This window comes from Bacteroides sp. DH3716P (assembly GCF_025914115.1).
Classification (GTDB): Bacteria; Bacteroidota; Bacteroidia; order Bacteroidales; family Bacteroidaceae; genus Bacteroides; species Bacteroides ovatus.
The window spans coordinates 1815932-1931274 of sequence record NZ_CP083673.1; the positions used below are offsets into that span (position 1 = coordinate 1815932).

General features: G+C 42.1%; 102 protein-coding genes, 2 tRNA genes and 1 pseudogene. 56 read left to right on the forward strand and 49 right to left on the reverse strand.

Translation table 11 applies throughout. The features are described from left to right. Positions 1 to 391 precede the first annotated feature (391 nt). Positions 392 to 1414, reverse strand: coding sequence for a LacI family DNA-binding transcriptional regulator (locus tag KQP79_RS06315; RefSeq protein WP_004313409.1), 1023 nt, complete (start codon positions 1412 to 1414; stop codon positions 392 to 394). Between the two features lie 330 nt (positions 1415 to 1744). Here KQP79_RS06315 and KQP79_RS06320 point away from each other — a divergent pair, with 330 nt between their 5' ends. The 15 genes from KQP79_RS06320 (at position 1745) to KQP79_RS06390 (ending at position 22323) form a co-directional block, all read left to right on the forward strand. Then, positions 1745 to 3064 (forward strand): FAD-dependent oxidoreductase, encoded by a 1320-nt coding sequence (locus tag KQP79_RS06320; protein WP_009039729.1) that lies wholly within the window; start codon positions 1745 to 1747, stop codon positions 3062 to 3064. Positions 3065 to 3078: 14 nt separating this feature from the next. Next, a complete protein-coding gene (locus KQP79_RS06325) occupies positions 3079 to 4869 on the forward strand; it encodes a sodium:solute symporter family protein (RefSeq protein ID WP_004308315.1) in 1791 nt (596 codons plus the stop codon). A 31-nt stretch (positions 4870 to 4900) separates the two neighbouring features. Then, the gene (locus KQP79_RS06330) at positions 4901 to 6265 is read left to right on the forward strand and encodes a BACON domain-containing protein (protein ID WP_234120762.1); all 1365 of its coding nucleotides are present in this window, start codon (positions 4901 to 4903) and stop codon (positions 6263 to 6265) included. Positions 6266 to 6270: 5 nt separating this feature from the next. Beyond that, positions 6271 to 9357 carry a SusC/RagA family TonB-linked outer membrane protein gene (locus KQP79_RS06335; protein ID WP_138343375.1) on the forward strand — a complete coding sequence of 1029 codons (3087 nt, stop codon included), beginning with the start codon at positions 6271 to 6273 and terminating at the stop codon, positions 9355 to 9357. Between the two features lie 24 nt (positions 9358 to 9381). Continuing rightward, positions 9382 to 11121, forward strand: coding sequence for a RagB/SusD family nutrient uptake outer membrane protein (locus tag KQP79_RS06340; RefSeq protein ID WP_138343373.1), 1740 nt, complete (start codon positions 9382 to 9384; stop codon positions 11119 to 11121). A 21-nt stretch (positions 11122 to 11142) separates the two neighbouring features. Continuing rightward, on the forward strand, positions 11143 to 12096 hold the full coding sequence (locus KQP79_RS06345) for a DUF6772 family protein (protein WP_004304775.1): 954 nt from the start codon (positions 11143 to 11145) through the stop codon (positions 12094 to 12096). Between the two features lie 17 nt (positions 12097 to 12113). Beyond that, positions 12114 to 12443 carry a hypothetical protein gene (locus tag KQP79_RS06350; protein ID WP_138343371.1) on the forward strand — a complete coding sequence of 110 codons (330 nt, stop codon included), beginning with the start codon at positions 12114 to 12116 and terminating at the stop codon, positions 12441 to 12443. After that, positions 12431 to 13807, forward strand: coding sequence for a ComEC/Rec2 family competence protein (locus KQP79_RS06355; protein WP_138343369.1), 1377 nt, complete (start codon positions 12431 to 12433; stop codon positions 13805 to 13807). Before KQP79_RS06350 ends, KQP79_RS06355 begins: the two co-directional genes overlap by 13 nt. Continuing rightward, positions 13807 to 15081: an FAD-dependent oxidoreductase gene (locus tag KQP79_RS06360; RefSeq protein WP_004313401.1), complete on the forward strand. Its 1275-nt coding sequence runs from the start codon at positions 13807 to 13809 to the stop codon at positions 15079 to 15081. The genes KQP79_RS06355 and KQP79_RS06360 overlap by 1 nt, the downstream gene beginning before the upstream one ends. Positions 15082 to 15121: 40 nt before the next feature. Further along, a complete protein-coding gene (locus KQP79_RS06365) occupies positions 15122 to 17359 on the forward strand; it encodes a histidine phosphatase family protein (protein WP_138343366.1) in 2238 nt (745 codons plus the stop codon). Further along, the gene (locus KQP79_RS06370) at positions 17346 to 18668 is read left to right on the forward strand and encodes a mannitol dehydrogenase family protein (protein WP_118419013.1); all 1323 of its coding nucleotides are present in this window, start codon (positions 17346 to 17348) and stop codon (positions 18666 to 18668) included. The genes KQP79_RS06365 and KQP79_RS06370 overlap by 14 nt, the downstream gene beginning before the upstream one ends. A 21-nt stretch (positions 18669 to 18689) precedes the next feature. Continuing rightward, positions 18690 to 19775 carry an SGNH/GDSL hydrolase family protein gene (locus KQP79_RS06375; protein WP_022199508.1) on the forward strand — a complete coding sequence of 362 codons (1086 nt, stop codon included), beginning with the start codon at positions 18690 to 18692 and terminating at the stop codon, positions 19773 to 19775. Next, on the forward strand, positions 19772 to 20800 hold the full coding sequence (locus tag KQP79_RS06380; RefSeq protein WP_138343364.1) for a zinc-dependent alcohol dehydrogenase: 1029 nt from the start codon (positions 19772 to 19774) through the stop codon (positions 20798 to 20800). Before KQP79_RS06375 ends, KQP79_RS06380 begins: the two co-directional genes overlap by 4 nt. A gap of 4 nt (positions 20801 to 20804) precedes the next feature. Further along, on the forward strand, positions 20805 to 21671 hold the full coding sequence (locus KQP79_RS06385) for a carbohydrate kinase family protein (protein WP_138343362.1): 867 nt from the start codon (positions 20805 to 20807) through the stop codon (positions 21669 to 21671). An 85-nt stretch (positions 21672 to 21756) separates the two neighbouring features. Further along, entirely contained in the window at positions 21757 to 22323 is a 567-nt protein-coding gene (locus tag KQP79_RS06390; RefSeq protein WP_008775563.1) for an MTA/SAH nucleosidase, read from the forward strand. On the opposite strand, the gene KQP79_RS06395 is transcribed toward KQP79_RS06390, so the two are convergent. Further along, positions 22293 to 22652 carry a YbaN family protein gene (locus KQP79_RS06395; RefSeq protein ID WP_004304786.1) on the reverse strand — a complete coding sequence of 120 codons (360 nt, stop codon included), beginning with the start codon at positions 22650 to 22652 and terminating at the stop codon, positions 22293 to 22295. The two genes, KQP79_RS06390 and KQP79_RS06395, sit on opposite strands and share 31 nt — an antisense overlap. 129 nt (positions 22653 to 22781) lie before the next feature. Here KQP79_RS06395 and KQP79_RS06400 point away from each other — a divergent pair, with 129 nt between their 5' ends. From KQP79_RS06400 to KQP79_RS06430, 7 genes are all read left to right on the forward strand, one after another. Beyond that, positions 22782 to 23138, forward strand: a complete 357-nt coding sequence (locus KQP79_RS06400; protein ID WP_004304787.1) for a 6-pyruvoyl trahydropterin synthase family protein — start codon at positions 22782 to 22784, stop codon at positions 23136 to 23138. 21 nt (positions 23139 to 23159) lie between these two features. Then, positions 23160 to 23705 (forward strand): 7-carboxy-7-deazaguanine synthase QueE, encoded by a 546-nt coding sequence (locus tag KQP79_RS06405; RefSeq protein ID WP_004304788.1) that lies wholly within the window; start codon positions 23160 to 23162, stop codon positions 23703 to 23705. A 51-nt stretch (positions 23706 to 23756) separates the two neighbouring features. Continuing rightward, on the forward strand, positions 23757 to 24497 hold the full coding sequence (locus tag KQP79_RS06410; RefSeq protein ID WP_134993229.1) for a (Fe-S)-binding protein: 741 nt from the start codon (positions 23757 to 23759) through the stop codon (positions 24495 to 24497). After that, entirely contained in the window at positions 24494 to 25879 is a 1386-nt protein-coding gene (locus KQP79_RS06415; RefSeq protein WP_134993228.1) for a lactate utilization protein B, read from the forward strand. Before KQP79_RS06410 ends, KQP79_RS06415 begins: the two co-directional genes overlap by 4 nt. Continuing rightward, positions 25876 to 26457, forward strand: a complete 582-nt coding sequence (locus KQP79_RS06420; protein ID WP_149945402.1) for a LutC/YkgG family protein — start codon at positions 25876 to 25878, stop codon at positions 26455 to 26457. The genes KQP79_RS06415 and KQP79_RS06420 overlap by 4 nt, the downstream gene beginning before the upstream one ends. A 335-nt stretch (positions 26458 to 26792) precedes the next feature. Beyond that, the gene (locus tag KQP79_RS06425) at positions 26793 to 27665 is read left to right on the forward strand and encodes a pyridoxamine kinase (RefSeq protein ID WP_004304792.1); all 873 of its coding nucleotides are present in this window, start codon (positions 26793 to 26795) and stop codon (positions 27663 to 27665) included. A 237-nt stretch (positions 27666 to 27902) separates the two neighbouring features. Then, entirely contained in the window at positions 27903 to 29072 is a 1170-nt protein-coding gene (locus KQP79_RS06430) for a DUF418 domain-containing protein (RefSeq protein WP_138343360.1), read from the forward strand. 10 nt (positions 29073 to 29082) lie between these two features. On the opposite strand, the gene KQP79_RS06435 is transcribed toward KQP79_RS06430, so the two are convergent. The 5 genes from KQP79_RS06435 to KQP79_RS06455 are packed head-to-tail and all read right to left on the reverse strand — an operon-like array spanning position 29083 to position 33202. After that, positions 29083 to 30342, reverse strand: a complete 1260-nt coding sequence (locus KQP79_RS06435; RefSeq protein ID WP_004308291.1) for a carboxypeptidase-like regulatory domain-containing protein — start codon at positions 30340 to 30342, stop codon at positions 29083 to 29085. Beyond that, the gene (locus tag KQP79_RS06440) at positions 30339 to 30911 is read right to left on the reverse strand and encodes an RNA polymerase sigma factor (protein ID WP_004301947.1); all 573 of its coding nucleotides are present in this window, start codon (positions 30909 to 30911) and stop codon (positions 30339 to 30341) included. The genes KQP79_RS06435 and KQP79_RS06440 overlap by 4 nt, the downstream gene beginning before the upstream one ends. Continuing rightward, entirely contained in the window at positions 30912 to 31568 is a 657-nt protein-coding gene (locus tag KQP79_RS06445) for a lysophospholipid acyltransferase family protein (RefSeq protein ID WP_171036012.1), read from the reverse strand. A gap of 24 nt (positions 31569 to 31592) precedes the next feature. After that, complete coding sequence (locus KQP79_RS06450; RefSeq protein ID WP_004301949.1) at positions 31593 to 32549, reverse strand: phosphatidate cytidylyltransferase; 957 nt, start codon at positions 32547 to 32549, stop codon at positions 31593 to 31595. Next, entirely contained in the window at positions 32546 to 33202 is a 657-nt protein-coding gene (locus KQP79_RS06455; RefSeq protein ID WP_004308290.1) for a CDP-alcohol phosphatidyltransferase family protein, read from the reverse strand. The genes KQP79_RS06450 and KQP79_RS06455 overlap by 4 nt, the downstream gene beginning before the upstream one ends. 189 nt (positions 33203 to 33391) lie before the next feature. Between KQP79_RS06455 and KQP79_RS06460 the strand changes: the two genes are divergently transcribed. Then, positions 33392 to 35242 (forward strand): vWA domain-containing protein, encoded by a 1851-nt coding sequence (locus KQP79_RS06460; RefSeq protein WP_061447716.1) that lies wholly within the window; start codon positions 33392 to 33394, stop codon positions 35240 to 35242. 259 nt (positions 35243 to 35501) lie between these two features. On the opposite strand, the gene KQP79_RS06465 is transcribed toward KQP79_RS06460, so the two are convergent. From KQP79_RS06465 to KQP79_RS06475, 3 genes are all read right to left on the reverse strand, one after another. Continuing rightward, positions 35502 to 35574: transfer RNA gene (locus tag KQP79_RS06465), tRNA-Trp, on the reverse strand. A 65-nt stretch (positions 35575 to 35639) separates the two neighbouring features. Next, a complete protein-coding gene (locus KQP79_RS06470; protein WP_004308288.1) occupies positions 35640 to 35993 on the reverse strand; it encodes an arsenate reductase family protein in 354 nt (117 codons plus the stop codon). Positions 35994 to 36041: 48 nt separating this feature from the next. Further along, positions 36042 to 36620 (reverse strand): uracil-DNA glycosylase family protein, encoded by a 579-nt coding sequence (locus KQP79_RS06475; RefSeq protein ID WP_004320682.1) that lies wholly within the window; start codon positions 36618 to 36620, stop codon positions 36042 to 36044. A gap of 108 nt (positions 36621 to 36728) precedes the next feature. On the opposite strand from KQP79_RS06475, the gene KQP79_RS06480 reads away from it, so the two are divergent. The 4 genes from KQP79_RS06480 (at position 36729) to KQP79_RS06495 (ending at position 43679) form a co-directional block, all read left to right on the forward strand. Beyond that, complete coding sequence (locus KQP79_RS06480; protein ID WP_032849444.1) at positions 36729 to 39857, forward strand: SusC/RagA family TonB-linked outer membrane protein; 3129 nt, start codon at positions 36729 to 36731, stop codon at positions 39855 to 39857. 15 nt (positions 39858 to 39872) lie between these two features. Then, complete coding sequence (locus tag KQP79_RS06485; protein ID WP_004308285.1) at positions 39873 to 41468, forward strand: SusD/RagB family nutrient-binding outer membrane lipoprotein; 1596 nt, start codon at positions 39873 to 39875, stop codon at positions 41466 to 41468. A gap of 73 nt (positions 41469 to 41541) precedes the next feature. Then, the gene (locus KQP79_RS06490; protein ID WP_004308283.1) at positions 41542 to 42249 is read left to right on the forward strand and encodes a DUF5020 family protein; all 708 of its coding nucleotides are present in this window, start codon (positions 41542 to 41544) and stop codon (positions 42247 to 42249) included. A gap of 116 nt (positions 42250 to 42365) precedes the next feature. Then, complete coding sequence (locus KQP79_RS06495) at positions 42366 to 43679, forward strand: nucleobase:cation symporter-2 family protein (protein ID WP_004304803.1); 1314 nt, start codon at positions 42366 to 42368, stop codon at positions 43677 to 43679. A gap of 116 nt (positions 43680 to 43795) precedes the next feature. On the opposite strand, the gene KQP79_RS06500 is transcribed toward KQP79_RS06495, so the two are convergent. The 4 genes from KQP79_RS06500 to KQP79_RS06515 all read right to left on the reverse strand — a co-directional run bounded on the left by KQP79_RS06500 (position 43796) and on the right by KQP79_RS06515 (position 49073). Further along, complete coding sequence (locus KQP79_RS06500; protein WP_004308282.1) at positions 43796 to 45931, reverse strand: KamA family radical SAM protein; 2136 nt, start codon at positions 45929 to 45931, stop codon at positions 43796 to 43798. Positions 45932 to 46259: 328 nt separating this feature from the next. Beyond that, the gene (locus KQP79_RS06505) at positions 46260 to 46892 is read right to left on the reverse strand and encodes a hypothetical protein (RefSeq protein ID WP_004301962.1); all 633 of its coding nucleotides are present in this window, start codon (positions 46890 to 46892) and stop codon (positions 46260 to 46262) included. Positions 46893 to 47003: 111 nt separating this feature from the next. Further along, on the reverse strand, positions 47004 to 48392 hold the full coding sequence (locus KQP79_RS06510; protein ID WP_004325091.1) for an alanine/glycine:cation symporter family protein: 1389 nt from the start codon (positions 48390 to 48392) through the stop codon (positions 47004 to 47006). Positions 48393 to 48425: 33 nt separating this feature from the next. Further along, positions 48426 to 49073, reverse strand: coding sequence for a helix-turn-helix domain-containing protein (locus tag KQP79_RS06515; protein WP_004308278.1), 648 nt, complete (start codon positions 49071 to 49073; stop codon positions 48426 to 48428). Between the two features lie 147 nt (positions 49074 to 49220). Here KQP79_RS06515 and KQP79_RS06520 point away from each other — a divergent pair, with 147 nt between their 5' ends. The 3 genes from KQP79_RS06520 (at position 49221) to KQP79_RS06530 (ending at position 51885) form a co-directional block, all read left to right on the forward strand. Then, a complete protein-coding gene (locus tag KQP79_RS06520) occupies positions 49221 to 49397 on the forward strand; it encodes a histone H1 (protein ID WP_004301965.1) in 177 nt (58 codons plus the stop codon). 313 nt (positions 49398 to 49710) lie between these two features. Continuing rightward, on the forward strand, positions 49711 to 50979 hold the full coding sequence (locus KQP79_RS06525) for a putative DNA modification/repair radical SAM protein (protein WP_004304808.1): 1269 nt from the start codon (positions 49711 to 49713) through the stop codon (positions 50977 to 50979). Positions 50980 to 51108: 129 nt separating this feature from the next. After that, positions 51109 to 51885, forward strand: a complete 777-nt coding sequence (locus KQP79_RS06530; RefSeq protein ID WP_004308275.1) for a TIGR03915 family putative DNA repair protein — start codon at positions 51109 to 51111, stop codon at positions 51883 to 51885. Between the two features lie 32 nt (positions 51886 to 51917). Here the strand turns inward: KQP79_RS06530 and KQP79_RS06535 are convergent, their stop codons facing one another. Then, positions 51918 to 52586 carry an MgtC/SapB family protein gene (locus tag KQP79_RS06535; RefSeq protein ID WP_004308274.1) on the reverse strand — a complete coding sequence of 223 codons (669 nt, stop codon included), beginning with the start codon at positions 52584 to 52586 and terminating at the stop codon, positions 51918 to 51920. Positions 52587 to 52760: 174 nt separating this feature from the next. Here KQP79_RS06535 and KQP79_RS06540 point away from each other — a divergent pair, with 174 nt between their 5' ends. Then, entirely contained in the window at positions 52761 to 53129 is a 369-nt protein-coding gene (locus tag KQP79_RS06540; protein WP_004308273.1) for a DUF2809 domain-containing protein, read from the forward strand. A 5-nt stretch (positions 53130 to 53134) separates the two neighbouring features. On the opposite strand, the gene KQP79_RS06545 is transcribed toward KQP79_RS06540, so the two are convergent. Both KQP79_RS06545 and KQP79_RS06550 read right to left on the reverse strand, forming a co-directional pair. Continuing rightward, positions 53135 to 54004, reverse strand: coding sequence for an ion transporter (locus KQP79_RS06545; protein WP_004304811.1), 870 nt, complete (start codon positions 54002 to 54004; stop codon positions 53135 to 53137). A gap of 38 nt (positions 54005 to 54042) precedes the next feature. Continuing rightward, complete coding sequence (locus tag KQP79_RS06550) at positions 54043 to 55023, reverse strand: lytic transglycosylase domain-containing protein (RefSeq protein ID WP_004308272.1); 981 nt, start codon at positions 55021 to 55023, stop codon at positions 54043 to 54045. Between the two features lie 131 nt (positions 55024 to 55154). Between KQP79_RS06550 and KQP79_RS06555 the strand changes: the two genes are divergently transcribed. The 4 genes from KQP79_RS06555 to KQP79_RS06570 all read left to right on the forward strand — a co-directional run bounded on the left by KQP79_RS06555 (position 55155) and on the right by KQP79_RS06570 (position 57396). Beyond that, on the forward strand, positions 55155 to 56468 hold the full coding sequence (locus KQP79_RS06555; RefSeq protein WP_004301972.1) for a TIGR01777 family oxidoreductase: 1314 nt from the start codon (positions 55155 to 55157) through the stop codon (positions 56466 to 56468). 112 nt (positions 56469 to 56580) lie between these two features. Next, the gene (locus tag KQP79_RS06560; protein ID WP_004301973.1) at positions 56581 to 56847 is read left to right on the forward strand and encodes a GNAT family N-acetyltransferase; all 267 of its coding nucleotides are present in this window, start codon (positions 56581 to 56583) and stop codon (positions 56845 to 56847) included. A 58-nt stretch (positions 56848 to 56905) separates the two neighbouring features. Beyond that, the gene (locus tag KQP79_RS06565) at positions 56906 to 57124 is read left to right on the forward strand and encodes a hypothetical protein (RefSeq protein WP_004301974.1); all 219 of its coding nucleotides are present in this window, start codon (positions 56906 to 56908) and stop codon (positions 57122 to 57124) included. Further along, positions 57112 to 57396, forward strand: coding sequence for a virulence protein (locus KQP79_RS06570; RefSeq protein WP_004301975.1), 285 nt, complete (start codon positions 57112 to 57114; stop codon positions 57394 to 57396). Before KQP79_RS06565 ends, KQP79_RS06570 begins: the two co-directional genes overlap by 13 nt. 56 nt (positions 57397 to 57452) lie before the next feature. On the opposite strand, the gene KQP79_RS06575 is transcribed toward KQP79_RS06570, so the two are convergent. The 3 genes from KQP79_RS06575 to KQP79_RS06585 all read right to left on the reverse strand — a co-directional run bounded on the left by KQP79_RS06575 (position 57453) and on the right by KQP79_RS06585 (position 58891). Continuing rightward, positions 57453 to 57722 carry a zinc ribbon domain-containing protein gene (locus KQP79_RS06575; protein ID WP_004320675.1) on the reverse strand — a complete coding sequence of 90 codons (270 nt, stop codon included), beginning with the start codon at positions 57720 to 57722 and terminating at the stop codon, positions 57453 to 57455. A gap of 118 nt (positions 57723 to 57840) precedes the next feature. Then, positions 57841 to 58572 (reverse strand): SDR family NAD(P)-dependent oxidoreductase, encoded by a 732-nt coding sequence (locus tag KQP79_RS06580; protein ID WP_004308271.1) that lies wholly within the window; start codon positions 58570 to 58572, stop codon positions 57841 to 57843. A 19-nt stretch (positions 58573 to 58591) separates the two neighbouring features. Continuing rightward, positions 58592 to 58891, reverse strand: a complete 300-nt coding sequence (locus KQP79_RS06585) for a nitrous oxide-stimulated promoter family protein (protein WP_004304816.1) — start codon at positions 58889 to 58891, stop codon at positions 58592 to 58594. 250 nt (positions 58892 to 59141) lie between these two features. Here KQP79_RS06585 and KQP79_RS06590 point away from each other — a divergent pair, with 250 nt between their 5' ends. From KQP79_RS06590 to KQP79_RS06600, 3 genes are all read left to right on the forward strand, one after another. Beyond that, complete coding sequence (locus KQP79_RS06590; RefSeq protein WP_004301980.1) at positions 59142 to 60647, forward strand: TrkH family potassium uptake protein; 1506 nt, start codon at positions 59142 to 59144, stop codon at positions 60645 to 60647. Between the two features lie 78 nt (positions 60648 to 60725). Then, positions 60726 to 60932 carry a hypothetical protein gene (locus KQP79_RS06595; protein ID WP_007750505.1) on the forward strand — a complete coding sequence of 69 codons (207 nt, stop codon included), beginning with the start codon at positions 60726 to 60728 and terminating at the stop codon, positions 60930 to 60932. A 123-nt stretch (positions 60933 to 61055) separates the two neighbouring features. After that, on the forward strand, positions 61056 to 62429 hold the full coding sequence (locus KQP79_RS06600; RefSeq protein ID WP_138343333.1) for an MATE family efflux transporter: 1374 nt from the start codon (positions 61056 to 61058) through the stop codon (positions 62427 to 62429). A 39-nt stretch (positions 62430 to 62468) separates the two neighbouring features. Here the strand turns inward: KQP79_RS06600 and KQP79_RS06605 are convergent, their stop codons facing one another. Further along, positions 62469 to 64163: an RluA family pseudouridine synthase gene (locus KQP79_RS06605; RefSeq protein WP_138343331.1), complete on the reverse strand. Its 1695-nt coding sequence runs from the start codon at positions 64161 to 64163 to the stop codon at positions 62469 to 62471. Between the two features lie 119 nt (positions 64164 to 64282). Here KQP79_RS06605 and KQP79_RS06610 point away from each other — a divergent pair, with 119 nt between their 5' ends. Together KQP79_RS06610 and KQP79_RS06615 are read left to right on the forward strand one after the other, a co-directional pair. Then, positions 64283 to 64810 (forward strand): SGNH/GDSL hydrolase family protein, encoded by a 528-nt coding sequence (locus KQP79_RS06610; protein ID WP_008644372.1) that lies wholly within the window; start codon positions 64283 to 64285, stop codon positions 64808 to 64810. Between the two features lie 120 nt (positions 64811 to 64930). Further along, the gene (locus KQP79_RS06615) at positions 64931 to 65395 is read left to right on the forward strand and encodes a MaoC family dehydratase (RefSeq protein ID WP_004308264.1); all 465 of its coding nucleotides are present in this window, start codon (positions 64931 to 64933) and stop codon (positions 65393 to 65395) included. Positions 65396 to 65510: 115 nt separating this feature from the next. Here the strand turns inward: KQP79_RS06615 and KQP79_RS06620 are convergent, their stop codons facing one another. Then, the gene (locus KQP79_RS06620; protein ID WP_004308262.1) at positions 65511 to 66491 is read right to left on the reverse strand and encodes a linear amide C-N hydrolase; all 981 of its coding nucleotides are present in this window, start codon (positions 66489 to 66491) and stop codon (positions 65511 to 65513) included. 160 nt (positions 66492 to 66651) lie between these two features. On the opposite strand from KQP79_RS06620, the gene KQP79_RS06625 reads away from it, so the two are divergent. Further along, positions 66652 to 67326, forward strand: a complete 675-nt coding sequence (locus tag KQP79_RS06625) for a MarC family protein (RefSeq protein ID WP_004325103.1) — start codon at positions 66652 to 66654, stop codon at positions 67324 to 67326. Positions 67327 to 67354: 28 nt separating this feature from the next. On the opposite strand, the gene KQP79_RS06630 is transcribed toward KQP79_RS06625, so the two are convergent. Genes KQP79_RS06630 through bla form a run of 3 tightly spaced genes read right to left on the reverse strand, consistent with a single transcriptional unit; the run spans position 67355 to position 70237 of the window. Next, on the reverse strand, positions 67355 to 67882 hold the full coding sequence (locus KQP79_RS06630; protein WP_008644374.1) for a hypothetical protein: 528 nt from the start codon (positions 67880 to 67882) through the stop codon (positions 67355 to 67357). A 21-nt stretch (positions 67883 to 67903) separates the two neighbouring features. Further along, positions 67904 to 69316 (reverse strand): GNAT family N-acetyltransferase, encoded by a 1413-nt coding sequence (locus KQP79_RS06635; RefSeq protein WP_138343329.1) that lies wholly within the window; start codon positions 69314 to 69316, stop codon positions 67904 to 67906. 39 nt (positions 69317 to 69355) lie between these two features. After that, a complete protein-coding gene (bla, locus tag KQP79_RS06640; RefSeq protein ID WP_138343327.1) occupies positions 69356 to 70237 on the reverse strand; it encodes a class A beta-lactamase, subclass A2 in 882 nt (293 codons plus the stop codon). Between the two features lie 286 nt (positions 70238 to 70523). Between bla and KQP79_RS06645 the strand changes: the two genes are divergently transcribed. From KQP79_RS06645 to KQP79_RS06670, 6 genes are all read left to right on the forward strand, one after another. Beyond that, positions 70524 to 71720 (forward strand): hypothetical protein, encoded by a 1197-nt coding sequence (locus KQP79_RS06645; RefSeq protein WP_004320669.1) that lies wholly within the window; start codon positions 70524 to 70526, stop codon positions 71718 to 71720. A gap of 29 nt (positions 71721 to 71749) precedes the next feature. Continuing rightward, positions 71750 to 72301, forward strand: a complete 552-nt coding sequence (locus KQP79_RS06650; protein ID WP_004308256.1) for a condensin complex protein MksE — start codon at positions 71750 to 71752, stop codon at positions 72299 to 72301. Beyond that, complete coding sequence (locus tag KQP79_RS06655; RefSeq protein WP_234120760.1) at positions 72285 to 75953, forward strand: ATP-binding protein; 3669 nt, start codon at positions 72285 to 72287, stop codon at positions 75951 to 75953. Before KQP79_RS06650 ends, KQP79_RS06655 begins: the two co-directional genes overlap by 17 nt. After that, the gene (locus KQP79_RS06660) at positions 75950 to 76810 is read left to right on the forward strand and encodes a hypothetical protein (protein WP_234120758.1); all 861 of its coding nucleotides are present in this window, start codon (positions 75950 to 75952) and stop codon (positions 76808 to 76810) included. The genes KQP79_RS06655 and KQP79_RS06660 overlap by 4 nt, the downstream gene beginning before the upstream one ends. Positions 76811 to 76819: 9 nt before the next feature. Continuing rightward, the gene (locus KQP79_RS06665) at positions 76820 to 78574 is read left to right on the forward strand and encodes an SWIM zinc finger family protein (RefSeq protein WP_234120756.1); all 1755 of its coding nucleotides are present in this window, start codon (positions 76820 to 76822) and stop codon (positions 78572 to 78574) included. 86 nt (positions 78575 to 78660) lie between these two features. Beyond that, positions 78661 to 79560 (forward strand): HEPN domain-containing protein, encoded by a 900-nt coding sequence (locus KQP79_RS06670; RefSeq protein WP_234120755.1) that lies wholly within the window; start codon positions 78661 to 78663, stop codon positions 79558 to 79560. A 139-nt stretch (positions 79561 to 79699) separates the two neighbouring features. Here KQP79_RS06670 and KQP79_RS06675 read toward each other — a convergent pair whose 3' ends face one another. From KQP79_RS06675 to KQP79_RS06685, 3 genes are read right to left on the reverse strand one after another with little or no spacing between them, the layout of a single operon-like run. Then, the gene (locus tag KQP79_RS06675; RefSeq protein WP_074557909.1) at positions 79700 to 80647 is read right to left on the reverse strand and encodes a hypothetical protein; all 948 of its coding nucleotides are present in this window, start codon (positions 80645 to 80647) and stop codon (positions 79700 to 79702) included. Between the two features lie 12 nt (positions 80648 to 80659). After that, the gene (locus tag KQP79_RS06680; RefSeq protein WP_234120753.1) at positions 80660 to 83512 is read right to left on the reverse strand and encodes a TOTE conflict system archaeo-eukaryotic primase domain-containing protein; all 2853 of its coding nucleotides are present in this window, start codon (positions 83510 to 83512) and stop codon (positions 80660 to 80662) included. A gap of 37 nt (positions 83513 to 83549) precedes the next feature. Then, positions 83550 to 83738 (reverse strand): hypothetical protein, encoded by a 189-nt coding sequence (locus KQP79_RS06685; RefSeq protein WP_055236265.1) that lies wholly within the window; start codon positions 83736 to 83738, stop codon positions 83550 to 83552. A 305-nt stretch (positions 83739 to 84043) separates the two neighbouring features. Between KQP79_RS06685 and KQP79_RS06690 the strand changes: the two genes are divergently transcribed. Continuing rightward, positions 84044 to 84931 (forward strand): HEPN domain-containing protein, encoded by an 888-nt coding sequence (locus KQP79_RS06690; RefSeq protein WP_128858478.1) that lies wholly within the window; start codon positions 84044 to 84046, stop codon positions 84929 to 84931. 834 nt (positions 84932 to 85765) lie between these two features. Next, on the forward strand, positions 85766 to 87856 hold the full coding sequence (locus KQP79_RS06695) for a BT4734/BF3469 family protein (protein ID WP_234120750.1): 2091 nt from the start codon (positions 85766 to 85768) through the stop codon (positions 87854 to 87856). A 100-nt stretch (positions 87857 to 87956) separates the two neighbouring features. On the opposite strand, the gene KQP79_RS06700 is transcribed toward KQP79_RS06695, so the two are convergent. The 8 genes and pseudogenes from KQP79_RS06700 to KQP79_RS06735 form a co-directional block, all read right to left on the reverse strand. Next, positions 87957 to 88391, reverse strand: coding sequence for a DUF6078 family protein (locus KQP79_RS06700; RefSeq protein ID WP_004316548.1), 435 nt, complete (start codon positions 88389 to 88391; stop codon positions 87957 to 87959). Positions 88392 to 88717: 326 nt separating this feature from the next. Next, positions 88718 to 89116 (reverse strand): helix-turn-helix domain-containing protein, encoded by a 399-nt coding sequence (locus tag KQP79_RS06705; RefSeq protein ID WP_004301999.1) that lies wholly within the window; start codon positions 89114 to 89116, stop codon positions 88718 to 88720. A 35-nt stretch (positions 89117 to 89151) separates the two neighbouring features. Then, the gene (locus KQP79_RS06710) at positions 89152 to 89559 is read right to left on the reverse strand and encodes a helix-turn-helix domain-containing protein (RefSeq protein ID WP_004316547.1); all 408 of its coding nucleotides are present in this window, start codon (positions 89557 to 89559) and stop codon (positions 89152 to 89154) included. 263 nt (positions 89560 to 89822) lie between these two features. Next, positions 89823 to 90878: a 5-methylcytosine-specific restriction endonuclease system specificity protein McrC gene (gene mcrC / locus KQP79_RS06715; protein WP_004316546.1), complete on the reverse strand. Its 1056-nt coding sequence runs from the start codon at positions 90876 to 90878 to the stop codon at positions 89823 to 89825. Then, a complete protein-coding gene (locus tag KQP79_RS06720; protein ID WP_004316543.1) occupies positions 90878 to 92905 on the reverse strand; it encodes an AAA family ATPase in 2028 nt (675 codons plus the stop codon). Before KQP79_RS06720 ends, mcrC begins: the two co-directional genes overlap by 1 nt. After that, a pseudogene (locus KQP79_RS06725) lies at positions 92902 to 93186 on the reverse strand (type I restriction enzyme endonuclease domain-containing protein); the annotation flags it as partial. The pseudogene KQP79_RS06725 and the gene KQP79_RS06720, both read right to left, overlap by 4 nt. A gap of 32 nt (positions 93187 to 93218) precedes the next feature. Further along, on the reverse strand, positions 93219 to 94295 hold the full coding sequence (locus tag KQP79_RS06730) for a PDDEXK nuclease domain-containing protein (protein WP_138343585.1): 1077 nt from the start codon (positions 94293 to 94295) through the stop codon (positions 93219 to 93221). Between the two features lie 378 nt (positions 94296 to 94673). After that, positions 94674 to 97451: an AAA domain-containing protein gene (locus KQP79_RS06735; protein WP_138343587.1), complete on the reverse strand. Its 2778-nt coding sequence runs from the start codon at positions 97449 to 97451 to the stop codon at positions 94674 to 94676. A 249-nt stretch (positions 97452 to 97700) separates the two neighbouring features. Between KQP79_RS06735 and KQP79_RS06740 the strand changes: the two genes are divergently transcribed. Beyond that, entirely contained in the window at positions 97701 to 98741 is a 1041-nt protein-coding gene (locus KQP79_RS06740) for an alcohol dehydrogenase (RefSeq protein ID WP_155728176.1), read from the forward strand. Between the two features lie 15 nt (positions 98742 to 98756). After that, positions 98757 to 99233 carry a low molecular weight phosphatase family protein gene (locus KQP79_RS06745; RefSeq protein ID WP_061447690.1) on the forward strand — a complete coding sequence of 159 codons (477 nt, stop codon included), beginning with the start codon at positions 98757 to 98759 and terminating at the stop codon, positions 99231 to 99233. 14 nt (positions 99234 to 99247) lie between these two features. On the opposite strand, the gene KQP79_RS06750 is transcribed toward KQP79_RS06745, so the two are convergent. Both KQP79_RS06750 and mnmE read right to left on the reverse strand, forming a co-directional pair. Next, positions 99248 to 100090 (reverse strand): TrmH family RNA methyltransferase, encoded by an 843-nt coding sequence (locus tag KQP79_RS06750; RefSeq protein ID WP_061447689.1) that lies wholly within the window; start codon positions 100088 to 100090, stop codon positions 99248 to 99250. Positions 100091 to 100142: 52 nt separating this feature from the next. Next, positions 100143 to 101540, reverse strand: coding sequence for a tRNA uridine-5-carboxymethylaminomethyl(34) synthesis GTPase MnmE (gene mnmE, locus KQP79_RS06755; RefSeq protein WP_015532568.1), 1398 nt, complete (start codon positions 101538 to 101540; stop codon positions 100143 to 100145). A gap of 134 nt (positions 101541 to 101674) precedes the next feature. Here mnmE and KQP79_RS06760 point away from each other — a divergent pair, with 134 nt between their 5' ends. Both KQP79_RS06760 and KQP79_RS06765 read left to right on the forward strand, forming a co-directional pair. Continuing rightward, on the forward strand, positions 101675 to 103582 hold the full coding sequence (locus KQP79_RS06760; RefSeq protein ID WP_008644426.1) for a PAS domain-containing hybrid sensor histidine kinase/response regulator: 1908 nt from the start codon (positions 101675 to 101677) through the stop codon (positions 103580 to 103582). Positions 103583 to 103664: 82 nt separating this feature from the next. After that, positions 103665 to 104324, forward strand: a complete 660-nt coding sequence (locus KQP79_RS06765; RefSeq protein ID WP_004302018.1) for an NAD(P)-dependent oxidoreductase — start codon at positions 103665 to 103667, stop codon at positions 104322 to 104324. A 117-nt stretch (positions 104325 to 104441) separates the two neighbouring features. On the opposite strand, the gene KQP79_RS06770 is transcribed toward KQP79_RS06765, so the two are convergent. The 4 genes from KQP79_RS06770 to KQP79_RS06785 all read right to left on the reverse strand — a co-directional run bounded on the left by KQP79_RS06770 (position 104442) and on the right by KQP79_RS06785 (position 108409). Beyond that, positions 104442 to 105320, reverse strand: a complete 879-nt coding sequence (locus KQP79_RS06770) for a nucleoside phosphorylase (RefSeq protein WP_008644427.1) — start codon at positions 105318 to 105320, stop codon at positions 104442 to 104444. Positions 105321 to 105476: 156 nt separating this feature from the next. Further along, positions 105477 to 106478 carry a flotillin-like protein FloA gene (gene floA / locus KQP79_RS06775; RefSeq protein ID WP_004304885.1) on the reverse strand — a complete coding sequence of 334 codons (1002 nt, stop codon included), beginning with the start codon at positions 106476 to 106478 and terminating at the stop codon, positions 105477 to 105479. Between the two features lie 22 nt (positions 106479 to 106500). Further along, positions 106501 to 106971, reverse strand: a complete 471-nt coding sequence (locus tag KQP79_RS06780; RefSeq protein ID WP_004304887.1) for an NfeD family protein — start codon at positions 106969 to 106971, stop codon at positions 106501 to 106503. A 16-nt stretch (positions 106972 to 106987) separates the two neighbouring features. Then, on the reverse strand, positions 106988 to 108409 hold the full coding sequence (locus tag KQP79_RS06785; protein ID WP_009040379.1) for a tetratricopeptide repeat protein: 1422 nt from the start codon (positions 108407 to 108409) through the stop codon (positions 106988 to 106990). A gap of 183 nt (positions 108410 to 108592) precedes the next feature. Between KQP79_RS06785 and KQP79_RS06790 the strand changes: the two genes are divergently transcribed. Beyond that, positions 108593 to 109339, forward strand: coding sequence for an ATP-binding protein (locus KQP79_RS06790; RefSeq protein WP_004304890.1), 747 nt, complete (start codon positions 108593 to 108595; stop codon positions 109337 to 109339). A 15-nt stretch (positions 109340 to 109354) separates the two neighbouring features. Beyond that, positions 109355 to 109726, forward strand: a complete 372-nt coding sequence (locus KQP79_RS06795) for a DMT family protein (protein ID WP_004302024.1) — start codon at positions 109355 to 109357, stop codon at positions 109724 to 109726. A gap of 70 nt (positions 109727 to 109796) precedes the next feature. Here the strand turns inward: KQP79_RS06795 and KQP79_RS06800 are convergent, their stop codons facing one another. The 6 genes from KQP79_RS06800 to KQP79_RS06825 are packed head-to-tail and all read right to left on the reverse strand — an operon-like array spanning position 109797 to position 114308. Beyond that, positions 109797 to 110810 carry an FAD:protein FMN transferase gene (locus tag KQP79_RS06800; RefSeq protein ID WP_004309770.1) on the reverse strand — a complete coding sequence of 338 codons (1014 nt, stop codon included), beginning with the start codon at positions 110808 to 110810 and terminating at the stop codon, positions 109797 to 109799. Positions 110811 to 110840: 30 nt separating this feature from the next. Beyond that, entirely contained in the window at positions 110841 to 111422 is a 582-nt protein-coding gene (locus KQP79_RS06805; protein ID WP_004302038.1) for a manganese efflux pump MntP family protein, read from the reverse strand. A 6-nt stretch (positions 111423 to 111428) separates the two neighbouring features. Beyond that, the gene (locus tag KQP79_RS06810; RefSeq protein ID WP_004309771.1) at positions 111429 to 112178 is read right to left on the reverse strand and encodes a DUF6048 family protein; all 750 of its coding nucleotides are present in this window, start codon (positions 112176 to 112178) and stop codon (positions 111429 to 111431) included. After that, positions 112162 to 112746, reverse strand: a complete 585-nt coding sequence (locus tag KQP79_RS06815) for a DUF6452 family protein (RefSeq protein WP_004309772.1) — start codon at positions 112744 to 112746, stop codon at positions 112162 to 112164. Before KQP79_RS06815 ends, KQP79_RS06810 begins: the two co-directional genes overlap by 17 nt. Positions 112747 to 112767: 21 nt before the next feature. Further along, positions 112768 to 113718 carry a glycosyltransferase family 2 protein gene (locus KQP79_RS06820; protein WP_004309773.1) on the reverse strand — a complete coding sequence of 317 codons (951 nt, stop codon included), beginning with the start codon at positions 113716 to 113718 and terminating at the stop codon, positions 112768 to 112770. Positions 113719 to 113750: 32 nt separating this feature from the next. Beyond that, complete coding sequence (locus tag KQP79_RS06825) at positions 113751 to 114308, reverse strand: DUF4199 domain-containing protein (protein ID WP_015532571.1); 558 nt, start codon at positions 114306 to 114308, stop codon at positions 113751 to 113753. A gap of 308 nt (positions 114309 to 114616) precedes the next feature. On the opposite strand from KQP79_RS06825, the gene KQP79_RS06830 reads away from it, so the two are divergent. Further along, positions 114617 to 114690: transfer RNA gene (locus KQP79_RS06830), tRNA-Thr, on the forward strand. Positions 114691 to 114859: 169 nt separating this feature from the next. Here KQP79_RS06830 and KQP79_RS06835 read toward each other — a convergent pair. After that, a complete protein-coding gene (locus KQP79_RS06835; RefSeq protein ID WP_008644435.1) occupies positions 114860 to 115333 on the reverse strand; it encodes a hypothetical protein in 474 nt (157 codons plus the stop codon). Positions 115334 to 115343 lie beyond the last annotated feature (10 nt).

A 115343-nucleotide genomic window follows, 5' to 3' on the forward strand; every position in this document is an offset into this window, starting at 1 on the left:
ACATCAAAAGCAAAAGCGTAACGACCACTCTTTCAGTTGAATCGCTACGCTTTTCTCAAATTTACTTTTTAGCTATCTGTTTATTTTAGCAAACTATATAGAATCGCGGAGACGCTTACGGCTGCAATTTGATTTGATTCACGATGAAGAGCAGGTGAAGGGGCGGCTATTCACCTACAAACTGCTTGTTTATCGGCCATACAGAAGAAAAGTGAAGGAGCTGGAAGAATTGGACGTATTATAGAGAAAGAGCATTGAATGATTCAAAACTATATAAATCTGAATTCTTCTTTTTTGTTGGTATCGTAAAAGATTACTATTCAGCAAACTTTTGTAACTTCGGTATGTTTTTCAGGAAAGTATTAAGATATAATATCTGGTAGATAAGTCATTAATATACCTCCAAACGTGGCGTCGATGCACGCATTTTGATTTCCGCATCCAACACGATTGAATGATTGGGAGATGCCGGATCTTTGATTTTCTCTAAAATAAGTTCGGCAGCTTTTTTCCCCATCTGGTACAAAGGCGGTTCTACTGTAGTCAATTTGGGATAGACTATGTTGGAAAGTTCAGTTCCTGAAAAACTGGCTACGGCGATTTCTTCGGGTATTTTTTTTCCAAGTTCTCTCAATCTGTTCATGGCTCCAATAGCCAATGTTTCCGTAAAAGCGAAAATAGCATTGAAAGGAATATTTCTTTCCACTAATATATCCGCTGCTTTTTTCCCTTCCTCAAAAGTCATACCGGTTTTTATCAGCATATTATTCTTATCAAAAGGAATCCCGAATTTAGCCAAAGCGTCTTTGTATCCTCTGACACGTTCTATGGAGTTGTAAATATCGTCCGGTCCCTGTATATGAACAATCTGTTTGCGTCCGCTTCGGATCAGACTTTCTACGAGAAAGAATGACTTCATATAATCGTCCACTATTACCTGCGGAACTTCAAGTCCATAGGGAATACGATCATAGAACACCATAGGCATTCCCGCTTGCTGCAAACGAGCATATTCCTCCTTATTCCTTTTATAACTGCAAAGGCAGATGATGATGCCATCCACCATGAATCCTTCCATCAGTTGCAGGTTCTCTTTTTCTTTTTCCGGATCTCCTCCCGACTCTGCAATAATCACCTTTATATTTTTGGTGTGAAGCACTTCTTGTATTCCGTTTATTACTCGTGAAGCAAACGGCGTAACCATTTCAGGAACGATCACCCCCACGGTATTGGTATGTCCGTATTTAAGGTTGATTGCTACAGGGTTTGGTCTATATCCCAATCTTTTAGCTGCTTCTATCACCTTTTCTTTCGTTTCTTTACGGATATTCTTGTCATCCCCCAATGCACGAGATACAGTGGAGACGGATATTGATAAATGTCGAGCGATGTCTTTTATGGTTATATACTTCATGCTGAATGATTGTTTAAATCAAAGCAAAGATATTGATTTCAAACAATAAATCCTAATATTGGAGTAAAATACGAATCCCATTTGCCTTTGTGTAATGCTTTTGTAACGTTTGCAGATTTTGGGAACGTTCCCGCAATCGTTTGCAGGCAAAAGAGTTAGGAAAAAACTTTTTTTCAAGCTCTTGTTCTTTATCTTTGCTACATCAACATGATGTCGAACTAAAGAAAAAGAACTATGAAAACACACCTCTTTTCTTATAAGTGCGGTCGAAAGCACATCAAAGTTTACCATCTATTTGAATTGGTAATAATTAAAGGATAAAAAACGGTCATGGACAAGAAAGTACGAAGTATAGAAATTTCGAAACGGGTTCCAATTGTGGGCAACTATGATGTAGTTGTCTGCGGTGGCGGACCAGCTGGTTTCATTGCGGCCATTGCGGCTGCTCGCAGTGGTGCGAAAACTGCTGTTGTGGAACAATATGGTTTTTTAGGTGGAATGGCAACAATGGGGCTTGTTACTCCTTTGAGTGTTTTCACCTATAATAATGAAAAGGTGATAGGCGGTATTCCATGGGAGTTTATCGAACGGCTGGAGAAGATGGGAGGCTGTATCATTGAGAAACCTCTTGGCAATGTAGCTTTTGATCCGGAGCTTTACAAGCTTTTATGCCAGCAAATGATACTGGAAGCCGGTGTGGATATGTATATGCACTCTTACTTAAGCGGTTGTCAGGCAAAAGACGGCAAAATATCCTGTATCTTCTTTGAGAATAAGAATGGGACAGAGGCCATAAGTGCCGATATGTATATCGACTGCACTGGGGATGGTGACCTTGCCGCTATGGCGGGTGTTCCGATGCAAACTGATGAATGTAAACCGCTGCAACCTCTTTCCACCTATTTTATATTAGGAGGTGTGGATACAGATTCGCCCATGATAATTGATGCCATGCACCATAATAAACAAGGGCAGAATTGTCATTGCATTGCAGTTCGTGAGAAACTTCTAGCAATGAAAGAGAAGCTTGGCATCCCCGAGTTTGGAGGTCCTTGGTTTTGCACCACTCTTCGTCCGGGCGAAGTAACGGTTAATATGACCCGTACTGCAGGAAATGCCATCGATAATAGAAATTTTACCGCAGCGGAATGTCGCTTACGGGAAGATGTATTTAAAATAGCACGAATCTTTAAAGAGAACTTTGAAGAGTTTAAAAACAGTTATGTGACGACCGTCGCCGTACATGCCGGTATTCGTGAGACACGTCGTATCAAAGGTGTACATACCATTACAGCAGAAGAATATGTGAATGCTTATAAGTATCCTGATAGCATATCACGCGGCGCACATCCTATAGATATCCATGTCGCTGCAGGTGCGGAACAGAGCGTAACTTTCCTTAAAAAAGCGGCGTATGTACCTTATCGCGCTCTTATAGCTGAAGATTTTCCGAATCTGCTCGTAGCGGGACGCTGTATTAGTGCCGATAAGACTTCCTTTGCGTCACTTCGCGTTCAGGCAAGTTGTATGGGGGTAGGACAAGCCGCAGGAGTAGCAGCCGCACAATGTATAAAGGCAGGTGTGACCGTACAAAAGGCTGATATTCACAATCTCATAGAGGAATTGAAGAAACTTGGAGCAATTATATAAAGAAGAACCAGAATATGGAACAGTTAGATTATATTATTATTTTACTCTACTTTCTCGGACTGATTGCCGTGAGTGTTGTGATGTCCCGGAAAATCAAAAACTCCGAAGATATGTTTATTGCCGGGCGAAATTCTTCGTGGTGGCTGTCGGGAGTCTCTTCCTACATGACTATCTTCTCGGCAAGTACCTTTGTCGTTTGGGGAGGCGTTGCTTATAAATCGGGACTTGTTGCGGTAGTTGTTGCACTTTGTCTTGGCATAGCATCGTTTATTGTCGGTAAATGGATCTCGGGCAAATGGCGGGAGCTACGTATTAAATCGCCGGGAGAATTCCTTACCATCCGGTTCGGACACCGCACGGTGAGTTTTTACACAATTTCAGGAATTATAGCCCGTGCGGTGCATACGGCAGTGTCTCTGTATGCGGTAGCGGTTGTGATGTGTGCATTAATCAAAGTTGATGGTGGCAGTATTTTTGCAAGTACGGGTATGATGGGTGATTCACCGATGGGTTACCTAAGTATTTGGTGGGCGCTTCTTATCCTTGGTGCCATCGCTCTTGGATACACCATTGCCGGAGGATTTCTTGCGGTACTAATGACTGATGTAATTCAGTTCGGAGTACTTCTGGCCGTGGTTGTATTTATGATACCTCTTTCATTTAACGCGGTAGGAGGCGTAAGTGCATTTATTGATAAGGCCAGTGAGATACCGGGATTCTTCTCGGGCACATCTCCGACCTATACATGGGGGTGGCTTTTACTGTGGATATTTCTCAATGTGTCTATGATTGGCGGTGACTGGCCGTTTGTACAGCGATACATAAGCGTGCCTACTACAAGAGACGCAAAAAAGAGTACTTATTTAATCGGAATTCTTTATATCGTCACTCCTCTCATCTGGTATCTTCCTACCATGATTTATCGTGTGATGGAACCCGGACTTGCGCTTGATTTGGATGCAACCACAATGACTTTCAACGGCGAACACGCTTATGTGAATATGAGCAAACTCGTGCTCATGAAAGGAATGGTCGGCATGATGTTGGCAGCGATGCTATCGGCCACATTGAGTAATGTTTCGGGTATTTTGAATGTATATGCCAATGTATATACTTATGATATTTGGGGACACAAAGAGAAAAACCGTCAGGCAAATGAGAAAAAGCGTATCAAGGTAGGACGTCTCTTCACATTTGTCTTTGGACTTGTGATTATCGCTTTGTCAATGCTCATTCCTTTTGCCGGAGGTGCCGAAAAGGTGGTAGTAACTCTTCTTACTATGGTGATGTGTCCTTTATACATTCCGTCAATATGGGGACTGTTCTCGAAGCGGCTGACAGGCAACCAACTTATTTCTGCAATGATTCTTACCTGGCTCGTTGGTATTATGGCTCGCGTCATAATTCCCGCCTCCGTTATTAGTCCAAGCCTTATAGAGTCAGTTGCCGGTTGTGTACTTCCTGTACTTATCCTTGCAATTATGGAAGTTTGGTCGGCACGTAAAAAGTATGAAGACAATGGTTATCAAGCCATTTGTGAATATACTGATCCTGAAGCCGATCGCGAACCGACATTAAAGGAGAAGAAAGCGGTATTAATCTATTCGCATTTGGCTGTTAACTGCTTCTGTATTACCATTGGTGTCGTTGCGCTCTTACTGACAGGTCTGCTTATTGCTGGAGATCCGAAGACCCTTGCGGTCAAAGGAATTGTGATAGGAAGTATCATACTGATGATTGCCATGATACTTGCTTATGTGATATACAGAATTATATATGCAAGACGTCTGAAAATGTCTAGCTAGTCAATTATTAATAACCCTAAATACTAATCAAATGAATCTAAAGATGTTATTGTTTGCAAGTGTGTCGCTTGTGCTTTTTGCATCTTGTCATAACTCGGATGATCCGTATATGACACTCGCGACAAAGACACTTGATGTAGAAGCAGAAGGTGGACTTTTCACTGTTGACCTTTCATCTAATGTCTATTACAGAGTCAATAACGATTGCCAGACCGATGGAAGCGATAGCCATTGGGCAGTTGTTGATTCGCATGAGACACAAGGTGAGATTACTAAGTTTACAATCAAAGTCTCTGAAAATTCATCGACTAGTTCACGTGTCGGTACCATTCGTTTCATTGGCGATGATGTAACTCCTCTAAAGCTGGTTATTACCCAAAAAATGATTGTTCCGAAAGGTATCAGTCCTATCACCGAATCGATTGACGCAACTACAACAGAATCCTCATTCAAAGTCTTTGGCGATAAGGAGTGGAAGGCTGTATGTGCAGATGCGGATGTGACCGTTTCTCCTGCAAATGGGGTAGGCGAATGTGATATTAAACTTACTTTCCCGGAGAACAAGACATTTGCCAAAAGGACAATTAAAGTAACGGTAACCGTCCAGGATGATACAGACTATACCTATACTCTTGTACAAGATGTTTTCTCGGGCATTTTGGCTGATTGGGACTTGAATAGTTTAACTGCCAACACAAGTGGAACATTTGCTGATGATGAGGCACAATCGGTATTCCCGGGAACCAATGGCAAGTATCTTGCTCCGAGTGCCGGAAGTGGTAAGATTGAGTATTGGGCATGTGACCGGACAGGTTATGTAGTGCAGAATGCCGTATGTGAGCGTGCAGTGGGTGGTAATGGTGACCCGTATGTGTCAGGAGCCGTTCCCGGTGATTATTGGTATGTCTATGGGGATATGAAAGGTACGGTTATTCCTGCCGGCACAAAGATTCACTTCTATTTTGTGACCAAATTAGGAACGATGTGTTCCAACTACTGGATGATTGAGTTCAAGGATGGAGAAGAATGGAAACCGGCTCTTCCGACTTCGACTCTTCAGGAAAGTGCGACAGAGACTTTGTCGGGTGCGCCTATCAATTATTCGGCAACTATTACTTACAATTTTGCGGGAATGTTGCTCGATAACAAAAATAATGGCGCATATATCCCTGCCGAAGGAATATTTACCACGACTAAGGATATGGATGAGATTGTGTTAAGATTTGGACAGGCAGGCCGTCTATGTCTTAATGGCGCCAAATTCGCTGGAAAGTATATAGACTGTACACACGCAAGCGGCCAGACACGTTTTTCAGCGCAACATCCGAGTAACCCTGAAACAGGTGAGGCAATCAGAGAATATAACGAACATGTATTGCTTGAAATCGTAGAATAAATAGTATGAAAAAAAGTATATTAAGCCTGTTATTGGCATGTTTCCTGCAAATCAATCTGGCTTTTGCACAGAATGTAATGAAGGGTGTCGTTAGCGATGCCAATGGTCCTCTTGTCGGAGTGGTGATCCACGATAAAGACAATGCAAAAGGTACTACCTCCGATATGTCGGGAAAGTATGCGCTCAATGGCGCTGAATCAGGCCATACAATAGAATTCCGTTATCTTGGTTATGTGACCGAGACTGTGGTATGGGATGGTAAAAGTGTAGTAAATATAAAACTTAAAGAGGATGCTGTACAACTTGAAGAGACGGTTGTTATCGGCTATGGATCTGTAAAAAAGAAAGATCTTACAGGTGCGGTTGGTGTAATCAACAGTTCGCTTATCGAGAAACAGAGTACGTCTCAACTTTCACAATCTTTGCAAGGACTGATTCCGGGACTGACGGTTACCCGTTCGAGCAGTATGCCGGGAGCGAGTGCTACGGTTCAGGTGCGTGGTGTGACAACAATGTCTGATTCGAGTCCGCTTATCCTTGTCGATGGTATGATGGTCAGTAGCCTCGACAATATAGCAAGCGAAGACGTACAGCAGATTACTGTACTTAAAGATGCAGCTTCTGCATCCATCTATGGTGCCCGTGCTGCTGCCGGTGTTATCTTGATAACGACCAAGGAGGCAACCGAGGGACAGCTTTCGATCGGTTATAACGGAGAGATTTCGTTGTCTTCTCCTACCGAATTTCCGAAATTCCTGACAGACCCTTATCACTACATGACAATGTACAATGAATGGTCGTGGAACGATGCCGGTAATCCTGCGGGAGGCGAGTTTGCCAACTATTCACAGGACTACATCGACAACTATGCTACCAACAACAGATATGATCCCATTCAATATCCTATCTATGATTGGAAAGACGCTATTCTTTCGAATACCGCTATGCGCCATAAGCACAACTTGACCATGACGTATGGCAACAAGGTAATCAAGAGCCACACTTCCGCTACCTACGAAAATGCCGACGCTATCTATAAAGGTTCAAACCACGAAAGAATCTCTATCCGTTCGCGTAATAATCTGAAGATTAGTGATAAGCTCTCCGGTTCTATCGATTTCTCGGTACGTTATGCCACGAAAAATGACCCGACTTCCGGTAGTCCGATTCGTGCAGCTTATATGTATCCTTCCATTTATTTGGGACTTTATCCGGACGGCCGTGTAGGTCCTGGTAAAGACGGCAGTCTTAGCAATACGCTTGCCGCCTTATTGGAAGGCGGAGAGAAGAAGACTGTATCCAACACAATGACCGGTAAATTCTCGTTGAGCTATAAGCCCATAAAAGATTTGACCCTTACTGCCAATCTGACTCCTACCGTCGGAACTGTTTCGATCAAGGAGATGAAGAAAGCCATACCTGTTTACGATGCATACGAAACCGATGTTATGCTGGGATATGTTTCAGGATATACTTCCAATTCGTTAAGTGAAGAACGCCGTAACATCAAATCATTGGAGAAACAATTCATCGCTACATACGACAAGACCTTTAGCAAGGTACATAACTTCAATGCCATGGTCGGTTATGAAGATTATAGTTATACGTATGAAACGATGTCGGGATCGACCAACGATATATCTTTGTCTTCTTTCCCTTATCTTGATTTGGCGAACAAGAATGCTCTTGCCGTAGCCGGCAATTCTTATCAGAATGCATACCGTTCATTTTTTGGCCGTGTCATGTATAATTACGACAGCCGTTACTACCTCCAGCTCAATGCTCGTGAAGACGGATCTTCACGTTTTCACAAGGATCACCGTTGGGGATTCTTCCCGTCCGCATCGGTGGGTTGGGTCATCTCTAACGAGAAGTTCATGCAAAACATAACCCCGATAAACTATCTGAAGTTCCGTGCCTCTATCGGTACGCTCGGTAACGAGCGGATTGGAAATTATCCTTACCAGACATACATATCGTTCAATAATGCCATTATGTATGACAGTGCAGGTTCTACGCCCCAATCATCGATGTCTGCCGCTCAACAGGATTATGCGTATGAGAATATCCATTGGGAGAAAACACAGAGCTGGGATATAGGTGTGGATGCCGCTTTCTTTAACAATCGTCTTGACTTTAGCGCAGACTATTATTATAAGAAGACAACAGATATGCTCTTGTCGGTGGCAATCCCGTCGTTTACAGGTTATTCGGCACCTGACAGGAATGTAGGTAAAATGCATACCCGTGGTTGGGAAGTGAAACTCGGCTGGTCTGACCGTATCGGAGATGTAAGTTATGCGGTAAGTTTTAATATCTCTGATTACAAGTCTATAATAGATAATCTTAATGGCAAGCAGCAGTTTAACAGCGATGGTACCATTATTACTGAAGGTGCAGAATATAACTCCTGGTACGGATATAAGACTGCAGGTTTGTTCCAGACCGCAGAGGAAGTCAGTGAAAGCGCTCTGCTTTCGGCTTCTACCAAACCGGGTGATGTGAAATATGTAGATGTCAGCGGTCCGGACGGCACTCCTGACGGAATTATCAATGAGACATACGACCGTGTAGTACTTGGCAGCTCATTGCCACACTATCTATATGGAGGTTCTATTAGTTTGGGCTGGAAAGGTCTCTCTTTCTCCCTACTCTTCAATGGTGTCGGGAAACAACTTTCACGCCTCACCGAAAGTATGATTCGCCCCATGCAGGGACAATGGCTTCCGGCTCCGTCAGTCCTTCTGAACGACAATGGCAGCCGTAATTATTGGAGTGTATATAACACTGCAGAGCAGAACGCGGCAGTCAGCTATCCCCGTTTGAGCCATCAGGGCGGTGAATACAACAACTACAAAATGTCGGATTACTGGCTCAAGAGTAGTGCCTATATGCGTATAAAGAATATCAACGTTGGCTATACAGTTCCTAAAAAAATCGTCTCTAAAGTCGGAATCAAGGGACTTCGGGTGTACGTCAATATCGATGATCCATACTGCTTTGATAGTTATCTTTCGGGATGGGACCCTGAAGCAGGCGCTTCTACCTATATCACACGCACTTATACATTTGGAGTGGATATCAAATTCTAATGGAGTATGAAAAAATTACATAATATGAAAAAAATACATGTATTGATTTGCATGATAGCTCTTCTATCTGTAACTTCTTGTGTGAACCTCGATCTGAATCCTCCTTCAGCCGCATCCAGTGAAAACTGGTTCTCGTCACCGGAGGAAGTTCGAATCTCGTTGAACGATTTTTATCGCAGTACCTTCTTTGTTATAGAAGAAGGTTGGACGCTGGACCGTAATACGGATGACTGGGCGCAACGAACCAACATTTATACCATTGCGGCAGGTTCACTGAATGCGTCTTCTACAAGTAATCCTAACATCAAGACTGTTTGGAGTTACACGTATAAGAACATTAGTCGTGCCAACCGAATTTTGGAGGCACTCGACAAACTTGAAGGCAAATATTCCACCACTGAACTGAATACGCTTCGTGCCGAAGCCCGTTTTTTCAGAGCATTTGCTTATTCACGTTTGATTACTCTTTGGGGAGATGTTCCTTTCTACGTGACTTCGATTACTCCGGAGGAAGCATTTGAGATGGGGCGTACCGACAAAGCTGTCGTTCTGAAACAAATTTATGACGATTATGACTATGCCGCAGAAAATTTGCCGGTCGCAAATAATAATAGCGGCGCCACCCGTGTGGACAAAGGAACGGCTTATGCTTACAAGGCTCGTACCGCTCTCTATCAACACGACTACAGGACTGCCGCAAACGCTGCGCAAGACTGTATGGATCTGGAAGTATATGACTTGGCCCCTGATTATGGAGAACTTTTCCGCGACAAGACAAGAGGAAGCAAAGAAGTTATCTTCTCTGTTGCTCACTCAAGCGATCTTGAGTTGGATGAAAACGGTAAACCTACTACACAGGCTATCGGTTCCTTTATTGCCCGTTCGGCAGGCGGTACACATAATGCACAACCTTCGTGGGAACTTCTTGCTGTCTACGAAATGACGAATGGTAAGACGATTGATGAACCGGGCAGTGGCTTTGATCCTCACGATCCATTTGCCAACCGTGATCCCCGTTGCCTGGAAACATTTGCTGCTCCCGGCAGCCGTATCTATGGTATTGAGTGGAATCCTGCGCCGAACGCACTCGAAATAATGGACTATACGCAAAATCGTATGATTACAAATAAAGATTCCAAAGGCGGTTCAGATGCTTCCAACTGTGCTTACAATGGTTGTTGCCTGCGCAAAGGCGCGCAAGAGTCATGGCGTACTACTTTGTATAACGACAACCCCGTCATTCTCATGCGTTATGCCGATGTCTTGTTGATGTATGCCGAAGCTAAGATTGAACTGGGGGAGATTGACGCTACTGTCCTTGCTTGCATCAACGATGTCCGTGCCCGTGCTTATGGCACCACCCGTACACAAACCAACGACTATCCGTCCATCACGACAACCGATCAGACAGCATTGCGCAAAGTGCTCCGTCGTGAGCGTCGTGTGGAGTTTGCATGGGAAAATCTGCGCTATTTCGACTTGCTTCGTTGGCATCAGTTTGAGAATGCTTTCGGACACAATATGTACGGATTTACCCGTACAGCCAACAGGGCAAAGGAATACTTTGCGGCAGGCAACTGGTTTTGGCCGGAGGCTCCGACATTTGACAAAGACGGATTTCCTTCTTTTGAAGCGATGGCCGACGGAACCTATATCGTCCAGCATGGTGAACGTAAGTATGATGAGAAGATTTATTTGTGGCCATTGCCAAGTGATGATGTATTGATAATGAATGGCAAACTTGTTCAAAATCCAGGGTACTAACTTTATTAAATAAATGATATTATGAGCATTGGAGAAATTTTATTGCGCAGTCGCTATCAACCATTGAAAAGGGTGTTGAGCTATGATGTATTCAATACCGGCTTTAACGGTTGGATGACATTGATGCCTAACTTTACGGAATATCCCGATTTTGATGTTCCCAAGACATTGGTCAATAAAGACCAGTGGCCACCGGTCATGCTTAGTTCCGCTACTTTCAGGTATCCGGGCACTCACGGAGCTATGTCCGGCACTTACTCTCTTAAACTTTCGACAAGACCTGTTGCCGCTCCTTATACGGAGATTCCGGCGGAAGGTTGTCTGGGACATGCCATTAAGCGGCTTTCGTTCTCTCGTCCGGGCTGCAAATATTTGCAGATAGAATGTTGGTTTACATACACGGCGGAGCAGGATGTGGTGGATGGCGGTGACCGTCCGCAACCGGGTTTGCATGAGAGTTCCATCCGCGATTTTGGTATGGGATTCGATGTACAGGAGGGTGGAAAACGTTACCATGTAGGAATTCGCTATCTCAATGCAGTAGATGGCAAATTAATGCAGAAGTGGCAGTATGAACATTCCAATGAAGACATAACCGACCGCGATTGGGCTTATGGACTTGACGGAGACTGGTGTAAGAGGGGAGTCGATCCCTGGTGGTTCGGCCGCCGTTATCCTAATGGCGACCACGATGGGTTCAAGGATTTGAAAGATGGTCATCAGAAACTCATTTATAATGAAACCGACTGTAAACTCAATTGGCAATACATGCGTCTGAAACTTGACACAGAGCTTCGTGAATATGTAGAGTTCCAATGCCAGGACAAAATTTGGGATATGCGTGGCATTGCAGCCGATACCGTTGACGGATATGGACGCATCGACAATCTTATCAATCCTCTTTTCTGGGTGGGTACTGATACCAATCGTCGTGTATTCTTTTATATAGATTCTGTTGTTGTTTCACAAGAATAAAAGGAGGAATGTAATATATGAAAATGTTTAATGATTCCCATCTTGAGGTAAAGAAGTTCTTTAAAGGTACTTTCTTCACTCATCCTTACGAGGCTGGTTGGGCAGATGAGGCTATATTCTTTGTTATGGTTGAGAAAATAGAAGGAGATCCCGTATTCGAAGGTCGTGTACAACTATCGCAAGACGGTATACATTGGGCTGACGACGGTAGTGAACCTATAATCTTCAAAGGACTTGGCCAACATATTATAAAGGTAAATTCAAATTTTGGTAATTATATTCGTCTTGCCGTCAGCATTGAAGGCGGAGAGATGTTTTTAAATCTTCATATAGCATGCAAAGGTTAATATTTATATTTAGTCTGTTCATCCTTGCGATTGTAGGATGCAGCTCCAATGAGTCTCACTCATTTTTGATTCGCCCGGATGGAGGTGGGGAAGATGCTGCCACTGAAATAGAGGTAGGTAAAACGATTCCTGCCTGGCAGGAGGGTGTGATGGATATTCATTTCATCAATACAACTACCGGTGAAAGCATGTTTGTAATATTCCCGGATGGTACGCAAATGCTTATCGATGCCGCAAGTTCGAGTGTTACGACCAACTCTAATAGTAATACGACCAATACCGGTATCCGTAGTCGTTGGGATCCGACTCTGACTTCTACCCGTGGTTCACAGATTATAACTGATTACATTCGTAAGTGTATGGTATGGACAGGTAACAGTACGATTGATTATGCCGTACTTACCCACTTCCATAATGACCACTTCGGCGGTTATACTTCTTCCTTGCCGAAATCTTCCAACTCCGACACTTATTCGTTGATAGGTTTTGCCGAGATTTTCGACAATTTCAAGATTGGTACGCTTCTCGATCGTGGCTATCCCGATTATAACTATCCGTTCGACATGGCGACAATGGCAGACAATGCTCCAAGTTGTAATAACTATATCAATGCAGTGAAATGGCATGTCGCCAATCAAAAGTTCGATGCTGCGATATTCAAAGCAGGGGCGAATAATCAGATCGTTCAGAAGTATAATCCTGCAAAGTACCCTACTGCAAAGGTGCAAAACGTGGCAGTGAATGGAGAGATCTGGACAGGTTCGGGCACTACCACAAAGAAGACATTCCCTGAACTCTCGGAGATTACATACGAAAACAGTAAGAACATTACCTCCAGTGACAATTGTCCGCCGGAGAATATAACCAGTTGTGTGATGAAAGTTTCGTATGGCAACTTTGATTTCTTTGCCGGTGGTGACCTTCAGTATAACGGACGTTCGAGTCATGCGTGGAAAGATGCCGAACTGCCCTGTGCAAAAGCAGTAGGTCAGGTGGAACTATTGAAAGCTAACCATCACGGTGTAACCAACACCAATCAGGTGGATGCTCTGAAAGCACTCAATCCACAAACGATTGTTGTCAATTCGTGGGTAGATTGTCATCCCCGTACCGATATACTGAATTCGATGGAGACAACACTCCCTGCGTGTGACATGTTTATCACTAACTTCTGGCAAGGCGATCGCCCCAGCGGAGTAGACGACCGGGTTACGGCGGAAGAGGCTGCGAGAGTAAAGGGATATGATGGACATATTGTAGTTCGTGTGACCGACGGGGGAAACAAATATAGAGTTGTGACAATCACAGATTCTGACGGGGCAATGACTGTTAAGACTATTTCTGGTCCATATACAAGCAGATAATGAATACAAAATATTATGATGTAATAGTAGCAGGTGCAGGTCCTGCCGGGATATGTGCGGCTGTAGCCGCTGCCCGGCAAGGAGCACGTGTTGCCCTTATCGAAAGATACGGAGTCATCGGAGGTAACCTGACCGCCGGGTATGTCGGCCCTATTCTCGGTAGTGTAAGCAAGAACACGATGCGCGATGAGGTTTGTGCTATTCTTGGCGTCAAAGACAATGACTGGATTGGCGAACATGGAAATGCTCACGATTTCGAAGAGGCAAAACTTACATTGGCAGAATTTGTCGCCAGGGAAAAGAACATCGATGTCTTTTTGCAATGTTGCGTGTCGGATGTTATTCGTGACGGAAAGGTGGTAAAAGGCATTAAGTGTGCAAGTAACGAGGGGACGCTCTGTTTTGAAGCCGCGGTTACGATTGACTGTACCGGTGATGCCATAGTATCTTTTCTTGCCGGTGCAAAAATAGAAAAAGGACGTGCTGACGGACTTATGCAGCCTGTAACCCTTGAATACACCATTGACGGCGTAGATGAATCGAAAGGAATTATCTGCATTGGAGATGTAGACAATGTTCAACTGAATGGTGAGTGTTTTCTTGATTGGTGTAAAAAGAAAGCCGATGAGGGCAAACTTCCCCGGATGCTTGCTGCCGTGCGTTTGCATCCGTCGGTCAGACCGGGTTGCCGTCAGGTAAATACGACACAAGTCAATAGGGTGGATATTACTTCGGTAAGCTCTATTTTCACCGCCGATCTTGAACTTAGGCAACAGATACGCCTCCTGACCCAATTCTTGAAAGAAAATTTGCCGGGTTACGAAAACTGTAGAGTGATCGGAAGCGGTACAACAACCGGAGTGCGCGAAAGCCGCAGGGTGATGGGCGACTATGTGATTGATGCCGATGAAATGGCGGAAGGCTGCCGTTTTGCCGATGTGGTGGTACATAAAGCATTGTTCATTGTCGATATACATAATCCTGACGGAGCCGGACAGGCGGAACCGACCATCCAATATTGCAAACCATACGATTTGCCGTATCGTTGTTTTCTCCCGTTGGGCTTGGAAGGGCTTCTGGTGGCGGGACGGTGCATATCGGGTACTCACAGAGCTCACGCTTCCTATCGTGTCATGAGTATTTGTATGGCGATGGGAGAGGCAGTTGGTATTGCCGCTGCCATGAGTGCGTCGCAGCATTGTACTCCGCGGGCTCTCGATGTGGGAGAGTTGCAGAAACGGCTTGAGTCGTTAGGCGTAGAGCTGTTCGATTAACGTAGAACATAATCATACTTTAAATTTATAGAGCATACTTATGAAAAAGATCTATTTGTCTGTCGTGTGCTTACTGATCTCTATTCCCCTTATCGCCCAGTTGTATGTAGAGCCGGAGAAAGAGGTAGAGTGCTCTGTCTTCCTGGCAAAGGAAGGACGTGGGCGGGCACAGCAAGGACTTGAAATATGGGATGATTACATATTCTCGTGCGAGGATGGAGGGCACGTGAATATCTATGATTTCAAAAGTGCCGATCCGAAACCTGTGGCAGGCTTTGAGTTGGCGTCCTCCCATCCGGACAACCATGTAAATAATGTATGCTTTGGCGTCGAGACAAAACGCGGAGCATCGTTTCCTCTCTTGTATATCACAAACGGGAAGGTAGGAAGCGAGTTGGAATGGTTGTGTTTTGTGGAGAGCATCACCCGTCGTGGAAAACGTTTTAGCAGCGAAATCGCACAGACAATTGAACTCGATGGCTCGAAGTGGGCGGAGAAAGGGTATGTCCCCATCTTTGGCGCACCAAGCTGGCTGGTCGATCGGGAACGGGGATTTATATGGATATTCTCGGCGCGTAAACGTACTGTGGCGAAGGTGACAAAGCATGCATGGGAAAACCAGTATGTCGCCACCAAATTCCGTATACCGTCGTTGAGTGAGGGGGCAAAGGTGCGCCTCGACGAAAATGACATTCTCGATCAGGTGGTGTTCCCCTATGAGGTATGGTTCACACAAGCGGGCTGTATGCATGATGGTAAAATCTATTTTTGCTTCGGAGTTGGGAAACAGGATGACAGCCGTCCTTCCTGCATCCGGGTGTACGATACGGATAGGCGGACGATTACTGCCCGATACAATGTGCAGGAACAGGTTATTTACGAGCCGGAAGATATTGTGGTCAAAGACGGGGTTATGTATGTCAATACCAATACGAATGCGAAAAAGACGTCTGATCTTCCTTGCATATTCAAACTCTCTCTTCCGAAAGAAAAGCCGGTGGCCGAAAATCCTCTCGACGAGATACGCAGGGACCCGGAACGTGCGGGCGGCGTGTATTATGTGACCGATCTTTCACATCCGGTTACGCCGGCACCCAAAGGATATACGCCTTTTTATATAAACGGCTATTTCCGTCACGGAGCGCGTCAGATAGACGATGAGGTGACTTATCCTGCCATATACGGCGTATTGGAGAAAGCTCATGCCACAAACAACCTTACCGATTTTGGGAAAGCCCTGTACGAACGTCTTGAACCGTTCAAGAAGAATGTGTTTTACAAAGAAGGCGATCTGACACAAATCGGTTATCGTCAGACAAGGGAGATAGGCCGGAGGATGGTACAAAACTATCCGGAAGTATTTGAAGGCCATCCCTATTTGAAGACTAACGCAACGAATGTGCTTCGGGTGGCAGCCACCATGCAATCTGTAAATTCGGGCATTTTGTCGCTGCGTCCCGGGCTTGAATGGGCGGAGATAGACAACTCCCGTTCGTTCCTTACCACACTGAATCCCTACGGTAACGTATGTCCCGACAGGAGTCCGCTTGATAAGTATATACTCGGTAAAGAAAACAGTTGGTATAAAAAATATCGTTCATATATAGATGAAAAGTTGGATGTGGATGCTTTTTTTACAAGACTGTTTATAGACGTAACACAAGTAGAAAGTGAGTATGACAAGTACGACCTGATCCATCGTTTCTGGTTAATGGCATCACTGATGCAATGCCTCGACCGCCAAGTGCCTATATGGGATATTTTTACAGAAGAGGAAATATTGGCTTGGGGGGAAATCGAGAACTATAAGTATTTTGCGCAGAAAGGTCCTGAACCGGTATCTCACGGGCGTAGTTGGGGACTTGCATCCCGCACGTTACGCCATTTGTTAGACGAATCTGCCGAAGATCTGGTTCGCAAGCGTCATGGCATCAATCTCAACTTCGGACACGATGGCGTTCTGATGGCTATCTTGACAAATCTGCAAGCCGGAACGTGGGCGCGGGAGGCTAGTAATTCCAAAGAAGCGTTGCAGAGTTGGAAGTATTGGGATATTCCGATGGGGGCGAACCTTCAGATGATCTTTTACCAATCAGAAGACAATCCGGACGTTTTAGTTAAGTTTATGCTGAATGAAAAAGACCTCCGGTTGCCGTTGGAAGCGGTTGAAGCATCTTATTACAAATGGAATGAGGTTTATAAATTCTATATAGAACATTGCGACAAGGTGGAAAAATCACTTGCCGAAACATTGAAATTATCGTATGAAGACTTTTAATTATAATCGTGCTGAAATAAAGGCCGGAATAGTACATTTCGGCGTTGGAAACTTCCATCGTGCACATCTCGAAGCTTACACAAATCTATTACTTGAAGATCCGTCACAAAGATGCTGGGGGGTATTCGGAGCCATGATTATGCCTACGGACGGGGTATTGTTCAACGCCCTCAAGAAAGACGACGGCATATATCAGTTGACGACATGCAGCCCTTCCGGCGAACAGGATAGTATGCTGATTGGTTCGCTTGTAGAACTGGCATGGGGGGAAATAGATAGTGAGCCTATCATCGCTAAAATAGCATCGGAGGAGATAAAAATCATCTCTCTCACCATTACCGAAGGGGGATATAAGGTTGATTTTAACCAATCGCGCAGTGTGTTCTGGTATGTAGCCGAAGGACTTAAACGCCGGATGGAGAAAGATTTGCCGATTACGATTCTTTCGTGTGACAACATGCAGATGAACGGCAATGCCGCCAAATACGCGTTTATGTCATACTTCGAAGCGAAATATCCCGAGGTGGCAGCGTGGGCGAAAAAGAAAGTGACGTTCCCGAATTCGATGGTGGATCGAATCACTCCCGTAACAAAACCGGGTAAGGTTACAGATGTGTGTTGTGAAGACTTTATACAATGGGTGATTGAAGATAATTTCATTGCAGGCCGTCCTGCATGGGAGAAGGTGGGAGTTACATTCACCCATGATGTGACCCCGTATGAAATCATGAAATTAAGTCTTCTCAATGCGTCACATACTCTTCTTTCTTATCCTGCCTATATGGAAGGATTCAGGAAGGTCGATGCTGTAATGGCAGACGAGAGGTATCGTGCAATGATAAAGCTGTTTATGAACAGGGATGTTACTCCTTATGTTCCGGTTCCCGAGGGCGTTGACCTTGAAGCGTATAAAGACCAGCTTATCGAACGATTTTCAAACAAGGCGATCAGCGATCAGGTATCACGGCTTTGCGGCGATGGCATTGCTAAGTTTGCGGTTTATGTGGTACCCATACTCAAACAGATGTTGCAGGATGGGAAGGATATTTCGATAGAGGCTTTCCTGATAGCTGTTTATTGCAAATACCTGATAGGTGCGCGCACCGAGTCCGGTGAAAATATAGCTATCTCCGAACCTCACATCACCCCGGCGGACAGGAAGTTGATTTCGGGAGGATCGCCGGCCGAGTTCTTGAAGATATCACCTTTTGTGTCATTGGGACTGGACAAATACCCTGTGTTTATGGAAAAGTATGAGCAGTTTTATGCTATGCAGGTAGCAGAAGGGTTGAAGGTCTTATTACAGTAAACAACTAAAAAATCCAAGGCAATGAAGAAGTTTTTCATAACGGTTGTTCTGTCGCTTTCGTGCGTATTGTCGGTTTCGGCACAAAAACAGACGGAGGCGTCAACGCTTAACCTGATAGGTAAGCCGTTTGAATCGACTCCCAATCCGTATCATAGAGTCGATACATTGGTTTATAAAGGTTTTAACAGGACGGAGAATCGACAACTCCGTTGTTCTGCCGGTATGGCTGTGTTGTTTAAAACGAACACGCGTAATATACAGATTACGACAAAGTGGGGATATGTATATTCGAGCCATTCAACCATGCCGATCTCTTATAAAGGATATGATCTTTATATCAAAAATGCAAACGGTCAATGGCAGTATGCGGCAAGCGGTTCATTGAAAGCGTATAAGGGCGAGAAAACCGAGACATTCACGCTCATTGAGAATATGGATGGTACGATGCACGAATGTATGATGTATATGCCGATGTATTCGGAGGTCATTTCTTGTAAGATAGGGATAGATGACGATGCTGTTATCGAACCGTTGAAGTCCGATTTTCGTCACAGGATAGCGGTATATGGCTCTTCGTTTACGCAGGGAGTGAGCACGGATCGATCCGGTATGAGTTATCCCATGCAATTTATGCGTAATACAGGTCTTCAAGTCGTGTCGCTCGCAACAAGCGGACGTTGCCTGATGCAACCTTACATGCTCGACGTTCTTGCGGAAGTCAAGGCTGATGCCTTTATATTCGATACTTTTTCAAATCCTGACGCAGAACTGATAAGAGAGCGCCTGATGCCGTTTATCGATCGGCTTATAGCGGCACATCCGGCTACTCCGTTGATATTTCAGCGTACGATCTATCGTGAACGACGTTCATTTGATACAGTTCTTGATGCGAAAGAACGGGCTAAGGCGGCAACCGTAGAGGAGTTGTTTGCAAAAATCCGCACGAACCCGAAATATAAAGACGTTTATCTGATTACGCCTGATGCTTCCGATGCGCATGAGACATCGGTCGACGGAACTCATCCAAGTAGTTATGGATATGCACTTTGGGCGAAGTCGATAGAGACTCCGGTAATAGAAATTTTAAGTAAATATGGTATAAAATGAGACAAGCGGTATTAGTAGAACCAAAACATATTGAATTTCGTGAGGTTGAGGCGCCTAAGGCGTCGGACCTGAAAGAACATCAGGTACTTCTGAATATTAAGAGAATTGGTATTTGTGGAAGTGAGATACATTCTTATCACGGATGTCATCCGGCAACTTTCTATCCGGTAGTTCAGGGGCATGAATATTCGGCAGTGGTAGTCGCTACGGCGGCGGCGGTTACGATCTGCAAGGCGGGTGACGTTGTCACCGCACGTCCGCAACTCGCGTGTGGGAAGTGCAAGCCTTGTCAGCGGGGAGAGTATAATATTTGTGAAGAGCTAAGAGTGCAGGCTTTTCAGGCAAATGGAGCTGCGCAAGACTTTTTTGTGGTTGATGATGACAGGGTTGCGGTGTTGCCTGAAGGTATGTCACTTGATTATGGGGCTATGATAGAACCGGTGGCAGTAGCTGCGCATGCAACCATGCGTGGCGGGGACTTGAAAGGTAAGAATGTGGTTGTATCGGGTGCCGGAACAATCGGTAACCTCGTGGCGCAGTTCGCTAAGGCAAGAGGAGCCAAACGGGTTCTTATTACCGATGTGAGTGATTTCAGACTTGAAATCGCTCGTAAATGTGGCATAATAGATACGCTCAATGTAGCTAAGACGCCGCTCAAAGAAGGAGCGAAGAGGCTTTTCGGGGATGAAGATTTTCAAGCTGCGTTTGAGGTTGCCGGAGTTGAGTCGAGTATTCGTTCGCTTATGGAGTGTATTGAAAAAGGGAGTACCATCGTTGTAGTGGCGGTATTTGGCAAGGATCCGTCGCTTAATATGTTCTATTTGGGAGAGCACGAACTGAAGGTGAACGGAACGATGATGTATCGCCATGAAGATTATCTTACGGCTATCGATCAGGTAAGTTCGGGAGCTATCCGTCTCGAACCGCTTATTTCGAATCATTTCCCGTTCGAGCAGTATGACGAGGCATATAAATTTATAGACGAGCATAGTGCAACATCCATGAAAATAATTATTAAACTATAAAACCATGAAAATAATAGGTATAGGAGAAGTTGTTTGGGATTGCTTCCCGGAAGGTAAGAGACTTGGCGGAGCGCCTATCAATTTCTGTTTTTTTGCAAAGGAGTTGGGAGCAGAATCATATCCCGTTACGGCAATAGGTGAGGACGAACTCGGCGATGAAACGTTTACAGTGCTTAAAGAGACCGGACTTGATTTAGGATATATTTCCCGTAATATTTTGCCGACAGGTAAAGTGCTTGTGTCGTTGAATGAGGCCGGTGTACCGCAATATGACATTGTTGAGAATGTTGCTTGGGATACTATCGAGTGTAGTCCTGCGACCATGAAACTTGTCGGCGATGCAGATGCTGTTTGTTGGGGCTCTTTGGCACAGCGAAGCGAAAAGTCACGTGCTGCAATCTTGAGACTCATAGATGCCGTGCCGGATACCTCTTTGAAGGTGTTTGATATTAATATCAGGCAACATTTTTATTCGACAGACTTGATTGTGGAGTCCTTGCAAAAGGCAAATGTCCTCAAATTGAATGAAGACGAATTGCCGTTATTGATTTCTCTTCTTTCTCTTTCTACTGATTTTGTGGAAGCTATCGCAGAACTCATTGCTCGTTTTTCGCTCAAGTATGTTATATTCACACAAGGGGCAGTACGTAGTGGCATATATGATGCAAGTGGGGAAGTGTCATCCATAAACACACCTAAAGTCGAGGTGGCCGATACTGTAGGTGCAGGCGACTCGTTTACTGCTACCTTTGTTGTGAATATACTTAGAGGGGCGTCGGTCGCTGAATCACACCGCAAAGCGGTAGATGTATCGGCATATACTTGTACACAAAGGGGGGCTATTAATCCGTTGCCGGATAGTAAAAAGTAATCTCTTTTGATTGCATTTTATAGATAACTCCAGTTAAATAGTTATTTTTGCAGAAATAACTGATTTTTACGAAATAAAGGAACCCATGTTGAAAATATTAGTAACCTACGCCGTACAAGGCGAATTTGTAGAACTTAAATGGCCGGATATAGAACCTTACTACGTTCGTACAGGTATTGGTAAAGTTAAATCAGCCTTTCATTTGGCAGAGGCAATCCGCCAGGTACAACCGGACTTGGTGCTCAATATCGGAAGTGCCGGAACAGTCAATCATCAGGTAGGAGATATTTTTGTATGTCGCAAGTTCATAGACCGTGATATGCAGAAAATGAAAGAGTTCGGCTTAGAGTGTGAGATCGATTCATCAGCTTTGCTCGAAGAAAAAGGTTATTGCACGCATTGGACGGAACATGGAATCTGCAATACAGGAGATGGCTTCCTCACCGAGTTGACTCACGTTAGCGGAGATGTTGTAGATATGGAAGCATACGCACAGGCATTTGTCTGCCGTTCAAAAGAAATCCCGTTTATTTCCGTGAAGTACGTGACTGACATAATTGGCCAGAACTCCGTGAAACATTGGGAGGATAAACTTGCCGATGCACGGCAGGGACTATCACACTATTTCAATGTCTTGAAAGAAAGAATATGATAAGTGACTCCTGCGGCTATCAATCCCAGGAGAATCTTTACCCATATAAAAGGTATTAGGAAGAAAATGCAATAAAGCATCGTTCCCCACATTAATACGAGAGAAATTATTTTGGCACGGAGAGGAATCGCCTTGTTTTCGCGGAAATTGCGGATATAAGGACCGAAGTGCCGATGATTGAGCAGCCAGTTATATAATCGGGGTGACCCTTTGAAATAAAGGGCGGCGGTGAGCAATAGAAAAGGGGTAGTGGGCAGTAACGGCAGAAAGATGCCGAGAATACCGAGCGCAAGGGAAATACTACCTAAAACAATATATAGAGTTTTCATGCGGCAAAGATAGTGCAAAAAAAGGGAAAAAATAACACTCTTTGCTGGATGAAAACTCTATTTTATATTACCTTTGCCGTTGCATCGAGGTGACATTAGATGCGTGTAACTATTAAAATACATACACTCATGTTTACAGTAATCAAACGCATGGAGATCTCGGCTTCTCATAAGCTGGTACTCCCGTATCGCAGTAAATGCGCCAGTTTACACGGTCACAACTGGATTATCACCGTCTATTGCCGTTCCGCACGGCTCAACTCCGAAGGAATGGTGGTAGATTTCACCCGCATCAAAGAAGTGGTCACGGAGAAACTCGACCATCAAAATCTGAACGAAGTACTCCCATTTAATCCCACAGCGGAGAATATCGCCCGGTGGGTATGCAAACAGATTCCTCAATGCTATAAAGTAGAAGTGCAGGAATCGGAAGGAAACATTGTCATCTACGAGAAAGATCCCGTCGGCGCAGAAGGACAAGAATAGCAAACCAAACAAATTTTGATGATGAGAAAGATTAATGAAATCTTTTACAGCTTGCAGGGCGAAGGCTACCATACCGGAACTCCGGCCATCTTCGTCCGTTTTTCCGGCTGCAACCTGAAATGTGACTTTTGCGACACACAACACGAAGAAGGGAAAATGATGACCGACGATGAAATAATCGCCGAAGTGAAAAAATATCCTGCCGTCACCGTTGTCCTTACGGGCGGCGAACCTTCCTTATGGATAGACGATGAATTGATCGACCGTTTGCATCAAGCAGGCAAATATGTGACTATCGAAACCAACGGTACACGCCCCCTGCCGGCAGCTATCGACTGGGTGACCTGCTCCCCCAAACAAGGGGTGAAACTTGCCATCGACCGGATGGATGAAGTGAAAGTGGTCTATGAAGGACAAGATATAAGTATTTTTGAACTACTTCCGGCCGAACATTTTTTCCTCCAGCCTTGTTCTTGTAATAACACTGCTTCAACAGTGGACTGTGTAATGCGACATCCCAAATGGAGACTCAGCCTGCAAACACACAAATTAATCGACATCCGTTGAACAAAATAGACGGGTGATGCGGAAGAAGCTTAAATTATTACAAAATATAGTATGAAAGTAGGTTTGTTTATTCCTTGTTATATCAATGCTATTTACCCCAATGTGGGAGTGGCATCGTATAGACTATTGAAAAGTTTGGGAGTAGACATCGATTATCCGTTGGATCAGACTTGTTGCGGACAACCGATGGCAAATGCCGGTTTTGAAGATGAATCGATGAAATTGGCACTCCGTTTTGACGATCTGTTCCGTGAATACGATTACATCGTCGGTCCTTCCGCCAGTTGTGTGGCATTTGTGAAAGAGAATCATCCGGGCATCTTGGAGAAAGAAGGACATGTTTGTCAGAGTGCGGGAAAGATTTATGATATTTGTGAGTTCATTCACGATGTCTTGAAACCTTCCAAAATTCCTGCACGCTTTCCTCATAAAGTCAGTATTCACAATAGCTGTCATGGGGTTCGCGAACTGTTGATTTCTGCTCCCACCGAACTGAACATCCCTTATTACAATAAATTGCGTGACCTGCTCAATCTGGTAGAAGGTATCGAAGTATTCGAGCCCAGCCATATTGACGAGTGTTGCGGCTTTGGCGGAATGTTTGCGGTGGAAGAGCAGGCAGTCTCCGTCTGCATGGGGCGTGATAAGGTAAAAGATCATATCGCTACCGGAGCCGAGTATATTGTCGGAGCGGACAGTTCCTGCCTGATGCACATGCAAGGTGTCATCAAACGGGAGCATCTGCCTATTCAGATTATCCATATTGTAGAAATTCTAGCGTCGCAATCATGAGTACAAAACATTCAAAGGCTGCCGAAAAGTTCTTGCAGGACAGCAAGATGGCAGCATGGCATAACGAAACCCTTTGGATGGTCCGTGCCAAAAGGGACAAGATGAGCAAGGAAGTTCCCGAATGGGAAGAGTTGCGCAACAAGGCTTGCGAGTTGAAACTATACTCCAACAGCCACCTCGAAGAACTTCTGCTGGAGTTTGAGAAGAATGCTACCGCCAACGGCGCCATCGTACATTGGGCAAAAGATGCCGATGAATACTGCGCCATCGTCTACGAAATACTGAATGAGCATAACATCCACCATTTCATCAAGAGCAAATCCATGCTCGCCGAAGAGTGTGGATTGAATCCTTTCCTGATGGAGCGTGGCATCGATGTCGTAGAGTCCGATTTGGGCGAACGCATCCTGCAATTGATGCATCTCGAACCAAGCCACATCGTATTGCCCGCCATCCACATCAAACGGGAACAGGTAGGCGAACTATTCGAAAAGGAGATGGGCACGGAAAAGGGAAACTTTGATCCTACCTACCTGACTCATGCCGCACGTAAGAACCTGCGTCATCTCTTCCTCAATGCCGAAGCCGCCATGACAGGCGCCAACTTTGCCGTCGCTTCAACCGGTGACATTGTGGTCTGCACCAATGAAGGAAATGCCGATATGGGTACTTCCTACCCGAAACTGAACATTGCCGCTTTCGGTATGGAAAAGATCGTCCCGGATCTGGACGCATTGGGTGTGTTCACCCGATTACTCGCCCGTTCGGCCACCGGACAACCGGTGACAACATATACTTCTCATTACCGCCGTCCCCGCGAAGGCGGTGAATATCATATTATCATCGTAGACAACGGCCGGAGTGCCTTACTGTCCAAGCCCGACCATATCAAGACATTGAACTGTATTCGTTGCGGTGCGTGCATGAATACCTGCCCGGTGTACCGCCGGAGTGGAGGTTACTCTTATACATACTTCATCCCCGGACCTATTGGCATCAACTTGGGTATGGCCCATGCTCCGGAGAAGTATTATGATAATCTTTCAGCCTGTTCTCTGTGTATGTCCTGTTCCGATGTCTGTCCGGTGAAAGTAGATTTGGCCGAACAGATTTACAAATGGCGTCAGGATTTGGACGGACTGGGGAAAGCCAATACAGGAAAGAAGATCATGTCCGGTGGTATGAAGTTCCTGATGGAGCGTCCGGCATTGTTCAACGCAGCCTTGTGGGCAGCCCCGGTGGTAAATGGCCTGCCTCGTTTCATGAAATACAACGATCTCGACGATTGGGGAAAGGGACGTGAACTGCCGGAATTTGCCAGCGAGTCGTTCAATGAAATGTGGAAGAAAAACAAAGTACAGGGAAAGGAGGAATCCAAATGAGCAGTAGAGAAGATGTATTAGCCAGCATCCGCCAGCATACGCAGACGCGTTATGATAAACCGGATATTGCGGATATGAAACGATTGTCATATCCTGACAAGATAGAACAGTTCTGTGCAATCAGCCGTGCGGTGGGTGGTACGGCAGTTGTATTGGGCGAAGGGGAAGATGTGAATGCGGTCATACGCCGGACTTACCCGGATGCTATGCGCATTGCTTCCGTATTGCCGGATATTTCCTGTGCTACGTTCAATCCCGATAATTTGGATGATCCGAAAGAGTTGGACGGCACAGATGTTGCCGTAGTGAAAGGAGAAATCGGAGTAGCCGAAAACGGAGCCATCTGGATACCGCAGACGGTAAAATATAAAGCGATCTATTTTATCTCGGAGAAGTTGGTCATTCTGCTCGACCGGAATAAAATTGTAGATACCATGTATGACGCCTACCGCGAACTGGACGGACAGGAATATCAGTTCGGAACGTTCATCTCCGGTCCGTCAAAGACTGCTGATATTGAGCAGGCTTTAGTGATGGGAGCGCATGGGGCACGGGACGTGTTAGTGATATTAACCTAATGTTTCCGTGTTGATTATTCTAAAATAAATTTGGTTTCAAAACAATGGAGTTTTATATTTGTTAGTACAAACGAAATGGAGACTCCGTTGACGCTGTAAAAACAGAGGCTCTATTGATAAGAAATAGAGCCTTTGTTTCATATAAACAGAGCTTCCGTTTGATGTAAATAGAGGCTTTGTTTGGATAAAGTCCGGCTTCCATCGGATGTAATAGAGTCTTTTGGAGAATATAGTCGAATCTCCTTTGATGTAAATAGAATATCTGTTTCTGTTTGTCCATAGTAGATAAATGAATTTGTAGGATAAGAGTAGTAAAACGTTTAATTATAAATTATATGTATGCCAATAAAGTAAAGAAAATAGCCGCCGTCCATGATCTTTCGGGAATGGGGCGCGTATCTCTGACCGTCGTCATTCCTATTCTTTCATCCATGGGTTTTCAAGTCTGTCCGCTTCCTACGGCTGTATTATCCAATCATACGCAATATCCCGGTTTCTCCTTCCTCGACCTGACGGACGAAATGCCGAAGATTATTGCCCAATGGAAGAAACTGGAGGTAGAGTTCGACGCTATCTATACCGGATACTTGGGTTCTCCGAGACAAATTCAGATTGTTTCTGATTTTATCAGGGACTTTCGTCGACCGGACAGCCTGATCGTTGCCGATCCGGTGTTGGGAGATAACGGACGGTTGTATACCAACTTTGATGGAGAGATGATAAAAGAGATGCGCCACTTAATCACGAAAGCAGATGTGATTACCCCCAATCTGACGGAACTGTTTTATTTATTGGATAAACCCTATAAAGCAGATAACACGGATGAAGAACTGAAAGAATATCTTCGTCTTTTGTCCGATAAAGGTCCGCAAGTGGTTATCATCACCAGTGTTCCTGTACATGATGAGCCTCATAAAACATCTGTCTATGCTTATAACCGTCAGGGAAACCGCTACTGGAAAGTGACCTGCCCTTATCTGCCTGCACATTATCCCGGCACGGGCGATACTTTTACCAGTGTCATCACCGGCTCTTTGATGCAGGGAGACAGTCTGCCGATGGCGTTGGACCGTGCCACACAGTTTATCCTGCAAGGTATTCGTGCCACTTTTGGGTATGAATATGACAACCGTGAGGGTATTCTATTGGAGAAAGTGCTTCATAATTTGGATATGCCAATACAGATGGCTAGTTATGAATTAATATAAAAGATAAAGAGTTTTCACGGCTAAGAAAAAAGTCACACTGTAAAGATAAAGAATAAGGGCTGACTAAAAAGGACGGAATTGGTATAACCATCCCATCTGCGAGTGTACGTAAGTAGGGATGAAAAACAATTTCCCAGTCTTTTTAGTCAGTCCTTTTTAACGTTTACAAGCTTTTGTGTTTCAAATATTTCCATTAATTTTACCGGCATTAAAAAAAGGAATAATTATATCTAACTAATGACTCAAACACTAAAAACATCCGAACGTCTTGGAGTAGTGGATGCTCTGCGCGGATTTGCCCTTTTGGCAATTGTATTATTACATAATCTGGAGCATTATAATCTGTTCTTAGTACCGGAGAATGTGCCTGCATGGTTACAGACAATTGATAAATATGCATGGGACATCCTGTTTTTCCTGTTTGCGGGAAAGGCGTATGCTACTTTCTCTTTGTTGTTTGGTTTTAGTTTTTACATTCAGTTTCACAATGCAGAGAAACGTGGTATAGACTTCCGCGGACGATTTGCCTGGCGGATGTGTTTGCTTTTCCTGTTTGCGCAGTTACATGCCTTATTCTATAACGGGGATATTCTTTTACTCTATGCGGTAGTGGGTTTTGCGTTGATACCCGTGTGCAAGCTAAAGGACAAAACGGTCTTTTGGATTGCCCTCATTCTGCTTCTTCAGCCTTATGAGTGGGGACGTGCCATTTATGCGATGATAAATCCAGACTATGTTGTATCAATCGGTCATTTTATGCCTTATGCTATGCGTGCACAGGAGGCAACTGCCAATGGTAACTTCTTCGAAGTACTCTGTTCCAACATCTCCGACGGACAATTATACAGCAATATCTGGCAAGTGGAAAATGGTCGTTTGTTTCAGACGGCTGCCCTGTTCATGTTCGGAATGTTACTGGGGCGCCGGAAATATTTAATAAAGAGCGAAGAATCCGTACGCTTTTGGAAGAAGATGTTGAAAGGTGCCGTCCTCGCATTCATTCCTCTCTATTGCCTGAAAACTTTTGTGCCGGACTTACTCACCAATCCGTCCGTACAAATTCCTTATAAGATTGCCGTTCCGTCCTATGCCAATTTTGCGTTTATGATTATCCTGGTTTCTATCTTCACCTTGCTTTGGTTTAAGAAAGAGAAAGGATATGGCTGGCAAAGTCTGCTGATTCCTTACGGTCGTATGAGTCTGACAAATTACATTTCCCAATCTATTATGGGGGTAATCATCTATTATGGATTCGGATTAGCTATGTACAAATATGCCGGAGCAACGGCAAGTCTGCTGATTGCATTGCTCATCTTTACTGTTCAGCTGATATTCAGCCGTTGGTGGCTTGCCCGTCATAAACAGGGACCACTCGAATTCTTATGGCGTAAGGGTACTTGGATTTAGTGACTTCCCACTATTCGAATTTGACAGTTACTTCTGCAAGTTTGTTGCCGTAAATCCAGTCCGGTCCCTCCTGGATCAGGCGGATTGCTTCCTTATCAGCAGACTCGCAAAGGCTCTCTTTTACTTTGATGTAGAAGGGACGCCCTTCTTTATTAACAAGGAAAGTTAATACAACTTTTCCTTTCACTTGTGCGCACTTTTCATCCGCCGGACGAACGAGATTCTCCTTCAGGTATTTCTGATAGCTACGTTTACCGATGACAGGTTGTGGAGTGATCTCTTTCTCTGCCTGTTCCTCAACCTTCACAACACTTCCGAGGGTTGTTGACTTCTTATTTTTCTTAGCGCCATATCCCACTACCACCACTTCATTGAGTGTCTGTTTGTTTTCGTTCATGGCAATGAGCATCGTCCGGCTGGTATCTACCCGGATTTCTACCGGATCATATCCGATATATTCAGCTGTCAATCGTTTCTTATCATCCTTTTTGACTAACGAAAATTCTCCATTCATATTTGTGATGGTTCCGATATTCGTTCCTTTATATGTCACACTGGCTCCGATAAGCGGTTCTCCTTTTTCGTCGGTCACTCTCCCTTTAATCATGTTATTTTGAGGAAGGATAGTCGCTACCTTAGCCATCTTCATTTTCTTATCTGATTCAGATTCGAAAGTATCTATCGTTGCTACTACTTCTTGCAATGCAGCAGTCTCTTCCGAGACTTCTTCCATCATCGGCACAGCTGCCACAGGCGCACCTTGTGGTTGCGAAGTCGTTTGGATTTTGGCAATCATATCTTTCTTATCCGCTTGTCTCGCAGTAATTTCGGAAATAGGAGTGGAATCCGTTTTTACCTTTGTAGTAGCTAATGCGATTTCCTTTTGCGGAGTTGCGGGAACTGTTGGAGTGGCAGGAATTGCCGGAGTTGGTGGAGCTGCGGGTTCAGCCAACTTTGTGGAAACACTCTCTTCCGCAATGAACACTTCATCTGTCATGCTCTTTTTCAGGAACAGGAAATAACTGCTGATACCGAATCCGATAATCAGACACGCAGCGATGCTCCAGGTGATAGCATAAGTGTTCTTTTTCTTTGCCGAATGAGCAGAAACCTGCATCCGCAGTTTCTCGATCCGTTGTTCGTGATTTCCCTCCACCTGGTTGTATCCATCCATAGCATCGGCCAGGAAAGGGTCTTGCATCGACTCTTTTTCCAGCCGGTGTGCCTCTTTTCCTTTGCGGAGTCCTCGTATGTAGTCCAATAGTTTCATAGGGCTTGTTTCTTAATACAAATTTTTAAGTTTCGCTTTCCGTTTTGGATATAGCTTTTCACATTGTTCAGAGTAAATCCGGTCTGTTCCACAATGTCGGCATACGACATTTCCTCTAAAAAGAAACGCGTAATGCTGGTCCGTTGTTCTTCGGGCAACTTTTCGAGACAGTGATGTAATGCCTTTAGTTGTTCCTCTGAACTTTCCTCCTCACTTAATAGATGCAGAAATTCGTCGGATTCCATAACATTAACGGTATAATCTAACGTAATTTCTTTATTTTCCTTTCGTAAAAGTTGCAAGCAATGATTCTTTGCCACCCGGTAGAGCCATGGCTTGAACACTTTTATCTCATAATTTCCCAATTTAGGCAATAAATCTTCAAACAACTGCATGACCGCCTCCTGTGCCCGGTCTTCATCATGCAGATATTTTAGGCAAAGTCCGTATAGTAACGGGATATATCGGTTATATAATTCGCCGAAATATTCCGTATCACCGGACTTCGTGTAATGTATTAGTAATTCCTCGTCCGATAGTTTTGATATTTTTCTTTTGAAAAACAACATCTATTCCTCTTCTTCGTCAATAATGACTTGATATTTTTCTTTCATTGCTTCAAAATCACCTGTAATCTGGTCTAATATTTCATGCGTATCCGTACTCTTTACCAATGCGGGCATACCGTAATAGATAGATGCTTTATATGGCAACAATATCATTTTTTCTTTGGGCAGAGAACGTCCCATACCGGTCATGAATACGGGAATATATTTCACTTCGGGTCGCAGAGACAGGATGCGGGCTATGCCGGATTTAATTTTTCCCATCTGTTCCGGCTTTCCTCTGGTTCCTTCCGGAAAAAGAATCAGTGAATATCCGGCGTCGATGGCTTCAAGCATCTTACGGATCGGATCATGCTCCGAATCTTTTTCTCCTTTTCTTCTGATTAGCAGTGTGTTGATGAAAAAGTTGCTGATGGAAGCCTGAAAGCGGGTTTTCCCGAAATAATCTTCTGCTGCTACGGGTTTGACTTTCCATAAAAGTCCTCCGGGCAGGGAAGATAACAAGCTTAGGGTGTCCAGATGGCTGTTATGGTTGGCAAGGATGATGAATTGCTTTTCCTTTTTGAGGAACTGGCAATCGGTGAACTGAACTCCTACAACCAATTTCAGAAACCATTGGAATACACCTTTATATATAATCTGCATGGCAGCAGCTTGCATGAATCTTTTTTCCATTCCCTCCGTTTAATATGCAATGTAATAAACTAAATGAAAAAATACAGGAGCCGTGTAGGCCAGAGAATCTATCCGGTCGAATACTCCTCCATGACCGGGAATACTGTTCCCCATGTCCTTAATTCCTTTATCTCTCTTGATGGCGGAGATGACTACGTCTCCCGAGAATCCGGCAATCGCAACGAGAGCACTTACCAGGATAACGTTGGGAGCGGAGAGGGGAGTCAGGAAACCGAGGAAGTAACCAATGACGGTAGTACTGATTACACCGCCCAGAAATCCTTCCCACGTTTTGTTCGGACTTACTTTCGGGAGTATCTTATGTCGTCCGAGAAGTTTGCCCCAGATAAATTGCATAACATCGTTGATTTCCGTAAGGAATACAAGGAATAATAGCAGACCTCGTCCTCCTGCATTGAATCCCGGAAGTTCAGGAAGCGACAGGAGATAAGCGAGGTGGCTGATACCGAATACTGAAAGCATCAGAATCCACTGCAACAGAGCCATCGACTTGGTAATTCCGTGGGTGTCTCCCTTTAAAACAAGTCGTAAGGGCAATACGAGAAACATAACTACCGGAATGAAGATGATGAATGCTCCATACCAGGCAAGGTAAGCAAGGTAATATTGAATGGGAATGGCCAATATCCCCCAAAACAATGCTCCGCGATCTGCCTCTCTGAATCCCAACACCGAATACAGTTCTCTGAAAGCGATGAAAGAGAGAAAGGCAAGGAAGAAGTAAGAAATGTTATAGCTGATAAATACAGCGCCGATAAACATGCCCGCCATGATCCACCATGAACGCGTGCGGGCGGAGAGTTCGCTGATATTTGTTTTTGGAGAGATCTTCTTTACGAGAAAAAGAATAAGGCTTGCCGTAACAAGCAGTCCGATGATGAGCGAAATGACGATAATCAATTCATCGCTTAGCGTAGGAAATATGATATCCAGTAGTTCTTTCATTTTATTTCATTGTTTGTTGTGTGTGACATGAGGTACAGACGGTGTATCAGTGTTGCGACAAGGCCGACGTTGATTATTATCAGAGCTATGAGACATACCATCCGGTCGTATCCTGCGTGAATGGTGCAGGTGGCTACTACAAAGGCAAGCGTGAGCAATGCCATGCGGTGTTGCTTGGCCATCGGACCGTTAAAGAAATGCTGGTGCGTTTTGTAGGCTCCTATCCAGCGGAAATAAGCTGTCATAACGGCAAGAAGGGCCGCTAGCCATCCCAGTTCAATACCGAATCCACCTGCTATATATCCGATGGGAATGATGAACAAAGCATCAGCAAAGCGGTCGGGCATATCATTGTAGAGATCTCCGTTGGCACTTTTCTTCCCTCCTTCAATAGCTACCATCCCATCGAACAGGTTGCAGAGTAACCGCGACTGCATGCAAACGATGAACAGAATGTAGGCTACATACTTGTTAAAACCGGGATCAATGACTGTGCCGATCAACAGAAGGCACCCCACCATAGCGAAGAATACGCTCATCATGGAAATTTGATTGGGAGTGACACCCCAACGAGTTAGTTTGCGGGCAATAATAGTAGCCCAGGCTGTGTTTCGTGAGGCTATTTCCCGCCTTCCGTCGACTTCGTTTTTCATATTTATAATATGTTTATGATCGGCAAATATACACATCATCTTAAGAGTTGCAAAGGAATGAGTGAGAATTTTGAAATGACTCTTTTTTCTGCCGGATAAAAAAAAGTTCAGGCAATTTATGGAATCTGTGTGAAATGTGCATCTCTATAATAAAAGCGAACTAATAGTAACATTTTAAAATAAGAAGTTATGAAAACAAATCAATTCAGAGCGATGATGCTCGTACTGCTAATGGCGGTTATTTCTTTAGGTAGGATGAATGCGCAAGTTATTACTGTGTCGGGTACGGTGACGGATGCAAAGGATGGAAATCCGCTTGTAGGTTGTTCGGTACAGATCAAGGGTACTTCGAAGGGTGCAATAACGAATATGAAGGGCCAGTACACCATTCAGGCCAAGAAGGGGGAGACGTTGTTGTTCCAGTATATCGGGTATAAGCAAGAGAGAAGGGTGGTGAAATCGGCTACGCTGGATGTGAAGATGAAAGCTGATGATGTGGTATTGGAAGAATGTGTAGTGGTAGGATACGGGCATGAGCTAAAGGCTACTAAATCGGTGTCTGCTGCTTATATGGCGGTATGTCCGACACCGGGAATCATGTATGATGCTGTAAATGCGGAAGAATACGGGCAGATTCAGGAGAATGGATTTAAGAGTGTGTCGGATGCTCCGCTTTCTACTTTCTCTATTGATGTAGATGCTGCTTCTTATAGTAATATGCGTCGTTTTATCAATAAAGGTGAATTGCCTCCTGTAGATGCTATCCGTACGGAAGAATTAGTGAACTACTTTTCCTATGATTATCCGAAACCGACAGGAAGTGATCCTGTGAAAATCACGATGGAAGCCGGAGCATGTCCCTGGAATGCGGTTCACCGTCTTGTGCGTATTGGCTTGAAAGCTAGAGAAATTCCGACGGATAATTTGCCTGCATCTAACCTGGTGTTTCTGATTGACGTCTCCGGCTCTATGTGGGGAGCCAACCGGTTGGATTTGGTGAAATCATCTCTCAAATTGTTGGTAAACAACTTACGGGATAAAGATAAAGTAGCTATCGTGACTTATGCAGGCAGTGCCGGTGTGAAACTGGAGGCCACTCTGGGTAGTGACAAACAGAAGATTCGTGAAGCGATAGATGAATTGACGGCAGGTGGTTCTACGGCAGGTGGTGCGGGTATCCTGTTGGCGTATAAAATAGCCAAGAAGAATTTTATCTCTAATGGTAACAACCGTATCATACTTTGCTCCGACGGTGATTTTAATGTGGGTGTTTCTTCCGCCGAAGGATTGGAACAATTGATTGAAAAAGAACGTAAGAGTGGAGTGTTCCTTACCGTATTAGGTTATGGCATGGGTAATTATAAAGATAAGAAGATTCAGGTGTTGGCAGAAAAGGGAAACGGTAATCATGCTTATATAGATAACTTGCAGGAAGCCAATCGTGTTTTAGTAAGCGAATTCGGCGCTACATTGCATACAGTGGCGAAAGACGTCAAACTGCAAGTGGAATTTAATCCTTCCCAAGTGCAGGCGTATCGTTTGATTGGTTACGAAAGCCGTCTGTTGAAAGACGAAGACTTTAATAATGATGCTAAAGATGCCGGAGATATGGGTGCGGGACATACGGTAACTGCTTTTTACGAAGTGATTCCTACAGGTATAAAGAATGAATATGTGGGTAAAATAGACGATCTGAAATATCAGAAGAAAGAGAAAGTGACAGTGAAACCGACAGGCTCTAATGATCTCCTGACTGTGAAACTGCGTTATAAAGCTCCGGATAAAGATGTCAGCAAGAAAATGGAACTTCCTTTCGTTGATAATAAAGGTAATAATGTTTCTTCTGATTTCCGCTTTGCTTCTGCAGTGGCTATGTTCGGACAGTTGCTTCGGGACTCTGACTTCAAAGGAAATGCCAGTTACGATAAAGTGATTAATCTGGCCAAACAGGGACTGAATAATGATGATAAAGGATATAGAAGAGAATTCATCCGTTTGGTTGAGGCTGCCAAAGGATTGGAAAGAACGAATAAGAACTAGGAAATCGGGCGGGAGTCATTGTGAGTGTACGCTATATGACTATGCGTAAGATTCGCAGATATGAATGAACGTAGAATTCCAGATGGATAATCGTAGAAAATGATAGTGACGGTATATGTTCGGGATAGTGACGCTATCGCTGTTGTATACCGTCACTATCTTTGTCGGATAGCGTCACTATCATTTATTTCGTCCGAATTTCGTCCGACCTGAAACGAAAAATAGCCGTAAACTTATTGTTTACAGCTATTTAACTCTGCACGGGAGGAGAGGCTCGAACTCCCGACACCCGGTTTTGGAGACCGGTGCTCTACCAACTGAGCTACTCCCGTGTTTGCGGCTGCAAAGGTAGTAGAAACTTCTGAATCTCCAAACATTCGGGTAAATAAGTTTTGAATTATTTTAATTTTTCCCACTCATCGGGCTTAAAACCGACCAGAACGAAGCTGTCTGTCACTACCAATGGGCGTTTCACCAATTTACCGTTGGTTGCCAATAGTGCTATCTGTTCTTCCTCACTCATTGCAGGTAGCTTCTCGCTTAGTTTCAGCTCTTTATATACTAATCCGCTCGTGTTGAAGAATTTCTTCACCGGCAGACCGCTGCGCGGAATCCATGCCTTTAATTCTTCCACCGTAGGATTTTCTTCTACGATTAAGCGGTTGGTAAACTCAATGTTATTTTCTGTTAACCATTTCTTGGCTTTTTGGCATGTGCTGCATGCCGGGTACTGCAAAAATAATGTTGCCATATTCATTTATAATTTAATACTTGATATTTAATACTTAATACTTGAACTTCACTTCAATATCTGTAAATCCTGAAACATAATCCGGTAAGCGGCTGCTTTCTTGTCCAATGCTAATGGATACGCCCTTGATGATGAGGGCATCCGGTATAGTCGCAAGGCACGACCTTCGAAAACAAATTCGGAGTAATCACCTACTTTGGGTTCTTCTATGTCGAATTGCTGTCGGAGAGTGTCCGTTGCTTTTTGGCCCGTAGTGACGATTGCTTTGCATTCGGGAAGCTGCCGCAGTAATGCTGCAACATCGGTGGCTTCCACTACTTCAAGAAACTTGTCCGATGCATTATCCTGCAACCGACGAATGGATGAAGCGGTATCAAATAGGGCAATCCCCTTTTCGTTTAAAAAGTCTATGATTTGCTCGCGGCAGAACGATTTTAGTGTCGAATTCAGAAAGTGATTCTTATCATTAAAGAATAAGATTCCATATATACGCCACATGTCGTTGTTTAGGTTCGGGTAGTAAAACTCCATAGACCAACGTTTTTTCTGTGGCGGAAAACTTCCCAGCATAAGTAATTTTGATTTCGCTGGGAGAAACGGTTCTAACGGATGTATTTCGATTTCCATAATTTCTTTCATTTTAATTTCGTACAAAAATAGTGATAATGTTTATTTCCTTCAAAATCAATGAGAAAAAATGCTAGATTTAAAATAATTAGTTATTTTTGCGGCGTGATGAACAAACAATATTTTATTATATCATTGAAAAAAGAAGTTTTTGTGAGTTGCTTCTTAATAGGCCTGTTTTTTCTGGAGGGAGGAAATTGTTATGCTTCGGAGCAACAAGCGTTAAGAGGGACGATAGAAGTTCCTTCTGATCATAATACCGTGAGAGGGCGTGTAATTGATATCTATGGTGAACCACTGATCGGTGCTACAATACGCGAAAAGGGGGGAGCCAATGGTACTGTGACCGATATTGATGGAAAATTCTTTTTGTCTGTGCCGGATAGTGCTGTCTTACAAGTTTCTTTTGTGGGTTATAAGACTGTAGAAGTCAATGTGGCAGGTCGGAATGTGCTTGAAATACGTCTTCAGGAAGATGCGGTGATGCTTGAACATGTCATCGTAACGGCCTTGGGACTTGAAAAGGATGAAGCTACATTGGCCTATTCTGTGCAAAAAATCAAGGGAGAAGAACTGAACCGTGTCAAAGAAGTAAATATGATTGCTGCTCTGGCGGGAAAAGCTGCCGGTGTGCAAATCAACAAAAACTCTTCCGGTATGGGCGGTTCCGCAAAAGTCAGTCTCCGGGGAATCCGTTCGGTATCCGGTGATAATCAACCGCTTTATGTAATAGATGGAGTGCCGATGTCGAATACCTCTTCCGAACAGGCTTATTCGGCTATTGGTGGTACGGCGAATGCAGGGAATCGTGATGGAGGAGACGGAATCTCTAATCTGAATCCGGAAGATGTAGAAAGCATCAGTATTCTGAAAGGTGCTCCTGCTGCGGCTTTATATGGTAGCATGGCTGCTAACGGAGTGATTCTTATCACGACTAAAAAAGGCAACTCTGTCGGACAAAGGAATATTAATTTCTCTACAGGACTCACTTTCGAGAAAGCATTCAGTATGCCTAAAATGCAGAATCGTTATGGTGTCAGTGATGTGGTAGACAGCTGGGGAGAGAAAGAGAATCTGATGGCTTATGATAATCTGGATGATTTTTTCCGTACCGGATTGACATCGATGACTTCCGTATCTATCAGTTATGGAAATGAAAACCTGCAAACTTATTTCTCCTATGCCAATACTACCGGAAAGGGGATTATCGACAAGAATAAACTGAAAAAGCATAATATAAACTTGCGTGAGACGGCTACCATGTTCGACAAACGTCTGAAACTGGACGGTAGTGTGAATGTGATGAAACAGACCGTCGAGAATAAGCCGGTGTCGGGAGGTTTCTATATGAATCCGTTGGTAGGGCTCTATCGTTTTCCTCGTGGGGAGGATTTGTCTTATTATAAAGATCATTTTGAAACCTATGACGAAGAACGGAAACTGGGTGTGCAGAATTGGCATACGTTTACCGAAGACTTCGAACAGAATCCATACTGGATAACGAACCGCATACAAAGTAAAGAAACACGTACACGCATTATCCTTTCTCTTTCAGCAAACTTTAAGGTAAATGATTGGCTGACGATTCAAGCCCGTGGAAACATGGATTATTGGGCGGACAAGTTACGCCAGAAATTCTATGCGTCTACTGCCACCGCCCTGTGTGGAGCGAACGGACGATATATCGAGATGGATTATCAGGAAACCCAGATGTATGGTGATGTCATGGCGATGGTGAAGAAAACCTGGGGGGATTTTACACTGGATGCGGCGATTGGTGGTAGTATAAATGATAAAGTCGTTAATTCTACCCGATATGATTCGAAAAATGCATCTTTGAAGTTTGCTAATGTGTTTAATATTGCCAATATCGTCATGAACAGTTCTGCCAGTATTGACCAGCGAATAGATCAACGCCGTCAGTTGCAATCTATATTCGGTACGGCACAGATCGGTTATAAGGAAAAATTGTTTCTTGATTTGACGGCCCGTAATGACTGGGCGTCAACCTTGTCTTATACCAGCCATGAAAAATCCGGATTCGCTTATCCTTCTGTAGGGCTTTCCATGCTACTTGATAAATGGGTGAAGTTACCCGAATGGGTTTCTTTCGCAAAATTGCGTGGCGCTTATAGTAAAGTAGGGAATGATATTCCTCCATTTATCACTAATCCCTCTTCGCAGATCAATGCCGGTGGCGAGATACAGGCGAATGACGCCGCACCTTTCAAGGAAATGGAGCCGGAAATGACTCATGCCATCGAATTTGGAACTGAATGGCGATTCTTTCAACACCGTTTAGGGGTTAATCTGACTTATTATCGTACCAATACTTATAATCAATTCTTCAAACTTCCCGCACTTGCAGGTGATAAGTATGCTTACCGATATGTAAATGCCGGAAATATCCAGAATCGGGGATGGGAATTGACACTGAATGGAACTCCCGTATTAACTCCTGATTTCAACTGGAAAACTTCTGTAAACTTCTCTACCAATAAGAATAAGATAGTGAAGTTGCACGAAGATCTGAAAGAAATGATTTACGGGCCTACCAGTTTTTCTTCCAGCTATGCCATGAAACTTATTAAAGGCGGTTCTATCGGTGATATATATGGTAAGGCTTTTGTGCGTGATGATGCAGGCAATATCGTTTACGAAACAGAGGGTGATAATAAAGGACTTCCATTGGTGGAGGGCGATGGGAATACGGTGAAAGTAGGAAATGCCAACCCTGTCTTTATGATGGGATGGGATCATACATTCTCTTACAAAGGCTTCACCCTTTATTTTCTGCTTGATTGGCGCTACGGAGGTGAAGTCCTTTCGCAGACACAGGCGGAAATGGATCTTTATGGAGTATCTGAAATAACGGCCGATGCGCGTGACAGGGGATATGTAATGCTCGACGGTCAGCGTATAGACAATGTGAAAGGATTCTATAAAATAGTAGGCGGGCGTGCCGGGGTGACGGAATATTATATGTATGATGCTACGAATTTACGGTTGCGTGAAGTATCATTGAGCTATAATTTCTCCAAGAAGTGGATACAGAAAACGAAGGTACTGAAAGATGTTCAGCTTTCGTTTGTAGCTCGCAATCTATGTTTCTTGTATAAGAAAGCTCCTTTTGATCCGGATCTGGTACTTTCTACCGGAAATGATAATCAAGGAATTGAAGTGTTCGGAATGCCTACGACCCGTAGTCTGGGCTTTACTCTGAAATGTGAATTTTAAAGGCAGGAGAGAGAAATGAAGAGAAAATATGTATATCTATATTTGTTGGGGTTATTGCTGTTCTCTGTAGCTTGTACCGGTAATTTCCGTGATTACAATACCGATTTGTCCGGTATCACGGATGATGACTTGATTATTGATGACAATGGCTATGGAATCCGTTTGGGAATTATTCAGCAAGGTATTTATTTTAATTACGACTACGGAAAAGGAAAGAACTGGCCTTTCCAATTGATACAGAATCTGAACGCGGACATGTTCAGTGGGTATATGCATGACGGCAAACCTCTGAACGGGGGCTCGCATAATTCCGATTATAATATGCAGGACGGCTGGAATAGCGCCATGTGGACACACATGTATTCTTATATTTTCCCACAGATATATCAGTCGGAGAATGCTACCCGAAATACACATCCTGCTCTGTTCGGGATAACGAAAATATTAAAGGTGGAAGCGATGCATCGTGTGACGGATTATTATGGTCCTATCATTTATAAGAATTTTGCTAATGCCGAAAAACATTACCGTCCGGATAAACAAGAGGATGTCTATTATGAGTTTTTCAATGAACTCGATTCTGCTGTAGTTGCTCTCACCAACTATATAGATGAGAAACCGGAATCCAATGGATTTGCACGTTTTGATATTTTGTTGGATGGGAAATACGCTTCCTGGGTGAAGTTTGCCAATTCGTTGCGTTTGCGGTTGGCAATGCGTATTGCCTCTGTTGCTCCCGATAAGGCTTGTGCTGAAATACAGAAAATAAAAGAAAACGATTATGGCTTCTTTGAAGCGGAAACAGGCGGAGCAATCGTTTCTACCAAATCCGGATATACCAATCCATTGGGAGAACTTAACCGTGTGTGGAATGAAACTTACATGAGTGCTAACATGGAATCAATCTTGGTCGGATATGATGATCCTCGTCTTGGAGCTTATTTCGAACACTGTACGGATGAAGCTTTGAAAGGACAATATCGTGGAATTCGTCAAGGGACATGTTTTGCTCATAGTCATTATTCCGGATTGTCGAAGCTGTTTGTCCTGCAAAGCACCGATGCGCCTCTGATGACTGCTTCGGAAGTCTGGTTTCTGCGTGCCGAAGCCGCTTTGCGCGGGTGGACCGATGAAGATGAAGAAGCTTGTTACCGGAACGGCGTAACTACCTCTTTTCATCAATGGGGAATTTATGGGGTGGAGGATTACCTGAAAAGTGAGCTGACAGCTTCCGACTTTATAGACACTTATGATGAAGAAAATAATATAGAAGCGCGTTGTAAAGTCACTCCCAAATGGAATCCGCAGGATGATAAGGAGACAAAACTGGAGAAGATTATCACGCAGAAGTGGATTGCCATGTTCTCGGAAGGTTGCGAAGCTTGGGCCGAACAAAGACGAACGGGATATCCCCGTTTATTTCCCGTTCGATTCAATCATAGTAGGAGCGGATGCATCGACACGGAGATCATGGTGCGCCGTCTTAATTTCCCAGGTACATTGCAGACAGAAGACCCGGAGCAATATTCTGCTCTTGTCGAGGCTTTAGGCGGAGATGACCATGGAGGTACAAGACTCTGGTGGGATACGGGAAATAATAACCTGGAATAAAAAAAGACAGAAGTAATGTGCTTATATGTGTAGCTTTAACTATTTTTGCATCTTCATTTAAACACATTTACTTATGAAACAGATTATCTCTGCTCTTTTCCTTTGTATGTTGCTCTCTGGCGTACCGAGATTGCAGGCGCAAAACATTCAGCTACATTATGATTTCGGACGTTCTTTGTATGATAAAGATTTGCAAGGTCGCCCGCTGTTCACCTCCACTGTGGAGAAGTTTCATCCTGATACTTGGGGAAGCACTTATTTCTTTGTTGATATGGATTACACTTCCGAGGGTGTCGCTTCCGCTTATTGGGAAATAGCCCGTGAACTAAAATTCTGGAAAGGTCCTTTCTCTGCACATCTTGAATATAACGGTGGATTATCGAAAGGCATGTCTTATAAAAATGCTTATCTGGCAGGAGCTACCTACACTTTTAATAATGCTTCCTTTTCCAAAGGCTTTACGCTGACTGCTATGTATAAGTATATTCAGAAACACCAATCGCCCAACAACTTCCAGCTGACAGGTACGTGGTACGTGAATTTCTGCCGCAATCTGCTCACTTTCTCCGGCTTTGCCGACTGGTGGCGCGAAGAAACCAACTATGGAAAGACTATCTTTCTCTCCGAACCACAATTCTGGGTAAACCTAAACAAAATCAAAGGAGTAAATAAAAATTTCAATCTTAGTGTTGGCTCCGAAGTCGAATTGAGTAATAACTTCGGCGGTCGTGATGGCTTTTATGTTATCCCGACACTCGCTCTGAAATGGACGCTGAACTAAAAAACGGATTATAAGAAATAGAATTAAAAAAAGTCGGACTAAAAGAAGCCGGACTTCAGAATAATCTCTGTTTATCCCTCTGCGGAACTTAAAAAAATATATAGAAACCCTGTTAAATGAAAACTGATTTAATCTACGGCGTAGAAGACCGTCCCCCTTTTAAAGACGCCTTGTTTGCGGCTTTACAACATCTTTTGGCTATTTTCGTAGCGATCATTACACCTCCGCTTATCATCGCAAGTGCCTTGAAACTTGATGTAGAAAAGACAAGCTTTCTGGTTTCCATGTCTCTTTTTGCTTCGGGAGTATCTACCTTTATACAATGCCGCCGCTTTGGTGTGATAGGAGCAAGACTGCTCTGCATCCAGGGAACCAGTTTTTCTTTTATCGGCCCTATCATTGCCACAGGGATGGTAGGCGGATTACCGTTAATTTTCGGTTCCTGTATGGCTGCTGCGCCTATCGAAATGATTGTCAGCCGCACATTCAAATATCTGCGTAATATTATCACTCCGCTGGTTTCCGGTATTGTCGTGCTGCTTATCGGATTGAGTCTGATAAAGGTAGGTATCGTATCTTGCGGAGGCGGATATGCAGCTATGGATAATGGTACGTTTGCTACGTGGGAAAACCTGTCTATTGCAGCACTGGTACTTCTTAGCGTCTTGTTTTTCAACCGTTGCGGGAACAAATACCTGCGTATGAGTTCCATTGTACTCGGACTTTGCCTTGGCTATGGTTTGGCATTTGCTCTGGGAAAAGTGGATATGAGTGCGTTGAATGTGGAAATGCTGATGAGTTTTAATATTCCCCAGCCTTTTAAATATGGTGTTGATTTCAATGTGTCTTCTTTTATAGCCATTGGTCTGGTTTACTTGATAACTGCCATTGAAGCAACAGGTGATGTAACTGCCAACTCTATGATTTCCGGACTTCCCATTGAAGGAGATTCCTATTTGAAACGGGTTTCCGGTGGAGTAATGGCAGATGGATTCAACTCCTTTCTCGCCGGTGTATTCAACTCTTTTCCAAACTCCATCTTTGCACAAAACAACGGTATTATCCAACTGACCGGAGTAGCCAGCCGTTATGTTGGTTATTATATCGCAGCAATGCTCGTCCTTTTGGGTTTATTTCCCATCGTAGGTGCCGTATTTTCCTTAATGCCCGATCCTGTACTGGGCGGTGCAACCTTACTAATGTTCGGCACAGTAGCAGCGGCGGGAATCCGTATTGTCTCCTCACAAGAAATAGGCCGTAAAGAAACTTTGGTATTAGCAGTCAGCCTCTCCTTAGGCTTAGGGGTAGAACTAATGCCGGACGTATTACAACAAGCCCCGGAAGCAATTCGAAGTATCTTCTCTTCAGGGATTACCACCGGAGGCCTAACTGCAATTATTGCAAATATAGTAATACGGGTAAAAGAGTAGGAAACAAGTAGTAGAAACAAGTATTAAGTAATAAGTATTACCGAAGCCGCTGGTTTATACTTGATAGGCGTTGATTAATACTTGTTAGTTGATGCTTGTCGATTAATACTTAATACCTAATTCTTAATACTTAAATTACTCATTTTATCTGTTGTGCGGAAGGGGAAATCAGGATACTCGTAAAGACTGAAACGAGGTTCGGTTTCTCCTTTCGTATAATTCCAGATAGAAGCATAGTCTTCCGGATCTTCTCCCATCTTGGCTAACTGGCGCAGGTAAGCAGCTAGCGATTTATTCTCTACAATATAAATCTGCCCCATCTGATCGATAATCGGGCTATGATGACGAGTACCGTCATGTTCGAAGCGTAGAATTCGTTTTCCTTCTTCAGTTAGTCCCACCAACTGGAAAGTCATGCTTTTACCGATAGCCGGTAAATTCAATACGCTGCGATCAGTGGCAAGGAAAGGTAAATGATGCTTTCTCATGAAGCGTCTTAATTGCTTGGCAACATCCTCTTTAGGCTCCTCTTCTGTTCCTACTTTCGTCTCTAATATCTTATATAACTCCTCCGCCTGTTCCGGTGTCATACGGCCATAAATCTTTTCCTCCTGTTGCTCCTGCATTGAACGACTGTTGGGTGCAAATACTGCATAATTCTCATTGAATCCCTTTACCGAGAAAGTGTAATAACATACCACCCCCAACGAATTGAGCACCTGACGAAGCCGGGTCGTATGCCCTCTACGTGAAGCAGCCACCGTATATACCAACTGATTCGTAATAATCCATCCCGCAGAAAGAATCTTCCGGATCGCTTCTTTAGCTTCAGGAGTAACCTCCAGCGGTGTCTGGAAATGAGTCTGTATAATAAACTGTTTCACACCGATAGCCGATGCTTTCTCCTTGAATTCCCGCAGAACATCAACCAGCCCGTCGTTGATACGCATCGGCAAATAAGCCAACAGACGTGACCCCAACCGTACCCGTTGCAATTCCGCATATTTCTCTCCATCCTTGCGTTCAAGATTCGCCCTTTGTTTGCGTGCCGCCATCCGATACACCGCATCCAGAATATTCTGAAGCGTTTTATTTTGACTCATCAGCGCATCGCCTCCTGTAATAAGAATATCCCGCAATTGCGTATCCTCTTCAAAATAAGCCATTAACCGACGCAACTTACGATCCCATGATTCCTTCGGGCGTAAAGACTCAAATTCGAAATTCAACCGCTCGCTCTGAAAATCATACATACGCTGACAAGAAGCACAAAGTCCTCCGCAAGCCCGTCCCATAGTGTCAGGAATGAGAATAGCCACCTCCGGATACCGCCGATGAATGTTATGCCCGTCCGGCAAAAGCCATCCCGCAGCATTAGGCTTCCCGGCTTCTACAATATCCTCTTTCTCCCACGCGCGAATATTTCCATACGTCTCCACCAAACGTGGAGAATACAGAATATAACTCCGAATAGCCTCGTCATTATACCCATATCCCGTTACATTAAGCAACGATAAATAATAAGGAGTTGCAAAGAACGGCATACCCTTCTTCCGGGCACGATAAAGCAAATACATAGTCTCTGACGAAAGTGAATTTCCCAGGAATCGATTCAACTCGCCCGGACTTTTCACAGCCATTGCCAAATGAAAGCGGAAATCGTTCCACCACTCATTGACCAACCTGTATTTTTCTTCATAACTCATTCCCTCCTCAAAGTGAAAACGCACCGAAGGCTTCGACTTCCTGTTTTCAATCTTCTGAATCAACAAGTGCAACATCCGCTCCTTATTCTCATCCCGCACTTCACGTACCTCTTCATCCAATCCCGTTTCCCACCGGTCATTCCTACTTTTGATACGCTGTGGCGATGGTAAAGGCACAACCTCTCCCTTCAACCGTTTAAACATCTGGAAAATTTCAATAAACAAATCCGTCGGTATCTCCATATTTTCCAACGTTCCCGTCAGAAACTCATAAAGCAACCGAATCGTCTGTACTGACATATCCTGTCCAGTAGACAGTTCATGGACATTCTGTCCATCATAATCGAGTAAGAGTCGAATTTGCTCCCTCGCCTCCTCCGCAGCCTCATTTTCTATCCTGCAAATTTCCAAAAAACGCAGCATCCCAGCCTTGAACTCTTCCACAGAAGAGCTCTTATCAGCTATCTCCACCACTTCCGGAATTTCTTGATTATAGATTTGTTTCAACTGTGAAAAAGTAAGCGCAAGCATTTTCTTTTGTTTCATAAGCAATCTCTCTATTTTTTAATTATTATAATATACTACCATACCGCATGGTCCTCCTCCGGCCTCGTCTGCACGGCGTCAAGCGAAGGTTTTATTACCGGCGTTAAGAAGGGCAGACTGTTTGAGCGAAGCGAGTTTCTACCCTTTAGACGGGAATGAAACCGGAGTAGCCGGGCAGGCGCAGCCTTGATTTTTTCTTTTGGGTACTTTTTCTTTTGTATCAAGACAAAAGAAAAAAGTACATAAAGATAACAAAAAAAGCGGAGGTACAAAACCCCCGCTTTTTCTATCCTATTAATCTTTACGATTTTCTAACATTTAAAGCGACTTATTTTTTCGTTTCCGTGTCGTCGTTCTTCCGTTTCGGCTCCTTCTTGGCAAGAAGAACAATATTATACACATAATCCGTCATCCACTGTTCAGAGTATCCCAAACGCTCTTTGTACTGGCGAACAGTCGCAGCCGTTTTATGCACATCATCAGCCTTCCACACTGTCTTGGTACAAACATCGTGTACCGTTTTCTGTGTCATACCATACAAAGCCTTCTTAAAGATCGACGGCATACGAAACTTCCACTGCATCAGATTTCCCATCAACATCATCAGATCATTGGAAAATCCCTGATACATGAACAAATAAGATTGAATATCATTTTGAGTGCGGCAGTTACGTTTCACGGAAGAGTCGATTTCCTTAAAGAAGTTCTCGTTCAACCCATAATCCTGCATCAGCATTTTGCGCGCAGCAGATTTTTCGGCCAATCCCAGTTTACCGTTTTGAGTAGGAACTTTAAACAAACGTTTGAAGTTAGCTACGTCCGGCAAGAAGCGGATATTAGTGATACCGAGGTTTGTGGCGATAACTGACTGGAAATACACCCGTGTCAGTGATATGAAATCTTCTACATTGCCGACTTTCGTTTCATCGGATTTTTTCTTGAATAAACCAAATAAGCCCATTGTTATCTCTACAATTTTATTATTTACAATTTACTATTTGAGCGTGTGGAAGGTATATAACATAACTACCATCTGTCAATTTGCGTGCAAAGGTACAAAAACAGTTGGTTTTCACCAACATTCCAAGTCCTTTTCGATGTCCGGCATTGTCTCTTTCTTAAAAACAGGGCTTTGGATGCCAGCTTTCTTTTGCGCGCGGTAATCATTTAGCAGACGGATAGCATATTTTCCGAGGAAAAGGATAGCGATCAGATTACAGATAGCCATTAACGCCATCGTGACATCTGCCAGGCTCCATACCATATCCAATGTGGCAAGTGAACCGAAGAGTACCATACCACCCACCAATATCCTGTAACCATGAAGTACCCATTTCCGGTGAGTGATAAAACGGATATTAGCCTCACCATAATAATAATTCCCCAGAATACTGCTGAAAGCAAAAAAGAAAAGAGCTACGGCAACGAAGATACTGCCCGAAGAACCTATTTCGTTTGTCAACGCCTGTTGAGTCAGCTGCACTCCATTAGCCGAACCATCCAGAGGAGCCCCACTAAAGAGGATGATAAAAGCCGTACAGGTACATATCAATAATGTATCTGTAAATACCGCCAAAGTCTGTATCAACCCTTGTTTTACGGGATGGCTGACATGAGCCGTGGCAGCCGCATTCGGGGCCGAACCCATACCGGCCTCATTGCTGAAAAGTCCTCTCTTGATGCCCTGCATTAATGCCATACCAACTCCTCCTGCCAATGCCTGCTCCCAACCGAAAGCATGGCTGACAATCAGTGCGATAACACCCGGTAAATGAGTGATATTGAGTGCAACAATAACCAGTGCCAGCCCTACATATCCCAAAGCCATAACAGGCACGATAATACTGCTGACGCGGGCAATGCGTTGAATACCTCCAAAGATGATAAGCAATGTCAGCAAAGTCAGCACACCTCCCAATATAATATGATTGAACCCAAAAGCATGCTCTGCCGCAGCACAGATCGTATTACTCTGTACAGAATTGAAAGCAAACCCGAAAGTAATGCTTATTAATACGGCAAAAAGCATTCCCATCCACGGTTGTTTCAACCCTTTCTTCATATAATAAGCAGGTCCTCCGATGAACGAATCCTTTCCGCGTATTTTGTATAATTGTCCCAAAGTAGACTCTATGAAAGCACTCGAAGCCCCTAACAGTGCGATGACCCACATCCAGAAAATAGCCCCGGGACCTCCGATGGCAATGGCAGTAGCCACTCCCGCAAGATTCCCCGTACCCACACGGCTGGCGATAGAAATAGCGAATGCCTGAAAAGAAGATACATGTTTCTCTCCCTGTTTTCCTTTGCCGGCGGATTCGCTTAACAGCACGATCATTTCCCGGATCATGCGAAATTGTACAAAGCGTGTCCGTATGCTGAACCAGACAGCACATCCTAATAACATAATAATTAGAATATACGTCCAAAGTATGTCATTAATCTCGTTGATAAAAGTCATAGTTAAGTATTAAGTATAAAGCATTGTTTGTGGTTATTCGTCTTTTATTCGGAAGTAAAATTTATGATTTTCGAATACAGGTTCCACAATATCATAACGAACAAATTTGGCGAGCAGATGTTCAGCGGCACGTCGTGAAAGTCCGGTTTGTCGACAGTAACGGTTGAGTGAGAGTAAAGTTCCGTGCTCCAGTTGATCGAGCAGGAGCTGTTCACGTTCGGTGTAGCGGATGAGTTCTCCACGGGGGCTATCGCTCTGTTGCCATACACGGAGATGTATGGGAGTTGCCAGAATATTTTCGTCCTTGATGCGGAGATAGGCTAGGGGTTTTCCGGTTTCGTCCTTGGCGTAAACCGGTTTATGTGGAGTTTCTTCGATGGTTGCCACTAACACTTGCCGTCCTTCCACTATGTATGTTTGCAGAGAATATTCCACTTCCGGCACGCAATAAAGTTGTGCGGCGGCTTCAATCATATATTTTTCTTCTTCGGAGCGTACTCCTGCGATTTTACCATTGTCTTTAACGCCAATAAGTAATCGTCCTCCGTCCGTGTTGGCAAAGGCCGAAAGTGTTTTGGCTATTTTGCGTGCGTCGGAAATTTCGAATTTAAAGTCCTGTTGCTGGTGCTCTCCTTCAGCAATCAGTGCATGTATATAATCGGTATCTGTAAGCAGTTTCATGGCTACAAAGGTAGGTAAAAAAGGTAAAAAGCCCCTTTTTTAGATATTTTTCGAAGATTATTTCAAAAAAAATATTGATTTTATGCTTTTATTTCGGGAAACAGTGTATTTTTGCGGCACATTATTAACGAAAAAAATAAAAGGATTATGAAAGAATTGGTAGAAAAGGTAGCAGCTCTTTATGCTGACTTCTCAAAAGATGCTAACGCACAGATCGAAAACGGTAACAAAGCAGCAGGAACTCGCGCTCGTAAAGCTTCTTTGGAAATCGAAAAAGCAATGAAAGAATTCCGTAAAGCATCTTTGGAAGCTTCTAAAAAATAATTTAGAAGACTACTAGGATATTGAAAAAGAGGGCATATCGTGAAGCGATATGCCCTCTTTTTGTTTTAATGCGGAATGACTTTTTATTGTTTTAGTACGGATAGTGGCAATTATTTATAGCATAAAAAGCGGTTCGTTTGGGTGAATCGCTTTTTTAGAAAAGAGATGTCTCCCAAGATGTAAGTCCGGGCTTTTTATATTTTTGTGGTTCTTTTAAATGATTTATTTGCAATTTGTAGGGGGCAAACTTTTTTCTTCTATACGCATCTCAAATTAAATCGTATATTTGCGAAAAGAATCAAGATCGGGAATGATGAACGAAAACGTCTTAGCTAAACTGAAGATACTTGCAGAATCTGCCAAGTACGATGTTTCCTGTTCTTCCAGTGGTACGGTGCGTTCCAATAAGCCGGGAACGCTGGGAAACACTGTGGGAGGATGGGGGATATGCCACAGTTTTGCCGAGGACGGTCGATGTATCTCGCTATTGAAAATCATGCTTACCAATTATTGCATTTACGATTGTGCCTATTGCGTCAACCGTCGTAGCAACGATCTTCCCCGCGCTACCTTTTCCGTTTCGGAATTGGTGGAGCTGACAATGGAATTCTACCGTCGTAACTATATCGAAGGGCTGTTTCTTAGCTCCGGAGTGGTCCGTAATCCGGACTATACAATGGAGAGACTTGTGCGTGTAGCCAAAGATTTGCGGCAAGTGTACCGTTTTAACGGTTATATCCATCTCAAGAGTATTCCCGGAGCCAGTCGCGAATTAGTGAATGAAGCCGGATTGTATGCCGATCGTCTTAGCGTCAACGTCGAAATTCCCAAAGAAGAAAATTTGAAACTGCTTGCACCGGAAAAAGACCATAAAAGCGTATTTGCTCCGATGAAATACATTCAACAAGGCGTGTTGGAGAGTAAAGAAGAACGGCAGAAGTTTCGCCACGCACCGCGTTTCGCACCTGCGGGACAAAGTACCCAGGTGATTGTGGGAGCTACCTCCGAATCGGATAAAGATATTCTTTTTCTTTCGTCGGCACTTTATGGGCGCCCCACCATGAAACGTGTCTATTACTCGGGCTACGTTTCCGTGAATACGTATGATAAGCGCCTTCCGGCATTGAAACAGCCGCCTCTGGTACGTGAAAACCGGCTCTATCAGGCTGACTGGTTATTGCGTTTTTATCAATTCAAGGTAGATGAAATTGTGGATGATTCCTATCCGGATCTCGATCTCGAAATAGACCCGAAACTTTCGTGGGCTTTGCGCCATCCCGAACAGTTTCCTGTTGACATCAATAAGGCAGACTACGAAATGTTGCTCCGTGTGCCGGGAGTAGGGGTGAAGTCGGCGAAACTGATTGTTGCTTCCCGTCGTTTTTCGCGGCTGGGATTTTATGAACTGAAGAAGATAGGAGTGGTGATGAAGAAAGCGCAATATTTCATCACTTGCAAAGAACTGCCTCTTCAGATGCAGACGGTGAACGAACTTTCTCCGCAACGAGTGCGCAGCTTATTGTTGCCGAAACCAAAAAAGAAAGTGGATGAACGCCAGTTGTTGCTTGATTTTGGCGAATAAGAATAATTTACGATTAGACAATTTACTATTCAAAAGTGATACCAAGCGTAAATCGTCTAATAGTAAATTCAATTGTAAATTGTCTAATAGTAACTTAAATAGTAAATCGTAAATTGTCTAATAGTAAATATGTTTAGTGTTTATATTTACGATAAAACCTTTGATGGTCTGCTGACGGCTGTGTTCGACGCCTATTTCCGCAAGACTTTCCCCGATGCTTTGCTGTCGGAAGGAGATGCTTTGCCTTTATTTTGTGATGAGCTGCATACGGTAGTGACCGATGAAGAAAAGGCCGGGCGTGTGTGGCGGGGATTACAGAAGAAAGTTTCCTCTTCCGCTTTGGGGTGCCTCACGCAAAGTTGGCTGTCGGAACTTCCGGAAGTAGGGATGCTTATTTTTCGTTATATCCGTAAAGCGATCGACGCGCCCCGGTCCATTGAAACCAATTTTGGTGATCCGGACGTTTTGCAATTGGTGCAAATATGGAAGAAGGTGGATGGCGAACGTGTGCACCTGATGCAGTTTGTCCGTTTCCAGAAAGCTGCCGACGGTACATTCTTTGCCGCTTTCGAACCGCAGTATAATGCGCTCCCGCTGACGGTTCACCATTTCAAAGACCGTTTTGCCGATCAGAAGTGGATTATTTACGACATGAAACGCCGTTACGGATTTTATTATGACTTGCAGGAGGTGACGACTATCTCGTTTGATGATGACAGTCGTGAATCCCATTTGATTACGGGGATGCTGGACGAAAGTCTGATGGACAAGGATGAGAAGCTTTTCCAACAACTTTGGAAGACATATTTCAAGGCCATTTGTATCAAAGAACGCATGAATCCGAGGAAGCACAGGCAGGATATGCCTGTACGTTATTGGAAGTATCTGACGGAAAAGCAAAAGTAGATTTCCATTTTGGGAGAGGAACGAAAGTCTGACTATTCAATTCGCTGCACCGTTACATCCGGAAATTCCTGTATCAGCGAAAGCAGATGCCCTTCATCATTATTTCGTTTCGACTTGATAACCATCGTAACCTGATAATATTCTGTTTCACCCGTGTGTTGCGTTTCCATCTCGTAAGAGACTATCAGGTAGTCTTTAGAGTTGAATCTGTCCGCTATCTGTTTCAGTATGTCTTTGTTGGGAGTTGAGAAAGAAACCATCGAGCTTTTCATTCCGATGCTTTTAAATAGATAGCTAAGTAGTTCCAGTCCGACGAGGGTTAACACCGTGGCGGCAATACCGATGGTGTACATTCCTGCACCTACCGCCAAGCCGATACCTGCTGTTGCCCAGATTCCTGCGGCGGTAGTCAATCCGCGTACAATCTGTTTTTGAAAGATGATGGTTCCTGCACCGATAAATCCGATACCGCTGACAACCTGTGCCGCCACCCGACTGGGATCGAGTGTGACACTACTTTCTTTTATAATTTCCTGAAATCCGTATTGGGAAACAATCATAATCAAAGCACTACCTAGCGACACGAGAAAATGAGTGCGGTATCCGGCTTCTTTGGCACGGTATTCACGATCCAGTCCAATGATGGTTCCCAGTATTCCGGCGACCAATAAACGGATTACAAAATCCATATTCAACATCATGTGTTCAATCTCCTTTCTGTTTTTTATTGTTTGTGGAAAAATGCTTAGAACCATAAATATACAATTATTTCCCCTTTTTGTATCAATCATTTAGTAATATTTGAACGTATCCAATTCATTTTATCGTATATTCGCAGATTCAAATAAATGTTTAATCCCGCGACCGAGCAAATAATGAAGAAAAGAATTTTTTATATAATCAGCTTTCTGGTGATCTTCTGTATGGAGGTGTTGATAGCTTTGTATGTGCGCGACCGTTTCATACGTCCCTATGTCGGAGATATGCTGGTTGTAGTGCTGGTATATAGCTTTGTACGTATCTTTCTGCCGACGGGGATTCCGCGGATGCCGTTTTATGTCTTTCTTTTTGCCTGTTTTGTAGAAGTCTTGCAATACTTCCAGCTGGTGGAAACATTGGGTGTCACGAACCGCGTAGCCCGAATTGTGCTGGGTTCTACGTTCGATTGGGGAGATATTGCCTGCTATGCTGTGGGATGCGTTTTCATTGTCTTATTCGAGCATTTCGTCCGGCGTAGATCGTAGAGGATTTATTTCTCTTCCGCTTTGGTTTCGGATGGGTTTAGGCTGTGGCCGCAATATTTGCAAAACTCTGCATTATCTTCGTGTCCGGAGCGATGGCAGTTGGGACATTCTTTGTCTCTCCTGCGTTTATACTCTTTCATCATGGAGGCAGATACGATACCTGTGGGTACGGCAATAATCGTGTAACCGATCAGCATGACACAGGCGGAAAGGAATTTTCCGAGGCCGGTGGCGGGAGTAATATCTCCATAACCTACGGTAGTCATGGTGACGATAGCCCAATAGATGCTGTTCGGGATATTGTTGAACTGGGAGTTGGGTTGCGTTCCTTCAATCATATACATTAGCGTTCCGATGGAAGTCACCAGAATGACGACAAACAGGAAGAACACTGCAATCTTCTTACTACTTTCACGCAAGGCAGTGAGCAGCCGTTCCCCCTCATTCAGAAAGTTGAAAAGCTTGAAGACGCGGAACACACGTATCAGGCGGAAGGCACGGATGATGAGTAGATAGCGGGCGCCCGGAAAGAGCAGACCGATGTAAAGAGGCAATGTGGCCAGTAAGTCTACGATACCGAAAAAGCTGAATATGTATTTCCGGGGACGGGGTGAACAGTAGATTCTCGTCAGGTATTCGAAAGTAAAGAAGCCGGTGAAAAGGAATTCCATAATGACGAACGGAGTCGTCAGATAGGTGGGAAGTCCTTTCAGGCTTTCGATGATGACGAGCAATACGCTGACCAGAATACAGGCGATAAGAATCACGTCGAACAATTTTCCGGCAGGGGTGTCCGATTCGAAGATGATGACGTATAACTTTCGTTTCAGTTTCTCGTCATGCAAAAAACGATGGATTCTTTCTTTCAGTTTCATATCAATAGTGTTTGGCCGGAATTAAAGAAAAAGCCTTTTTAGTCGATGACCCACTGTTTATTGTAGGCAACGGTCTTTTGCGGGTTGTAATACATTCCCTCTTGTGTAGGAATATAGAGAATGTATGTCTTTCCGGTCTTGTTTTTCAATGAAGTGTCGCGCAGCCAGGGGTTGGCATCACGAAGTTGGGCATAGGTGATTCCCTGTGATTTTGCGTAGTCGTTCAGATCGTCGATAGAAGTGTTGACGGTTACCTCTTTATAAGGAATAGGCGGATACAGATGTTCCCGTTTCAAGAGGAATCCGTAACGTTGCGGGTTATTGAATATCTCTTTGGCTGCCAGCAGGCGGAACATGTAGCGGGAAGTTTCCTCTACCAGCCATAAGTCCATGGCATGACTTGCCAACTGCTTTTCAAGTTGGGAGGAGATACGTCCCTGTCCGGCGTTATAGGCGGCGGAGACAGCCATCCAATCGCCATATTTGGCATACGCCTGTTTGAAGTATTTGCAGGCGGCAACGGTTGCTTTTTCAATATGATAGCGTTCGTCTACGTTATCGTTCACTTCCAGCCCGAATTCCCGTCCGGTGGCAGGCATAAATTGCCATAGACCTGCTGCTCCTGCCGGAGAGCGTGCGATGTTATTCAGATTGCTCTCGATGACCATCAGGTATTTGAAGTCGTCGGGGATACCGTTTGCTTTCAGTATCGGTTCGATGATGGGGAAGTAACGGTTGGCGCGCTTGATTAATAGCATGGTGGTGGAGTGCATATAGGTGAAGGCCATCATCTCGCGGTCCATCCGTTCGCGGCGGTCATAGCGCCGGAGGTCGATCGTTTCCCCGTCGAAGGTGACCTGTGCGGGAACAGTAGGCGGAGTGACACAATAAGGCACTTCCGATTTGGCGGAATGTTGTTCGTTCACTTGGCTGCTGCCTGTCAATATTGGGATGGAAGCACCGATGCAAAATACTAATATAAGTGTAAGAATATAGTTGATTTTCATTTGTCTTTTCATTTTATAACCTTTTTGGATGCTTCAATGTTTACGTCTATCTTGCAAAGATAACCTCATTTTGCTTTTTTCAAAGAACTTTTCTTGCATTTTATACGTTTTTCTAATAGAGTTAAAATAAACAACGAATCAAGATGAATATAGCAATGACCGGAGCTACCGGATATATAGGTAAACATCTTTCTAATTATCTTACAGAAAAGGGCGGACATCGGATCATTCCTCTAGGAAGGTCGATGTTTCGCGAAGGTATGTCCGGTTATTTGATTCAGACACTGACCCATTGTGATGTTGTCATCAACCTGGCAGGTGCACCTATCAATAAACGTTGGACACCGGAATATAAACAGGAGCTTTTCAACAGTCGTATTGTTGTAACCAATCGTATTATCCGCGCTTTGAACGCAGTCAAAACGAAACCGAAACTGATGATTTCGGCTTCTGCCGTAGGTTATTATCCTTCGGAAGCGGAGGTGGACGAATATACCCGTACCCGTGGAGAAGGTTTTCTGTCCGATCTTTGCTATGCGTGGGAAAAAGAGGCGAAACACTGTCCCGAACCTACAAGGCTCGTTATTACACGCTTCGGCGTAGTGCTTTCTCCGGACGGGGGAGCGATGCAGCAGATGCTTCGCCCTTTGCAAGCCACCAAGATAGCCACCGCCATCGGTCCCGGTACACAGGTTTTTCCGTGGATATCGATACGGGATCTTTGCCGTGCAATGGAGTTCTTTATCACTCACGAAGAGACACATGGGGTATATAACCTGGTTGCTCCGCAGCAGATCTCGCAATATGCTTTCACCCGTGCGATGGGAAAGGCTTATCGGGCATGGACAACGATGGTAGCTCCGCAACGAATTTTCCGTATCTTATATGGTGAAGCGGCATCTTTCCTGACTGCTGGCCAGAGAGTTCGCTCAACGCGTCTTACGGAGGCGGGATTTCATTTCTCCATTCCCAATGTCGGACGTCTTTTCAGAGGTACGGACCATAGTACGGTTACCTCTCTCGATTTGCACCGGTATATGGGACTTTGGTATGAAATAGCCCGCTACGAGAATCGTTTTGAATACGGACTTGTAGACGTCACGGCTACTTACACGCTCCGTCCCGACGGCATGATTCGTGTGGAGAACCGGGGATGCAAACGTAATTCTCCTTACGACATCTGCAAGACTGCCAACGGACACGCCAAAATACCCGATCCCACACAGCCGGGCAAACTGAAAGTGTCTTTCTTCCTTAGTTTCTATTCTGATTATTATGTCTTGGAACTGGATGAAGAGAATTACAATTATGCCCTGGTAGGCAGCAGTACTGATAAATATCTCTGGATACTAAGCCGTACACCCCAACTGCCGGAAGAAATCAAGAAGAAACTCGTCACCGCTGCCGAACGTCGTGGATACGATACGAGCCAGTTGAAGTGGATCGAGCAACTCTGATCGCAGGCATATACATATATCAGTTTATGCAATCCGCACCTAATAAATAATATAAGATTGTTTAGCGAAAGTATTTAACGGACGATAAACCAACTTTAAAACAACAGAAATTATGGATTACGAAATTATTCATCAGCCCGAACAAAAATTGTTCAAGACAGAAGTAGACGGTCGCACCGCCTTTGTACAATATCGCCTGATAGGTGATTCTCTTGATATTATCCACACAATTGTGCCACAACCCATTGAAGGGCGGGGGATTGCCGCTGCTTTGGTAAAAGCTGCTTACGCCTATGCATTAGCTAACGGGATGAAGCCGAAAGCAACGTGCTCTTATGCAGTGAAGTGGTTGGAAAGACACCCGGAAATAAATGGTTAAATACTCGCTTTTGATTCGTCGGAAAAGGAAATAATATTATCTTTGTAATTGGAAATCAATGAAGAAAAATAGTGTTATGATAAAAGAAGGTGAAAAGGTAAAAGTGGATCCTAGATTAACGGGACTCGATGAATGGATAGAGGGTACAGTAATTGATATTGAACATAATCCGTTCAAAGGCTTAGTTATAGCGATTCGTGATAAATTTAACCGTATTTTCTTTGGTGAGCAGAAATATTTTATTCCTGTAAATGAGGATAATGTATGTATGCAATAGCCTTTGATATGGTCATTACAGACCTACGTGCCAATTATGGAGAGCCTTATAACAATGCCTATTTTGAAATAAATAAAGTGTTGCGTCAGTATGAGTTTTATAATACGCAGGGTAGTGTATATCTAACAGAGAAAACTGATATGGCAAATCTTTTTCGTGCAATTGACGCATTGAAACGTATTCCTTGGTTTCAGGCGTCAGTTCGTGATCTTCGTGCGTTTCGTGTAGAAGACTGGTCGAACTTTACGGATTTTATAAAAGAAAATAAGTAGATAAGCTTTCAGGTCTGAATATGTATTCATGCCTGAAAGCTCCTTTTATTTCTCAATTACTGTTTCCACCTCTTCAACTGTGGAAAGTACTCCTTCATCGTTTTCCGTGCTTCCTCCACTGTGTATTTCACTTCCGAGTCTTTATTGAACTCATCCAGATAATTCAGATTAAGCTCGATCATCTCGTCCATGGTACACTCTTTCGTGAAATGTCCGTCCGCATAGCAATAGTGGCAATAATCTTCGTTCTTGCTACCGTCCGTTTCTTTTCCAAAAGTTGAGTCGTCTATCGGCATACCGCAACTTTGACAAAATTTTTGTTCCATCTTTTTTTGTTAGATTATAAGTTTATGTTACAAGACAAATGTAAGTAAAAATATTGGAAAAGAAGTAATCCGGTCTTGCTATTTATTCATTTATTTCTTTCCTGGTTTGCTTTTGGTGTTAATTGGTTTTCACGGGCAGCCGTTTCCACATCCAACGGGGAATCATTTTCCAGAAAAAGACCAGTATCCGGTAGCGCCAGTCGATCACTACTATCCGTTGTTTCCGCTCCAGTGACCAGGCGATGTGACGTCCCACTTTCGCTGCATCCATCAATAGCGGATAATGTTTCCCGTCGTTGAGCAAGTCGGTGGCAACAAATCCGGGACGGATATCAGTAAAACGGATATTCAGTTTTTGTAAATATGAAAGTTGTTCGAGAGCATCTATGTAAGTGTTCTGGAAGCGTTTGGTGGCAGAGTAGGCAGGAGCCACTCCAAGTCCTTTCGTTCCCGCGATGGAGCTGATGACTGCCAGGTGGCCGCCTCCGCTTTTCCTGAAATAGATGAAAGCGGTATCCACCATGCGGATAAATCCCTCTACATTCGTGTATGCTGTGTTCAGCTCCACCTCCATGTTCAGATTCGTATTCTGGAAACCGATGCCCGAGCTAAGAAGAAACAAATCCATGCCGCCCACCTTGTCGATGAGCATATTCAATTTCTCGCCTGCATCTTCCTGGGTTACGTCCAACGTTTGAATTTGAATCTGATCCGGTGCTGCCCGTTGTAGGTTTTCGAGAGCAGATTGCCGTCTGCCGGCTACTCCGATTTGCCATCCATCCAGTAACAGACATTTTGCAACTTCTTGTCCGATGCCGGAGGTAGCGCCAATGATAATGGCTTTTTTCATTACTGATTTTTTTAGTAAGTTATAGGTTCAATAAATGTCGTATGGCCTGCCAGGGTGCATAAAGCAACATCCTCGGTCCGGAGAAACGCATCACCTGTCGCATTCGTTCGCGCATGACGGGTTTGTAACAATGTACGGTGCATTCCTTGCATGCACTCTTCTTCTCTCCAAACGGACAATGGTCGAGACGTGCGTGGGCATAGCGGAGCAACTCTTCACAGTCGGCACAAAGAATTGTATTTTTTTCTTTTTTCCGGCAATAGAGGCGGATCATCAACTCTACCGTTTTCTTTTCGTGCGCAATGCGTGATGCTTTCATCTCTTTCTTTTTTACACTTTGGAATGACAAAGATAGCGAAGATTATGCAGAAATGCAGGCGTATTCTGTTAAAATACACCTTCTTCTTTTTTCTATTTTGAAAAGCACCCTTTCATTTTGGTAGGGTATTTAGAGATTACTTATTCAAAATGAAAAAAATATTGCATTGATTACAAGCTAATTATCAGAATCCTTTTCATTTTGGCATACTCTTGGCTATGAGGGGAACATACAAAATGATTCATGAGTTATGGAAGAGTACATTTCAGATAACAGTCTGTATATTCGGAGTAAGAATAATAGCATGATTAACCGGAAGATGATAGGGCGCGTGTTGGGTATGTTGCTATTTATCGAATTGGGGATGTTCTTACTTTGTGCCGGAGTGTCGGCTGGTTACGGGGAAAGTGATTATAAATACTTTCTTTACACCTGTATCATCAATGCTGTGGTAGGCGGATTGTTACTGCTCTACGGACGGGGAGCGGAGAATAAGATGAGCCGGAGAGACGGATATTGTGTGGTCACTCTTTCATGGGTGTTTTTTACCTTTTTCGGCATGCTTCCTTTTTATTTTAGCGGAAGCATTGATACGATAACCAATGCCTTTTTCGAAACCATGTCCGGGTTTACCACTACAGGAGCTACTATTCTCGATGATATTGAATCCCTTTCCCACGGTATGCTTTTCTGGCGAAGCCTGACGCAGTGGATCGGTGGTTTGGGGATTGTGTTTTTCACGATTGCCATTCTTCCTATCTTTACCACGGGAGGAGTGCAACTCTTCTCTGCTGAATCTACGGGAGTGACGCACGACCGTACCCATCCGAAAATCAATGTCATGGCCAAGTGGTTGTGGACAATTTATCTGGTATTGACAGTTTCGGAAACTGTCTTATTGATGTTTGGGGGCATGAGCTTGTTTGATGCCATTTGCCAGTCGTTTGCCACTACTGCTACGGGCGGATATTCTACCAAGCAGAACAGTATATCTTACTGGAATTCTCCGTATATAGAATATGTGGTGGCTATCTTTATGATTGTTTCCAGTATCAACTTCTCTTTGTTTCTGATGTGTTTGAAAGGAAAAGTCGGTCGTTTATTCAAAGATGAAGAGTTACACTGGTTTCTGGCGTCAGTGGGTATCTTGACTTTTCTTATCACGTTGGCGCTCGTCTTTCAAAATCATTATGACTGGGAACTGGCTTTCCGGAAAGCATTGTTCCAGGTGTCTACGGTGCATACTTCCTGCGGTTTTGCTACGGATGATTATAATATGTGGCCTCCTTTCACGTGGTTACTGTTGTTCATTGCGATGCTTTCGGGAGGGTGTACGGGTTCTACCAGTGGAGGTATCAAGAATATGCGGTTGCTGATTGTGGCGCGTGCCATCCGGAATGAGTTCAAACATCTGCTCCACCCGAATGCCGTGCTTCCCGTACGTATCAATAAGCAGACGGTGTCTTCTTCTATCGTAACTACCGTATTGATTTTCTTTGCTTTTTATCTGGTTCTGATCCTGATTGGGTGGACGGCTCTTTTGTTTTTGGGAGTTGGCTTTTCCGAGTCCGTCAGTACGGTTATTTCGAGTATAGGCAATGTCGGTCCGGGATTGGGAACTTGCGGGCCTGCATATTCGTGGAATTCTTTACCTGATCTGGCAAAGTGGATACTTTCTTTTCTGATGCTGGTGGGACGTCTGGAATTGTTTAGTGTACTCCTGTTGTTTTATCCGGGATTCTGGAAGAATAGATAAACTGTAAATCATGAACGGGCTTCTGAAACATCGTTGGAAGGGTTTGTGGTTGACGGAAACAATCTGTATCTTTGCAGCATGAAAAAGTTATTGTGTCCGCAATGCAAGATTGCAGCTATGTATGTGAAGAATGAACAGGGTGACAGGCTGCTGGTTTATGTGCTCGAAGATGGTGAAGTTGTTCCCAAATATCCGGAAGATTCGATGGAGGGGTTCGATTTGACAGAAGTCTTCTGCCTGGGATGCTCGTGGCATGGTTCACCTAAACGGTTGGTGAAACGATAGACCGGGAGACTCATGCTCTCATACTGATTTTTTTGATTTATGTCAACTAAAAGAGGAACGCAAATCAAGAACTAATTCATTGAATTTTCCGTATCTTTGCATCCGATTTTAGAACATAGACGTATGGCAACTTCTAAAGAAATGACGGCAGGGCCGGCATTACCTCTCATTTTAAAGTTTACGCTGCCGCTTTTACTCGGCAATCTGTTGCAACAAACGTATTCGCTTGTTGATGCTGCAATTGTAGGAAAGTTTTTAGGAATTAACGCGTTAGCTTCTGTTGGAGCTAGCACATCGGTGGTGTTTCTTATTCTCGGGTTCTGCAATGGATGTTGCGGAGGTTTCGGAATACCCGTTGCGCAGAAGTTTGGGGCGCGGGATTACAGTACGATGCGCAGTTATGTGGCCGTTAGTCTGAAACTGGCTGCGGGAATGTCTGTGGTGATTGCTCTTCTCACCTGTATTTTATGTGAGGATATTCTTCGGATCATGCGTACGCCGGAGAATATTTTCGAAGGGGCGTATGCTTATTTGCTTGTCACGTTTATTGGTGTGCCGTGTACTTTCTTCTATAATCTTCTTTCGAGCATTATCCGTGCGTTGGGAGACAGTAAGACGCCTTTTTGGTTTCTGCTGTTTGCGGCTGTTCTGAATATCATTCTTGATTTGTTCTGTATTTTGGTACTTGGCTGGGGAGTGGCGGGAGCTGCTATTGCTACTGTCTTTTCGCAAGGATTGTCGGCTGTTCTCTGCTACATTTATATGTACCGGAAGTTTGAAATATTGCAAGGTACTCCGAAAGAACGCCGGTTCCAGTCGAAACTGGCTAAGACACTGCTTTACATTGGTGTGCCTATGGGATTGCAGTTTTCTATCACGGCTATCGGCAGCATCATGCTTCAGAGTGCGAATAATGCATTGGGAACAGCGTGTGTGGCAGCTTTTACGTCTGCTATGCGCATCAAGATGTTCTTTATCTGCACGTTCGAGAGTCTGGGAATTGCGATGGCTACGTATAGCGGACAGAATTATGGGGCAGGAAAACCGGAGCGTGTCTGGTTGGGAATTAAGGCGAGTGCTTTGATGATGATCGTTTATGCGGCATTTACATTCGTTCTTCTGATGGTGGGAGCTAAATATTTTGCATTGATCTTTGTAGATCCGTCGGAAACGGAAATTCTGTTGGATACCGAGTTATTCCTGCATATCTCCTGTATGTTCTTCCCGATGCTTGGTTTGTTGTGTATCTTGCGTTATACCATTCAGGGAGTAGGCTTTACCAATCTTGCCATGTTCTCCGGAGTGGCGGAGATGATTGCTCGTATTCTTGTCAGTCTCTATGCCGTACCGGTATTCGGTTTTATTGCTGTCTGCTACGGTGATCCGATGGCTTGGATAGCGGCAGACTTATTCCTCGTGCCGGCCTTTATTTACGTTTATCGCAGGTTGAAGAAGCAGGTATTTACGAATTCGACTGTACAGCAGACTGTTGCATAATTGTCTTTTTTCAGGCTAGGAATATTTCTTTGTTTGAATTTAGAAATCGGCCTTTTTCTGTATACGGAAAATGTCTCCGTATATGGGATGGCGAAACTCTATATATTCGGCATGGAGGTATAGTCTGTCTGCTTTCTTTCCGTAGAGTTCGTCTCCAAGTATGGGGCATCCCAAGCCTTCCGGATGGGCGGCGTGTACTCGTAACTGATGTGTGCGTCCGGTCAACGGATAGAAGACAATCCGGGTGTATTTTCTTGGCTCATTGATACTCCTTTCTGATTCATCAATGATCTTTTCTGATTCACTGATAATCTTGTATTCTGTAATCGCCTCTTTTCCGTATTCTTTACTAACGATTTGTCGGGGACGGTCGAGGGGATTTAAACAGAGAGGGAGTTCGATCCTTCCTGTTCTTTCTGATAGTACTATTCCATCCAGCACAGCCACATAGCGTTTCTTGATACTTCTGTTTGCGAATTGTGCCTGTAAATCCTGATGTACCTTTTTTGTTTTGGCAACGAGTAATAATCCTGAAGTAGCCATATCGAGCCGGTGTACAATCATAGGACCGGTAGCTTCGGGATATTTTTTCTTCAAACGATGATAGACTGAATCTCTGTCCTCTGCTTTTCCCGGAACGGACAACATCCCTGCCGGTTTATTGACTACCAGTAACCATTCATCCTCAAACACGATTTCTAGTTCTTCCTCTTCATGAACAGGATTCAGCAGTGGATTTTCGTCTATCTCCAATCCTTGCAGCATGTGTTGCAGAATCGGTTCGCATTTCCCTTTGCAGGAAGGATAATAATATCCGTGATGCCGGATTTCGTTTTTAGGAGAGTCGCCCCACCAGAATTCAGCCATAGCCAATGGCTTTAATTGATGAAGATACGCATATTGCAATAACTTAGGCAAAGCACATTCACCCGCACCGGCAGGAGGAACTTTCTGAACCGTTTGCTCAAAAATAGTATATAAGTCTTTCACCTCTCCTTGGGCGTTTAGCATCCGGAACTGCTCGAATAATTTTCTTTGTAAAGCTGCCGAACGTTCTTTTCGTTCGGTTTTCAGTCGTTCTATTTCAATATCGAAGTGCCTGACTTCCGTTTCGAGCTCTTCCAATCGTTTCTTCCATTCCTTTTCCAGTCGTTTGTATTCCGCCTTTTGGTATTGGCTTTCCCGAATCAGGGAGGCTTGTTCTTCTTCGGAAAGCTCCGGAGATGACTGGCGGCGAATCTCTCTCGCCTCCTTTGCCATTTTAAGCTCCGCTTTTGCTTGATTCAAAACAGCTTTAGCCTGTTCCGTTTCTATCTTCCATTTCTCTTTTGAACCGAGATAAGAACTACTGTTTTCCAATTCACGAATACGGATATTAATGGCAGAAATCTGTTCTTCTTCGATTTTGAAGAATCCCTCCGGTTGTAATAGGTCATAAACAGGAGGAACGAAATAAGGATGCAGATTCTTTCCGGCCAGATTGCCGGAGAAAGCTGCAAGATAACCAATCTGATTTTCTTCGTTGTTTGTTATTCCGTTGTCCGTTTGCACAATCAACACTCCAAACATCTTTCCGGAAGCCAATTCCTCTTGCCATTCTTTCCGGCTTGCAATATATGCTTTCACTTCTTCCGCAGCCAACACACACAATGGATGGGGTGTATAATGGAAAGGATAAGTGAATTTTTCCGGCAACGCAAGGTAAGAAACGGGTTTCTTGAAAAAATGTATCATCGGTTTATATATATGAATGAATGTGATTACCTTTGCAAAAGTAACGTAAATCCGCGAATTTTATTCTATATTTGTTTGAGAGTTTGAGTGAGATAACGTGGACGTTTGAATGAAATTGTATGGATAGGATAGAAGAAAAACCAAAATTTGCCTTTCTTGGCAACAGTCACATGGCTTTTTGGGCACTGGATATCTATTTCCCACAATGGGAATGTCTGAACTATGGTGCTCCCGGTGAAGGGCTGGCCTATGTGGAGTCTTTTGCGGTAGACACTTCCGATTGCCAGGTCGTTGTTCAATTCGGAACCAATGATATTTATCAGTTGAACGATGAAAATATAGATGAATATGTAGAGCGTTATGTAAAAGCGGTTCTTGCCGTCCCTTCACTGAAAACATATCTTTTCTGTATTTTTCCGCGTAATGATTATGATGATTACAGTACGGCTGTGAATAAATTTATCCAGATCCTTAACCGGAAGATACACGAAAAATTGCAGGGAACAGATATTGTCTATCTGGACGTATTCAATCGTTTATTGCAGGATGGCAGGCTGAATCCGGAGTTGACTCTCGACGATTTACATTTGAATGGTAAGGGGTACAGTATTCTGACAGAAGCACTGAAACAGGCTTCCAGTTTGTAAAACATACCTAAATACTTCATTCCTTGCTTTTATTTATAAATTTGGTGGCATATCAGTTTATTTTTCCTATTTTTGTCCCCAATTTAATAGTAAATAACCCCCATAAAAACGATAAGACTTATGGAAAAAGTAATTATCAATTCGTACGAAGAATTCGAAAAACTAGTAGGCCAACAGATAGGTGTTTCCGATTATGTGGAACTCTCGCAGGAACGTATCAATCTTTTTGCTGATGCAACGCTGGATCATCAATGGATTCATGTAGATACGGAACGTGCGAAAGTAGATAGCCCTTATCATAGCACGATTGCTCATGGCTACCTGACATTGTCTATGCTTCCTTATTTGTGGAATCAGATTATCCAGGTGAATAACCTGAAAATGATGATTAACTACGGTATGGACAAAATGAAATTCGGTCAGGCTGTATTGTCAGGACAGAGCATCCGTCTGGTGACTACTTTGCACTCGCTGACTAATCTGCGTGGTGTGGCAAAAGCGGAAATCAAGTTTGCTATCGAAATAAAAGACCAACCAAAGAAGGCGCTGGAAGGAATTGCTGTATTCCTTTATTATTTCAATTAATGGCAAGCTGTTAAAGAAACAGATTTTATCCCCGGAAATGATCGAAATACGTCTCAAAAGTTAGATACAAAAACTTTTGGGATGTGCTTCAGATGGATCGTTTCCGGGGATAATTTTATCCTTTTACTCCCATAAATCTGAACGGCTGTGCCGGTTTAAACTCTTTCGTTGCATTTCCATGATAAGTTTCACCGTTGGCGATAGATAATTTGAGTACCGGAGCTCCTTCTGACAAGTCTGTTTCCCGTAAGTTTACCCAGAATGTATTAGGTGTCAGACTTGATTCGAAGAAGTAGAGCAAATTCTTACTATCCGATACCGTTCTCCATTGTGTGGTGGAAATCTCCGGAAATTCGGGAGTAGAGATGCCATAAGGAACAGAAGTGTTTCGGATAACGCTGAATACGCTTGCTATGGCTATTCTCACATCATCTGTTTGGGGCAGGGCATTGATATAAAAACTGGCTCTTGCAAAACGGTCGGATGGACGGTTGGTTCCGGGCAGGAAACTCAATCCGCCTATTGATTTCCAGTACTCGTTCAGTGCCAGTTGCTTGTTGTAGGTTGGGGAGTTGGTCATCACTTTGTATTCCTTGCTGTGGTAAACAGTCAGCTTTCCACCCGTATATTCGAATATCGCACAATCGCCCGTTGCGTCGGAAATAGATAAATGCAAGGTTGCCAGGCGGGAACCATCCGGCATCAGGTCCGATACCACTTGGAAAGTGTTTTCATCAATGAAAGCGACAGCCTCGTCTACGGTGGCGAAGTTATCCAGCATATATTGCACCCATGCAGTAATGGCAAGTCCCGGTTTACTTTGATCTCTGACCGGATACTCCGTTTCGGGCAACCATAACAGATTGGCAACCAACCCTTTTTCATTCATCCCGTCTGTACTGGCAATCTCGAAAGCCGAAGTCACCACGCTGCCATACTTGGACGTCCATTGCAGGGAGTTGGCTCCCGTTTCTCCATTTCTTTCCATACCTTTGGGAAATACCCAAAGATTGCTGTGCATTTCTGTTTTCCAGTCCATAGACCGGCCGGTTACCACCATTCCATTTTTTCCCGAATAAACGACTCTTGTACACATAATTTTAATTTCTAGTTAAAGGTTTATTATAAGCTGCTTTCACGAGGTATTCAACCCCGATGCGGATTCATCTCGCAAAAGCATATTCTCAAAACAATAACGTTTCATTTATGTTTTAGATACATATCAGATATTAATAAAGTATCAAAAAACAGGTATTATGTCATTAAGTAATCTTCTCATCATATTTTCGTCATCGTTTATGGCGCTGTTTCCGGTGATAAATCCTTTGGGGAATGGTTTTGTCGTCAATGGATTCTTTACAGACCTCGATCCTCAACAACGGAAAGCAGCTATTCAGAAGCTGACGCTCAATTTTATAATGATCGGTGTAGGGACATTGGTGATAGGGCATCTGTTTCTATTGATTTTCGGTTTGGCTATTCCTGTTATTCAGTTGGGAGGTGGAATGCTGATTTGTAAAACGGCAATGGAGCTGTTGGGCGATTCGGGTTCGTCTGATAAAGAAGAAACCAGTAAGAATGTAGACGGCTTCAGATGGAAAAACATCGAGCAGAAGATATTTTATCCCATCACGTTTCCTATCAGTATCGGGCCGGGCAGTATATCGGTTATCTTTACTTTGATGGCGTCTGCCAGTGTTAAAGGCAAATTGTTGCAAACTGGGATTAATTATTTGGTCATTGCGCTTGTCATTATTTGTATGGCGGCCATCTTTTATGTATTCCTTTCACAAGGACAGAGGTTTATTCAGAGGTTGGGACCGGTGGGAAATCAAATTATTAATAAGCTTGTTGCTTTTTTCACTTTCTGCATCGGTATTCAGATTTCGGTGACGGGTATATCCCAGATATTCCATCTGAATATACTCTAATTGAACGGTGAGATAAAAGCGATAGAAATTATCTGTTTTTCTTTGCTTTCATGGCTTTCAGGGTGTTTTTTCGTACGGAACGGATAGCGGGAACCAGTAAGTCGGGCTCCATGATTTCCAGTATTGTGCGTAATTCCTGTTGCAGTTCCGGGATGGAACGTGTCAGTTGATAAGCCAGTTTCATGCAGAGCGATTGCACGCCCGGTGGTTCCTCGCGGGATATCATGCGTTCCATGCAGAAATCAAGGAAATCCACTCGTGGCGGATCGGCGGCAGGTTGCTGGCATATCAGGTTCAGGATCATTCTCCGTTTTCCCGAGTGTGGGCAGGTCATGGCAGCGTCAATCAATTCTTCTTGTTTCCGGCTCAACCATTCTACATCTGCCTTGGAGAAATGACTACATACCCACAATGCCTGATAGGAAACAATGTGGTCTTTGTCGAATATCAGCTGGTAGACTTCTTCTCTAAGACGCTCGTCGTCCTGTATGAAATGGAGTACTTCTCTGATATCTTCAATGTGTACACGTTCGGATAATCTGGCACGTAAGTTCATGTTTCTTTCGTTTTTGGGAAATTAATCTCTATTAGTGGAATCAGCTTCCGGCAGTTGCAAATGAAGAATGGGGAAAGGTTTACCCATGCTGTCCGTTTCATCTCTGCCGATGACTTGGAATCCCAAATGGAGATAGAACTGAAGTGCTTTTTCATTCTGCTCGTTTACGTCCACCTTATCCATATGTTTTTTGTCTCTTGCATATTCCATTAATCGTTTGCCATATCCTTTTCCCTGTTCGTCGGGGTGTACGAATAACATTTCGATCAGTTCGTCGCTCAATCCCATGAAGGCGGCAATCTTTCCGTTGGCATTCCGGATGACAAAAAGTTCAACAGCGGGTAGATAATGCTTCCGCACCAGTGGTTTATAAAATTGGATATGCTCTTCCGTCAGGAAATCATGCGTGTGGCGAACGGACATTTCCCATACATGGAGGATTTCATCATAGTCTTCCGGAGTAGGTTGGGAGATGCCGGGCAGGTAGTAGCACTGGTGGTCGTAGATGTTTCCGTTGTAAGTCAGTTCTGCCTGATGAAGTGTACCTTCATAGATGAAACCGTTCTTTTTCAGTACTTTCTGCGAACGTTTATTGTGCGGATAACAGGTAGCTGTGATGAGGCTAAGCCGCAATTCTTCAAAGCCATAGTTGAGGACATCCTGCACTGCTTCGGTCATGTATCCTTTGCCCCAATAAGATTCGTCGAGCCAGTAACCCAACATTCTCACTTGCGGATTTTCGCGTTTAGGATCGGGGATAATTCCTACGGAACCGATTAGCTGTTTTGTATCTTTTAGTATCACTGCCCATATCCCCTCCTGATTGATAAATGTGGAATGAAGTATCCGGCGGGATTCATCCAATGTGCGATGGGGCGGCCATCCAGCATTGTTTCCCAGATTCGGGTTCTGGCAGCAAGCGAAAAATGTTTCTGCATCTCTTTCTTCGAAAGGGCGGAGAAATAAACGTTCTGTATGGAGCGTCACGGGGGGAATATTTTCTATGTCAGTTTTCTGTCTTGCTTTGTTTTTCGATTCGTTTGCTGTTTTCCGATATACGCACTCAATCCGGTTTCCGTCAGGATCGAGGACTACACTTTCAAAGTATCCGTCTCCCGAAGTGCGCGGTTTACCGGCGATGGTATATCCTTCCGAACGCATTTGTTCGGTGAAGCGTAATACTTCTTCCTGGCTGGGGAAGGTGAAAGCAAAGTGTGTCAGTCCAACCCTGTTTTCTTCAATGGGAGTGTTCTGTACATCTGTACGGCTCATCAGTTCCAAGTCTGTTCCCTCTCCAAAAGAGATAAAATAGGACTCGAATCCTTTCTTGGGATTGATATATTTTTCGTTGCTTTTTCCTCCGAAGAAGCGGACATAGAACTCTTTTAGTTCTTCCAGACGAAAAGTCCAGATAGCGATATGATGTAGTTTCATATAAATGAATTTTCTAATTTCTATTACTTTGTTTCTATCTTAATGCTGCATTACATATTCGTAAACGATACGGGAAATATCAGCGATAATTTTACTGTTCGCCTGATTATTTTCTTCAGAATCCTTCACGAAGACAGCTATACTATAAGTACGTCCACCGGGCAAAAGTACGAAACCGATGTCATTACAACCGATTTGTTGTCCTTTCGCATTAAGATCTCCCGTTCCGGTTTTATGACCTACGGTTACTTTTTTGTCGAGCAATGGAGCAACCAGACGGTCTTGTCCGGTTTGACATTCTACCATTGTTTGAAATATGAAGTCTTTGTACACGTTGGGAAACAATGGCTTCTTACGGAATATTTCCACTAATTCGGCTGCGGCTAACGGAGTAGTCCAGTTTTCATAACATAGGTTCAAGTCTTCGTGCATGGCAGTTTCCGTACCGGCAATGGCACATTCCCGAATTCCCTGTGAATGGATATACTTGTTTACGGCATCCGGACCTCCCTGATAATCAAAAAGAATATCGCAGGCATTGTTGTCACTCTGTTGGAGTGTATATTTTAGCAGGTCGGCAATACTCATTTCAATTCCGCCCTGCGGATATTTATCCCGTAGCGGACTGTAAGTATCCGGCTTTAAATCCGATTTTTTAATAGGTAACCGGGTTTCCAGCGATTGCTTCTGCTTTCCCATATAATCTGCCAATGCTAATGCCTGATGAAACTTGAATACGCTCATCAGTGGATAGTGAATATCATTATTGACAGTTATCGTATCTTTCCCATCAATGATGACGGCTATTCCTATTTCGGCCTTCTTTCCCTTGATGGCTTCTTTCAACTGTGTCTCAAGTTGAGTTTGTCGGGCAAACAGGAGGGTGGGGACTAAACAAAGAAATACTATGAATGAACGCATAATCAATTTCTCTTTTAACGGGTTACTAATTCTCTATTGAAATCATATTTTCTGTTGAAGTCACAAAGGTATAAATAGTAATTGCCTTTGCAAATTCTTACTTGAAATTTATAGTTGTATAATGAATATGTAGAGTTAGTTTCTTAATTTTTGTAGTAATAAAAATATTGATACAGAAATTAGGTTTACTATTTCATTTATGTTATTTTTGTGATATCTTATTACTGAAATATATACTATGTAAATATTTGGAAGTAGTAACACACCATTAAAAGACAAAACTAATATGAGCACTTTTCGTTCTATAGAAGAACTTGTCAAAAGTCTGGACCGGGAGAAAGAACTCTTGAAAGAAATGTTTGCTAAACGGAAATCTCTTTCGTTCCGTTATGATTATGCGCTTGAAATGACGGAGTACAAAGAAGAGCGTATCCGCTATCTGATAGACTATGGAGTCATCCGGGACACTGGCGACTTCCTTGAAATGGAGGATATTTATCTGAAATTCTTTGAAGATGTGCTCGAAGTAAATGAAGAAATCAATGTATCTTTCGTGCAGGATTACCTGACACGACTGAATGAAAACATTGACTATTACTTGAAAGAGAATAACGAACAACGTAAATACAACTACCAGCGTGAAGTGAAACGCTGCCTGAAAAACATCGCTCTGACTACAGTCCGCAATGTGATGGATCTGAAAAGAAACATGGATAATACCTATAAGAACGAACCTAATTATAAGATAAAAAAGACCAAACTTGTCCGCCTCGATGAGAAACGGAATAATATTGCTCTGCTGATTCGTAAAAGTGAGGAATTGATAGACTACGGACAGCCTGTTTTCTTCCGGGTGGCGATGGACGTACAAATGCGGAATGTAGTAAGTGACGTAAAACTTCAGCTAAATGACTCGTATCATAATCTGATTGAAATCCAGAAACAAATCATTCATTATCTGAATCTGATAGATTATCAGAACCGTATCTTTGAGAAAGTAAAGAAGTTGAAGTACTTGAAAGACCAGTTCTTGTTGGAAGAACATACAAGTATCCGTTCTGTTGCCGCACAAAAAAATCCTGTCTGGATGGAGCCGCAGGTCGGTTATCGCATCAAGCTTTCCATTGATAATCTACGGACTTCCGATGAGGCTTTTCAGATTTTGAAGAAACTTGTCGCGCGGCAGAGAAATTCTCCGAAAGGAATGAAACAACTGGCAGATGCCATTCCGGAAGGATACCTGGATGGGCAGTCGCAAATGATAGATACCGTAAACTTGCAGGAGGTGCATAATTCATTTATGGCGTCCAGCACCCATCTGTTCTCTTTTGTGATGAACTATCGCTACCGGAAAGAGGTGACACGTGGAGAGAAATTAATCTTTTTCTGCCAACTGGCGTCACAGTATGCCGACGAACTTCGCTTTACGGATACTTATGAAATCTCCGACGAAGTGGAATACCCTTTAATATATGCCAAATAATGTATGCTGAATACTAAAAACAGATGACCATGAAATACACTGAAGAGATATTTAATATACTTAGCAAAGGGGGATTTATTTCTTCCAATAGTGTCTCTACCCAAGTGAAACGCTTGTATGATGCCATTGAGGAAGATTTGCCCGATTATTATGATTATTACAAAGGTATCGGCTTCTATCTGGAAGGCGGTGACGGTTATTACTACTTTACTCGCAAGGAATCGAAAGTCGACTTAGAACGTAAACTGGAAGCAATTCAGAAGTGGATTGATTACTTGAGTTTCCTGAAAACCTATCATTCGGCATTCGGCCCGGGCTTTCTGTTTCGTGCTGCTGATATTGAGATTCAGATAGGATGCGATATCGAACTGAAAGAAAAGGCAACTAAACTGTTTTCGGATAAGAAGAAATATGATGAAGTAGTCGGCAAACTGCTGAAAGAACTGGAGAGTATAGGACTGATAGAGAAAGAAAACGAACTTGACGGGACGTATAAAGTATTGTCGGCTTTCCATTATATGGAGGACTTGGTTGATTGTATCACAATTTCAGAGGAGGTGCAAGATGAGATACCTGAATAAGATTATTTTTCTGAACAGTGCCCATATTCCGTATGCGGAAGTGAAGTTGGATGGGAACGTACATTTTATAGGTACGCAAGGTGTCGGTAAGAGTACGCTGCTTCGTGCCATCCTCTTCTTTTACAATGCTGACAAACTAAGACTGGGTATTCCGAAGGAGAAGAAAAGCTTCGATGCTTTTTACTTTCCATACGCCAATTCTTACATTATCTATGAGGTGATGCGGGAGAATGGGGCGTATTGTGTGGTAGCTGCCAAATCCCAGGGACGGGTGTTTTTCCGTTTTATTGATGCGCCATTCCAACAGGACTGGTTTATTGACGAGCATAATGTGGTACATTCCGAATGGGGACGTATCCGCGAACACATCGGCGCGAAGATTCAGATTACTGCACAAGTGACTAGCTATGAGATGTATCGGGACATCATCTTCGGTAATAACCGTAAGCATGAAATGATACCCTACCGCAAGTTTGCCATTGTGGAAAGTGCAAAATATCAGAATATTCCCCGTACCATACAGAACGTCTTTTTAAATTCCAAACTGGATGCTGACTTTATAAAAGATACCATTATCCGTTCGATGAGTGATGAGGATATTTCTGTCGATTTGGACTTCTATCGTAGCCAGATAAAGGAATTCGAGCAAGAATACAGGGACGTGATGCTTTGGTTTACAAAGAACAAGAATGGAGAAGTGCCTGTCCGGAAGATGGCGGAGAAAGTAATGAACGCCTATCGTGACTTGATTTATACTCAAAAGCAGATTGGTGAAGGGCGTGCGGAGCTTAACTTTGCGGAGAAACAGGCTTTGCATGAAATTCCGTTAGTGAAGGAAGAGCAGGCTAAAGCCGAGACGGAACGTGGACGGTTGCTGCGGCTTATGGGTGAACTGCAACAAAAGTACACCAATGAGCGTGATGGCTTGATTAGGGATATAGGTATAATAAACGATTTGCTCAAAAAGATACGTGAGAAACGTCTGCATTACGAGCAGATGCAGATTGAAGAAATCATCAAACGGGTATCTTGCGAAGAATTATTGGTTCAGGAACTAGAACAAGTCCGGAATATGAAATCGGAACTGACAAGGGCTTATGAGGATGTATTGAGCAAGTACCGATTGCTGTTTGAGAAACTGGAAGCTGATTTCCGTACTTTTGAGAATAGCCAGCAAGCACGGATAAATGCTCGGAATGCGGAGATTTCCGGCAAGCAGGAGGAATTGATGCAACAACTTCGTGTGGAAGAAGAGAAAGTAAGGGCAACGCAAGAAGAGAAAGTGCAGACTGTGGATAATCGTATCCGGCAGTTGCGCGATGAACAGGCACAGTGTAACCTGAAACTTCAAAAGGTGAAATACGAACATCCCCATCAAAAGGAAATGTCTGATTGTGAAGATGGTATCAACGAACTGCGCAAAAAGGATAGGGAACTGGAACTTGGCATCCGTCAGCAGCAAGGAGAAATAAAGCAGTTGAGACAGGAGTGTGAATGGAAAGTGAAAGAATTGAAATGGGAATTTCAGGCAAAGATGGAGACCGTTCGTAAAGAGCGGAGTGCGATTGAAGAACAGTTGCAAACATTGGATGCCTTGATTGAGAAACGAAAAGGTTCGTTGTGCGAATGGTTGGAGAAGAATAAACCGGATTGGCAGGAGACGATAGGCAAGGTGGCGGATGAGGAACTGGTGCTGTATAACAATGAACTGCAACCTCAATTAGTGAATAAGGAAGCTACTTTGTTCGGCGTTTCACTCAATCTGACAGCCATCGAGCGTTCTGTCCGCACTCCCGAGGAAATGAAGCAGGAGCGCGACAGGCAACAAGCAGCCCGGCAACTCTGTATCGACCGTCTCACCCGACTGACGGAAAAAGAGGGGGAAGCTGTTTCTTCTTTGGAGAAGAAGTATTCGAAGCAAATACATAGTATTTTGGAAGAACAACATCTGATGGAAGCCGAGCGAATGCAGATTCCTGTAAAATTGAAGAATTTGCGGGCTGATTACGCTTCATGGAAGACGAAGGAGGAGGAATGGAAAAGAGGTTGTGTCGAAGAATTACAGGCGCAACTGAATGATATCGGTCATCGTCTTTATGTGGCGGAAGGCGAGAAGGAGAAGCATTTGGCGGAACGGGAAAAACTGCTGAAAGCCTGCCGGAAAGTGTATAATGATAGTCGGACTGAGCTTCGAAAGGAACTGGAAGAGTTCAGTGCCGGTGTTCGGCAAGAGATAGAGCGGATGAAACAGCAAACTGAGGAGCGGAAAAAGGAATTGAAGCAGGCGCAGGAGAATGAATTGAATGGAAAGGGTGCTGATACGGTCACTATCCGCAAGTATGATGACAGGCTTGCCGAAATAAATAAAGAATTGGATTATATTGGCAAATCCCGTTCGCAAGTTCTTTATTATGAAAAAGACAAAGAGGAACTGTTTGATAAAGAACCTGCTACGCGAAGCCGGAAGAAGGAATTGGATGCGAAGTTGGTTGCATTGAACGAACGTTTCGATCTGAAAAAGGAAAAGTTGCAAGTTCAGAAAAAAGGGGTGGACGAGCACCTCGACCGAATTAGCAAGGAATTGCGCTTATTGGAGGACGGGTTGAATAAAGTGGATATGTTCCGGAAAGATGAAATTTTCTGTCCGCCTTCTGTGACGGAAATAGGAGAGAAGCCTACCCGGAAAAGTTGTGATGTTATAGTGGAAGAATTGAAGTCTCTCATCGTATCCACCATCAAAAAAACAGAAGAATTCAAGAAAGCGGTGACGCAGTTCAATGGAAACTTCTCGTCAAAAAACACGTTTCATTTCCGTACGGAACTGGTTGGAGAACAGGATTACTATGATTTCGCTTCCAATCTGTGCGAGTTTGTGGATAATGATAAGATTTCCGATTATCAGAAACATATCAGTGAACGGTATACGGATATAATCCGCCGGATTTCGCAGGAAGTGGGAGGACTGACCCGTAATGAAAGCGAGATACACAGAACAATAAAGGATATCAACGACGATTTTGTCAAACGGAATTTTGCCGGAGTAATTAAGGAAATAGCACTTCGTCCGCTTCAGAGCAGCGATAAACTGATGCAGTTATTGCTGGAGATTAAGCGGTTCTGTGATGAGAACCAATATAATATGGGAAAGGTTGACTTGTTCTCGCAGGATTCCCGTGAAGATGTCAATGCGACGGCTGTCCGGCATTTGCTGTCGTTTATGAAATTCCTGCTTGACGAGCCGGGACGCAGACGGTTGGCGCTTGCCGATACATTCAAACTGGAGTTCCGTGTGAAAGAGAATGATAACGATACGGGATGGGTGGAGAAGATAGCCAATGTAGGTTCCGACGGTACGGACATTCTGGTAAAAGCAATGGTCAATATCATGCTGATTAATGTATTCAAAGAAAAGGCTTCACGTAAGTTTGGTGACTTTAAAATCCATTGTATGATGGATGAAATAGGCAAGTTACACCCCAACAATGTGAAAGGTATTTTGGACTTTGCCAATTGCCGGAATATATTGTTGGTAAACAGTTCTCCCACTACTTATAATGTGGAAGATTATCGTTATACCTATTTATTGAGTAAAGACGGGCGGTCAAATACACAGGCTGTCCCATTGTTAACCTATAATAAGATAGAAAAATGAGTGGCAGTTTATTTACATTGGCGATGGCGAGGCTGGTCCTGAAAATGCTGGGCGGCGAGCTCATACCTTACACAAAGTTTGATGGACTGATAGCAAATAGATTAATGGATGAGGGAATCATCACTATTGTTCCCCGAGGGAGTATGCGTAGTTTTCGTATGATTGACCCGGAAGGTTGCCGTATTTATCTTGCTCAGAATTATACTTCCGGCATGGAGTTGGAAGATTGGATTGAGATGAAGAACTGTCCGGATGAAGTGTTACGTTCGGAGCAAGTGGCGAAGGCGGGGGACTCTAAACTGAGATATACCCGTACGTTCAAAGGTTTTCTCCTCAATTGTTATGAGCCTATAGAAGCTACTTTTCATGGTGAACTATGTGTGCTTTCTCCCTTACAAGGTACTTCCATCTTCATGCAGGATTACGAATATTTCCGTATTCCTGAAGATGTTGTAGTGGTGGGTATAGAGAATGGAGAGAATTTCCAGCATATCCGTGCCCAAAAGTATTTGTTTAAAGGAATGAAAGTTCTTTTCGTGTCCCGTTATCCGCAATCGAAGGATTTGTGTAACTGGCTAAAGATAATCCCCAATCGCTATATTCATTTCGGAGACATAGATTTGGCTGGCATTTCTATCTTTTTAAATGAATTCTATGTAAAATTGGGCAATCGTGCGGAATTTTTCATTCCTGCGGATGTGAAGAAACGCCTCAAGGACGGAAACCGGCAGCTTTATGATAATCAGTATTTGCGTTATAGGGCTATGTTGGTTTCTGACGAACGTTTAAGGCCGTTGGTGGCAATGATTCATAAATATGGGAAAGCGTATGAACAAGAAGGATATATAAAGTATTAAATTAGTTATATGATTACACTGGATAATTTTGAGAACTTTGTCCCCTATAAGATATTGATGCGCGGGGAAGAGTATTATGATACAGATGCCGTTTCCGAACTGGAAGAAACCTCACCCGGTGAATGGACTGCAACCGTAGAGGGAACGGATGATTATAATGTAGAAATATCTATGAACGGAAAGGAAGTAGAATCCTGGTGCTGTGATTGTCCGTATGATGGAGAAATCTGCAAGCATGTCGTGGCAGCACTTCTGGCAATTCGTGATAATAATAAACGAGTAAGTCGTAGTGCATTTTCAAAAATGAGAATAGTTACAAAGGAAGAAGAGGTTGTACAGCCCGATGTGGACATCAAACAATTGCTGTCATTCATTAGTCCGCAAGAAATTTCTACATTTATCAGTGAATATGCCTCAACGAATCCGGAATTTAAGGCGGCGCTTTTGAAGCGTTTTATATTCAAGGAATCGTCTTCGACATCAAAGGGAAAAGATTATAGAACGGAAATCCAAAAGATTTTTAATAGTTTCGGTGACAGTAAAAAGTCTCGTTATCATAATCGTTATAATGATTACAGTCGTGATTGGGAAACTGTTTTCAATCGAATGGATGTTTTTCTGAAGAAAGCGGACTTCTTTTTGAGTCTGGGAGATATGGATAGTACTATTGCCATAGCTCTTCAAACACTTCGTTCTATCGGTGAGAATTATGAGGATGAATTACTATATATTGACGATGATGATGACTTTGGCACTTCCCTTTATTGTGAGCATGCAGGAGGTTTACTCATGAAAGTGGTTGGACATCCTAAAACAACTCAGAAACAAAAGACGGATATTCTACAGGAATTACGTCAGATTGCTGAAATATCTACTTATCGAAACTACGGAATCTATGATATAGATGAACTTATGATGCAAATCAATCTTTCGATTCAGCCGACAGAAAAAGCCTTGGAATTGATTGATGGACTTCTTGAAACAAGAAAGGACACTCATGATTTATATCAGTTAGTTCTTCGCAAAGTCAACTTGTTATTGGAGCAGAATGAAGAGCAAAAAGCGAATGAAACGATCCGCCAATATCTTTATCTGACTGAAATACGGGAGATGGAGGTTGAAAAATTGATTGTCCGTTGCCAATACGATGAAGCCATCCGTTTGCTGGATGAAGGAATAGAGATTGCGAAAGAAGAGATATATCCCGGTACCGATAGTAAATGGTTGGAAATAAAACTGAAGATTTACGAGACGACCAACCGGACTTCCGAAGTAGTTGATACATGTCGTCTATTGTTTGTGACAGGCAGGGATAAACTGACATATTACAATAAACTCAAAACTCTGATTCCGAAAGAACAATGGAAGAATTTTCTGGATGCGATGATGAAGGAAACAGAATTTAGTAACTATTTTTCTTTCGGTGGAAGTGCTGAAGCTGATATCTATGTGAAAGAACAGGATAATGAGCGTCTGTTCACCTTGTTGTCATCAACTAGATATGATCAACTGGAAGCATTGATGCGGTATGCTCATTATTTGAAGGATACTCATTCGGAACAGCTGATTGCTATGTATACTTCTTCGTTGAATGACTATGCCGAACGGAAAATGGGACGGAGGAATTATGAATTTATCGCACAAGTGTTACCGTGCATACATAAACTAAAGGGAGGACAGACTGCGGTGAAAAACATAGTAGCGGAATTTCGGATAAAATATAAACGTCGTCCGGCAATGATGGAAGTGTTGAAGGATTTTTGAAAAGATTTTATTATAAGTTTTTTCCATCTCTGTAGTTTAGGGATGATAAAGTTCGTACCTTTGTAAAGTTACAAATAAGAATGATAATGAAGAAGTCTATAAAACGTTTACCCAAACGTACACAGGAAGAATTGACAGTCTTGCTGGATTTAGTGTGTAAAAACATCGAGAATTGTCAGATGGTTATCCTGTTCGGGAGTTATGCAAGGGGAAACTATGTTTTATGGGACACTAATATAGAATTTGGTGTTCATACTTCCTATCAAAGCGATTATGATATTCTTCTTGTTGTGACCGGGCAGACTAAATATGTGGAAAGAAAATTGAACCGTATTACGAATAAATATCATGACTTGTTTGCAGACCGTCGTCATGCTTTTCCACAATTTGTTGTAGAACATATTAATACAGTAAACCGTAATTTGGAAATCAGCCAATATTTCTTTACAGATATAGTAAAGGAAGGAATTATGCTTTACAATAGTGGTAAATGTGAATTGGCAAAACCGCGAAAGTTGAGTTTTAGAGAGATTCGGGATATTGCGCAGAGTGAATTTGATAGGTTGTATCCTTATGCGTGTGACTTTTTGGGTGTTGTGAAGGAATATTTCATGCCTAAAGAACAATATAACTTATCAGCTTTCATGCTTCATCAGACTTGTGAAAAATTATACTATACTATCCTGATGGTTTTTACGAATTATCTTCCAAAAACTCATAAAATTAAAGAGCTTAGTGGGATGGTAAAACGTTTCTCACAGGAATTGACCACAGTCTTTCCTCAAAATACGGATGAAGAGAAAGAATGTTTTGATTTATTATGCCGTTCGTATATCGAGGCTCGTTATAACAAAGATTTCAGTATCTCACAAGAACAACTGGAATACCTTATTGCCCGCATAGATATTCTGAAAGATATTACTGAACGCTTATGTAAAGAGAAAATTGCGGAATATGATACAATGACGGAATCTGTGATACTATAGTTTAAAGGTAGGTTATATGTAGATACAAAATACCAATCATCATCACGATAGATGAAGGCAAAATTCTTTATATGATTATCTTTTTTTATCTCCATTATGCTGGCTTAAGGGCATCGAAGGGACTTGAAAGAGTAATCTATCATCGTTTCCGTTTAAACATAGGACAAGATATTGCATAATCAGGAGTAGGCCGTTTAGGGATATTGGGACGTTGTAGGCCGCAATTAGCTAATCCATTTTTATTAGCCCAACTAAGATTATACTCGCAATTAAAACAAGTTTTTTTCAGGGTATTATCTTCAATCTCAATTTGTTCTGTTTGAATAGATTGACGATGCTCTTTTTGCTCACGAAGTTCCGTTTTACAAAGTCTATACTTTTGCCCATTATTTTCAATGAGTATGGGAGTTGATGAGGTAGGGGTTTCCTTTACTGCACAACACGAATATCTCAAATTACATTGTTGGCAATCTGTTTCAGATGCTACCTTGACAGATTTTCCTCTACTCCGATAAATCGATTCTATTTCGTTAAAATAGACTTCATTGTTAATCCATCTTCTATCTGCATTTGATGATAGAAGAAATTGCTCTAATGTTTCTAAAGTCTGATTGGAAAGATCAACTTCAAGACAAGTCAGATTATGATAGTCTATATCTTGCTTATGTTGCACTTTATAATTAAATACGAACTCTATCAGGTATTGTTTATTATCATGGGTTGTGGCAATCACATCGGGTTGTTTGTCTTCGCGCTCAAAACGACTATCGATTTTTACATCAACAAATTCAATATCCTCCTCCTTATATATACCATAATAAGACGGCGCATGAATCCGCTTCTTCGTTTGTATAATTTGCTCTGCCAATTTATACAATATAACCATGTAACATATTTCAAGACGGGCTCCTCGGGTATCACTATGATGGGCAAATCCATGTTCTCTTTCATCACCATGTCTGGCAAGTAATTTTTCATGGCAATTCGGGCAAGTACATTCACAACGTAAACCTCTTGATACACTATCAACATGTACCATTTTCCCCTCGGTATTTTCAGCCCAAGAAAAGACATACTCTTTTTTCATATTTGCTACTTACTATAATTTTTTATTATTATACAACAACTCTAACATTTCCTCCGCAATCACACTCTCTGAAATCCTTATCGCATTATCCTCTTCCGTATTATAACCGAGGTAATTCACACTTCCATACCATATTAATGATTTATCAATAACTGTAATATGTAAGGACAAATTCTCTTTGGCAATTACTTTAACCCCAATCCTTTTCAATAATTCATCCTTTTCTGAATGGCATTTTACGAATACTATAATTTGAACGCCTCGCAAGGTAAGTTCTTGTAGCATAACAAGCGTGGGAGTCCGTATGCTAAACCACAATTTGGAAGAGGATATTACTACCGATTTACGAGTACATGATAGGTCGGAAAGAAATGGCTTTAAGAAATTCATTCCATTAAATATGATATCTGGAGAATCGTGGAAAAGATTTGTCGGATTAATTGTACTCAATTTATAGCCAACCGCTGCATATCCTTTCAATCTCCGTTTATACATGGTGTCACATAAGGACAGATGAATGTCAATGTAATCATAAATAATAACATCTTTCTTGCCTGGATACTCACGGTGCAAACGACCTGCATATTGTGCTACGATGCCTTTCCACGAAACGGGCAAGGTGAGAAATAGCGTATCAAGACGAGGATAGTCGAAGCCTTCTCCTACATACTTGCCTGTAGCAACGATTGCAAGAAGTTCTGTTCTTGGAATATTTTGTAAACGTTCCATTTTCAAGCGTTTTTCTTTTACTGATTCTGAGCCGACAAGCGTTATTACATTCTTGCATTTTGAAGTAAGCATGGTTGCCAATATTTCCACATGAGAGGTCAGATTTGTCAAAATAATAGGAGAACGTCCATCTTGTAATGCTTTACATACATCATCTATGATGCGTGTGTTCCGACAGATGTCATTACTCATTCCTTGTATGGTTTGAGTATATGTTTTCTTATCATCCGTCAATTCCCGATAATTTGTAAAACGAGGTATAAGCAACCGTTCGAATGTTTGCGAAGCCATCTGTGTTTTTGCATCAGCAGAATAACGGATAGGACCACATTGCATAAAGATAATAGGTTGATGTCCGTCTTTGCGAATGGGCGTTGCCGTCAGTCCATATACATAACGGGCGTTTGAGTACTTCAATATCCGTTCGAAATTTACCGCTGAAACATGGTGACACTCGTCCACTATCACCATGCCGTAATTTCGGATAAAGGGTTTTATATCATTTTCTTCAAAACAGGATTGCATCAGGGCAATATCTACCATACTATGTAAATTGTTTCCTTTGGAATCCAAGGTCCCAAAAGGAGAAAATACTTTTTTGCGTCCACGTTTGTGTGGTGTATCTTCTTGTTTGTAATCTATCATCAAGTATTCTTCCAATCGGGTTCTCCATTGGTCGAGCAGGGCTTTGGTATGTACAAGAATAAGTGTGTTTACTTTGCGCTCCACTATCAATCCGATAGCCGCTACGGTTTTTCCAAATGCTGTAGTTCCATATAATACGCCATTGTTGTGTGGTATCAAGTTTTTTATAGCTGCAACCTGTTCTTCACGTAACTCTCCTTTGAATTGAACAGAGATTGGGGTGCCAAGTTCCGTTTGATCGTTCATGCGATAAGAAACATGGTTTTCATCCAACAAATTAGTAATAGCATCCTCACATCCACGAGGTAAGGCGATGTATTTATCCGATGGCTCTGCACATGAGATAATGCGAGGTACATTATATGTAGATAACCTCATTCCCAATTTTGCATAGAATTCTGGATTTTTGAAAGAGGCAATGCGTTTTAAGTGATTAATCGCCTTTGCAGAAAGATCTTCCAGGGGAATATAAAGCATATTGGATTTTATGAGAAGCAGTTCCTTGGGGAAATCTTCTTTTGCAATCTTTTGTGTTGATGGTGTTTCCCAAGGTTTGGCTTCGCTTGTAGTTGACAAATCTCCAAGTTCTGATGTTATTCCATGCTTCAATAAAATCCTATCAACCAATATTTCTGGAACTTTTTGCACACCCACCAAATACGTCCATTGGTCTTCATATGGCATAAAGTTTTCGTCGACGAATACACTGTTCCCTTCCTTTCGAGCTTTGCCTTGTAGGGGCAATGCGACCAAATTTCCGAAACCACCTTCTGGTAATCTGTCTTGATTTGGGAAGAACCGGTCGTATGACTTGAAGGTCATCCGTCCATTTCTTTCCATAGCTTCTGTTAATATGGTATTGCCTAATTTCCTCGCCTTACTTGCTTCCAAAGATGTTTCAAAGAATATCCAGACATGTGCACCGTTTCCCGAGCGTGAACGTTCAATGGCATGTGGAATCTTCCATTCCTTACAAACATTTATATAGGATAATACATCATTTTGATAGCCATGCTCGCATGATTTATCATCAAAGTCGGCACAAAGGAAGTTACATTTGTTGTCCGGGAGGATAGCATATACTCCGATTATATCGCAACCATCAATATCCTTACCCTCAAGATGTCTATAAACATCTTCATAACTCAACTCCTTAAAATGGCGATTAGGACATTCGGTACATTTATATTTCCTTTTATCACATAATTGTCTGTCCCATTCATTCAAACATACAGGTTGGTAACCAGATTTTCCACTATTCTTGCTATACCATCTTCTTGCAAAAATATCTTTCCGACCATGGAACAACTCTCTAAACAATGCGACCTTTTTTTCCAAAGATAAACGAGTGACTGCAATACTTTTTTGTGGCTTATCATCTATATGTAGTTGCATCTTTAGATGTTTGATTTCATCTTTCAAAACATTGTTTTCTTCTTGTAGCCGTACATTGGCTTCAAAAAGTTCTTCATATGTCAGGTTCTTCTTCATGGTAGATAAAATCTCGTAATCACATTTTCTGCTAAACTTAGAAATAAGTCGATATAGCATAAAGCGGAATATTCGTCATCCAATCCTGTTCTCGATAATCCGACGTGGAGAAACGCAATCCGTGCATACCCGGACGAGAAACCACAAAGGTAAAAAGCGACTTGGCACGAAGATTCTCCTTTGCTTTTGTCTCTATCGGAACGATTTCACCACCATGCTGAATCAAAAAATCAATCTCTAACTTCGCATCATTGCTATGGTAGTTTATTGCTAAATTTGATATCTAGTACAAAAATACATTTTTCCTACCAAATATTAAAATTACTGCCATGTTTCGTGCCTAAGGGATATACTCCTATGAAATATTTTGTGTAAATGAGAAAACAGGATTCAGATGTTTCTTTTATGTTTGGATTCTGTTTTCAAATATAAGAATCAAATTAAAAAATACTTTATTATAAGTTTTTTGTATCTTTGTTGCTAGGGTATGGCAAAGTTCGTACCTTTGTAAAGTTACAAATAAAAATGATAATGAAAAAGTCTATAAAACGTTTACCTAAACGTACACAGGAAGAATTGACTGTCTTGCTGGATTTAGTGCGTAAAAGCATCGAAAATTGTCAGATGGTTATCCTGTTCGGAAGTTATGCAAGGGGAAACTATGTTTTATGGGACAGTAATATAGAATTTGGTGTTCATACTTCCTATCAGAGTGATTACGATATTCTTGTCGTCGTGACCGGACAGATTAAATATGTGGAAAGAAAATTGCACCGTATTACGAATCAATATCATGATTTGTTTGCTGGTCGTCGTCATGCTTTTCCACAATTTGTTGTAGAACATATTAATACCGTAAACCGTAATCTGGAAGTCAGCCAGTATTTCTTTACAGATATAGTAAAGGAGGGTGTTATGCTTTATAATAGTGGCAAACACGAATTGGCTAAACCACGGAAGTTGAGTTTTAAAGAGATTCGGGATATTGCACAAAAAGAATTTGATGAATTATATCCATACGCTTGTGGGCTTTTGGAAGGAGTGAATAAATTTTATTTGCCTGAAAAACAAAATAAAATTTCTGCGTTTTTGCTTCATCAGACATGTGAGAAACTTTATAATTGTATTCTGATGGTCTTTACGAACTATCGTCCGAAGAGTCATAAAATCAAAGAATTTGGTGGGATGGTAAAGCGTTTTTCTATGGAATTAACTACTGTCTTTCCTCAAAATACGGATACAGAGAAAGAATGTTTTGATTTATTATGTCGTTCTTACATTGAAGCTCGTTATAACAAAGATTTCAGTATCTCACAAGAACAACTGGAATATCTTATTTCCCGTGTAGATATTCTGCGAGATGTTACTGAACGCTTGTGTAAGGAGAAAATTGCGGAATATGATATGATGATGCAATAATTGGTATATTTTATGGGGATGTTCCTAAAATATTAAGGTAACTCGGCCGATGCGCGCTGTGATGCAAGCTGTGAACTTTGTGCCATTTGTCGTATTATTTAATTGGTAGTCCAATAAAGACTACACTTTTTCTACCGAACTTTTAGTATAAAATCACATTTTTCCTACCGAATATTTAATATTATGATATAATGGCGGAATAATTGTTCCTAGTGAAATAAGGAGGTGTCGCATTTATAACTTGAACTCAGGATTCGCTCTCTATGAAATGAAAAACAAAATATATCTGTCATCTGTCACAGGTTGTAATCTAACTTACAGATTATAAGTACTTAATGATGTGACAGCACAAGGTGACAGCAGTGTGATAGCAATAATGCTGTCACCTAAAAAACAAAGACAAAATAAAGCTTTGTTTAAAAATGAATAGTATCAGCCATAAATGAATAAGTCGTTCAATTTGTTATCTCCGCACTTATGAATTGTGTCCTGCCTTTAAACTAACGGTTTCAAGGCGTGAAACTGTTGGTTATGCGGTTGGAAACTTTAGTTTCATACGCTTGAAACTCTAGTTCCAATTACTTGAAACCATTGGTTTCTTACCGATGAAACTAGAGTTTCTCCTAGCTGAAACTTTAGTTCAAAGCAGAGAAAACTAACTTGAACCGTAATTGAGTGATAACAATCCCGTATCTCTCGGCTAAATAGGCACTTGATATATCAATAATTTTCTATATTAAAATCTTGTTTTTCTTGTCAGTCCCGAATAATATGAGTAATTTAGCAGTCTCAACGATCACAAAGACGCTGACAAAACAAATTATTATCAAATTAATGAAAATTACTCAATTTCGTAAGAACGAAGATACGATAGCGCTTAGCGTAATGGATCTTGATATACTGGTAAATAAGATAAAGACAGAAATAAAATCCCGTCCTGTTTCTACATTCAGAGAACATCTGCGATATACCCTTTCCGATGAACGGTGTATGTTTGCTGATAAACTGCCCAAGATAATTCCTGCCGCTGAATTCCGTAAAGTAAACGGCCAGAAACAGATGAAAAACTACAACGGTATTGTAGAACTGACCATTGGCCCTTTATCCAATAAGTCGGAAATCGCTTTAGTGAAACAAAAAGCCTGTGAGCAACCACAAACCCGTTGTGTTTTTATGGGTTCAAGTGGCAAAACGGTGAAAATATGGACTACCTTCACCCGTCCGGACAACTCCCTTCCAAAAACACGGGAAGAAGCGGAACTATTCCACGCCCACGCCTACCGACTGGCTGTAAAGTGTTATCAGCCCCAAATCCCGTTCGATATACTTCCCAAAGAACCGACCCTGGAACAATATTCGCGATTATCCCACGACCCGGACATCATATATCGTCCGGATTCTGTTCAATTTTATCTCTCTCAACCGTCATCCATGCCCGAAGAAACCACTTTCCGTGAAGCGGTTCAGGCGGAGAAATCTCCATTGACCCGTGCCGTGCCGGGATATGATGCGGAAAATGCCTTCCTGATGCTTTTCGAAGCCGCTTTTCGGAAAGCGTATGCGGATCTCCGGGAAGCGGGACTCGAATTGCGCGAAGACACATGGCATCCTTTAGTCGTCCAACTGGCTAAAAACTGTTTTGCTTCGGGACTTCCACAAGAAGAAGTCGTGAAACGTACTGTTTTCCACTTCTATATGTATAAACAGGAAGAGCTTATCCGGCAAATGATTGGCAATATATATACCGAGTGCAAAGGCTTCGGCAAGAATATCAGCCTAAGCAAAGAGCAGCAACTCGCCTTGCAGACTGAAGAATTCATGAAACGCCGCTATGAATTCCGCCATAATACCCAAATTGGTGAGGTAGAATATCGTGAAAGGCTTTCTTTCCGTTTCCGCTTCAATCCTCTCGACAAACGTGCGCTGAACAGCATTGCTTTGGATGCACAAATGGAAGGTATCCCGTTGTGGGATAGGGATATTAGTCGTTATATTTACTCCAATCGCGTGCCTGTATTCAACCCGTTGGAAGATTTTCTCTACCGGCTTCCCGCATGGGACGGTAAAGACCGTATTCGTGCATTGGCAGCCACCGTCCCTTGTAAGAATCCGTATTGGATGGATTTGTTCCACCGTTGGTTCCTCAATATGGTTTCTCATTGGAAAGGAAGCAATAAAAAGTATGCAAACAGTGTTTCGCCCTTACTTGTCGGACCACAAGGAACACGTAAATCCACCTTTTGCCGGAGCATAATGCCTCCTTCCGAGCGTTCCTACTATACTGACAGCATTGATTTCTCCCGAAAGAAAGATGCCGAACTTTACCTCAATCGTTTTGCGCTTATCAATATCGATGAATTTGACCAAGTGAGTTCGACACAACAAGGCTTCCTGAAACATATTCTGCAAAAGCCTGTACTGAATGTGAAGAAACCTCATGGCAGTGCCGTGCTTGAAATGCGTCGTTACGCCTCATTCATAGCTACAAGTAACCAAAAAGACTTGTTGACCGACCCTTCCGGCAGTCGTCGTTTTATTTGTATCGAAGTGACCGGAGTGATTGATACCAATCGTCCGATAGACTATGAGCAGCTTTACGCACAAGCTATGTACGAATTGGAACATGGCGAACGTTACTGGTTCGACCAGGAGGAAGAAAAGATCATGGTGGAAAACAACCGTGAATTTGAACAAGTCCCGCCGGAAGAGCAACTTTTCTTCCGTTATTTCCGTGCCGCACAGCCTGAAGAAGGGGAGTGGCTGTCTCCAGCGGAGATTATGGAAGATATTCAAAAAGGCAGTTCAATCCCGATGTCTGTCAAGAGGGTTAATTCTTTCGGAAGAATACTGAAAAAGCAAGAAATACCTTCCAAACATACGCGTAGCGGTACACTCTATCATGTTGTAAGACTAATAACCAGGTGACGGCAAAAATGCCGTCACCCTGCCGTCACCTCTTGCTGTCACAGTCTTATCGGTTCATTACTAAACTATTAACTCCTAATCTGTGACAGATGACAGCAACTTACCAAATATATTCTTCTGTGTAACGTTGGTAAGTTGGTTCTTCTTTTATCCCTTTATTACGGAATAGTTGTCTGATGTAGGCTTGGTCTTTAGGCATAAGTCCTCGTTCTCCGCGATAGAACCGATAATATCCTGTTTTTCCATAGTGTCCGACCAATTGTATTCTGATACTGACTGCATCCTCATAGGGGATTCTGTTAAGCAACTGTTTAAGTCCCCATGCCACATGGACTTTTACTGTAGTTTTGAAACATTCGCATTGGTTTCCATCCGCAGGATAACGTGCCGGATTAACGATGGAGATATAAAGGTAATCTGTTGTATCAAGTTGTGTAGCTATGTGGCGCAGGCATTTGGAGGCTTGTGGACATTGAGCGTTGAAACAACGGGCAAAATTGTAAGGGACAGACAGACTGTCGGGTTCTTCTTTCATTTTGTAGGGTTTATTTTATTTGTGAAATACTGTTGTAAATATTGCAAACAGAATTCTTCACAAAAGTAGGACTTTATTTTGGGAATGGGAAGCGTTGGGATTGTTTTATTTGTATGTAATGGGGATTTCTTATCAACATTTGGTAATTAGGGATACTCAATACATATCCCTAATTATTTGCAGCAAGGTTTCTCTTTCTTGTTTAAGGTTCTTTATCTCTATTTTTAGCCAATCAATTTCTTTGTTCTTTGAGGAAATCAATTCATCTACAACTCCCTTAGGGAAATAATTGTTATAAACGAAGTTGAGTATTTTATAAAGGTCATCTATTTCTCTTTTTTTAAGCTCTCAAATTGTTCTTTCTGTTTCTCTAACAGTTTCTCAAAGAGTTCAATCGTTTGTTCTATGGGAAAATTATTGAATGTTTGGTTATTACCAATTGCATTTTTTACACCGCAATTCTCGTAAAAATTATTTGTGTTATATAAAACCGTTTCTTCGTTATACTCTTTCAATCCGTCGGTAGTAACTCCTAATGCAGAGGCTATTTTTTCTAATCGTTCATCATCAATTTTCTCGGTTTGTTCCATTTTTGAAACAGCTTGCTTGGTTATTCCTAATAATTGGCCTAGCTCCGTTTGAGTCATACCGCGAAGTCTGCGTACACGTTCTATCTTTTTCCCAAGGTGAAGGTGATTTGATTTTATATTTTCTATTGTTTCCATTCTTCTATATATTAGATTGCTGAATCTAGCAGTGATTATTTCATATGTTTTTTCAGGATCTCAATTTTATCTTGCTCACTTTTCAACAAACGCTCATATAACTCAACTATTTTTTCAAGTGGATTTATTTGTTGAACGATGGCGTATGTAGTAGCACCTTCAGAGATATTTGCATCCTTATAATTATGATGATTAATATTGAAAATCGTCTTTTCAACATCAAAGTCTTTAATGACTTCTTCGGATATTCCCAACACTTCAGCAATTCTTTTTAGAAAGCCTTCTTCTATTTCCTCTTGTTTCTCAATCTTTGAAATGACCTGCTGATTTACACCAAGATCGGCGGCCAGTGCTTCCTGTTTCATGCCTAAATATACACGAATCCTTTGTAAATTGCGTCCGACATGTCTCCGGTTTTCCTTCTCTTTTATTTCAACATCCATATTATTGTTCTTTAAATGAATACGTCTAGGCAAAGATAACAAGAAACAGTTTAATTCAAATGAAAGTGTGCTTTATTTTTTAGTGTATGTTTTTGTTTCTGTAGTTTTGGTTATTTACTTAATGGAATTTGTTGCTGATTTCTATTAGTAGTATGTTTAAGGTTATGTAATTTGGGGAGGAACGAAATAAATATTTGTTTATAATCTTATAAATATGGGATTCATCGGATGATGCTTAAAATACACAATGAGTCTATATGTGTTTAATGTATCTTTATATAGCTTATTATTTCATCTAATTGGGAAGCAATATTTTTGAAATCTGTATATAAGTCGAGAGTTTTGACATAGATTCTATTTCCACATATACTGGTTTCTAAATCAGGAGTAATTTCTTCATTAGTTTTTGCATATAAAAGCATACCTGCAACATTGCTTGAATTTTGTATATCATAGTTTTTCACATAGGTGAAAATTTGGTATAAGTTGTTAGAATGAAGGGTTTGTTTGTTATATTGTTTTTGCATTGTTTGCGAATAATATTTGGTGTCAATAATAAGCGTTCTTCCATTGTATTCTAACATGATATCTGATTGCATACATGGAAGTAATTCTAGTGCTTTGTTATCGGATTGATAGTCAATATTCCATTTTATTCGGGAAGTACTGGTCTTTAATTCAGGATGTTCTGTTTTGTAATATTCTAATACAAATTTCTCATAAAGCCGATGCATATATTCATCAGAGAAAGTTGCCATGTGGTATTTACCATCTTCAGTTGTCTGTAGTAAACCTTCCAAAATAAAATAACAAATATTCATCAGCATTTTATAGGTCTGATTATTACGTTGAAAATAGAGTGTATTCCACTTTACGATGGATGGTTCAATGGTATTAATGTTGACGAAGAATGGTAGGACTTTCTTTAATTTGTTTTTTCGTTCTTTGGCTACTATCTTTCCTTGGAGAAGAATACTGATTGTAGTTTTTAATATTTGATTAAATATATTATTTTCTGATAGTTCATCAAATTCGCATGATAGGATCTGCTGACATTGTATTCTATGTTTAATAGTTTTTGTTATGTCAATTTTCCCTCTCATTGTAGGTAGTGATTCTGTTCTTGGTACATATTCACGATATAATCCTTGTTTTAATTGATACGAAATACCTCGCGATAGAATTTCTGCAAACAAGTCTTCTATATGCTCGAATTTTTCAGAAGCTATACTTGCATAGTTGTTACGCTTAAGTACCTGAAAGGCATAAGCTAGCATGTAATAAATATTTTTGATTAATATATTTTTGTCATTTGTCATTAGAATAAGCTCTTTAGTTCATTTTCCCAAAAATCAACTTTTTGTTTATCATCAAACCAATATTCATGTAACATAGGAATAATGTCATAGAATATAATTTCTTTTACTTTATCACAAGATTTTAATCCACATAAATAACTGTGTCCTATTTGGAATCCGTCACCGAGTGATTCATCTCTAGATATTTCATCATTTAATCTCTTGATCGTTTCAATTAATTTGTCGAAAGTGGTATTATGTAATTCATTTTGGTACTTTTGGAAGCCGATTGAATCAAATCCTGGTTTCATGTTGTAGAAACAAAATCTTCTTCTCAATGCATAATCAATCATAGCCAAGCTGCGATCTGCGGTGTTCATCATACCTATGATGTGGAGATTGTTTGGCACAGAGAAAAGTTCTCCATTGTGTGCTAATGCTATTTTAACATTACGGTAATCTTTTTCAATTAGCATTAATAATTCTCCGAATATTTTACTCATATTACCACGATTGATTTCATCAATTATGAAAAAATAATCGTGTTCTGGATCATTTCCGGCAGTAATACAAGATTTGTAAAATATTCCCTTTTTTAGTTCGAATTTTTCTTCTTGAGGTTTATAACCCATAACAAAATCTTCGTATGAATAATTTTGATGGAATTGGACTATTGAGATTCTTGAATCATCTTTTTCTCCCATTATTGTATAAGCCAGTCGTTTGGCAGAGTATGTTTTACCTACTCCCGGGGCTCCCTGCAATATGATATTTTTTTTGTATTTGAGTATACTTTTTAGAGTTTTGAGTTCTTGTTCATCAAGAAATACGTCATTTAGAAAATCTTCATCTGTGTATCGGCCGATATTTTCATTTGTTCGTTTAATAGGATTTGTGTCTCGAATTATATCCATAATGAAATCATATTCATTTTGGGTAAGTTTGAATAAACTGCCATTAGGATTAGCAAAGAACTCCATATTATTGAGTTCCTCGCAGTTTTTTAAAATCGAATAATCAATAGGATAAGTAAGCGATTCTGTTTTTTGGAAATAGATATGTTTTCCATCATTCTTTTTGTAAATCTTAGCAAGTGCAACTACTTGTTTGGTAGGAGTTGCTTCATAACAGATTGCTATGTCACCAGCTTCTGCATCTAAGAAATTCTGGAATACACGACGTTTATTTCCATTGTCATTATATAAAGTGTAAGACTGAATTTCTCCTATGCTCCAATTGGACAAACTCCACATTTGAGGATTAGCATTTAGCCACCAGTAGTGAAGTTTGGAAGTAGGGGGAGTTAAAGGAGGGATGTCTTTTTCTTGCTTTTTTCCTGCTATCTGAAATGTTTTTTGACTTTTTTGATTATTCTTATCTAAGAAGTATAGAAAATCTACAGTAGTAGTTGTCAATTCGAGATCTGGATCACAATTCGGAGTGCGAGTGAGGACATCAGAAAGCATTGCTTTCAGTTCTGTATCTTGTTGCAAAATCCATTTGATTTCATTATATAATTCGTATGCTTGCAATACAGTATTGGGAGTAGCACCTTTTTTGAAGGTGTAACTAGTATTTAAAATTTGAGATACTCGCGAGAATTCCCTTGGTTTAAATATGTAATATCGTTCTGGATATCTAAGCCATAAATAGGTGCTTATTGTTCTATAATCTTGAAAGTGATTTCTCCAAGTGCTTTTGTATTTCTCAAGTATAAAGTCTGATTCTTTAATAAATTTATAAATTCGATCGGAAAGGGGAATATGTTCATTATATAAATCAATAAACATCTTTCTTACATCTTCAGGGGCAACCATTGCGAAATTCTTTATCATGCGTCTAGGAAAATAATGTTGTGCTCCTAGAAGATTTTGAGTTTTCGAAAGAGAAGTTTTAAGCATTTGTGTGAAATCTGGGGACTTGATATCCCAATGGGATTGAAACCAGCTTACTGCTTCCCATTTATACTTTTCATCATTCCAAGAGGAGAAGAAATTTGTCTTATAATCTTTTATTTCCTTCTCTAACTTATTTATGTCTATATTCATAATAGGGTATTTTTATTGTTGTTCTTTGGGGTATAATATTCAACTCTTTCATCTGCCGCCATTGGAGGATATGTTTCGTTATGAAAATCATATTTTCTAGTTTCGTTGAGTAATGAGTTGTAATTATCAGAATCATTATCAGTCCATTGTTCACATTGATGAATAACTGTTTCCAGTGCATTTTCAGCTTCTTCTGGTGGATATTTGTATTTTTTCAGAAGTCTTTTTATCATACGACGCATCCCTGCTCTGGCGGATTCTTTCTTCTGCCAGTCGATTGAGAATTTAGCAGTTTAAATCGTTGGTTTCATTGTTAGTTATCTCTTAATTTAGCTTCTATCTCTTCAATGGTAGGCATGGTACCTTCCACTTTTTCGGGATAGAACTTCTCCAGATCATATTCGGAAATACCCAAAGGTTGGCTGCTCGACTCCAAAGCATACTGGGCTTGTATGCGGTCTTTCTCTTTGCAAATCAGTAAGCCGATGGTTGGGTTATCCCGTCCTTCCTTACGCAGCAAATGATTGCAAGCCACCACATATCCACCTAATTGACCGATGTCGGCAAAAGCAAATTTACCGATCTTTACCTCTACCACTACATAGCAGGAAAGCGAAAGATTATAAAAGAGTAAGTCGATAAAGTTTTCCGTTTCGCCTATTTCTAAACGATATTCTTTGCCCACATAAGCGAAACCCGTATCCAGTTCAATCAGGAATCGGGTAATGTTATTCAGTAGAGCATCTTTGAGCAATCGTTCATTGTAACGCCCAGTTATACCCGTGAAAGCAAAATTGTAGGGGTCTTTGGTCAACTCCTGTGCAAGGTCGCTCATCGCATCAGGCAATGTTTTTGTAAAGTTAGTCAGTGCCTTGCCCTGCCGCTCATAAAGGTCGGTGCTAATGAAATTGAGCAGCATACTACGACTCCAGCCGTTCTCCACCGTCTGGTGAACATAGAACAGAGCTTTGTCTATATCGTCTTTTACTTTATCCATTATCAAGCAATGGTGTCTCCATGGGACTTCAAATATTCCACCAACTTGGTGGAATAATTCCGTTTCATTTTTTCCACCAAGTTGGTGGAAAGTTTTCAGAGCATCCTTATATAACAAATAAAACTTCCTACAATAGTAAATATTGCTCTTTGACAGACCTGCCGCATTGGGTATAGCTTCACGTAAATCTTTGCTCAATTGAGTGATAACACTTTCGCCCCAGCGTTCTTCTACGTGTAATTCAACAATGTCACGACCTAAAAGCCAGTTGAATTTCAACTGTTCCACATTTATTTTCACCGCTGCCTTTATTTGGCTTTGGCGATAGCGACCGCAAAGGTCTTTCACCCATTGCAGATATTCTTTATCAAGTATGTTTATTGACTTGTTCATCGTAATCTATAATACTTCAGTTGCGTTAATTTTTAGTTCTCCTGACATCAGCTTCGGGAGAAGTGTGTCGCGTAGAATTGTTAACCTAATACTTTCCTGTTCATTTCTTAGTATTTGGTCGAAATACGGTTTATTTATCTGCCTATTTTTGTAAAACAGATGATTCTTATTGTTATATGTATTGTATCTTATCCGCATTTTAATTAATGTATTAAAAGTAGAAATTAATTTCCATTGTGCTGTCGTACTTTAAATGAGAAGTAAATGTAGGTATTATTATTGATGTAATTGTTATAGTTGGAGTAAAATTTATTCTTTTGGTTGTTAGAATATGCAGAAACTTCTATTCTAACAAAAAAATGATTTGCAATGAACATTCTAATGCAAGTTTAATACTTCGCTTAACTTATCCTCAATAATTTTCTTCTCATTACTACCAATAGTAGACAATCTCACCAATGGAATTCCGTACAACTCTAAGATACGATCCTTTTTAATATCACGTTCTGACTGACTCGTCCCCGATTTGTGGAATGCATAACCATCCGTCTCAATAGCCAATACCGGTTGTTTGCTTACACGATTATAAATTAGAAAATCAATATGAGTATTTATATTTGCAGCATATTTGCTTTCCTCTTCATTCAATAGAGAATAATCCTGAATCAACATATAGAGTGGTAAATGGCAAATGATATTCAAATGACGCATATTGATATTCTCTTTCAGAATATCTTTAAGTAAGGCAAATGTAAGATTCTCGGAATCATATTCGGATATTTTTTTGTGCTTCTTCAAATAGGCTATTCGGGCATCTGTATATTGCTCATATAGATAATCGAATATAGAATGAATCTTACTGGTGGAAACAGTGCCATTGTTATATTCGATATAAGCGATCAAATCGCTGATATTGCAGTCTTTGGGTTGTTCGTTTCCCGATACGACTAAATAGAATTGTGACTTAGCCCGCGAAACAGCAACATTGAGCAGGTTGGGATCGTCGGAAAAGGAAGTGATGACATCGTCGACAGTGGTCATAATGATAGCATCCTTTTCTCTTCCCTGAAATTTGTGGACTGTTGCAACATCAATATCCTCTTCAAGTGCGGATTTTACTGCATCTACTTGTTTGTTATATGGAGCTATGACGCCAATTTCATCTGTTTCATAAGATAGATTCGGTAGTACTTCTTCTTTGATAACATCTATTTCCCGTTGATTCATGTGGCTGCGGGAGTGGTTACCTTTGGCTGTCCGTATGGCACAAATGACATCCTCTTCTCCTTTATCACGTGTCATGATGACAAGATCTCCACCATAAAATTTCTGATTACAGAAGTTGATGATTCGAGGATGGCATCGATAATGTTCCCGTAACAAGGTCTGCGGTACATTTGGAATAACTTTGCAGACGGATTGCAAAAAACTCATATTGGCACAATCATATTCCGGTTTAATCAGGCACGCATTGGCGATAAAGTTTAGCGTTTCCTTATTTTCTTCCGTGACCACATTGGGAAGTTGCATGGTGTCACCGACAATGATTGCATTTTTAGCACATGACAAGGCTAAAGCTCCGGTTTCAACGGAAACCTGTGACGCTTCATCCATAATGATATAATCATATACGGCATCTCGTTGCAGACTGCTTAATGATGAAAAGGTAGTACTTAATATAATAGGGTATTCTTTTTGTACCTCTCGCCAATTATTTTTTAGATCAGGGAGCGTAAAGATGGGCTTGTCATGATTATTGCCATAGGTATGAAATAACTGATTCTTTAGAAATTTCATTGATGTATCGGCCATTTGTCTAGCCATTTCTGCTGCATCTTTGTTGGCAAGCTCCTTTTCTAATGTGTCTATTTCGACTTCCAGCTCTGCATACTTTGTTTGGTAGAATAAGATTTGGAAGTCGGCGATAATCAAACTCATCTCCCGTTTATAGAAACCTTTATCGGGGATTTTACAAATCGTTTTGCTCCTGAATTTAAAGAAGAACCATTTCAACCGTTGAATAAAAGCTGCTATTCCCCGAAGACTTGATGATTGCTCTTTTTCTGCAAATTGTTGACATTCATTCCATAAATTCAGAAGGTCTGCCGAGCTGGAATTTTTCCGTTGTTGGAGAGTAAATTCTTTTGTTCCGAACTCTTGCAGATAATGTTGCCACTCTATTTTTAAAGCTTGTATTTCCTGTCTTGCCATGGCAAGGCATTCCTGTTTGGAAAATATGCTTTTTAGTTCTTCTGTCTGATGATGTATCTGATTGAGAAATTGAGGTTGGTCGGCATCCGTATCATGCCATGACTCAAAGTGCTCCGGATATTGTTTTTCCTCTTCTTGAGTTTCGATGAATTTCTCTTTGTTAGCTGTGCTGCCAAGCAATGCAACAATGAATCCCATATCGTATTTGGATAACTTCTCAAGTACATTGACAATGGCGGAGTTATTATTAGATACTACCTGAACAGTCTTACCACGCACAAGGATATTGGCAATGATGTTCAGAATCGTTTGTGTCTTTCCGGTTCCCGGAGGTCCTTGCACAACGCTGATTTGATTCTCAAAAGCTGCCTGGACTGCTTTTTGCTGGCTTGCATTACAACCAAAAGGAAAAATCAAGGTTGAGGCAGTCTGGGGCTGCATTTTATATTTTTGAGGATTCAGGTATACAGCAATAGCTCTGTTGTTTGCGATAAAATGAATCTTTTCATATTGTTTTGCCAATAGCTTCGTTCCGTCATCAGCTTTCAATTCGTTCGCATCGGCAACTTTCTTCAAATATTTGAATATACTTTTCGAACGACTCTCTCCCAAGCATGATTCGATAATTTCTAAGTCCTTTTCTCTGTAATCATACTCTTTACCATTCAGAAAACGAATGTGCCAATAGTTGTGTGATCCGGCCTTAAAAATAGATAAGGCTTTGATATTTGATAAAGTTCTCCCTTTACTGATTATTTGATAATTATTGGGGTCCGGTTTGTCCGGATCAGTCAGCCAAAGGACATTTTCTTCTTTGTAAGTATACGCACTAGGAACATTTCGGAATACTACCTTATAGTTGCCATTATGATTTTGGCAGCTCTCTATTTCGGGAGTCTTGATTTGTCCTTTTATAATAATCAGATTTTCGGAAGTATCTATCATAGGCTTGTGTGTAAATATAATAAGTCGTGCTGGTGTTTTTATTTATTATTTTGGATATAAAAGTAAGAATATTTTCCAGAATATCAAAACTGAAGTAGAAAAAACAGTGAATGACTTTATTCAGCTTTGTATTGTTATAAATATAGAGTGAGATTCGGTTTGGGAGTATTGAACGTGATAAAAGAGATTTGTTTTGCCAATGAAATCATTATCTTTGCAAGGTATACATTAATGAACAAGGAGGATATTATGCTTGCATACACATATATTGAACACGGAAAGTTTGAATTGCAGGAGAAAGCGAGACCGGAAATAAAGGATTCACGGGATGCAATCGTGCGTGTAACACTTGGTAGCATCTGCACCAGTGATCTTCATATTAAACATGGCAGTGTGCCGCGTGCTGTGCCCGGAATAACTGTCGGGCATGAGATGGTAGGTGTGGTAGAACAAGTAGGGGCTAATGTCACTTCGGTGAAGCCTGGTGACAGGGTGACTGTGAATGTCGAAACTTTCTGCGGTGAGTGTTTTTTCTGTAAGCATGGATATGTGAATAACTGTACTGATCCTAATGGCGGTTGGGCTTTAGGTTGCCGAATTGATGGCGGTCAGGCGGAATATGTCAGAGTTCCTTATGCGGATCAAGGTTTGAATCGTATTCCGGATACAGTGAGTGATGAACAAGCTTTGTTTGTCGGTGATGTGCTTGCAACAGGCTTTTGGGCAACACGCATCTCGGAAATAACCGTGGAAGATACTGTTCTTATCATCGGTGCCGGGCCTACCGGGATTTGTACTTTGTTGTGTGTGATGCTGAAGAAACCAAAACGCATTATTGTCTGTGAAAAGTCTCCTGAAAGAATTCGGTTTGTCCGCGAGCATTATCCTGATGTGTTGGTGACTGAACCGGAAAACTGCAAGGATTTTGTTCTCAAGAACAGTGACCATGGTGGAGCAGATGTTGTTTTGGAAGTGGCAGGGGGTGACGATTCCTTCCATTTGGCTTGGGATTGTGCCCGTCCTAATGCTATTGTCACGATTGTAGCCCTCTATGATAAACCACAACTTCTTCCTTTACCTGATATGTATGGCAAGAATTTGGTTTTTAAAACAGGTGGAGTGGATGGCTGCGATTGTAACGAGATTCTCATGCTGATTGAGGAAGGGAAAATTGATACTACTCCTCTTATTACACATCGATTTCCGTTGAATGAGATTGAGGAGGCCTATCGTATCTTTGAAAACAAATTAGATGGAGTTATTAAAGTAGCTATATCAGGAAATAAATAAAAATAGAATTTGTGTATGAAGCATATACTTATAGTAAGTAATAATGATATGTGCCGCAGTCGTATGGCACAGGAAATTTTGAACTCCTTCGGTAGAGGGATGAAGATTAGTACTGCCGGTATTTTGGCTGGAAATTCTGTCCCTGACGTTGTTTGCCAAGTGATGGAACAAAATGGATATGACTTTTCGCGTAGAAAGCCCTGTGACGTTGCGACATATGCCCAACAGACGTGGGATTATGTCATTACCCTTTGTTCGGAAGCGGAGGAAGTGCAAAAGGAAATGCAGGGGGTAGTGAGAAAATACGTTTCTTTCAACTTTACAGATCCCTTTCAGGGAGGAATTCATGTAGAAGATGAGCAGGAAGAACGGGTTAGGGCACTATATGACATCATGCATAAAGAACTGTATGAGTTCTTTCGAAGTGAATTGATGGAAAAGTTGTTACCTCGCTGTTCCTGTGGCGCAAATACGTATTGTAGGTGTGAGTAGGAATATAAGTAAAATCATATATGTACATCATCCGGTGATGGTGGCAGATCTGTGTCATTTTGAACGCGAAGTTGCCAGAAAGCAATAGCGGATGCGGCGGCTACATTGAGAGAATCGACACCGTTTGCCATAGGAATGCGGACTACATAGTCCGCCTCATTGATTGTTTCGTTTTGAAGACCATCCCCCTCTGTTCCCATTACGATGGCTAACTTGGGTTCGGTTGCTAAGATAGGATTATCGATAGAGATTGATTTCTCCGTGAGTGCCATAGCGACTGTACGGAAACCCTGTTTACGCAACTCATTGGGAGAACCGTCCAACCAAGTCCATGGTATCAGGAAGACAGAACCCATCGAAACCCTGACTGCACGTCGGTTTAACGGATCACAAGAATTGCGTGTTAATAATATAGCATCTATTCCCAAGGCGGCTGCGGAACGGAAGATGGCTCCGATATTAGTAGCGTCTACCACGCCCTCAATGACTACGATCTGCCGGGCTTTCCGGCACACCTCCTCTACACTTGGTAGTGCCCGACGACGCATGGCACAGAGGACACCGCGCGTCAGTGTATATCCGGTCAATGTGGCAAGTAACTTTCTTTCACCGGTATAGACAGGTATATCACCACAACGTTCAATGATGCCAGCGGCATCACCAGTGATATGCTTCTGTTCACACAAGAGGGCTAAAGGCTCATAACCAGCATTCAGAGCTACATGGATAACTTTGGGGCTTTCTGCAATAAGCAATCCCTTATCAGGCTCGATACGATTCCGTAATTGAGCTTCGGTGAGGGTACTGAATATTTCTACTCCGGAGTCTGTTAAGGATGATATTTCTATAATGGGCATAGTGATTTCTTTAAACGATCTATTTTATTGCAGCAATGATAGTATGCGCTTCTTACTTACCAATACAAAAATGTTGAAAGATATTTTGAAGCACCATATCATTCGTAACCTCCCCCGCTATGTCCGAAATAAAGAAGATACACTCTCGTATGTCTTGCGAAAGAAAATCCCCGGAAATCTGCGAATCAAGTCCGTTTTGTACTCTATGAATAGCTTCCAAAGCTTTGTTTAAAGCTTCGTAATGTCTTACGTTTGTCACAATAATATCATTCTGTGTCACTGTAGGCAAGTGTGCGGCATCAATAAGCATTTTTTGTAGCTCACTTGTATTCTTCCGTTGTTTGGCCGAGATGAAAATAGATTCCGTAGATTCTTTGGGGAAGTCTTTTAATAAAGATAATACATTCTCTTTCTGTTTATCTTCAATCAAATCAGCCTTATTGAATACAACAATCAAATGTTTTCCTTCGCAACGTGGAATTATTTTCTCCGATAACTGTTCAATTTGAGAAGCGGCATTCACAGCATCTACCATCCAAAGAACAATCTCCGCCTGATCCAACTTCTGAAAAGTACGTTCAATACCCAAACTTTCAATCGTGTCATTGGTTTCCCGGATTCCGGCGGTATCAATGAACCGGAAAGTGATTCCTCCGATATTGACAGTATCTTCGATTACATCACGTGTTGTCCCGTGAATATCACTGACAATGGCTTTATCCTCATTCAATAATACATTCAGTAAAGTCGATTTTCCGGCATTTGTTTCACCGATGATAGCTACGGGAACACCATTCTTAATGGCGTTCCCGACACTAAATGAATGAGCCAACCGCGAAATGACCTGTTCAATTTCATCTGCCAGTTTCCTTAATGCCGAACGATCGGCAAATTCCACATCCTCTTCGCTGAAATCCAACTCCAATTCAATCATGGAAGTGAAATTCAACAACTTGTTGCGTAGATCTGTCAGCTCTTTACTGAATCCACCCCGCATCTGGCTCATTGCCAATCGGTGAGTGGCAGCAGATGAAGAAGCAATCAAGTCCGCCACAGCTTCTGCCTGACTTAAATCCATTTTTCCATTGAGGAAAGCACGTTGCGTATATTCTCCCGGCTGGGCCATGCGGCAACCGTTTTTAATAAGCAACTGCATTACCTGTTGAAGAATATAAGTGGAACCATGACACGTGATTTCCGTACTGTCTTCTCCCGTATACGAATGAGGAGCACGGAAAAGGCTGACGAGCACTTCATCAATCATCTCGTCTCCGTCATAAATACGCCCGAATGTCAAAGTATATGGTTTTTGTTCGCTCAATAATTTGCCAGCTTTGGCTGGCTTGAAGATGCTGCCGGTAATAGAAATAGCTTCCGGACCGGAAACGCGGATGCTTCCGATAGCACCGCCTTGAGCGGTAGCGATGGCACAGATAGTATCTTGAATCATTGTTTTTTCTTTTTGGATGAGCAAAGATAATTGTTTCTAAGTAAAAAACAGAAAATTGAGCACAACTTGTGCTTTATTTGTTTATATTTGCTGCCATGCAGTGGTACACCAAACAAAATAAAACAATAATGCTTATGGAACCAGCGATTAATTTATATTCTTCCAATGAAAAGAGTGAACTCATACGGGAGAACTCACAAGAAATACTTTCTGTCCTTGCAGCTCATCAAATAGCTTTGTGGGAATATGATATCATTACGGGCAAATGCTCCTTTTCAAACGATTATTTTTTTACACTGGGATTAAAGGATGCCGGGATCATTTTTGAAGATATAGATGATTTCTATCGGTTTATTCATCCGGAAGATATTGAATTCTATAAACAAGCCTTTGCAGAAATGCTTTCATCAGACTCTAAGACCTCACAAATTAGAGTTCGTTGTATAAGTGAACAAGGGAAAGTAATTTGGCTGGAAGATCATTTTCTGTCTTACAAAGAGAGTTGCGAAAGTCATCCGGGTAAACTGCTGGCATATACGGTGAACGTCACTTCACAATGCGAAAAGGAGCAACATATCAAATATCTGGAAGAGTATAATCGCAAAATAATTGAAGCATTGCCGGAATTCATTTTTATTTTTGATGATAATTTCTTTATTACCGATGTCCTGATGGCACCGGGAACGATATTGCTTCACCCTGTGGAAGTGCTACGCGGAGCAGATGGACGATCTATTTATTCACCGGAGGTTAGCGACTTGTTCATTTGTAACATTAGGGAATGTTTGCGTGATGGTAAGTTGAAGGAAATAGAATATCCGCTTGAAGTGGATGGAAGTCTGCATTATTTTCAGGCACGTATCGCCCCCTTTGAAGGAAACAGGGTACTTGCGTTGATACATGATATCGGAGACCGGATTCAGCGTTCGCAGGAATTGATCGAAGCTAAACGTCGTGCGGAAGATGCTGATAAAATGAAGTCGGTCTTTTTAGCTAATATGAGCCATGAAATTCGTACTCCGTTGAATGCTATTGTCGGTTTTTCGGAGATTATCGCAGTGACAGAAAGTGAAGAAGAGAAAATGGAGTATCTGGAAATTATTCAGAGAAATAGCAACCTGTTACTGCAGTTGATTAATGATATTTTAGACCTTTCCCGTATTGAATCCGGCAAATCGGAAATGCATTTCCAGCAGGTTGAGATCGCAGGACTAGTGGAAGAAGTGGAAAAAGTGCACCAGCTGAAGATGAAGTCGAATGTAGAATTGAAAGTGATTCGTCCCGAAGGAGAATACTGGACTTCTACTGATCGTAACCGTGTGATGCAGGTATTGTTCAATTTCTTGTCGAACGCGATTAAAAATACGGAAAAGGGAAGTATAACTTTAGGCTTGAAACATGAAGGACCCTGGCTGAAACTGTATGTCAGCGATACGGGTTGCGGTATATCCAAAGAGAAACTCCCTCAAATTTTCACCCGGTTTGAGAAACTGAATGATTTTGTGCAAGGCACCGGATTAGGGCTTTCAATTTGTAAAAGCATTGTAGAACGACTGGGCGGCCGTATCGAAGTAACTTCAGAATTAGGGCAGGGGAGTATGTTTGCACTCTATTTACCCTATCAGGAAATACCGAAGGAGGTTGCCGAAAGAAGACTTCCGCATAAGAAGAATGTCGATGAGGATAAACGTAAAAAGATATTGGTGGTAGAAGACATTGAGTCGAACTTTGTCCAACTTAATATTTTTCTGAATAAGGAATATATTATTTCATGGGTACGCAATGGACAGGAAGCCATCAATAGTTTTATCCGCGAAAAGCCGGATTTGATTCTGATGGATATTCGTATGCCGATCATGGACGGTATTCAAGCCACTGAAAAGATCCGTACTATTTCTCTGACTGTGCCTATTATTGCAGTGACCGCGTATGCTTTCTATACTGAACAGCAACAGGCTATTCAGGCAGGATGCAACGCTGTTATCTCAAAGCCCTATTCTTTGGAAAGGTTGAAAGAGACAATAGAATCTTATATCGGATAATTAATTTTCTAAAAGAGAACTAACATTCTGAATGTTGTAGTGTTATTTATTATATAGTAGTAACATTATAATATATTAGAATATGGAGAAAGTGAAAAAGATAGTCCTTATCGGGGCAAGCGGCTTTGTGGGCTCTGCCCTTCTGAATGAAGCATTGAATCGTGGTTTCGAGGTTACGGCAGTGGTTCGTCATCCGGAAAAGATAAAGATAGAGAATGAAAATCTGAAAGTGGTGAAAGCCGATGTCTCCGCGCTTGATGAAGTGGCTGCCGTTTGTAAGGGTGCAGATGCTGTTATTAGTGCATTCAATCCGGGATGGAATAATCCTGATATATACGATGAAACAATCAAAGTTTATCTGACCATTATTGATGGAGTGAAGAAAGCGGGTGTTAATCGTTTTTTGATGGTGGGCGGTGCCGGTTCTTTGTTTATCGCTCCGGGCTTGCGTCTGATGGATTCCGGTGAAGTACCCGAAAATATATTGCCGGGAGTGAAAGCTCTAGGAGAGTTTTATCTGAACTTTTTAAAGAAAGAAAAAGAAATAGACTGGGTATTTTTCTCTCCGGCAGCGGATATGCGTCCGGGAGTACGTACAGGACGTTATCGGTTGGGAAAAGATGATATGATTGTAGATATTGTAGGAAACAGCCATATCTCTGTTGAAGATTATGCCGCCGCCATGATTGATGAACTGGAATATCCGAAACACCACCAGGAGAGATTTACGATTGGTTATTAATAAAAAAACAATGGCTTGAATCTATACATATTATCAGTGAAAGATTCAAGCCGTTATACATTCTTTTAATTGCAATTTTATTCTTTCGATTACAATTTAACTCTCCTGAATATAGATTTATATCCTGTCAAGTACTGTCTTAATCAGCGTATCGATTGTATTCTTATATCCGGTGTTGGCCTCTTTGATAAGTCGGTTGGCTATCACCATGCAGACGGTCATTGCCTTGTGTCCCATCAATCGGCTAAGGCCTGCCAAAGCCGAACTTTCCATTTCGAAGTTGGTAATTTTGTAACCTTTATATTCGAACGCTTCAATCTTATCATTCTGTTTCGGGTCTGCTAACGGGATACGAAGTTCACGTCCTTGAGGACCGAAGAAACCTCCGGCAGCGATTGTCACTCCACGTACCATGTCATCTTTGGCGATCCGGTCGATCAATTCTTCACTGGCATCAATGACGTAAGGAGCAGGAGCGCACATATTTCCCGACCAACCCATGTGATTGAGGAAAGCACGTTCGAAAGGCAAATCGCATACGGCATTACGCCCGGCATAGAAATTCAGTAACCCGTCGAAACCGATGGACTTTTGCGAACATACAAAAGTTCCGACAGGCGTATTGGGTTGTAGACCGCCACATGTGCCGATACGCACTAATTCCAGTTGGCGGAACTGATCCTTTTCTTCACGGGTGACAAAGTTGATATTGGCGAGTGCATCTAATTCATTCATTACGATGTCGATGTTATCGCAACCGATTCCTGTAGAGACTACCGTAATCCGTTTACCTTTGTAAGTACCCGTGATGGTTTTGAATTCGCGGCTTTCCACTTCACATTCTTTGTTTTCGAAATGAGAAGCTACGAGTGCTACACGTCCGGGGTCACCTACCAGGATTACTTTATCTGCCAACCATTCGGGTTTTACGTGAAGATGGAATACTGAACCGTCTTCATTGATTATCAATTCAGAGGATGGAAAGTACTTTTTCATGTCATTGAAAGGTTTTAGTTTTATAATAGGATTGTATCTATAAATAGAAACGCCGGAACCGGATTTAAGTTCAGAAGAAGTCTCTTTCTTTTTCCATAGGAAAGGGGAGAACGTCTTACGACTGAAATAAAATCGGATTCCGGCGTTTGTGAACGATTATTTGCTCAATGGCTGATTGCCAGCATTGCCTGTTGTCGGCTTGGCGATATTCTCACGCATGGAAGTATCAGCTTCGATATTCTTCATGCGATAATAATCCATGATGCCTAAGTTTCCACTGCGGAAAGCTTCAGCCATTGCTTTAGGAACTTCTGCTTCTGCTTCGATCACTTTGGCACGAGCTTCCTGTGCTTTTGCTTTCATTTCCTGTTCGGAAGCTACTGCCATAGCACGGCGCTCTTCAGCTTTTGCCTGTGCAATATTCTTATCTGCATTAGCCTGATCGATTTGCAGAGCCGCACCGATGTTCTTACCTATGTCGATGTCCGCAATATCAATAGACAGAATCTCGAAAGCAGTTCCTGCGTCCAGACCTTTACGAAGTACAAGTTTAGAGATAGAATCCGGATTCTCCAATACCGATTTATGGTTTTCAGAAGAACCGATAGACGAAACGATACCTTCACCTACACGGGCAAGGATCGTATCTTCACCTGCACCACCGACCAGCTGGCGGATATTGGCACGTACTGTAACACGAGCCTTAGCTATCAACTGGATACCGTCTTTCGCAACAGCCGTTACAGGAGGAGTATCAATCACTTTCGGGTTTACAGACATCTGTACAGCTTCGAATACGTCACGTCCTGCCAGGTCGATAGCAGTAGCCATCTGGAAAGGCAATTCGATGTTGGCTTTCGATGCCGATACTAAGGCGTGAACTACCTTTTCTACGTGTCCGCCAGCCAGATAATGGGCTTCCAGTTCGTCGCGGGTGATATTTTTCAGACCGGCTTTGTGGGCTTCGATCATTCCCGGAACGATGATATACGGCGGAACGTTACGTATACGCATTAAGAATAGTTGTATCAGCGAGATGTTAACTCCCGAAACTTTAGCCGACAACCAAAGGAAGAACGGCACGTAATGGAAAAATATTATCAAGAAGATAATACCTCCGGCTATCAGAAAGATAGGCAAGTAGAAAGATGATTCCATTGATGTTTTTATTAAGTGAATATTATTCTTTGTGTTTCTCAACCATGATTGTACCGTCGGTGATCCGGCTTACGATTATCGGAGTCTTCTCATTGAGGAACCCGTCTATTGACTTTACCTCTACAATTTTTCCGTTAATCTCGGCATAACCGATTTGTGCCAGGCGGGTAGTACTGATTCCTATATCACCCACTTTGACGCTATCTTCTGCGCTACGGTCTACTTTTGAATCGATATCTTTTTTCAACGCCAGTTTGTCCAGCATTTTCGATCGCATAAACCAAATCAGTGATCCGATACAGGCAACCGCTGATATGCCAAGAGTGACAAATCCTCCTGCCATACCTAAATTGGTGAATGCATAGTAGTTGGCATACAGGATGCAAACCAATGCAGAAATTCCGGCCAGACTAATGCCCGGGATGACGAACAGTTCTACCAGAAACAGTATGACTGCGGCAATAATGAGAACGGCGATAATGAGTATATCCATAGTTCAGAGTTATTATTTATTTTGTTTTTTCTGCATTACGTACATTCACTTCGAGAGCATCGAGTTCTTCGGACATTTGCAGTATCCGCTTTTCGAGGTCGAGAATGGCAGGAGCCATTTTGGCTTTTCCCTGTTGGTTGGCACCGGCATATTGTTGACGAAGGCCGTTCAGCTTTTCTTCTTGTTGATAATAGTCTTTTTCCATCTGCTGATAGCGTTGGAAAAGTGTCTTGGCTTTTGCGGATTTAAAGTCGCTCATCAGATAGTAAGTCGTATGGTCGTCAATGACAAACTCAAAGTCCATGGCACGGCGTTCTTTGGGCTTATGACTGATAGCAGCTTTCAATCGTTGCAGTGCTTCGGTAACCGCTTGTTTATCCTTCCAGGTTTCTTTCAGCGAATGAATCTGTGCCAGACGAATGATCTCTTGCTGCTCCATTGCTTCATAATTATAAGTCTGTTTGGAAGTGTTAGGGATGAATACATAAATACATATCTTTCCTTCCGGTTGGAAACGGTCGGAAGCAAACCATCCGAGGTTGTTGTATTCATCGATGACGTACATATAATCGTTGTACGGCGAGTTGAACGGCATACCCACATTTTCCGGAACAAGATAAGTGTCGGTATTCGTGTTGTAGCGAGTGACAAAAATATCATAGCCACCCAATCCCTCGCCATCGCTGGCGTAATAAACGGTGACTCCATCCGATAGAACAAACGGATAATTCGCATTCCCGGAAGCATTGATACTACCCGGTAACGGACGTCCGTCACTCCATTCATTCAACAACTTGTTCTTTGAAAAGATATCAAGATTACCTTTCTCGCCCTTTTCGCTATAATAAATTTTATTTCCGATTTCTGTTTCATAAACAGTTCCCGGATGATCTCCTTCTGTCTTGAAGAATTCATTGAAAGTAAACAGTTTGCCCGATTCTTCGCTGATCTTGTAAGCGTTCAGGAAAGTTGCTTTGTCCACAACGAAACTGTCGATGATACATACTTCCTCAACCCCCTTCAACATACGAAGGTCAGATTTGCTTTTCTCCAGAAGTTTCTCCGCTTCTTCCGTCGGTTTCTTGCGTTTACTTAAGTCTGCGATGTATTCTTCAAAGCAGTTCACTGCGTCTTCAAAGCGGTACGTCTCATTATATGCTTGTCCCAAATAGAGTTGTCCACCGGTGATACGTTTCTTTACCGCTATTTCAAGAGGTTTCACCGCCTCTTCCGCCTCTCCGGTTTTCAGGCAACATACGCCATACCAATAATTATAATTCCCGTTCGACGGTTGTGATTTAGTATACTTCTTAAAAACTGGTTTGGCTTGTTCGTACTCACCTTTGGTAAATAAGGTGCGTGCCTGTTCCAACGTTTGTGCAGAGACTTCGCAAAGGAAGAGGCTGCAAATTAAAAATAGAATATATTTTCCTTTCATCGTTTTGAGCGTTTATGAGTGACGGGTAGATTGAAAACATCGCTGCTTTCGGGCACCGGTCCATTTATCAATTGTTCAAAAGTACAAATTTATTAGAAATAAACCCTTTTTCAGTGATTCTATTATGTTAATTCTTCTTTAAATCATTCTTTTCGCTTACTTTTGCAGCCGATTTTTAAAGATATGACACAATTTACGGAAGAAGAGAAAACCATTCGCCGCATTGAACGGCGGTTTAGCAAAGGAGTGGTGCAATATGGATTGATAGAAGAAGGAGACAAAATCCTTATCGGACTATCGGGAGGAAAAGATTCGTTGGCGCTTGTGGAACTGTTGGGGAGACGCGCACGTATCTATAAACCTCGCTTTTCTGTCGTTGCCGTCCATGTAGTGATGAAGAATATTCCTTATCAGAGTGATACGGAATATTTGAAAGCGCACTGTGAGACGTATGGAGTTCCCTTTGTGCAGTATGAGACAGCTTTTGATCCTGCTACCGACACACGTAAATCTCCCTGCTTCCTCTGTTCATGGAACCGTCGGAAAGCCCTGTTCACAGTTGCCAAGGAACACGGATGCAATAAAATCGCTCTCGGTCACCATATGGATGATATTTTGGAAACTTTATTGATGAATATCACTTATCAGGGAGCTTTCAGTACAATGCCGCCCCGGTTGATGATGAAGAAGTTTGATATGACAATTATTCGTCCGATGTGTCTGGTCCATGAAGCTGATTTGGTAGAATTGGCAGCTTTGCGTCATTATCAGAAGCAAGTGAAGAATTGTCCTTATGAATCGCAGTCCAGCCGGAGTGATATGAAAGGAATTTTACGGCAGTTGGAAGCGATGAACCCGGAAGCTCGTTATAGCCTTTGGAGCAGTATGACTAATGTACAGGAGGAATTATTACCAGATAAAATAGATTAATTTGAATAGATTGTTATGAAAGGATTCTATACCATTTTGTTACTGATTGTATCTAATGTCTTTATGACATTTGCTTGGTACGGACATTTAAAGATGAAACAGGAGTACAGTTGGTTCGCAGCTCTTCCGCTGATCGGTGTGATTGCGTTCAGCTGGGCGATCGCCTTTTTTGAATATTCCTGTCAGATACCGGCCAATCGCATTGGCTTTATAGGCAATGGAGGCCCGTTTTCATTGATGCAACTAAAAGTCATTCAAGAGGTAATAACACTTGTTATTTTTACAGTGTTCACTACCATCTTCTTTAAAGGTGAGGCTTTACATTGGAATCATCTGGCTGCATTTATTTGTCTGATTGCAGCAGTGTATTTCGTGTTTATGAAATAGATATTTGCCAATTGAATAGAGGTTCTGTTTTACTCAAGTAGAACCTCTGTTTGTATAATATATATATATATTACGGAGTAGTTATGTATTTTTTCATTCCCTCCGTATAATAAGTCTTGAACTCTCCATTTTCTCCACTATAAATAAAGTAGGCGTCAATCGTTGTATCCGCTTTGCAGAAAGCTTCCGCTTCTTCCAGTCCCATCACCATGAAGGCGGTGGCAAGGGCGTCGGCAGTCATACAGTCTTTGGCGATTACCGTAGAGGACAAGATATTGTGTTGTACCGGATAGCCAGTTCTAGGGTCAATCGTATGGGCGTATTTCTTCCCATCCTTATAATAATAATTGCGATAGTTTCCGGAAGTAGCCAAGCCTAAATCTGTTATCTCAAGAATTGTCTGTAAGTCTTGGTTTACGGCCAGTGAATCGTCGATGGGCTTATTGATTCCAATGCGCCATAAGCCTTTGGAAGGATTTTTCCCTTTCACTACCACCTCGCCGCCTATATCTACCATATAGTTTTTTATTCCCTTACGGTCGAGCAGTTGTGCAATTACGTCTACCGAATACCCTTTGGCCACGGCACTACAACTTAACATAGTACGAGGATCCTGTTTGATAACTTTGCCGTTATCCATTTTCACTTTTTCATATCCGGTGATTTGTAACAGACTGTCTATCATTAATGAATCAGGAAAAGCACCTTTTTTGAAACCGAATCCCCAAGCATTGGCAAGAGGGGCTACTGTAATGTCGAAAGCACCCTTTGTCTCGCGGGAAATTTCCATCGAGCGATGGAAGCATTTCTGGAAAAAACTATCAGTCACCAGCTCTTCATTGCGGTTGACGCGACTGATAACAGAACTGTCATTGAATGGCGATAAAGATTGGTCGAAGCGTTTTAGTTCAGCTTCTATTTCCGGTTTTAAGTCACCGTCATGCTGATAAGTAATTTTATATACTGTCCCAAACACCAAACCTTTGACACTGTAATAGCCAACTTGTTGATTATGTCTGACTAATATCCAGATAGTTGCCAAAATCAGGAAAGCCAGCCAAAGGAAACTTTTTTTTGTTTTCATACGCTCTTCTATTTGATAAGAAAACTCGTTTTATTGAAGAAATAAATGTTCAATTAATATCTTTAGTCCGATAATGACTAGAATGATACCTCCCCATAACTCTGCTTTCAGTTTCCGGGCGATGCCGCAGCCACATTGGATACCAAAGATCAGACCGATGAGTGACATGACAAATGAAACAAACCCGATGATGCTGATAGGAGGAAGGATTTCGGTATAGTCCTGAACTCCCAGAAAGGCAAAGGAAATGCCGATTGCCAATGCATCAATACTTGTGGCTATTGCCATAGTCAATACCACTTTCGGATTTGCCGGATTGAACAGTTTACAACATTCTTCTTCTTTGAAAGATTCTAAAATCATTCGTCCGCCTAAGAAGGCAAGGATCGCGAAAGCAATCCAATGGTCTACACTTTCTATAAGATGACTGAATGTCTTTGCACACATCCATCCGATAAATGGCATGATTGCCTGAAAAAAGCCGAAAGCAAAAGCCATGATTAGCATGGGTTTCCAACGGGTACGTTTCAAAATAATACCGCTTGCAATTGAGACAGCGAAACAATCCATCGCCAGACCTATTGCAAGCAGCCAAATCTCTAGTCCTGTCATTGTATTCTAAAGAGGCAATTTATAAATAAGGGAATAAGTGATTCCCATGTTATTTGATTTAAACTTTCCGTAACCGGGCACGTACCATGGGTCTCCATATTCTCCGGTAGATGCTTTGGTTTTGTATTTCATACGTACCGACCACCCCATGTTGAAGTTTTTGTAAATACGTACTTTGACGCCTAAAACGATTTCCAGCCATTGCACCGATCCTTTCATACCCAGATGGCTGAATGGCACACTTCCTCCCCAATAACCGTCTTCCAAACTGGGGTTACCTATTACATCTCCCCAGATAGGATCATCTGCCGGCATTGTGGAAACATCATATTTAAATGAACTGAATGCATAGCGAAGTCCTGCATACAAGTAGCTATTCTTCTCTTTTTTCTTTGCCATGGTGTTGTAGTCCACACCGATTCGGAAGAATGGGGCCATTTTGCTCTTATAGTGTATGCCTGTTTCGCTCCAGGTATCTGTTCCTCCCATACCAAACTCAATAGTAGGGATGAATTTATTCTTGAGGTTAACGGCTACGCTGACTTCAGAACTCATAAAGTCGCCTCCCAGCAGCTTGCTTCCAACGCCATATAAATCCACACCGACATACGTACCATTGTAGAGCGGAATGGTATCTATCTCGGCAACCTCTTTTTTCTTCTGATCTCTTTTGGGCGTTTGCGCCGGACGTTGCTGTTGTGCCAGCAACGGAAGCCCAATGCAAAAGAGCAGAAGCAGACTAATTAGTCGTTTCATCAGGTGTGCGTTCTGGCCGATAATTATAGAATATCTGCAAGTTCTCGATTTCATTTGTATTGGCTTCTTTATTTTTTATATGAAGAGAATCTATCTGGTCCGGCTGCCCGTTGCCATAGGGAGGAGGGTTACCCGGTCTTCCCGGTTTTCCAAATTTAGCGCTGATTATATTTTGTTTCATCATATAACCACATTCCATGGACTGGAAATAAGGAGTATTTTGTTGTACAATGTATAATGTGTCAAAATCTTTTTCTCTACGTTTGGGATCGTATCTGAATATGAACACAGTAGTGTCACTTGTGTATCGTAGTGGTAACATCAGGGTATGCACATTCTTTTCATTGTTCAGAATGATAGAGTCGGTGCCTAATGCTGTGATTGTTAATGAATCAAGCGTGTCTTTTAATGCAATAGTAGGGTTATCCGGATTAATGGTATATATTGTGCAGTACATCATCGGACGTCCTGCCAATGAGCAATCGTTCTCATCCGAGCAGGCACTGTGTAAGCTGACTGCACCGCCAATGATAGTCAATATGAGAAAGATACGAATTAAATTCTTCATAGTCAGTTTATTGAATGTGAATCAAATTTTCTTTTCTATCTGATAGTTATTCCGTTCCGGTGCATTGCGCGAGATGAGTTCGCCAAGGAATCCGGCTAAGAATAATTGCGTACCTATAATCATTGCCGTAAGTGACAAATAGAAATAGGGAGAGTCGGTCACCAGTCGGTAGGGGAGACCGTTGTACATGGCATATAGTTTACTGGCACCTACGATGATGACAGAAATCATTCCTATCAGAAACATCAATGATCCCAACAGTCCGAAGAAATGCATCGGCTTGATGCCGAATCTGGAGAGGAACCAAAGAGAGAGTAAATCCAGATACCCGTTTACGAAACGGTTCAGTCCGAATTTTGTTGTGCCGTATTTACGCGCCTGGTGGTGTACCACCTTTTCACCGATTTTCTTGAATCCGGCGTTCTTTGCCAAATAAGGTATATAACGATGCATCTCACCGTACACTTCGATATGTTTTACGACCTCTTTGCGATAGGCTTTCAATCCGCAGTTGAAGTCGTGCAGGTTTTTGATGCCTGATACTTTGCGGGCAGTAGCATTAAACAACTTGGTGGGCAGTGTCTTTGAAATTGGATCATATCTCTTTTGCTTCCAGCCGGATACCAGGTCGTAGCCATCCTTTGTAATCATCCGGTAAAGTTCGGGGATTTCGTCTGGGCTATCTTGTAGGTCCGCATCCATCGTTATGACTACGTTTCCTTCCGCTTCAGCGAATCCACAGTAGAGTGCAGGTGATTTACCGTAGTTACGGCGGAATTTGATACCTTTTACATGTTCCGATTGAGCTTTAAACTTTTCGATCACTTCCCATGAATGGTCGGTACTTCCATCGTTAACGAAAATCACTTCGAATGAGAATCCGTTGGCTTGCATTACCCGTTCTATCCAAGCATAGAGTTCGGGTAGTGACTCTTCTTCATTGAATAATGGGATTACAACTGATATATCCATTTTTTTATTACTAATTACTTACGAATTATAAATTACGATTGAGACACTCCGTCATTTTCCGGTTTGGCCTTTTTCATTACCATCAATGCGGTGGGAATGGCCAGGATACTTCCCCAAAATACATCCCATGACAATAGTTGCATGGTGATATTGATGGAAGTAAGTGAACGGGCGGTATCTATTGTTTCTTTTATAACTTCTTTGTTTTCTATCAGAGCCGGGGTGTTGGTCATCAGTTCGTCCCACAACTGGATGTAAGAGTTGATGATAAATCCATGATCGATGAATTGGAAATAGGCGTAGTGAGCCACAGCTACCAGCAGAGAAGCAAACATATACATAAATATGGTAAAGAGCATGGCATGTGAAAATTGGATACTTCCTCCGCAAATCTTATCCCGGTACATTTTCGCATAGTGATATCCGATGAAAGGTACGGATAATGTCAGGATTACAAATAAGAGCGAAAGGAAAGGTATGTGGAATCCCAGCGGAAATAATATGAACTTCAATATCCAGTAGATTCCCATATACGTGCCAAAATGCATGGCATATTTTTGTAAATAGCTTCTGTTCTCTGTCATCTTCATTTATAAATTGCGCACAAAGGTACAAATAATATCGGTTGGTAGGGGAAATCTGGTTGTTAAAGTTAATAAAGCAGAGGAAGTTGCTGTCTGAATATTTTTTTGCAATTTTAATTGCCTGAAATGTAGCCTGTTAGTCTTTTGTTAGTAAAAAAGTTGTCTGCAGCTATTGCAGAATACATAAAAATGTCTACCTTTGCAACCGCAAAACGGGTAAGTCCTATACGGCCAGCTCCCTTCGAATCCTCCAGGGCTTGATCGCAGCAAAGGTAGTTGGTTGTAGCGGCGCGATATAGATAGCTTACCCACCCGCCTCTTTAGCTCAGTTGGCCAGAGCACGTGATTTGTAATCTCGGGGTCGTTGGTTCGAATCCGACAAGAGGCTCAAAAAAGGATATATAACAAATCCAAGAAAAAAGCATTCAGGTATTAGTCTGGATGCTTTTTTATATATATTCGCATATTATCGAAATACACAGTTCCCTAATTGTTGTAATATCCCATTTTTAAGAAAAGCAAAGATTTACAGTTTCTTTTTGATTCATTATTGTTATTCATTCTTGTATATTATGCTCAGGATAGGAGCTGAGTAAAAGCATCACATTGGATAAATGGCGTTGCAATATTCCATGAAGTTGCTTGATGATATTTATATTCCCGGAGAGAAAAACGATGAATTGCAGTTGAGAGGCAATTTCTTGGTTCGTTTGTTTGCGTTCTTTACTTTCGATGTTATTTTGCATTAGATAAATGCCTAATGCTTTCTGAATATCGGCTATTCCCTTGTCCCATTCATGTTCGCCAAGTGTTTGAATGAAAGTACAATATTGCTTGAGCTTTTTGCTTAGCTTTTTTAAACTGTTGTATTCGGTGTCAATGGGAGGATTAATGTGCGCAGAGCGTATTATGTTTGACATCTGCAAATAATACGTTTTCATTCCATTTTCAGAATTGAATGTAGTCAGGATATACTGTTTCGTAGCTTCTGAAACCTCTTCCTGTAAGTCTTTTAATTGACTGTTTTCCATAATCATTAGA

Coding starts and splice junctions, on each gene's coding strand:
- KQP79_RS06610 (WP_008644372.1), top strand. CDS start 64,283: ATGGATAGGATAGAAGAAAAACCAAAATTTGCCTTTCTTGGCAACAGT.
- KQP79_RS06670 (WP_234120755.1), top strand. CDS start 78,661: ATGAAGAAGTCTATAAAACGTTTACCCAAACGTACACAGGAAGAATTG.
- KQP79_RS06585 (WP_004304816.1), bottom strand. CDS start 58,891: ATGAAAGCATCACGCATTGCGCACGAAAAGAAAACGGTAGAGTTGATG.
- KQP79_RS06345 (WP_004304775.1), top strand. CDS start 11,143: ATGAGCATTGGAGAAATTTTATTGCGCAGTCGCTATCAACCATTGAAA.
- KQP79_RS06590 (WP_004301980.1), top strand. CDS start 59,142: ATGGAAGAGTACATTTCAGATAACAGTCTGTATATTCGGAGTAAGAAT.
- KQP79_RS06335 (WP_138343375.1), top strand. CDS start 6,271: ATGAAAAAAAGTATATTAAGCCTGTTATTGGCATGTTTCCTGCAAATC.
- KQP79_RS06425 (WP_004304792.1), top strand. CDS start 26,793: ATGTATGCCAATAAAGTAAAGAAAATAGCCGCCGTCCATGATCTTTCG.
- KQP79_RS06700 (WP_004316548.1), bottom strand. CDS start 88,391: ATGAAAGAAGAACCCGACAGTCTGTCTGTCCCTTACAATTTTGCCCGT.
- KQP79_RS06450 (WP_004301949.1), bottom strand. CDS start 32,549: ATGAAAGAACTACTGGATATCATATTTCCTACGCTAAGCGATGAATTG.
- KQP79_RS06770 (WP_008644427.1), bottom strand. CDS start 105,320: ATGAAAAAGTACTTTCCATCCTCTGAATTGATAATCAATGAAGACGGT.
- KQP79_RS06410 (WP_134993229.1), top strand. CDS start 23,757: ATGAAAGTAGGTTTGTTTATTCCTTGTTATATCAATGCTATTTACCCC.
- KQP79_RS06540 (WP_004308273.1), top strand. CDS start 52,761: ATGAAGAAAAGAATTTTTTATATAATCAGCTTTCTGGTGATCTTCTGT.
- KQP79_RS06795 (WP_004302024.1), top strand. CDS start 109,355: ATGAAAGGATTCTATACCATTTTGTTACTGATTGTATCTAATGTCTTT.
- KQP79_RS06615 (WP_004308264.1), top strand. CDS start 64,931: ATGGAAAAAGTAATTATCAATTCGTACGAAGAATTCGAAAAACTAGTA.
- KQP79_RS06490 (WP_004308283.1), top strand. CDS start 41,542: ATGAAACAGATTATCTCTGCTCTTTTCCTTTGTATGTTGCTCTCTGGC.
- KQP79_RS06805 (WP_004302038.1), bottom strand. CDS start 111,422: ATGACAGGACTAGAGATTTGGCTGCTTGCAATAGGTCTGGCGATGGAT.
- KQP79_RS06545 (WP_004304811.1), bottom strand. CDS start 54,004: ATGAAACTGAAAGAAAGAATCCATCGTTTTTTGCATGACGAGAAACTG.
- KQP79_RS06835 (WP_008644435.1), bottom strand. CDS start 115,333: ATGGAAAACAGTCAATTAAAAGACTTACAGGAAGAGGTTTCAGAAGCT.
- KQP79_RS06745 (WP_061447690.1), top strand. CDS start 98,757: ATGAAGCATATACTTATAGTAAGTAATAATGATATGTGCCGCAGTCGT.
- KQP79_RS06530 (WP_004308275.1), top strand. CDS start 51,109: ATGTTTAGTGTTTATATTTACGATAAAACCTTTGATGGTCTGCTGACG.
- KQP79_RS06635 (WP_138343329.1), bottom strand. CDS start 69,316: ATGAAACTACATCATATCGCTATCTGGACTTTTCGTCTGGAAGAACTA.
- KQP79_RS06350 (WP_138343371.1), top strand. CDS start 12,114: ATGAAAATGTTTAATGATTCCCATCTTGAGGTAAAGAAGTTCTTTAAA.
- KQP79_RS06750 (WP_061447689.1), bottom strand. CDS start 100,090: ATGCCCATTATAGAAATATCATCCTTAACAGACTCCGGAGTAGAAATA.
- KQP79_RS06675 (WP_074557909.1), bottom strand. CDS start 80,647: ATGAAAAAAGAGTATGTCTTTTCTTGGGCTGAAAATACCGAGGGGAAA.
- KQP79_RS06495 (WP_004304803.1), top strand. CDS start 42,366: ATGAAAACTGATTTAATCTACGGCGTAGAAGACCGTCCCCCTTTTAAA.
- KQP79_RS06420 (WP_149945402.1), top strand. CDS start 25,876: ATGAGCAGTAGAGAAGATGTATTAGCCAGCATCCGCCAGCATACGCAG.
- KQP79_RS06625 (WP_004325103.1), top strand. CDS start 66,652: ATGTCATTAAGTAATCTTCTCATCATATTTTCGTCATCGTTTATGGCG.
- KQP79_RS06500 (WP_004308282.1), bottom strand. CDS start 45,931: ATGAAACAAAAGAAAATGCTTGCGCTTACTTTTTCACAGTTGAAACAA.
- KQP79_RS06620 (WP_004308262.1), bottom strand. CDS start 66,491: ATGTGTACAAGAGTCGTTTATTCGGGAAAAAATGGAATGGTGGTAACC.
- KQP79_RS06330 (WP_234120762.1), top strand. CDS start 4,901: ATGAATCTAAAGATGTTATTGTTTGCAAGTGTGTCGCTTGTGCTTTTT.
- KQP79_RS06370 (WP_118419013.1), top strand. CDS start 17,346: ATGAAGACTTTTAATTATAATCGTGCTGAAATAAAGGCCGGAATAGTA.
- KQP79_RS06815 (WP_004309772.1), bottom strand. CDS start 112,746: ATGAAGAATTTAATTCGTATCTTTCTCATATTGACTATCATTGGCGGT.
- KQP79_RS06560 (WP_004301973.1), top strand. CDS start 56,581: ATGGATTACGAAATTATTCATCAGCCCGAACAAAAATTGTTCAAGACA.
- KQP79_RS06605 (WP_138343331.1), bottom strand. CDS start 64,163: ATGATACATTTTTTCAAGAAACCCGTTTCTTACCTTGCGTTGCCGGAA.
- KQP79_RS06595 (WP_007750505.1), top strand. CDS start 60,726: ATGAAAAAGTTATTGTGTCCGCAATGCAAGATTGCAGCTATGTATGTG.
- KQP79_RS06470 (WP_004308288.1), bottom strand. CDS start 35,993: ATGGCAACATTATTTTTGCAGTACCCGGCATGCAGCACATGCCAAAAA.
- KQP79_RS06600 (WP_138343333.1), top strand. CDS start 61,056: ATGGCAACTTCTAAAGAAATGACGGCAGGGCCGGCATTACCTCTCATT.
- KQP79_RS06375 (WP_022199508.1), top strand. CDS start 18,690: ATGAAGAAGTTTTTCATAACGGTTGTTCTGTCGCTTTCGTGCGTATTG.
- KQP79_RS06655 (WP_234120760.1), top strand. CDS start 72,285: ATGAGATACCTGAATAAGATTATTTTTCTGAACAGTGCCCATATTCCG.
- KQP79_RS06390 (WP_008775563.1), top strand. CDS start 21,757: ATGTTGAAAATATTAGTAACCTACGCCGTACAAGGCGAATTTGTAGAA.
- mcrC (WP_004316546.1), bottom strand. CDS start 90,878: ATGACAAATGACAAAAATATATTAATCAAAAATATTTATTACATGCTA.
- KQP79_RS06820 (WP_004309773.1), bottom strand. CDS start 113,718: ATGGATATATCAGTTGTAATCCCATTATTCAATGAAGAAGAGTCACTA.
- KQP79_RS06760 (WP_008644426.1), top strand. CDS start 101,675: ATGGAACCAGCGATTAATTTATATTCTTCCAATGAAAAGAGTGAACTC.
- KQP79_RS06535 (WP_004308274.1), bottom strand. CDS start 52,586: ATGATGTTGAATATGGATTTTGTAATCCGTTTATTGGTCGCCGGAATA.
- KQP79_RS06445 (WP_171036012.1), bottom strand. CDS start 31,568: ATGCAAGCTGCTGCCATGCAGATTATATATAAAGGTGTATTCCAATGG.
- KQP79_RS06325 (WP_004308315.1), top strand. CDS start 3,079: ATGGAACAGTTAGATTATATTATTATTTTACTCTACTTTCTCGGACTG.
- KQP79_RS06580 (WP_004308271.1), bottom strand. CDS start 58,572: ATGAAAAAAGCCATTATCATTGGCGCTACCTCCGGCATCGGACAAGAA.
- KQP79_RS06555 (WP_004301972.1), top strand. CDS start 55,155: ATGAATATAGCAATGACCGGAGCTACCGGATATATAGGTAAACATCTT.
- mnmE (WP_015532568.1), bottom strand. CDS start 101,540: ATGATTCAAGATACTATCTGTGCCATCGCTACCGCTCAAGGCGGTGCT.
- floA (WP_004304885.1), bottom strand. CDS start 106,478: ATGGAATCATCTTTCTACTTGCCTATCTTTCTGATAGCCGGAGGTATT.
- KQP79_RS06765 (WP_004302018.1), top strand. CDS start 103,665: ATGGAGAAAGTGAAAAAGATAGTCCTTATCGGGGCAAGCGGCTTTGTG.
- KQP79_RS06730 (WP_138343585.1), bottom strand. CDS start 94,295: ATGAACAAGTCAATAAACATACTTGATAAAGAATATCTGCAATGGGTG.
- KQP79_RS06400 (WP_004304787.1), top strand. CDS start 22,782: ATGTTTACAGTAATCAAACGCATGGAGATCTCGGCTTCTCATAAGCTG.
- KQP79_RS06340 (WP_138343373.1), top strand. CDS start 9,382: ATGAAAAAAATACATGTATTGATTTGCATGATAGCTCTTCTATCTGTA.
- KQP79_RS06320 (WP_009039729.1), top strand. CDS start 1,745: ATGGACAAGAAAGTACGAAGTATAGAAATTTCGAAACGGGTTCCAATT.
- KQP79_RS06440 (WP_004301947.1), bottom strand. CDS start 30,911: ATGTTGTTTTTCAAAAGAAAAATATCAAAACTATCGGACGAGGAATTA.
- bla (WP_138343327.1), bottom strand. CDS start 70,237: ATGCGTTCATTCATAGTATTTCTTTGTTTAGTCCCCACCCTCCTGTTT.
- KQP79_RS06785 (WP_009040379.1), bottom strand. CDS start 108,409: ATGAAAGGAAAATATATTCTATTTTTAATTTGCAGCCTCTTCCTTTGC.
- KQP79_RS06790 (WP_004304890.1), top strand. CDS start 108,593: ATGACACAATTTACGGAAGAAGAGAAAACCATTCGCCGCATTGAACGG.
- KQP79_RS06810 (WP_004309771.1), bottom strand. CDS start 112,178: ATGAAACGACTAATTAGTCTGCTTCTGCTCTTTTGCATTGGGCTTCCG.
- KQP79_RS06520 (WP_004301965.1), top strand. CDS start 49,221: ATGAAAGAATTGGTAGAAAAGGTAGCAGCTCTTTATGCTGACTTCTCA.
- KQP79_RS06480 (WP_032849444.1), top strand. CDS start 36,729: ATGAACAAACAATATTTTATTATATCATTGAAAAAAGAAGTTTTTGTG.
- KQP79_RS06385 (WP_138343362.1), top strand. CDS start 20,805: ATGAAAATAATAGGTATAGGAGAAGTTGTTTGGGATTGCTTCCCGGAA.
- KQP79_RS06780 (WP_004304887.1), bottom strand. CDS start 106,971: ATGGATATACTCATTATCGCCGTTCTCATTATTGCCGCAGTCATACTG.
- KQP79_RS06475 (WP_004320682.1), bottom strand. CDS start 36,620: ATGGAAATCGAAATACATCCGTTAGAACCGTTTCTCCCAGCGAAATCA.
- KQP79_RS06645 (WP_004320669.1), top strand. CDS start 70,524: ATGAGCACTTTTCGTTCTATAGAAGAACTTGTCAAAAGTCTGGACCGG.
- KQP79_RS06690 (WP_128858478.1), top strand. CDS start 84,044: ATGAAAAAGTCTATAAAACGTTTACCTAAACGTACACAGGAAGAATTG.
- KQP79_RS06720 (WP_004316543.1), bottom strand. CDS start 92,905: ATGAATATAGACATAAATAAGTTAGAGAAGGAAATAAAAGATTATAAG.
- KQP79_RS06365 (WP_138343366.1), top strand. CDS start 15,122: ATGAAAAAGATCTATTTGTCTGTCGTGTGCTTACTGATCTCTATTCCC.
- KQP79_RS06570 (WP_004301975.1), top strand. CDS start 57,112: ATGTATGCAATAGCCTTTGATATGGTCATTACAGACCTACGTGCCAAT.
- KQP79_RS06360 (WP_004313401.1), top strand. CDS start 13,807: ATGAATACAAAATATTATGATGTAATAGTAGCAGGTGCAGGTCCTGCC.
- KQP79_RS06630 (WP_008644374.1), bottom strand. CDS start 67,882: ATGAACTTACGTGCCAGATTATCCGAACGTGTACACATTGAAGATATC.
- KQP79_RS06660 (WP_234120758.1), top strand. CDS start 75,950: ATGAGTGGCAGTTTATTTACATTGGCGATGGCGAGGCTGGTCCTGAAA.
- KQP79_RS06575 (WP_004320675.1), bottom strand. CDS start 57,722: ATGGAACAAAAATTTTGTCAAAGTTGCGGTATGCCGATAGACGACTCA.
- KQP79_RS06405 (WP_004304788.1), top strand. CDS start 23,160: ATGAGAAAGATTAATGAAATCTTTTACAGCTTGCAGGGCGAAGGCTAC.
- KQP79_RS06315 (WP_004313409.1), bottom strand. CDS start 1,414: ATGAAGTATATAACCATAAAAGACATCGCTCGACATTTATCAATATCC.
- KQP79_RS06485 (WP_004308285.1), top strand. CDS start 39,873: ATGAAGAGAAAATATGTATATCTATATTTGTTGGGGTTATTGCTGTTC.
- KQP79_RS06435 (WP_004308291.1), bottom strand. CDS start 30,342: ATGAAACTATTGGACTACATACGAGGACTCCGCAAAGGAAAAGAGGCA.
- KQP79_RS06710 (WP_004316547.1), bottom strand. CDS start 89,559: ATGGATGTTGAAATAAAAGAGAAGGAAAACCGGAGACATGTCGGACGC.
- KQP79_RS06515 (WP_004308278.1), bottom strand. CDS start 49,073: ATGAAACTGCTTACAGATACCGATTATATACATGCACTGATTGCTGAA.
- KQP79_RS06550 (WP_004308272.1), bottom strand. CDS start 55,023: ATGAAAAGACAAATGAAAATCAACTATATTCTTACACTTATATTAGTA.
- KQP79_RS06825 (WP_015532571.1), bottom strand. CDS start 114,308: ATGAAGATGACAGAGAACAGAAGCTATTTACAAAAATATGCCATGCAT.
- KQP79_RS06680 (WP_234120753.1), bottom strand. CDS start 83,512: ATGAAGAAGAACCTGACATATGAAGAACTTTTTGAAGCCAATGTACGG.
- KQP79_RS06395 (WP_004304786.1), bottom strand. CDS start 22,652: ATGAAAACTCTATATATTGTTTTAGGTAGTATTTCCCTTGCGCTCGGT.
- KQP79_RS06355 (WP_138343369.1), top strand. CDS start 12,431: ATGCAAAGGTTAATATTTATATTTAGTCTGTTCATCCTTGCGATTGTA.
- KQP79_RS06665 (WP_234120756.1), top strand. CDS start 76,820: ATGATTACACTGGATAATTTTGAGAACTTTGTCCCCTATAAGATATTG.
- KQP79_RS06650 (WP_004308256.1), top strand. CDS start 71,750: ATGAAATACACTGAAGAGATATTTAATATACTTAGCAAAGGGGGATTT.
- KQP79_RS06460 (WP_061447716.1), top strand. CDS start 33,392: ATGAAAACAAATCAATTCAGAGCGATGATGCTCGTACTGCTAATGGCG.
- KQP79_RS06800 (WP_004309770.1), bottom strand. CDS start 110,810: ATGAAAACAAAAAAAAGTTTCCTTTGGCTGGCTTTCCTGATTTTGGCA.
- KQP79_RS06735 (WP_138343587.1), bottom strand. CDS start 97,451: ATGATAGATACTTCCGAAAATCTGATTATTATAAAAGGACAAATCAAG.
- KQP79_RS06510 (WP_004325091.1), bottom strand. CDS start 48,392: ATGACTTTTATCAACGAGATTAATGACATACTTTGGACGTATATTCTA.
- KQP79_RS06430 (WP_138343360.1), top strand. CDS start 27,903: ATGACTCAAACACTAAAAACATCCGAACGTCTTGGAGTAGTGGATGCT.
- KQP79_RS06525 (WP_004304808.1), top strand. CDS start 49,711: ATGAACGAAAACGTCTTAGCTAAACTGAAGATACTTGCAGAATCTGCC.
- KQP79_RS06565 (WP_004301974.1), top strand. CDS start 56,906: ATGAAGAAAAATAGTGTTATGATAAAAGAAGGTGAAAAGGTAAAAGTG.
- KQP79_RS06705 (WP_004301999.1), bottom strand. CDS start 89,116: ATGGAAACAATAGAAAATATAAAATCAAATCACCTTCACCTTGGGAAA.
- KQP79_RS06505 (WP_004301962.1), bottom strand. CDS start 46,892: ATGGGCTTATTTGGTTTATTCAAGAAAAAATCCGATGAAACGAAAGTC.
- KQP79_RS06695 (WP_234120750.1), top strand. CDS start 85,766: ATGAAAATTACTCAATTTCGTAAGAACGAAGATACGATAGCGCTTAGC.
- KQP79_RS06415 (WP_134993228.1), top strand. CDS start 24,494: ATGAGTACAAAACATTCAAAGGCTGCCGAAAAGTTCTTGCAGGACAGC.
- KQP79_RS06455 (WP_004308290.1), bottom strand. CDS start 33,202: ATGAAAAACGAAGTCGACGGAAGGCGGGAAATAGCCTCACGAAACACA.
- KQP79_RS06380 (WP_138343364.1), top strand. CDS start 19,772: ATGAGACAAGCGGTATTAGTAGAACCAAAACATATTGAATTTCGTGAG.
- KQP79_RS06740 (WP_155728176.1), top strand. CDS start 97,701: ATGCTTGCATACACATATATTGAACACGGAAAGTTTGAATTGCAGGAG.